The sequence below is a fragment of the Iningainema tapete BLCC-T55 genome, from assembly GCF_014698965.1.
GTDB lineage: Bacteria > Cyanobacteriota > Cyanobacteriia > Cyanobacteriales > Nostocaceae > Iningainema > Iningainema tapete.
Genome location: NZ_JACXAE010000098.1, coordinates 57,672 through 173,014 on the forward strand (window position 1 = coordinate 57,672; position 115,343 = coordinate 173,014).

The 115,343-nt window shown below is 41.3% G+C and carries 111 protein-coding genes and 1 tRNA gene (2 of these 112 cut by a window edge); 48 read left to right on the forward strand and 64 right to left on the reverse strand.

Going from position 1 to position 115,343, the window contains the following annotated elements:
- The 5 genes from ICL16_RS32210 to ICL16_RS32230 all read right to left on the reverse strand — a co-directional run.
- On the reverse strand, positions 1–59 hold the 5' portion of the coding sequence (locus tag ICL16_RS32210) for a DUF1822 family protein (protein WP_190835663.1). Its footprint begins 1,297 nt before the window's first position; the window shows 59 of its 1,356 coding nt (coding positions 1–59); its start codon is at positions 57–59; its stop codon lies off the left edge, out of view.
- Between the two features lie 15 nt (positions 60–74).
- Positions 75–1,217 (reverse strand): hypothetical protein, encoded by a 1,143-nt coding sequence (locus ICL16_RS32215; protein ID WP_190835664.1) that lies wholly within the window; start codon positions 1,215–1,217, stop codon positions 75–77.
- A gap of 138 nt (positions 1,218–1,355) precedes the next feature.
- On the reverse strand, positions 1,356–2,399 hold the full coding sequence (locus tag ICL16_RS32220; RefSeq protein WP_190835665.1) for an IS630 family transposase: 1,044 nt from the start codon (positions 2,397–2,399) through the stop codon (positions 1,356–1,358).
- A 70-nt stretch (positions 2,400–2,469) separates the two neighbouring features.
- Positions 2,470–2,682 carry a hypothetical protein gene (locus ICL16_RS32225; RefSeq protein WP_238361051.1) on the reverse strand — a complete coding sequence of 71 codons (213 nt, stop codon included), beginning with the start codon at positions 2,680–2,682 and terminating at the stop codon, positions 2,470–2,472.
- Positions 2,683–2,929: 247 nt separating this feature from the next.
- Positions 2,930–4,585 (reverse strand): NB-ARC domain-containing protein, encoded by a 1,656-nt coding sequence (locus ICL16_RS32230; protein WP_190835667.1) that lies wholly within the window; start codon positions 4,583–4,585, stop codon positions 2,930–2,932.
- Between the two features lie 90 nt (positions 4,586–4,675).
- Here ICL16_RS32230 and ICL16_RS32235 point away from each other — a divergent pair, with 90 nt between their 5' ends.
- Positions 4,676–5,197, forward strand: coding sequence for a COP23 domain-containing protein (locus ICL16_RS32235; RefSeq protein ID WP_190835668.1), 522 nt, complete (start codon positions 4,676–4,678; stop codon positions 5,195–5,197).
- Between the two features lie 57 nt (positions 5,198–5,254).
- Here ICL16_RS32235 and ICL16_RS32240 read toward each other — a convergent pair whose 3' ends face one another.
- From ICL16_RS32240 to ICL16_RS32250, 3 genes are read right to left on the reverse strand one after another with little or no spacing between them, the layout of a single operon-like run.
- Complete coding sequence (locus tag ICL16_RS32240; RefSeq protein ID WP_190835669.1) at positions 5,255–8,146, reverse strand: CHAT domain-containing protein; 2,892 nt, start codon at positions 8,144–8,146, stop codon at positions 5,255–5,257.
- Positions 8,098–9,858, reverse strand: coding sequence for a ShlB/FhaC/HecB family hemolysin secretion/activation protein (locus tag ICL16_RS32245; RefSeq protein WP_190835670.1), 1,761 nt, complete (start codon positions 9,856–9,858; stop codon positions 8,098–8,100). The genes ICL16_RS32240 and ICL16_RS32245 overlap by 49 nt, the downstream gene beginning before the upstream one ends.
- Positions 9,848–12,790, reverse strand: coding sequence for a two-partner secretion domain-containing protein (locus ICL16_RS32250; protein WP_337907170.1), 2,943 nt, complete (start codon positions 12,788–12,790; stop codon positions 9,848–9,850). The genes ICL16_RS32245 and ICL16_RS32250 overlap by 11 nt, the downstream gene beginning before the upstream one ends.
- 301 nt (positions 12,791–13,091) lie before the next feature.
- On the opposite strand from ICL16_RS32250, the gene ICL16_RS32255 reads away from it, so the two are divergent.
- On the forward strand, positions 13,092–15,302 hold the full coding sequence (locus tag ICL16_RS32255; RefSeq protein ID WP_190835672.1) for a serine/threonine-protein kinase: 2,211 nt from the start codon (positions 13,092–13,094) through the stop codon (positions 15,300–15,302).
- A gap of 4 nt (positions 15,303–15,306) precedes the next feature.
- Complete coding sequence (locus ICL16_RS32260; protein ID WP_190835673.1) at positions 15,307–15,909, forward strand: Uma2 family endonuclease; 603 nt, start codon at positions 15,307–15,309, stop codon at positions 15,907–15,909.
- 178 nt (positions 15,910–16,087) lie between these two features.
- Here the strand turns inward: ICL16_RS32260 and ICL16_RS32265 are convergent, their stop codons facing one another.
- The gene (locus ICL16_RS32265) at positions 16,088–16,228 is read right to left on the reverse strand and encodes a hypothetical protein (RefSeq protein WP_190835674.1); all 141 of its coding nucleotides are present in this window, start codon (positions 16,226–16,228) and stop codon (positions 16,088–16,090) included.
- A 466-nt stretch (positions 16,229–16,694) separates the two neighbouring features.
- Between ICL16_RS32265 and ICL16_RS32270 the strand changes: the two genes are divergently transcribed.
- The gene (locus ICL16_RS32270) at positions 16,695–17,093 is read left to right on the forward strand and encodes a hypothetical protein (protein WP_190835675.1); all 399 of its coding nucleotides are present in this window, start codon (positions 16,695–16,697) and stop codon (positions 17,091–17,093) included.
- 27 nt (positions 17,094–17,120) lie between these two features.
- Here ICL16_RS32270 and ICL16_RS32275 read toward each other — a convergent pair whose 3' ends face one another.
- From ICL16_RS32275 to ICL16_RS32310, 9 genes are all read right to left on the reverse strand, one after another.
- On the reverse strand, positions 17,121–18,578 hold the full coding sequence (locus ICL16_RS32275) for a slr1306 family protein (RefSeq protein WP_190835912.1): 1,458 nt from the start codon (positions 18,576–18,578) through the stop codon (positions 17,121–17,123).
- Positions 18,579–18,616: 38 nt separating this feature from the next.
- Positions 18,617–18,988, reverse strand: a complete 372-nt coding sequence (locus tag ICL16_RS32280) for a group I intron-associated PD-(D/E)XK endonuclease (RefSeq protein ID WP_337907171.1) — start codon at positions 18,986–18,988, stop codon at positions 18,617–18,619.
- Positions 18,976–19,098: a group I intron-associated PD-(D/E)XK endonuclease gene (locus ICL16_RS46990; RefSeq protein WP_273039882.1), complete on the reverse strand. Its 123-nt coding sequence runs from the start codon at positions 19,096–19,098 to the stop codon at positions 18,976–18,978. Before ICL16_RS46990 ends, ICL16_RS32280 begins: the two co-directional genes overlap by 13 nt.
- A 407-nt stretch (positions 19,099–19,505) precedes the next feature.
- Positions 19,506–20,459, reverse strand: a complete 954-nt coding sequence (locus ICL16_RS32285) for an asparaginase (RefSeq protein ID WP_190835676.1) — start codon at positions 20,457–20,459, stop codon at positions 19,506–19,508.
- An 89-nt stretch (positions 20,460–20,548) separates the two neighbouring features.
- Entirely contained in the window at positions 20,549–21,049 is a 501-nt protein-coding gene (locus ICL16_RS32290) for a CGLD27 family protein (RefSeq protein WP_190835677.1), read from the reverse strand.
- Positions 21,046–21,501: a ribosome silencing factor gene (gene rsfS / locus ICL16_RS32295; RefSeq protein ID WP_190835678.1), complete on the reverse strand. Its 456-nt coding sequence runs from the start codon at positions 21,499–21,501 to the stop codon at positions 21,046–21,048. Before rsfS ends, ICL16_RS32290 begins: the two co-directional genes overlap by 4 nt.
- Before the next feature lie 105 nt (positions 21,502–21,606).
- Positions 21,607–22,203 carry a bis(5'-nucleosyl)-tetraphosphatase (symmetrical) YqeK gene (yqeK, locus tag ICL16_RS32300; protein ID WP_190835679.1) on the reverse strand — a complete coding sequence of 199 codons (597 nt, stop codon included), beginning with the start codon at positions 22,201–22,203 and terminating at the stop codon, positions 21,607–21,609.
- A 191-nt stretch (positions 22,204–22,394) separates the two neighbouring features.
- The gene (locus ICL16_RS32305; protein WP_190835680.1) at positions 22,395–23,675 is read right to left on the reverse strand and encodes a glycosyltransferase family 4 protein; all 1,281 of its coding nucleotides are present in this window, start codon (positions 23,673–23,675) and stop codon (positions 22,395–22,397) included.
- Between the two features lie 336 nt (positions 23,676–24,011).
- Positions 24,012–25,034, reverse strand: a complete 1,023-nt coding sequence (locus tag ICL16_RS32310) for an exopolysaccharide biosynthesis polyprenyl glycosylphosphotransferase (protein ID WP_190835681.1) — start codon at positions 25,032–25,034, stop codon at positions 24,012–24,014.
- Between the two features lie 217 nt (positions 25,035–25,251).
- Here ICL16_RS32310 and ICL16_RS32315 point away from each other — a divergent pair, with 217 nt between their 5' ends.
- Positions 25,252–26,037, forward strand: coding sequence for a 7-carboxy-7-deazaguanine synthase QueE (locus tag ICL16_RS32315; protein WP_190835682.1), 786 nt, complete (start codon positions 25,252–25,254; stop codon positions 26,035–26,037).
- A 171-nt stretch (positions 26,038–26,208) separates the two neighbouring features.
- The gene (locus ICL16_RS32320) at positions 26,209–27,729 is read left to right on the forward strand and encodes an esterase-like activity of phytase family protein (protein WP_190835683.1); all 1,521 of its coding nucleotides are present in this window, start codon (positions 26,209–26,211) and stop codon (positions 27,727–27,729) included.
- 154 nt (positions 27,730–27,883) lie between these two features.
- On the opposite strand, the gene ICL16_RS32325 is transcribed toward ICL16_RS32320, so the two are convergent.
- The gene (locus ICL16_RS32325) at positions 27,884–28,528 is read right to left on the reverse strand and encodes a DUF3318 domain-containing protein (RefSeq protein ID WP_190835684.1); all 645 of its coding nucleotides are present in this window, start codon (positions 28,526–28,528) and stop codon (positions 27,884–27,886) included.
- A gap of 77 nt (positions 28,529–28,605) precedes the next feature.
- Positions 28,606–29,163 (reverse strand): type III secretion system chaperone family protein, encoded by a 558-nt coding sequence (locus ICL16_RS32330; protein ID WP_190835685.1) that lies wholly within the window; start codon positions 29,161–29,163, stop codon positions 28,606–28,608.
- A gap of 133 nt (positions 29,164–29,296) precedes the next feature.
- On the opposite strand from ICL16_RS32330, the gene ICL16_RS32335 reads away from it, so the two are divergent.
- A complete protein-coding gene (locus tag ICL16_RS32335; protein ID WP_190835686.1) occupies positions 29,297–30,310 on the forward strand; it encodes an alpha/beta hydrolase in 1,014 nt (337 codons plus the stop codon).
- Positions 30,311–30,397: 87 nt separating this feature from the next.
- Here the strand turns inward: ICL16_RS32335 and ICL16_RS32340 are convergent, their stop codons facing one another.
- Together ICL16_RS32340 and ICL16_RS46265 are read right to left on the reverse strand one after the other, a co-directional pair.
- Positions 30,398–31,135 (reverse strand): hypothetical protein, encoded by a 738-nt coding sequence (locus tag ICL16_RS32340; protein WP_190835687.1) that lies wholly within the window; start codon positions 31,133–31,135, stop codon positions 30,398–30,400.
- Between the two features lie 733 nt (positions 31,136–31,868).
- Positions 31,869–32,048, reverse strand: coding sequence for a hypothetical protein (locus tag ICL16_RS46265; protein ID WP_238361052.1), 180 nt, complete (start codon positions 32,046–32,048; stop codon positions 31,869–31,871).
- Between the two features lie 325 nt (positions 32,049–32,373).
- Here ICL16_RS46265 and ICL16_RS46995 point away from each other — a divergent pair, with 325 nt between their 5' ends.
- Positions 32,374–32,508 (forward strand): hypothetical protein, encoded by a 135-nt coding sequence (locus tag ICL16_RS46995; protein WP_273039888.1) that lies wholly within the window; start codon positions 32,374–32,376, stop codon positions 32,506–32,508.
- On the opposite strand, the gene ICL16_RS32350 is transcribed toward ICL16_RS46995, so the two are convergent.
- Both ICL16_RS32350 and ICL16_RS47000 read right to left on the reverse strand, forming a co-directional pair.
- Entirely contained in the window at positions 32,505–32,798 is a 294-nt protein-coding gene (locus ICL16_RS32350) for a tautomerase family protein (protein WP_337907172.1), read from the reverse strand. The two genes, ICL16_RS46995 and ICL16_RS32350, sit on opposite strands and share 4 nt — an antisense overlap.
- Positions 32,799–33,400: 602 nt before the next feature.
- Complete coding sequence (locus ICL16_RS47000) at positions 33,401–33,532, reverse strand: hypothetical protein (protein WP_273039890.1); 132 nt, start codon at positions 33,530–33,532, stop codon at positions 33,401–33,403.
- A 388-nt stretch (positions 33,533–33,920) separates the two neighbouring features.
- Here ICL16_RS47000 and ICL16_RS32360 point away from each other — a divergent pair, with 388 nt between their 5' ends.
- The 6 genes from ICL16_RS32360 to ICL16_RS32385 all read left to right on the forward strand — a co-directional run bounded on the left by ICL16_RS32360 (position 33,921) and on the right by ICL16_RS32385 (position 40,789).
- On the forward strand, positions 33,921–35,063 hold the full coding sequence (locus ICL16_RS32360; protein ID WP_190835689.1) for a DNA cytosine methyltransferase: 1,143 nt from the start codon (positions 33,921–33,923) through the stop codon (positions 35,061–35,063).
- Between the two features lie 131 nt (positions 35,064–35,194).
- Positions 35,195–35,872, forward strand: a complete 678-nt coding sequence (deoC, locus tag ICL16_RS32365; protein WP_190835690.1) for a deoxyribose-phosphate aldolase — start codon at positions 35,195–35,197, stop codon at positions 35,870–35,872.
- A gap of 73 nt (positions 35,873–35,945) precedes the next feature.
- On the forward strand, positions 35,946–36,806 hold the full coding sequence (gene recO, locus ICL16_RS32370; RefSeq protein ID WP_190835691.1) for a DNA repair protein RecO: 861 nt from the start codon (positions 35,946–35,948) through the stop codon (positions 36,804–36,806).
- Positions 36,790–38,385, forward strand: coding sequence for an MFS transporter (locus ICL16_RS32375; protein ID WP_420485317.1), 1,596 nt, complete (start codon positions 36,790–36,792; stop codon positions 38,383–38,385). Before recO ends, ICL16_RS32375 begins: the two co-directional genes overlap by 17 nt.
- A 78-nt stretch (positions 38,386–38,463) precedes the next feature.
- On the forward strand, positions 38,464–39,612 hold the full coding sequence (locus ICL16_RS32380; protein WP_190835692.1) for a glycosyltransferase family 4 protein: 1,149 nt from the start codon (positions 38,464–38,466) through the stop codon (positions 39,610–39,612).
- Positions 39,613–39,661: 49 nt separating this feature from the next.
- Entirely contained in the window at positions 39,662–40,789 is a 1,128-nt protein-coding gene (locus ICL16_RS32385; protein ID WP_190835693.1) for a tetratricopeptide repeat protein, read from the forward strand.
- Positions 40,790–40,919: 130 nt separating this feature from the next.
- Here ICL16_RS32385 and ICL16_RS32390 read toward each other — a convergent pair whose 3' ends face one another.
- The 4 genes from ICL16_RS32390 to ICL16_RS32405 form a co-directional block, all read right to left on the reverse strand.
- Complete coding sequence (locus ICL16_RS32390) at positions 40,920–41,678, reverse strand: peptidase (protein WP_190835694.1); 759 nt, start codon at positions 41,676–41,678, stop codon at positions 40,920–40,922.
- 40 nt (positions 41,679–41,718) lie between these two features.
- Positions 41,719–41,952 (reverse strand): preprotein translocase subunit SecG, encoded by a 234-nt coding sequence (gene secG, locus ICL16_RS32395; RefSeq protein WP_190835695.1) that lies wholly within the window; start codon positions 41,950–41,952, stop codon positions 41,719–41,721.
- A gap of 99 nt (positions 41,953–42,051) precedes the next feature.
- Positions 42,052–43,647 carry a 2,3-bisphosphoglycerate-independent phosphoglycerate mutase gene (gene gpmI, locus ICL16_RS32400; protein ID WP_190835696.1) on the reverse strand — a complete coding sequence of 532 codons (1,596 nt, stop codon included), beginning with the start codon at positions 43,645–43,647 and terminating at the stop codon, positions 42,052–42,054.
- 282 nt (positions 43,648–43,929) lie between these two features.
- On the reverse strand, positions 43,930–45,624 hold the full coding sequence (locus ICL16_RS32405; protein WP_190835697.1) for an ABC-F family ATP-binding cassette domain-containing protein: 1,695 nt from the start codon (positions 45,622–45,624) through the stop codon (positions 43,930–43,932).
- A 128-nt stretch (positions 45,625–45,752) separates the two neighbouring features.
- Here ICL16_RS32405 and ICL16_RS32410 point away from each other — a divergent pair, with 128 nt between their 5' ends.
- Entirely contained in the window at positions 45,753–47,672 is a 1,920-nt protein-coding gene (locus tag ICL16_RS32410; protein ID WP_190835698.1) for a PAS domain-containing sensor histidine kinase, read from the forward strand.
- Positions 47,673–47,770: 98 nt separating this feature from the next.
- Entirely contained in the window at positions 47,771–48,706 is a 936-nt protein-coding gene (locus ICL16_RS32415) for a diguanylate cyclase domain-containing protein (protein WP_190835699.1), read from the forward strand.
- Between the two features lie 19 nt (positions 48,707–48,725).
- Here the strand turns inward: ICL16_RS32415 and ICL16_RS32420 are convergent, their stop codons facing one another.
- Both ICL16_RS32420 and ICL16_RS32425 read right to left on the reverse strand, forming a co-directional pair.
- Positions 48,726–49,232: a hypothetical protein gene (locus tag ICL16_RS32420; RefSeq protein WP_190835700.1), complete on the reverse strand. Its 507-nt coding sequence runs from the start codon at positions 49,230–49,232 to the stop codon at positions 48,726–48,728.
- Positions 49,233–49,411: 179 nt separating this feature from the next.
- Complete coding sequence (locus ICL16_RS32425; RefSeq protein ID WP_238361053.1) at positions 49,412–50,182, reverse strand: DUF4058 family protein; 771 nt, start codon at positions 50,180–50,182, stop codon at positions 49,412–49,414.
- Between ICL16_RS32425 and ICL16_RS32430 the strand changes: the two genes are divergently transcribed.
- Together ICL16_RS32430 and ICL16_RS32435 are read left to right on the forward strand one after the other, a co-directional pair.
- Positions 50,181–50,336, forward strand: coding sequence for a hypothetical protein (locus ICL16_RS32430; protein WP_190835932.1), 156 nt, complete (start codon positions 50,181–50,183; stop codon positions 50,334–50,336). The genes ICL16_RS32425 and ICL16_RS32430 overlap by 2 nt on opposite strands.
- Before the next feature lie 191 nt (positions 50,337–50,527).
- Complete coding sequence (locus ICL16_RS32435; protein WP_190835702.1) at positions 50,528–50,905, forward strand: hypothetical protein; 378 nt, start codon at positions 50,528–50,530, stop codon at positions 50,903–50,905.
- A gap of 245 nt (positions 50,906–51,150) precedes the next feature.
- On the opposite strand, the gene ICL16_RS32440 is transcribed toward ICL16_RS32435, so the two are convergent.
- From ICL16_RS32440 to ICL16_RS32450, 3 genes are all read right to left on the reverse strand, one after another.
- Complete coding sequence (locus ICL16_RS32440; RefSeq protein WP_190835703.1) at positions 51,151–52,074, reverse strand: RNaseH domain-containing protein; 924 nt, start codon at positions 52,072–52,074, stop codon at positions 51,151–51,153.
- 213 nt (positions 52,075–52,287) lie between these two features.
- Complete coding sequence (locus tag ICL16_RS32445; RefSeq protein WP_190835704.1) at positions 52,288–52,671, reverse strand: aspartyl protease; 384 nt, start codon at positions 52,669–52,671, stop codon at positions 52,288–52,290.
- Positions 52,668–52,982 carry a hypothetical protein gene (locus tag ICL16_RS32450; RefSeq protein WP_190835705.1) on the reverse strand — a complete coding sequence of 105 codons (315 nt, stop codon included), beginning with the start codon at positions 52,980–52,982 and terminating at the stop codon, positions 52,668–52,670. Before ICL16_RS32450 ends, ICL16_RS32445 begins: the two co-directional genes overlap by 4 nt.
- A gap of 128 nt (positions 52,983–53,110) precedes the next feature.
- Between ICL16_RS32450 and ICL16_RS32455 the strand changes: the two genes are divergently transcribed.
- Both ICL16_RS32455 and ICL16_RS32460 read left to right on the forward strand, forming a co-directional pair.
- The gene (locus ICL16_RS32455; protein ID WP_190835706.1) at positions 53,111–55,321 is read left to right on the forward strand and encodes an SPFH domain-containing protein; all 2,211 of its coding nucleotides are present in this window, start codon (positions 53,111–53,113) and stop codon (positions 55,319–55,321) included.
- A gap of 91 nt (positions 55,322–55,412) precedes the next feature.
- On the forward strand, positions 55,413–57,218 hold the full coding sequence (locus tag ICL16_RS32460; RefSeq protein WP_238361054.1) for a serine/threonine-protein kinase: 1,806 nt from the start codon (positions 55,413–55,415) through the stop codon (positions 57,216–57,218).
- A gap of 82 nt (positions 57,219–57,300) precedes the next feature.
- On the opposite strand, the gene ICL16_RS32465 is transcribed toward ICL16_RS32460, so the two are convergent.
- Together ICL16_RS32465 and ICL16_RS32470 are read right to left on the reverse strand one after the other, a co-directional pair.
- A complete protein-coding gene (locus tag ICL16_RS32465; protein ID WP_190835708.1) occupies positions 57,301–58,998 on the reverse strand; it encodes a GH3 auxin-responsive promoter family protein in 1,698 nt (565 codons plus the stop codon).
- Positions 58,999–59,055: 57 nt separating this feature from the next.
- On the reverse strand, positions 59,056–60,132 hold the full coding sequence (locus tag ICL16_RS32470) for an SGNH/GDSL hydrolase family protein (protein WP_190835709.1): 1,077 nt from the start codon (positions 60,130–60,132) through the stop codon (positions 59,056–59,058).
- Between the two features lie 166 nt (positions 60,133–60,298).
- Here ICL16_RS32470 and ICL16_RS32475 point away from each other — a divergent pair, with 166 nt between their 5' ends.
- The 4 genes from ICL16_RS32475 (at position 60,299) to ICL16_RS32490 (ending at position 61,876) form a co-directional block, all read left to right on the forward strand.
- The gene (locus ICL16_RS32475; RefSeq protein ID WP_190835710.1) at positions 60,299–60,781 is read left to right on the forward strand and encodes a sterol desaturase family protein; all 483 of its coding nucleotides are present in this window, start codon (positions 60,299–60,301) and stop codon (positions 60,779–60,781) included.
- Between the two features lie 70 nt (positions 60,782–60,851).
- On the forward strand, positions 60,852–61,067 hold the full coding sequence (locus tag ICL16_RS32480) for a hypothetical protein (RefSeq protein WP_190835711.1): 216 nt from the start codon (positions 60,852–60,854) through the stop codon (positions 61,065–61,067).
- Positions 61,068–61,069: 2 nt separating this feature from the next.
- Entirely contained in the window at positions 61,070–61,474 is a 405-nt protein-coding gene (locus ICL16_RS32485) for a PIN domain-containing protein (RefSeq protein ID WP_190835914.1), read from the forward strand.
- Between the two features lie 96 nt (positions 61,475–61,570).
- Positions 61,571–61,876, forward strand: a complete 306-nt coding sequence (locus ICL16_RS32490) for a DUF2281 domain-containing protein (protein WP_190835712.1) — start codon at positions 61,571–61,573, stop codon at positions 61,874–61,876.
- Positions 61,877–62,322: 446 nt separating this feature from the next.
- On the opposite strand, the gene ICL16_RS32495 is transcribed toward ICL16_RS32490, so the two are convergent.
- Positions 62,323–62,493 (reverse strand): hypothetical protein, encoded by a 171-nt coding sequence (locus ICL16_RS32495; protein ID WP_190835933.1) that lies wholly within the window; start codon positions 62,491–62,493, stop codon positions 62,323–62,325.
- Positions 62,486–62,617 carry a hypothetical protein gene (locus ICL16_RS47005; RefSeq protein ID WP_273039893.1) on the reverse strand — a complete coding sequence of 44 codons (132 nt, stop codon included), beginning with the start codon at positions 62,615–62,617 and terminating at the stop codon, positions 62,486–62,488. Before ICL16_RS47005 ends, ICL16_RS32495 begins: the two co-directional genes overlap by 8 nt.
- Before the next feature lie 298 nt (positions 62,618–62,915).
- Between ICL16_RS47005 and ICL16_RS32505 the strand changes: the two genes are divergently transcribed.
- The 4 genes from ICL16_RS32505 (at position 62,916) to ICL16_RS32520 (ending at position 67,655) form a co-directional block, all read left to right on the forward strand.
- Positions 62,916–63,263: an Mpo1-like protein gene (locus ICL16_RS32505; RefSeq protein ID WP_202895826.1), complete on the forward strand. Its 348-nt coding sequence runs from the start codon at positions 62,916–62,918 to the stop codon at positions 63,261–63,263.
- Positions 63,264–63,283: 20 nt separating this feature from the next.
- Positions 63,284–64,687, forward strand: a complete 1,404-nt coding sequence (locus ICL16_RS32510) for an amidohydrolase family protein (protein ID WP_190835713.1) — start codon at positions 63,284–63,286, stop codon at positions 64,685–64,687.
- 25 nt (positions 64,688–64,712) lie between these two features.
- Entirely contained in the window at positions 64,713–66,293 is a 1,581-nt protein-coding gene (locus tag ICL16_RS32515) for a B12-binding domain-containing radical SAM protein (protein ID WP_190835916.1), read from the forward strand.
- 204 nt (positions 66,294–66,497) lie between these two features.
- Positions 66,498–67,655, forward strand: a complete 1,158-nt coding sequence (locus ICL16_RS32520) for a hypothetical protein (RefSeq protein ID WP_190835714.1) — start codon at positions 66,498–66,500, stop codon at positions 67,653–67,655.
- Positions 67,656–67,675: 20 nt separating this feature from the next.
- Here ICL16_RS32520 and ICL16_RS32525 read toward each other — a convergent pair whose 3' ends face one another.
- Positions 67,676–67,930, reverse strand: a complete 255-nt coding sequence (locus ICL16_RS32525) for a ParE family toxin-like protein (protein WP_190835715.1) — start codon at positions 67,928–67,930, stop codon at positions 67,676–67,678.
- Positions 67,930–68,130, reverse strand: a complete 201-nt coding sequence (locus ICL16_RS32530) for a hypothetical protein (RefSeq protein WP_190835716.1) — start codon at positions 68,128–68,130, stop codon at positions 67,930–67,932. The genes ICL16_RS32525 and ICL16_RS32530 overlap by 1 nt, the downstream gene beginning before the upstream one ends.
- Positions 68,131–68,187: 57 nt before the next feature.
- Here ICL16_RS32530 and ICL16_RS32535 point away from each other — a divergent pair, with 57 nt between their 5' ends.
- Positions 68,188–69,150 (forward strand): NAD-dependent epimerase/dehydratase family protein, encoded by a 963-nt coding sequence (locus ICL16_RS32535; protein WP_190835717.1) that lies wholly within the window; start codon positions 68,188–68,190, stop codon positions 69,148–69,150.
- A gap of 44 nt (positions 69,151–69,194) precedes the next feature.
- Here the strand turns inward: ICL16_RS32535 and ICL16_RS32540 are convergent, their stop codons facing one another.
- The 3 genes from ICL16_RS32540 to ICL16_RS32550 form a co-directional block, all read right to left on the reverse strand.
- Positions 69,195–69,950, reverse strand: coding sequence for an ABC transporter ATP-binding protein (locus ICL16_RS32540; RefSeq protein ID WP_190835718.1), 756 nt, complete (start codon positions 69,948–69,950; stop codon positions 69,195–69,197).
- A 255-nt stretch (positions 69,951–70,205) separates the two neighbouring features.
- The gene (locus tag ICL16_RS32545; RefSeq protein ID WP_190835719.1) at positions 70,206–71,438 is read right to left on the reverse strand and encodes an FtsX-like permease family protein; all 1,233 of its coding nucleotides are present in this window, start codon (positions 71,436–71,438) and stop codon (positions 70,206–70,208) included.
- Between the two features lie 232 nt (positions 71,439–71,670).
- Positions 71,671–72,528 carry an SDR family oxidoreductase gene (locus ICL16_RS32550; protein WP_190835720.1) on the reverse strand — a complete coding sequence of 286 codons (858 nt, stop codon included), beginning with the start codon at positions 72,526–72,528 and terminating at the stop codon, positions 71,671–71,673.
- A 511-nt stretch (positions 72,529–73,039) separates the two neighbouring features.
- On the opposite strand from ICL16_RS32550, the gene ICL16_RS32555 reads away from it, so the two are divergent.
- The 3 genes from ICL16_RS32555 (at position 73,040) to ICL16_RS32565 (ending at position 76,742) form a co-directional block, all read left to right on the forward strand.
- Complete coding sequence (locus tag ICL16_RS32555) at positions 73,040–74,641, forward strand: peptide ligase PGM1-related protein (protein WP_190835721.1); 1,602 nt, start codon at positions 73,040–73,042, stop codon at positions 74,639–74,641.
- A gap of 40 nt (positions 74,642–74,681) precedes the next feature.
- Positions 74,682–76,436: a protein kinase domain-containing protein gene (locus ICL16_RS32560; RefSeq protein ID WP_190835722.1), complete on the forward strand. Its 1,755-nt coding sequence runs from the start codon at positions 74,682–74,684 to the stop codon at positions 76,434–76,436.
- Positions 76,437–76,502: 66 nt separating this feature from the next.
- Positions 76,503–76,742 (forward strand): type II toxin-antitoxin system Phd/YefM family antitoxin, encoded by a 240-nt coding sequence (locus tag ICL16_RS32565; RefSeq protein ID WP_190835723.1) that lies wholly within the window; start codon positions 76,503–76,505, stop codon positions 76,740–76,742.
- A 109-nt stretch (positions 76,743–76,851) separates the two neighbouring features.
- Here the strand turns inward: ICL16_RS32565 and ICL16_RS32575 are convergent, their stop codons facing one another.
- From ICL16_RS32575 to ICL16_RS32585, 3 genes are all read right to left on the reverse strand, one after another.
- Positions 76,852–77,397, reverse strand: a complete 546-nt coding sequence (locus ICL16_RS32575) for a YdcF family protein (RefSeq protein WP_190835917.1) — start codon at positions 77,395–77,397, stop codon at positions 76,852–76,854.
- Between the two features lie 262 nt (positions 77,398–77,659).
- Positions 77,660–77,733: transfer RNA gene (locus tag ICL16_RS32580), tRNA-Arg, on the reverse strand.
- A gap of 32 nt (positions 77,734–77,765) precedes the next feature.
- Entirely contained in the window at positions 77,766–78,854 is a 1,089-nt protein-coding gene (locus ICL16_RS32585) for a tocopherol cyclase family protein (protein ID WP_190835724.1), read from the reverse strand.
- A gap of 29 nt (positions 78,855–78,883) precedes the next feature.
- On the opposite strand from ICL16_RS32585, the gene ICL16_RS32590 reads away from it, so the two are divergent.
- A complete protein-coding gene (locus ICL16_RS32590) occupies positions 78,884–79,492 on the forward strand; it encodes a J domain-containing protein (protein ID WP_190835725.1) in 609 nt (202 codons plus the stop codon).
- A 149-nt stretch (positions 79,493–79,641) separates the two neighbouring features.
- The gene (locus tag ICL16_RS32595; RefSeq protein ID WP_190835726.1) at positions 79,642–81,783 is read left to right on the forward strand and encodes a WD40 repeat domain-containing protein; all 2,142 of its coding nucleotides are present in this window, start codon (positions 79,642–79,644) and stop codon (positions 81,781–81,783) included.
- A 448-nt stretch (positions 81,784–82,231) separates the two neighbouring features.
- Here ICL16_RS32595 and ICL16_RS32600 read toward each other — a convergent pair whose 3' ends face one another.
- From ICL16_RS32600 to ICL16_RS32610, 3 genes are all read right to left on the reverse strand, one after another.
- The gene (locus ICL16_RS32600; protein ID WP_190835727.1) at positions 82,232–83,065 is read right to left on the reverse strand and encodes a metallophosphoesterase; all 834 of its coding nucleotides are present in this window, start codon (positions 83,063–83,065) and stop codon (positions 82,232–82,234) included.
- Between the two features lie 215 nt (positions 83,066–83,280).
- A complete protein-coding gene (locus tag ICL16_RS32605; protein ID WP_190835728.1) occupies positions 83,281–83,874 on the reverse strand; it encodes a sigma-70 family RNA polymerase sigma factor in 594 nt (197 codons plus the stop codon).
- A gap of 318 nt (positions 83,875–84,192) precedes the next feature.
- On the reverse strand, positions 84,193–84,765 hold the full coding sequence (locus ICL16_RS32610) for a hypothetical protein (protein ID WP_190835729.1): 573 nt from the start codon (positions 84,763–84,765) through the stop codon (positions 84,193–84,195).
- A gap of 315 nt (positions 84,766–85,080) precedes the next feature.
- Between ICL16_RS32610 and ICL16_RS32615 the strand changes: the two genes are divergently transcribed.
- Together ICL16_RS32615 and ICL16_RS32620 are read left to right on the forward strand one after the other, a co-directional pair.
- Positions 85,081–85,347 (forward strand): hypothetical protein, encoded by a 267-nt coding sequence (locus ICL16_RS32615; RefSeq protein WP_190835730.1) that lies wholly within the window; start codon positions 85,081–85,083, stop codon positions 85,345–85,347.
- Positions 85,348–85,584: 237 nt separating this feature from the next.
- On the forward strand, positions 85,585–86,040 hold the full coding sequence (locus tag ICL16_RS32620) for an orange carotenoid protein N-terminal domain-containing protein (RefSeq protein ID WP_190835731.1): 456 nt from the start codon (positions 85,585–85,587) through the stop codon (positions 86,038–86,040).
- Between the two features lie 83 nt (positions 86,041–86,123).
- On the opposite strand, the gene ICL16_RS32625 is transcribed toward ICL16_RS32620, so the two are convergent.
- The 4 genes from ICL16_RS32625 to ICL16_RS32640 all read right to left on the reverse strand — a co-directional run bounded on the left by ICL16_RS32625 (position 86,124) and on the right by ICL16_RS32640 (position 89,285).
- Positions 86,124–87,245, reverse strand: a complete 1,122-nt coding sequence (locus ICL16_RS32625) for a geranylgeranyl reductase family protein (protein ID WP_190835732.1) — start codon at positions 87,243–87,245, stop codon at positions 86,124–86,126.
- A 144-nt stretch (positions 87,246–87,389) separates the two neighbouring features.
- A complete protein-coding gene (gene frr / locus ICL16_RS32630; RefSeq protein WP_190835733.1) occupies positions 87,390–87,944 on the reverse strand; it encodes a ribosome recycling factor in 555 nt (184 codons plus the stop codon).
- Positions 87,931–88,659 (reverse strand): UMP kinase, encoded by a 729-nt coding sequence (gene pyrH / locus ICL16_RS32635; RefSeq protein ID WP_190835734.1) that lies wholly within the window; start codon positions 88,657–88,659, stop codon positions 87,931–87,933. Before pyrH ends, frr begins: the two co-directional genes overlap by 14 nt.
- A 71-nt stretch (positions 88,660–88,730) precedes the next feature.
- Positions 88,731–89,285 carry a thioredoxin family protein gene (locus ICL16_RS32640; protein ID WP_190835735.1) on the reverse strand — a complete coding sequence of 185 codons (555 nt, stop codon included), beginning with the start codon at positions 89,283–89,285 and terminating at the stop codon, positions 88,731–88,733.
- Between the two features lie 329 nt (positions 89,286–89,614).
- Here ICL16_RS32640 and ICL16_RS32645 point away from each other — a divergent pair, with 329 nt between their 5' ends.
- Positions 89,615–90,514: an alpha/beta fold hydrolase gene (locus tag ICL16_RS32645; protein WP_190835736.1), complete on the forward strand. Its 900-nt coding sequence runs from the start codon at positions 89,615–89,617 to the stop codon at positions 90,512–90,514.
- Here the strand turns inward: ICL16_RS32645 and ICL16_RS32650 are convergent.
- Both ICL16_RS32650 and ICL16_RS32655 read right to left on the reverse strand, forming a co-directional pair.
- A complete protein-coding gene (locus ICL16_RS32650) occupies positions 90,504–91,925 on the reverse strand; it encodes an LCP family glycopolymer transferase (protein ID WP_190835737.1) in 1,422 nt (473 codons plus the stop codon). The genes ICL16_RS32645 and ICL16_RS32650 overlap by 11 nt on opposite strands.
- A gap of 279 nt (positions 91,926–92,204) precedes the next feature.
- The gene (locus ICL16_RS32655; RefSeq protein ID WP_238361056.1) at positions 92,205–92,600 is read right to left on the reverse strand and encodes a hypothetical protein; all 396 of its coding nucleotides are present in this window, start codon (positions 92,598–92,600) and stop codon (positions 92,205–92,207) included.
- A gap of 104 nt (positions 92,601–92,704) precedes the next feature.
- On the opposite strand from ICL16_RS32655, the gene ICL16_RS32660 reads away from it, so the two are divergent.
- Positions 92,705–93,934, forward strand: coding sequence for an AI-2E family transporter (locus ICL16_RS32660; protein WP_190835738.1), 1,230 nt, complete (start codon positions 92,705–92,707; stop codon positions 93,932–93,934).
- Here the strand turns inward: ICL16_RS32660 and ICL16_RS32665 are convergent.
- Entirely contained in the window at positions 93,903–95,222 is a 1,320-nt protein-coding gene (locus ICL16_RS32665; RefSeq protein WP_190835739.1) for a serpin family protein, read from the reverse strand. The genes ICL16_RS32660 and ICL16_RS32665 overlap by 32 nt on opposite strands.
- 93 nt (positions 95,223–95,315) lie before the next feature.
- Positions 95,316–96,905: a S8 family serine peptidase gene (locus tag ICL16_RS32670; RefSeq protein WP_190835740.1), complete on the reverse strand. Its 1,590-nt coding sequence runs from the start codon at positions 96,903–96,905 to the stop codon at positions 95,316–95,318.
- Positions 96,906–97,058: 153 nt separating this feature from the next.
- Here ICL16_RS32670 and rpe point away from each other — a divergent pair, with 153 nt between their 5' ends.
- Positions 97,059–97,766: a ribulose-phosphate 3-epimerase gene (rpe, locus tag ICL16_RS32675; protein ID WP_190835741.1), complete on the forward strand. Its 708-nt coding sequence runs from the start codon at positions 97,059–97,061 to the stop codon at positions 97,764–97,766.
- Here the strand turns inward: rpe and ICL16_RS32680 are convergent.
- The 3 genes from ICL16_RS32680 to ICL16_RS32690 form a co-directional block, all read right to left on the reverse strand.
- A complete protein-coding gene (locus tag ICL16_RS32680; RefSeq protein WP_190835742.1) occupies positions 97,763–98,296 on the reverse strand; it encodes a hypothetical protein in 534 nt (177 codons plus the stop codon). The two genes, rpe and ICL16_RS32680, sit on opposite strands and share 4 nt — an antisense overlap.
- A 284-nt stretch (positions 98,297–98,580) precedes the next feature.
- Positions 98,581–98,763, reverse strand: coding sequence for a CsbD family protein (locus ICL16_RS32685; protein WP_190835743.1), 183 nt, complete (start codon positions 98,761–98,763; stop codon positions 98,581–98,583).
- 191 nt (positions 98,764–98,954) lie between these two features.
- Positions 98,955–99,296 carry a hypothetical protein gene (locus ICL16_RS32690; RefSeq protein ID WP_202895829.1) on the reverse strand — a complete coding sequence of 114 codons (342 nt, stop codon included), beginning with the start codon at positions 99,294–99,296 and terminating at the stop codon, positions 98,955–98,957.
- Positions 99,297–99,668: 372 nt separating this feature from the next.
- Here ICL16_RS32690 and ICL16_RS32695 point away from each other — a divergent pair, with 372 nt between their 5' ends.
- On the forward strand, positions 99,669–101,192 hold the full coding sequence (locus tag ICL16_RS32695; RefSeq protein ID WP_190835744.1) for a site-2 protease family protein: 1,524 nt from the start codon (positions 99,669–99,671) through the stop codon (positions 101,190–101,192).
- A 62-nt stretch (positions 101,193–101,254) separates the two neighbouring features.
- Here the strand turns inward: ICL16_RS32695 and ICL16_RS32700 are convergent, their stop codons facing one another.
- Positions 101,255–102,499 (reverse strand): glycoside hydrolase family 10-like protein, encoded by a 1,245-nt coding sequence (locus ICL16_RS32700; protein WP_190835920.1) that lies wholly within the window; start codon positions 102,497–102,499, stop codon positions 101,255–101,257.
- Positions 102,500–102,818: 319 nt separating this feature from the next.
- On the opposite strand from ICL16_RS32700, the gene ICL16_RS32705 reads away from it, so the two are divergent.
- From ICL16_RS32705 to ICL16_RS32725, 5 genes are all read left to right on the forward strand, one after another.
- Positions 102,819–104,015 carry a hypothetical protein gene (locus tag ICL16_RS32705; protein ID WP_337907173.1) on the forward strand — a complete coding sequence of 399 codons (1,197 nt, stop codon included), beginning with the start codon at positions 102,819–102,821 and terminating at the stop codon, positions 104,013–104,015.
- A gap of 158 nt (positions 104,016–104,173) precedes the next feature.
- Positions 104,174–104,380 carry a selenium-binding family protein gene (locus ICL16_RS32710; RefSeq protein WP_238361057.1) on the forward strand — a complete coding sequence of 69 codons (207 nt, stop codon included), beginning with the start codon at positions 104,174–104,176 and terminating at the stop codon, positions 104,378–104,380.
- Positions 104,381–104,447: 67 nt separating this feature from the next.
- Positions 104,448–104,651, forward strand: coding sequence for a helix-turn-helix domain-containing protein (locus ICL16_RS32715; RefSeq protein ID WP_190835745.1), 204 nt, complete (start codon positions 104,448–104,450; stop codon positions 104,649–104,651).
- 60 nt (positions 104,652–104,711) lie between these two features.
- Positions 104,712–106,382 (forward strand): Alw26I/Eco31I/Esp3I family type II restriction adenine-specific DNA-methyltransferase, encoded by a 1,671-nt coding sequence (locus ICL16_RS32720; protein WP_190835746.1) that lies wholly within the window; start codon positions 104,712–104,714, stop codon positions 106,380–106,382.
- A 44-nt stretch (positions 106,383–106,426) separates the two neighbouring features.
- Positions 106,427–107,560, forward strand: a complete 1,134-nt coding sequence (locus ICL16_RS32725) for a DNA cytosine methyltransferase (RefSeq protein WP_202895830.1) — start codon at positions 106,427–106,429, stop codon at positions 107,558–107,560.
- A 28-nt stretch (positions 107,561–107,588) separates the two neighbouring features.
- Here the strand turns inward: ICL16_RS32725 and ICL16_RS32730 are convergent, their stop codons facing one another.
- Positions 107,589–109,226 (reverse strand): Alw26I/Eco31I/Esp3I family type II restriction endonuclease, encoded by a 1,638-nt coding sequence (locus tag ICL16_RS32730; protein ID WP_190835748.1) that lies wholly within the window; start codon positions 109,224–109,226, stop codon positions 107,589–107,591.
- A 274-nt stretch (positions 109,227–109,500) separates the two neighbouring features.
- On the opposite strand from ICL16_RS32730, the gene ICL16_RS32735 reads away from it, so the two are divergent.
- Positions 109,501–110,235, forward strand: a complete 735-nt coding sequence (locus ICL16_RS32735) for a glutathione peroxidase (RefSeq protein WP_190835749.1) — start codon at positions 109,501–109,503, stop codon at positions 110,233–110,235.
- A 60-nt stretch (positions 110,236–110,295) separates the two neighbouring features.
- On the opposite strand, the gene ICL16_RS32740 is transcribed toward ICL16_RS32735, so the two are convergent.
- From ICL16_RS32740 to ICL16_RS32750, 3 genes are read right to left on the reverse strand one after another with little or no spacing between them, the layout of a single operon-like run.
- Complete coding sequence (locus ICL16_RS32740; RefSeq protein WP_190835750.1) at positions 110,296–111,921, reverse strand: PhnE/PtxC family ABC transporter permease; 1,626 nt, start codon at positions 111,919–111,921, stop codon at positions 110,296–110,298.
- 32 nt (positions 111,922–111,953) lie between these two features.
- Positions 111,954–112,694 carry a phosphonate ABC transporter ATP-binding protein gene (locus tag ICL16_RS32745; protein WP_190835751.1) on the reverse strand — a complete coding sequence of 247 codons (741 nt, stop codon included), beginning with the start codon at positions 112,692–112,694 and terminating at the stop codon, positions 111,954–111,956.
- Positions 112,695–112,747: 53 nt separating this feature from the next.
- Entirely contained in the window at positions 112,748–113,656 is a 909-nt protein-coding gene (locus tag ICL16_RS32750) for a putative selenate ABC transporter substrate-binding protein (RefSeq protein ID WP_190835752.1), read from the reverse strand.
- 464 nt (positions 113,657–114,120) lie between these two features.
- On the opposite strand from ICL16_RS32750, the gene ICL16_RS32755 reads away from it, so the two are divergent.
- Positions 114,121–114,486 (forward strand): hypothetical protein, encoded by a 366-nt coding sequence (locus tag ICL16_RS32755; RefSeq protein WP_190835753.1) that lies wholly within the window; start codon positions 114,121–114,123, stop codon positions 114,484–114,486.
- A gap of 39 nt (positions 114,487–114,525) precedes the next feature.
- A protein-coding gene (locus ICL16_RS32760) for an alpha/beta fold hydrolase (protein ID WP_190835754.1) crosses the window boundary here: on the forward strand, positions 114,526–115,343 show its 5' portion. 34 nt of this gene lie beyond the right edge of the window; 818 of the gene's 852 nt are visible here — the first part of the coding sequence; it begins with the start codon at positions 114,526–114,528; its stop codon lies off the right edge, out of view.

Sequence of the window (115,343 nt, forward strand, 5' to 3'; positions counted from 1 at the left end):
AATTCTAACCAAGTATGCTCGGAATAAATCTGGCTTAATGTTTGGATATTTAACTTCATTGCTTTGTCTCTTGTTTACTGTAGATAAAGTTGCAGAATGGTTTCTAATCTGTTTTCTGTGAGGAGATGAATTTTATGCTCTGCCACACCTTGAGGTTGAAACTGAATTTGAATTTCCACCTGAATTTGCTCAGTTATACTGCTGTATAACCATTGCCGAATCGCCTGTAGCAAATCCTTTACTTCCTGCTCGGATGCGTGAATTTTATCGCCAATTTCTGAAGGTTTCAATTTCACAATGTAAAATAATTTTAATACCTCCCGGCTTTGCCTTCCTAAAAACTGAATTGTTCTGGCAAAAAAACCATCAATTTTTTCAGAATAGTATTGGCATAACACAGCTTCAATCTCATTCAATCCTTCGGAACTTGGTTCAAGGTTTGCCCAAGTGAAAATCTCTGTCAAGATGTAATTATTTAATTGCTGAAGACGGCGACAGATTTGGTATTGCTCTTGATTTCTCAATTCTTTACCAACTTGAGCTTGTTTCAGTTCTAAACCATACCTAAGAAAAAGCATTTGCTTTTCTTGAGTTTCTTTCAATTCCTCTAGTAGATGAGAGAGAAAATTCCTTAATTCATCTACTATTTGATTCATTTCCTCATCTACTTTTATTTGAGCGGGGATGTTGTCTATTAGAGAGACATCTCCATTTAATTGTGCATAGTACGTATCGAGAGAATCAAGAGGTGGGTTTAATAATTGTCGAATCGCTTTGCCAATATTTTCTAACCATATTTTACTCTCGTCTGCACTAAGTTTTGGCTTTTGTTCAAGTGACAGTATTTGCAGGCTATAAAGTTTGGCAATTTCCTGAAAATGTTCTGGTTTAAGTTTATCTACTCCCAACTTAATTGAATTTCTGACTTCTTGAAAACACTGCCAAATCAGCAGATATTGCGTCAATTCTGCTAAACTGTAACCTGAGTGTTGCAATGCTTCTTTCACTCGTTTTCGGCTAGAGCGTGCAGCTAAACCCAAGTTGGTTTGACCAAGTGTTTCTAATCCTGTCTCGTCTTGTAATTTGTTAATTAAAATATACTTGAATTTAGTATCAGAGTACCTCTTTAAGGTAGGATACCAATATTCAATTCGAGAACGCTGACTGTCAAACTTTTTAAAAAAATTTACCGGATGAATCGCTACCTCGGCTCCCATTTGGACTAAATCTCGAAAACTACCAGGGCTGAAATGAGCCAGCTGTAAAGCTACTTTTTCACAACGTCTTGCTAAAAAAGCAATCCAATGGTAAAGGAGTAGTTTATGTGGATGCTGCTGTAACTCGTCAAATATACTTTAGACGGTCATAATCTGAGCTTTGTTAAAAGTTTGGAATCGTAGAGTGAGCAAGGAGTCGAGTTCCTGATTATGCTTGAGATGAGCTTCGTTCAAGCAATCAGATATCGCCGTGGAAAATTGAGAAAAGTCTTGATAATATTTGGCATACAAACACTTCTTTCTGACAAACTTCCACAGCCTCTCAATCAAATTCAAATTAGGAGAATAAGGGGGTAAATAAAGTAACTCTATCTTTAATGAATCAGCTAAATTCTGTACCACTTTACATTTTTGGTAACGAGCATTATCTAAGACTAAAGTAATGGGAATAGTCAATCCTAAATCTGCCAATTTATGTAACAGTTCACAAATCTGTGTGGCAGTAATATAGGTGTCGTTAGTCACCGTAATAACTTCATGGGTGATAGCGTTTAAAGCTGCTAAAACATTGAAGCGTTTTCTTCCAGAAGGAGATTTAATCAAGATTCTTTCAAAGCACCAAATTAAACTGAGAAAAGCTCCCATTACAAAGTGGGCGGCATCCACAAAGAAAACGGCTCTTTCCCCTGCTTTTGCCTCTGTCAGTCTCGGTTCTAGCTTTTGGAGCTTATATTCTTGTTGCTCATCAGGGTCAGCTTTTGAGGGAATAAAACCCACTTTTAAACAACGCATTCCCATTGACTTTAAAAACTTCCTGACTTGGGTTGGACTGCGTTTAATTCCTGTTAATGATTCAATTTTTGAAATAGCTTCATTAATGCTAGCTGGCGGATTTTGTTGAAAATAAGCTTTGAGGGTTTGTCTATGAGATTCCATCTCACTTTTAGGTTGATAGAAATTAATTTCCTTTAACTTTTCTATCCCTCCTTCTTGATAATCTCTCAAATAACTGCGCAAAGTATTAGGAGAGATTCCTGTTAATTTACAGATTGAGGAGTGAGGCAATTTTTGGCTTTTAAGCCAAATAGCTTCCATTTTCAACTGAACTCGTGGATGAGGATGATGAAAGCGCTCATAGTGTAAAGCTTGTTTTTCCTCTTCAGTAAATTCAATGTGTATCATGTCTCACCCAAAGCTTTTCTTTTCTGTGCTACTCCTTTCTAGAGTATTGCTTCTGCCTCAAAAACGCAAGTTATAACCGCGCAAAGTATAAATAGCGAGCTATTCTGGCTTCCAGTATTTCTTCATGACATTCTCCAACATCTTCAATGTTTTGACGTAACTTGTTGACGCGATCGCGTAAGCGTGGTTCAATTCGCCAAATAATGCGATGTTCTTCTATGCTGTCGGGTAATGTATAAAAGCATTCCAATGGCATGACTGTACGGAATACAAGATTGAACACGAGAGAAAAGCGACAAAGGTTTGACTCTCTGTAATTTCGTCTACTGCTTTATTATTCCGATGGAGTCAAAAATTTATGCAATTAAAAACGCTGCCTTGAGACAAACGCCTCGGCTCGCCCCCTGCATCCAATAAATATCTCCGAAAAACAATGTAGAGACGTTCCATGGAACGTCTCTACAAGGATTGCCGACAACTGCCCTCCTTTTTAAGGGGGGTTGGGGGGATCATCTTTTGAAGAAATGGTATTATATATCATTTTTTTTCAATTCTTCTAGCAGATTGTACAAATTTTCCACAGCATATCCAACTTCTAACTTTGATTTACTTTCCAGGTAGGATTTTATTTGGTTTAGGCTATCGATCATAGTGTTTTGATTTCTCAAAGCTTCATAGGTATATAATCTAGCTTTAATCAAAGAGATAATAGAAGTTAGTTTACCTTCACTAATATCTGACTGAGATTCTTTCAGTGCATGGTTTCTGAGCAAATTTAATTTATTTAAAATCTTTTCTGGTTCGCTTGCTTGAAGACTTGCTTCATAAATTTCTTGGGAAACTTGCTTGACAATTTCATCCCTAATATATTCCATAACCACTGGCTGTAAAGTGAAAAGTGATGTGGAATTCTCTTTATGTGTCTCAATTAGCGATCGCTCTTTCAAAGATTCCAGAGCTACTATTAAGTCAGATGGTAATACAGACTTGGATGCGCAAAGACTTTCTTGCAGTTGTTCCAGCGTTGCTGGTTTTTGCTGAATAGCTAACCAGTACAAAATTTTCTTTCCCAGCTCTGATAACCGATTGACTTGATCTTCTATTAAAATACGGATATCCCTAAGCACGTAGGTTAGGCTCTGAGCTAAAAATTTAGCAACATCGTTATCAAATAACTCTTGAATTGTCTTAGAAACAATCTTTAAAGCTAATGGATTGCATCGATAGACATTAATGAGCGTTCCCCATTGAGCCTCTCCAGATAATTTTTTATCTTTCAATATTTGCCGTGCTACTTTCTGGGAGCCTTGCATTTCTAAAGTGCGAACAACTACTGTTTCTGCTTGCAGCACAGGAATTTCTCTTGGCGTCTCACGACTGGTTAGGAGCAAGCAGCTTTGATGGGATTGTTTGCCCAATCTGTTCAAAAGTTGTCCGTAATCTTTGTAGTCTTTTTTATAATGCCCAGCAAAATCACCAGGACTGAGAATTGTATGCCAATTATCTAATATCACCAGACATCGTGATTTTTGTAAATACTCAATCAAAATAGAAATTTTATCAGTAATATTAACATCTTGTGATAAAATGTTCTGACCGCGAGACAGGAAGTTAATCAATTCCGTCAACAGCTTTGTCAAAGGTGGAGCATTGCGTAGACTTCGCCAGATGATAAATTCAAATTCATTCTCAATCTGTTGAGCTAACTTCACTGAGAGCGAGGTTTTCCCGATTCCTCCCATGCCCAGCAGTGCTACAATCCGGCAGTGGTCTTGCAAAATCCATTCCTTGAGAGTATTGTGATCCTCAAGTGTCTCAAATAGAACAGAAGGATCTGGAGCATCTCCCCAATCTTGGTGGGGCTGGTTGGGAGTGTCGTCAACAGTTGTAGTTGTTGCCAATACAGGTGCGATAATTGCTCGAAAGCGATCGCTCACTAATTCCGGTTTGTACTTACCTACTAATACAATTAGCTCCTCTCGCCTATTCAATTTTAGTCCGGCGATTTCGCTCCTAATCCCAAAGCGATCGCAAAGATTTTGCACATGCTTGCGCACTGTGGCTGGTGTGGCGGAAATTGCCTGTGCTATTTCATCATCTGTGTTTCCCTCTAATAAGAGCTTGAGTACTTTTCTTGGTTTGGGACTAAGTTCTTGAAACCTTAACGTGAATTCATCTTTATCCATAATTTTTTATTATACACAGCATGTACTACAAAGTACACGAAATACACTATACTTTTCATAAGTTAGTTTTACCAGTGAAGGTAAAGGTATATGAAATTCAAAACATCATTGTTGCCTATTTCGGCTGCAGGCGCGATAGTACTAACTGCCGCTCCAACTTTCAGTCAATCAAACAACAGTATTGGCTTCCGCTGTGACACGATAGAGGGTACACCAACCACTGTCGTTTACAATTCTAAAAATCAGGTAAAACCCCTGATTCACTGGAAACAAGAGTATATTGATTCACAGAATATTCGCGCTGCTTGCGAGGGAGCAGCTAAGAAATTGCAGAGTCGCTACGATAATAACAAGCTGACTTTATTGGCGATTGACGCCAATAATTCAAATAAACCAATTACCGTTTGCTTAATTAATAAACAAGGTGAGAGCTGCGATGTGAAGAGTAGCGAGGAGTTGTTACGGCTCAAAACCACAGGTAAAAACCAAGATTTTCAAGCTTTGTCTGAAATCGTTAACCCCAATTTGGGTGAGGTAAAGGCAAATGAGATGAGAACTATCGGTCGAACTTATGCCAGAATTGAATCTAAAAAATGGTTTGTGTTCTTCTAATTATGATACGTAGTTGCGCTGTCTTCGCGCAAGGGCGCAACTACGTACCAATGCTGACTAGAGCCAATTACCCACTAAAACAAAAGGTGCCCAGTAAAAAGGATGATTGTACTCCAGATCCTTTAGGAGAAATAGCTGGGCACTGCGAAGTGCTTCAGCTCTAGTCACTTCTTTGTTACGGTTAGTTAAATTTTGGTAGAATTCCTTCATCAGCTTTGCTGTAGCAGTATCTGATACAGGCCATAAAGTAGCAACGGTACTACTTGCACCAAAGCGCAGCACTACCCCAGCGATACCTAAAGCAGCTCTGTCGTCTCCCAAAGCTGTCTGACAGGCACTTAAAACAAGTAATTCAATGCTTTTGTTCCTAATTCTATCTTTAGGATTGAGCAAACTCTGGAAATCATCTATACCAATGCTACTATCCCCAGTAAGAATAAATGTTTGCTCCCGGTTAGAACTGAAAACGCCGTGGGTCGCTAAGTGTACTACTGTAGGGGAAGATTTCATTATGTTCGTGAAAGTATTTTTGGTAAAGGTTTGATTGAGAATTTTTTTAGTAGGCACTCCTAAATTCTCAATACTCGTCAATTCTGTCTCTACATTTTTGAGTTCCCCAAAATTCCGCCCCCGCTCAGAGCGTTGTTCACTAACACCAGCAGCTAAAATTTTGATATTTGCACTTTTTAGTTGTTTTGGCTCTATTAGTTGTTGACCTAGATTCAGGACTATATTATACTTTTCAATCAGATAATTTTTGCCATCATGAAGAGCAGCGATCGGGATTGTCTGGAAAGGGCGATCCAATACAAATACTAAAGTTTTTATCTGTTGGTCTAACTCTAAAGGTCTGATTAGCCAATCATATACTTTTTGGGAGAGTTGCAAAAATTTTTGTTTATTATCATCTAGTTGTGCTTTCCATAATTCATATTCTTGAGTTGTTGAATTAATCAGGAAAGCAGAGGCAGGTTCTACTGCAGTATTATTGTATATAATGTTAGCTAAATTTAAGAGAGTATTCTTTACCTCTTTCTTCTTTATAGAAGTTGCATAATGACGGGATGGTTGCCCAGGACGAGAAAGAATGACTTCTAAGCGATTATCCAAAATAATTGGATAAATAACTGCTGCATCCCGATCAATATTGTCAATTTGCACTGGTTTCGCCACTGGTGGCGAACAAGGTTCTTGAAAGAAGTTGTCTAGCTCTGCCAATTGCAGAGACTCCATGACAAGACGAGCTATATCTAAGGGATTTTTTAGTTCGCCCTGAGCCAGATTGTCTGCTCCTATATTATTATTTAGCAATACCAGTTTTTCTAAATCAACTGAACTGCTCTCAGGTAGCAATAGTAAATCGATAAACTCTCGATATACAGGTTCTACATTTTGACGAAAAGAAAACTGGTTATCAGTATTAGTAACTAAATCTGCACGTAGTGACTGAAGTATATTCCATGCTTCAGCGTAAGATGCCAGTGCTGCCTTAATATTTCCTTGTTCTTTAAGAATGCGTCCTAACAAGCGTCTATGGTGATATAAAACTTGACGGTTATCAACATTTATATCCTCAGATAAATGTAGAGCTTGCTGAATCAAATTTTTTGCCTGCTTAAGGTGAAGTAAGTCTTGTTTTGTCGGTTTCTCTGGCTGCGATACTTGTAGTTCATAAGCAAGAGCAAGATTACTTAAAGCTTCTGCTTCAGCTTGCTTATCTCCCAAACTACGAGCCTGTTGTATGGACTGAGATAAAAGTTTAGCAATTTCTGGCTGTGAAAAGTAGTCTTTGTTAGTAGTACTCTTGAGGCGAATCAAACTATGAGCAAAATTAATTTTTGCGTAGACTGCTTCACGACCCTGAGGTAACTTACCCAAATGAAACTTGATTTTGGGTAATAAATCTTTTACCATATTATTGAGTCTATTTTGTATATTCTTCTGTTGCTTTTGGATATTATTTAAGTCATCTTGTATATCATTGAGTCGCTGTTGTCGTATATTGTTTAATCGCTCTTTTAACTCAGTATCGTTCAGCTTTGCGCTAGTGAAAGAATCTTTGTGTTTATTAAGAGAATCTTTTTGTCTGTTCAGCAAATCTTTTTGTTTATTACTCTGTTCATCCCACCATTCTTGCATTTCTACTACTATACTGAGTTGATTCAGTTCTGCCTGCATCTGTGTTATAGTTGGAGCATCTTGGTTTGTTGCATTATTATAAAAATACAAGGCTTGTTTATAAATTGCTAAAGCATCTTGCCGAGAATTATCGGTAATAAAGTTAAAAATTTCCTCAGAATTCCACTGCTCTCTAGTTTTATTACCTTTGACACGCTCTATATTACCTAAGCTAAGCAACACTGCACTCTTTTCTTGGGGATATTGTTTAGCGGCTTGTAAACTTATCTCTAAAACTCTTTGAGACATATCTAGCTTGCCAAATCGTTGTAATATTTGACCAAGAAGGCGCAAGCCAATTATTTTATTCAGAGAATCTGGGATTGCTTTTATATTATTGATATTTTGGTTATTATTAATTAATTGTTCACAATTTAAATCAAAAATTGTAAAAGCTTGCATAACTGTGCCACAGGCTTCAGGGTAAAGCCCTAGAGATTGCAAAGCTTTGGCTTTATTAATTAAATTTCTGTTTTTTCCCTCCTCATTTTGATGATAAGCGTCTGCTGCTTTTTGCCAGACTTCGACAGCTTCGGCAAATCGTCCTGTGTCATAGTATTCTTTTCCTTGCTGTTCTAATTCTAAGGCGTGAGATGTTTGAGTAACCTGTGGGCGTGTTGCAATGACATTTTCTCCTAACACAGGAGTAATCAAGGTAAAAATCAGTGTTATTAATGCGAACCAGATTGCTGTAATTTGGCGATGCTTCTTGCCATTATATTTCAAAACGGGGTGTACTGCAGAGAAAAGTACAAACCTTTTTCTTGCCATGTTCTCTCCCTTGATTCAATATTAACTAGAGGAATTCCATAGTCTATGCGAGCTTTGAATCTTTCACCCATTTGCCACTGTAAACCCAAACCAATAGAAGCTAGAGTGTTAGGATCTGGAGCATTTCTACCGGAGCTATTCCAAGTAGTACCAATATCAACGAATGGAATTAACTGTAAAACATTTTGACCATTATCTGTACTGTAAATAGGTAATTGCAAATCGGCTGAAACAAAAACGCCATTATCGCTAAACAAAACATCCTGACGGTAACCGCGCACGCTGAAAATACCACCTAATGTAAACTGCTCAAAAGGTACAAGCGCTCTACTAGCCAGTTGTACATCAGAACGTAGTAAAAGTTTAGGAGCAACTCGTTGATTGCTGGTTTGAGAATCTAGCAAACGCAACCAAAACAACTGTCCTCGCCATGTAAAAAAGCGGCTATCGGGAGGTTTGTCATTAATTGTCGCATCAAATGCACCCACACCCAAACTAAACTGAGAACGAGCAAATAAGACTTGTTGAGCACTACTCTTCGTCCACTCTTGAAAGAAACGTAGTGCGGAAATACGGGTGTTTCCTCGTGAATCGGCTCCTAAGAAAATGGGAAAGTCTACTCCCGAAACAGAACTATTGCTTTCTCGTCGAGATAGTGTTAAACCGATCGCCAATTCTTGAAAGAATTTCTGGTTAGCGTTGCGCACAAGAGGTTGGCGCAAAGTAATTTCATAGTTGCGGGAATTTGACTTGATATCCAAATCATTGAATGGTGGCTCAATGATGTTGCTCTGTGTGTTGCTATAGCTAAAACTGATCGTGCCATTGCGGGGATTAATCGGTATGGTGTAGCTAGCATCTATGGCGTTGCTGCCATCGGTATTGTCATAAACTATATTTAAGTTATCTCCTAACTCAGTTAAATTCGCTTCTTCGATCTCTAATCCCCTTCTGAAACTGCCAACGCTGGGGTTTCTGCTATTATCGGTAATGATTCGAGTACTAAAGGAATCTGCTTCCTCAATTTTGACTGTTAGTAAGTTTGTACCCGGAGTTGTCCCTGCAGATAGTTCTGCTGATACTCTTTTAATCAAAGGATCTAGTTGTAGCAGTTGCAAAGCTTCTTGTAAACGTCTGACGTTCAAGGGTTTGGCAGTGGCTAAGTTTAAGCGCTTACGCACATAACTATCCTGAAGGCGTCTTGAACTTGTTGGCTGTTTTGCAATCCGAATCTCTTGCAAGCTACCCTCGACGATTTGGATTTTGACAACACCGGATGTGAGAGTTTGTTCTGGGATGTAAGCACCAGAAGTAACGTATCCCTCTTTGATGTAAAGAGCCGTGATTTTAGAAGCAGCTTGGAGTAGTTGTGCAAAAGTAATAGGTGTGTTGGTAAATTCTTGAATTTCTTGGCGCAACCGCTCTACACTGAATATTGCTTCAGTGTTGCCGACAAAATCGAAATTTTCCACAGTAATAGTTCCAGTACCGGGATTTTGTTCTGGTGAGATAGGTGCTGAGGGAGAAATTTGCAGAAGTTCGTCGGGAGGAAGTAGTGGCGTTTGCGGAGTTTGAGGTTGTAAAGGAGTGGGAGTAACTGGATCGGGAAATTGAATCGGGGGAATATTTTGCGCGATCGCTTGGAATGATACGCCGCTATAAGCAAATAACCCAATCAGCACCAACCACTTGCAAACAGAATTAACGCACATGGCAGTTAGCTGTGGGTAGCTGGGCTTGAACTATATAATTGGAGACACCAGCGGTGAGAACCACTTCGCCTTTGCTATTCACTCCCCACCCTGTGGCTTTTCGCGGTAACTGTAGTGAGGCTTGATGTTGCTGTCTAACAGCTTGCGGCGTTGTCGTCACCCTCACAGCCTCACTGCTAAGTGGTTCCGTAGCGGTTGGTAGCAATCCACGGCGCCCGGTACTGGTAAACTGGCTGCGGTTTTGTCCTTGCTCCGACGCACAAGCTTGCGCCACCTGGTTTTCGAGAGCAAGAAACGCTGGTACCTCGACTAATCCTTGGTTCGATTCTACATCTGGAGTATTGATTGACACAATACCACTGAATTGAGGTCCAAGTGCAGAAGTAGCAGTGATATTACTAGGAAGAGCAAATAGTCCTTGGGTAGTAATTTGCACATTACCCCCAAATCTGCCCGCATCTGCTCTGATACTACTATTATTTAGGATGGCGATCGCATCTGCGGCAATTGTGATGTTGCCACCATTGCCATTTCCGGCAGTAGTGGATATTTGAGAGTTACCGCGCAACTGCAAAGAGTCTTGGACTTGTAGTGTAATGTTAGCACCGTTACCGAATTCCGTTACCCCGGTAATTGAGCCGTCTTTAAGCTTAATTGAGCCAACTCGTGCCTGAAGGTTGCCTGCAGTTCCTGAACCAAAGGCACTTACTGACACTTGTGCTCCGTCTTGGATACTCAACGAGCCAGTAGTAATTTCCAAGTTGCCGCCCTGTCCTGTGGCTGCTGTTTCTGAAATATATGGTCTTACTTCTCCGGACAAAGCAAACAAGCCACTAGGAAATTTTATTGTGTCCTTCTGACCTTGGCTGTTCACCAATTGTACTGTTCCGATACCGCTCAGGTCTATCCCATTTGAAGCTTTGATGGTTAAGTTACCTCCCTTCCCTGCAGGAATACCATTCTCACCCGGACCACGAGTGGATACGGAAATCCTTGCACCATCCTTAACTACCAACCAAGCTGTATTAACAGTCAAGTTACCACCGTTTTGAATTCCTTCCGTAGCCGCAAACAAACCACTGCGACTGAAGTTTGAAGTGTTAGGAATAGCCCTAGCTCCAGTCAGTTCTATCAACTCGGAAGCGTTGACGGTGAGTGTTCCTGAAAGTCCCTTTCCATAGGCTGTCACCAAAACGTCTGCTCCATTGCTTACGCTTAACTGTCTAGTATTAATCTCAATGTCGCCAGAGTTCCCTGTTCCATAAGAAGTAGCAGCAAAAGTACTAAATCCATAAGCAGTCCGAACTAAATTAACAAATCCACTAGAAGGCAAAGGCACAGATGAAGTCTGAAAGGTCGGAAAGGTCGGACTAATAGCTGATACTCCAGTTACATTTATAGTATCAGCTGAGACGGTAATATTTCCAGCCTTACCTGTACCAACAGTGGCAGCAGAAACTTGTGCCCCATCGCGGATCGTTAACTGCCCAGTTTGAATCATGATATTTCCTGCGTTACCTGTGGCTATACCAGGATCTGGAATGTTTGGTCTTTCCTCTCCAGACAAAGCAAACAAACCACTGATAAACCGACCATCAGGACTAGTACCGCTCAGTTCTATTTCTCCAGCATTGACAACCAGATTACCGCCTTGACCGCCTGGTTTACCATCCTGACCGCTACCGCGTGTAGACACAGACACCCTCGCTCCATCCAGTACCTGCAACTTAGGGGTAATAATGGTGAGATCACGGCCAGGTTCAGTTCCCTCAGTACCAGCAAACAAACCGCTACGATTGAAGTTTTTACCATCTGGACTAGTACGAGCACCAATCAGTTCTACTGATTCAGCGGCTTTGACAGTGAGGTTTCCGCCCTTTCCTGAGTTTGAGCCAAAGGCTGTCACCGACACATCACCCCCATCTCTGGCAATTAATTGATTTGTTGTGATATTTATGCTTCCAGAATCTCCAGATCCTCTTGATGTAGCTGCAATGGTACTGAAATCTTGACCATTAGCTGATGCGCCACTGACTTCCAATGTATCCGCTTGCACATTAATGCTACCTGCATTCCCTCGACTGGTAGTTTCTACAGAAATTTTAGAGCCATTGGTAACAGTCAAATCTTTTGCTCGCACAACAATTTCGCCACCGTTTTGATTTCCTGAAGTTGTGGCGGTAATTTTTGAGCTATCATTCAAAGTCACACGTCCGCCTTGCACTTGAATATTACCGCTACCAACATCACCACCACTTACCGTAGACTGGGACAGTAGTTGAATGTTGCCTCCAACAATACCACCATATCCCAAAGTCCAGCCGTTAGCTGTTGGGTTCAAGCTAACCAGACTATTACCGCCAACACTACCCAGTTCAATTCGTCCCTGTGCTGCTGTTAACTGACTACCTTCTAGGGTAATATCGCCACCCACTAGGGCTATGGTTTTCCCTAGTGTTCCTTGAAGGTTGGAGCGATTGACAATGTTTGCCGCTTGAGGTGGAAATTGCAAACCAAGGGGAACAGTGATACTTAATAAGGATGTCTGAGGATTAATAGCGCTGAACTCACCGCCATCGGTAAATTTGATGCTACTTGCTGTACTCGCAACAAATGAACCACCAATGTTTAACTGAGCATTGGGACCAAAAATAATTCCGTTGGGGTTGAGTAGAAATACGTTGGCATTTCCGTTAGCTTGGAGCAAACCATTAATGTTAGAAACAGACTTGCCCGTGATTCTAGTGAAAATGTTTTGAATATTTAGGGAGTTGTTAAATAAAGCTGTTTCACCAGTAGGGAGGGAAAATTCCTGAAAACTGTGAAATAAATTACTTCCTGCTGTAGTTCCCCCATTGATCGCATTGATATTTCCTTGGGGTGTGACAACTGAATTGACTGGAAGGGTATTATCTGGAACTATTTGTGCCACTGTCGGACTCGCTGTCATCACTAAGCACAGGGAAAAACTGCGAGCAAACCAGGATAGAATATCTCGTATCATTGGATACAGAATTGCTGATAGATGGCGAGGACAAATATGATATTAATATGAAATACTACTCCCATTACCTTGTGTTTAATTTAAATACACATTGTGTAACACTAGAATCAATATATTATTTACATTGTGGATAGTCAAGCAAATTTTTTAACTTGAGGGAGAATGTAGAGTAGTTCCACAATACCTCAACCAGCAATCAACTACTAAGTAAATATAATCACTAAGCTATATGGATCACCAACCCGGAGATATCATACATGGACGCTATAGAATCATCAGCATCATAGGTAAGGGAGGATTCGGCGAAACCTATCAGGCTGAAGACACACAATCACCAGGACTTATTTGTCTAATTAAATACCTCAAGCCTCAGAATAACAGTGCATTGGTCTGGGAGATTGCAGAAAAATGCTTTCGTAAAGAGGCAGATACAATGCGTTACTTAGGTAATTATAACCAGCAAATCCCACAACTTTATAATTACTTCGAGGAAAATCAAAAATTCTATTTGGTTCAAGAATACATTGAAGGTCAAAATCTGGAGGAAGAACTAAGAACTCAGCTTTTCAGTGAGACACAAGTTATTGAAGTTTTGCAAGATATTTTAAAAGTATTAGATTTTATCCATCAGCACAAGGTCATCCATCGCGATATTAAACCTGCTAATTTAATCAGGAGGACGTGCGATAATAAAATTTTTCTGATTGACTTTGGTGCAGTTAAAGAAGTTAGTACCATTACAGTTAATGCTCAGGGGCAGACAATCTCAACAATAGCTATTGGTACACCGTTCTTCATGCCCCATGAACAAGCGATCGGAAAACCAAAGTTTGCCAGTGACATATATGCTTTGGGCATAACAGGAATTGTACTTTTAACAGGAAACATTCCCCTGAACAATCAAATCGCTTGGAGCGACGTGCCGGCTAGCCCACAGTTAAAGACAATTTTAGAAAAGATGGTACGCTCCGAGTGGAAAGAGCGCTACGACACAGCAGCTGATGTTCTTTTTGACTTAGAACCCCTCACTTTGGTGGGTCAAACACTGAACCAACACTACAATATCAAAAGCTATTTAGGTGGAGGAGGGTTCGGTCATACATATTTGGCAGAAGATAGCTCACGTCCATATCGACCTTACTGCATCATTAAACAACTTAAGCTTAAAGTCAATAGGCAACAAATTTGGCAGGAGGCACAAGCAAAATTTGCTGATTCAGTAAACGTTGTCGAAGGATTGGCTCATCCCCAGCTTCCACGACTTTTGCATCACTTCCAGAATAATCAAGCATTCTATTTAGTTTATGATTTTATCGAGGGCGAAGTTCTCAGCAAACAGATTATAGTAGGCGATCGCTTAAGCGAACCGGAAGTGATTGCTTTGTTGAAAAATGTTTTAGAAGTATTATCATATATCCATCAGCAAAATGTCATTCACGGTGATATTAAGCCTTCTAATTTAATTCAACGGCAGCCAGATAACAAAATTATTCTCATTGATTTTGCTCAATTCAAGCAAATTGTAACTTTAGATATTAATAGTCAAAAAATAGTTGTCAAACCAGGGGGAACAGATGGATATATGCCCCCGGAACAACTTCAGAATAAACTTAAACCTTGCAGCGATATCTATGCTTTGGGTATGACAGCTATCCAAGCTTTAACAGGAGTATCCCCAGAGCAATTACCAACAGATTCCCAGGGGGAGATTATCTGGCGGAATCAAGCCCAAGTTAGTCGGAAGTTAGCAAGAATCTTAAATAAGATGGTGCGCTTTCAATTAGGACAGCGCTACCAATCCGCACAAGAGGTTTTAGATGCTCTAAATGATCTAAATGGTTGGTGGTGGCGGCAATTTGTCAAGCTTTTGCCAGTCTTGATCATTCTGGGTGTAGTTAGCATAGGTCTTATCTATTTTGTCTATACAACAATCCAAAAAAAAGAGCGGGTAGAAAAGCTTTACGCTCAAGGCTTGGCACTAAATGACAAAAGAGAATTTGGAGAAGCAATCAAGATCTTTCAGGAAGCGTTAGACATTGAGCCCAATATAGTAGAAGTTTTGGTGGCTCAAGGCTATGCCTATGGTCAACTCAAAGAAGATTATTCTAAGCAGCAGTTCTATGTTTGCAGAAAAGCAAATGAAATCGCTCCTAATTCATCAGGAGCTTTGGTTTGTTTAGGCAATGTTAAAGTAAAGGAGAAGAACTACAAAGGATCAATTGAGGACTTTGATAAAGTTATTAGTTTGGCTTGTAATAACAGTAATGCGGAGGCTGTTAAAGATTGTATTGCTGCCTGGACTAATAAAGGTTTATCGTTGTTAAAATTGCAGAAACCAGAGGATGCGCTCAAAGCCTTCGAGCAAGCCCTTGCAATCAAAAAAGATTACAAACCAGCAATAGAGGGCAAACAAAAAGCACAAAAACTATTGGGGAACTAAACAGATGACACAAGCAGCAAGAAGATTAACTTTTGAAGAATACTTAGCCCTAGAAGACAAGAGTGATTTGCCAGAAGAACGGTGTGAATTTGTTGATGGGGAGTTAGTATTGCCACCAGAGTCTGAAGTTAGTGATTTTATTGCCCGTTATTTGTTGTTTGTGCTAGCTAGTAGTGGCGTTGTCTCACTCAGGCTAATTACCATCCATACCTGCGAACTCCAAGTCCCTATGCTCAAGCCCAAGACTCCCCAAAACCAATACCCCGACTTAGTGATTCTGCGAGAAGAACACTTGGCATTAACAAAGGCGCGACTCACCATTACAATGGACATGCTACCACCAACGCTGGTAGTTGAAGTTGTTAGTCCAGGGGAAACAGCCCGCGAGCGCGACTACAAAGACAAGCGAGAACAATATGAAGCTAGAGGCATCCCAGAATACTGGTTAATTGATCCTCAACAGCAATCAGTTATGGTGCTAGGACTTATAGGCGGAAAATACTCCGAAATTGGCACGTTTTGCGGAAGTGAGCGCATCTACTCCCCCACATTTGGTGATTTACAGCTAACAGCCCAACAGATTTTTACAGCAGGTAGTTTGGGATAATAGAAGGAGCGATCGCATAACGAAGGCGCTGCGAAAAGTCACCTAAGAAATTTATTTCTTGGCTTAAACCTACTCTTTGCCATTAGCTGACTTGTCACTAGTAACTTTTTTAGTCCGTTTTAACGGACTTGAGCTATGAGCCTTGAACTGAAGTTCAAGGCGTATTCAGGTAGAGGTACTAAAAGGCATCTTTTTGGCGAGCAGAATCAGTAGATAACTTCCAAGAGCGTCCTTGACAGTGAACTTCATCCCCAATGATGCGAACGCCTGCACTCTGTCGCATTAATAGCATAGCTTCAGCACGTTCTTCATCTGTCATGTAGTCATCACCTTTACGTTCACTGGGACAAAGTTTGGGGTTTGAATACGCCAGTATCCTGTTTCTTCATCATAGATATTAAGAACGTAGATAAGAAAACGCCCTATTGTTGAAGAAAATTGGAGAGCAATATTGCTGGAGCGATCGCCTATTCTTAACTCTTTTTTTATAATCTGCACTCTTACGCAAGAAATCAGGTTTCACAACTAATGCAAACTTTTATTAATTTGGGATCAAGTCCTAGTGATTGTGTGTCATAAATTGTATATGCCAATATAAAGCTATTGTCAATACGTCTTTGGCATGAATTTTAAGAACTAGTGAAGAACCAACTAAATAATGCCAGAACTATCTCAAGCTTTTAGTTTTCTCATATTAGCTGAAAGACTGATTCTTGCATAAGTAAAATTTGGTTTCACTTATTAAATTCAGTGTTTAAGCAATCCTAGATTGTGAAGGTAAATTTATGAATATTACTCTCTCCTTAGAATTTGAAGTAGTAGCAGCTAATATTGCGACTCAAGTGTTTCCAAACATTAAATATCAATTGTCAGCCCAAAAAATTGCTAATCATGAGCTAGTGATCACTTTCAAAAGTCAAAAACATTTCTCGGAAAATTTTCGAGTTAGATTTTCCCCAGATAATAAAAAGCTGGTTTTGTCTTGCCATTACAGAGACACAATGTATCACTTAAATTACGTTATCGGAAATAATTATCATTGGGTAGATGGACTGGGAGATCGAGTTTTTTCTCCTCAGAACATAGGAGAAAAATTTGAGTCTCTTGTGAAGAAGCTATACCCTGTTTTAGAGGAATTTTGGCTACCTTCTTCCTGCAAAGATAGCCTGCTCAACGGACAATAGTTGATTGATATTGTCCACAGTGCAAAATTATCCCACAGCCTTGTGGACGCCAACAAGTTCACTCTCGTGTGTTGGTAATAATCGGTTCATACCTTGCTTAACAAAAGTTGGCAGTAAACCAATTTGTTCGTGCTGAAACACGTTTTGCAAGGTTTGCTTCAACTTGTCGAGATTTAATCCAGTTCCAGTTAAGGCTACTTCCTGCTGTTGGAAGTACTCAACTAAACTTAAACCTGCTATCCGGGTAAGGTAGGCTGCACTGATTCCCTGCACAACACCTCCAGCAACAAAGGTGACAGCGTTAGTTTTAAGAACTGTGCTAATTGCTTTTGTCGAAAGTTCTACCAAACCAAGTTTTAGCATTAAGCTTCCCATTGTACCAGCTACAGTTTGCGCTTGTTCTAAAGAAAATTTTTGCTGGTAAATATTACCCAAGTCCATTACCATCTGGGCATTAATCGCTGCTGTTGCCACAATATCGAGGGCTGGTACTGGGTTAGCAAATGCGGCAGCGGCAGCTATCCACTGGTATTGTTCTATCATTGGGGTGGCGCGATGGCGTCTTACTCCATTCAACAAATCTTTCGCGCTACTTTTCAGCAATTGGGCAGCTCTTGCTGTAGTCGCCCACACCAGTTGTTGTCTTTGGTTTACCAAAATATCACCCAATTGAGAAGTCAACTGTTGAATATCTGGTGCTGATGTTTCCTGCCATTCTTGTATGGAGCCATCTTCTTGATGCTTACGCACTTTAATGGGAAGAGGAGATGCCGCTGTTGCTACTACATTAGGCATCCGCTGTTGCAATTGATTTAGTATAATCGCACGTTCATCTGGTAAATACTGATCTTGTTTATTAAATACCAGCATTAATTGCTGATTTACGGCTTTTAGTTGTTGCAGCGTCTGAAATTCTGTGTCTGTTAAATCACCATTTGTTAGAAACAGCACAAAATCAGCAGCAGTAGCAATAAACATTGCATCTGCATCTGATTTTTCACCCCCTTCCACAAACAAAGGTGGTGTCTCTTGTAGAGACGTTGCAGGCAAAGTCTCTACATTTTTTTGTAGTACTTGGATTAATGTGGATTTACCCACCGACTTACCGCCAGTAACAGCTAGCTTGATGTGTTGTCTGTCTAATTCAGTTGTCAGATGGGCTACTTTTTCTCGCAGTAAAGACGCAGCGTGCAATGTCTCTATATGGTTTTGTGCTTCTTGTGATAACTGGTTTACCACAGCTTCTGCCTTGGCGATGGCACTTTGTACCGTTGCTCGATTTACTGGTGTACCATCCAACTGTTCTGAAGAGTTTTTCGTTGAATTTTGCTTAAGTAACCACAAACCGCCACCAACTGCCAAAAGACTCAATAAGCTAAATTCACCTACCTGCATGATTGAGTGATGCCAACTTTGTAATATCCACAAAGAAAAGGATAATCCCAATCCTCCCACTAAAATCGGTCGCTGCAACTTCACTATGATTCTCCGCGCTTTTTGGATAGCTTTTTCTCCAGCATAGATCAAAAATTAGCTTCTCCCAATTGGATAGGAGAATCTACAAAAATTTCTTTACCTGAAGCAGCTTGTAATATTAACTTCCAAGCATCACGATACTGTGCGGAACGAGGTTTGCGCTGTCGCTTCTGGGCTTCAACTAAGTGTATCTCACTACCATAAGCAATAAACACATCTACGGGTAATATATAAAATAGGTCAAGTTTTTCTAAGTACACCAAGGCAAAATCAAAGTCTGATTGCTTGTATACATCTCTAAGCATCAGTCGTCGATTTGTCTTGGTACGGCGATTATCTACAACATAATTGCCTGAAGGTTCATCAAACCAAGCGTACTTGACTTGGATTTTAATTAGAGTTCCTTCTACATCAAACACCAAATCGTAAGGAAGCCGTCACCAACAGGTTTTAGAACTCCCCAACCACGTTTTAAGGCATGAAAAACAGCAGCTTGTTCTGCTATGTCTCCTTTTAACTTTGTATCCATAAAAAATAAAGCCCTGTATTACAGGGCTTTATTTTACTTTTAATTTGGTGGCGGGAAGTGGATTTGAACCACTGACCTTCGGGTTATGCTTACCATCTACAGCTTTCACTGCCTGGATTAACCAGTTTGTGGTCTGGACTGTCCCTTTACCCTCAGCTTTACTGTTAGGGTACCTGCCTCCCAGTCTCTACACCTTCTCCATTTCTGGAACTTGGTTCGGGATTACCGCGCTAATGGCTTCCCCGACTTTGACAGGTAATCGCACATAAGTTTCCTTATGTACCGCCCACTGCAAGACTAACTTTTAAGCGTCTAGTTAATCTTGCGGGTTGAGCCCGACGAGCTACCAGGCTGCTCTATCCCGCGTCGTCTTCTTAACTATAACACCTGATTTAGAAATTTGGCAACTATAAAAAAGATAATTCTCCTAAAACTTCTAAACGCTTGTATTTACCCAGGTTCATAAACTTTTCTGACAGAGCTTGGGCAACATTGGGACTAATCCAACCTAATTGCTGAAGTAAGTGAATGGCGACGGCATGTTTTGCTCGTTTTGTTCCATCCATAACTTTAATTGCCAATCCTAGTCCCTCGCCTAGTCTGGCAATGCACTGTACTCCCTCAGCACCTGATTTACTCACTAATTCCCTTGGTGTAAGACGCATTAGTTCGGTGTCAAATTCTCCTTCACCTGCTACCATTACCGGGTAATTAGTCATGGCACGCACAATGCGTTCCATATCCAAATTGCTCCGCGAAGCTAATTGGGCATATAAAGATGCCATTTGTCCCAGTTGCATCAAATATGTAGGTGCGCCACAGTCATCGTGAGCGCTGATAAATTCCTCTGCTGGCATTTTGAGCACTTCTGATACTTTGCTTAAAATTAACTGCTGTACAGGGTGTTTGCGCTGTAAATAGTTATTTAAGGGCCAATGGCATTGCTGGCAAACCGCGAGCATTCCTGCGTGTTTACCTGAGCAATTGTATTCTAGACTACTACGTTTTCCTTCAGGAATGGGACATTGAAGCGCAGATGGATCAACATCAGCTCGCCAAAGGATGTTGAATGCTTGTCGTACCTGCTCTATAGTTCCTTTATGAGAACTTGTGATAATCGCTAAGTCTTTATCATTAAGGTCGTAGCGTTCTAGTGTACCAGTGGTGGTAACAGCGAGTGCTTGAAATGGTTTGAGGGCAGAACGAATAAAAGTGGCTGTTTCCGAGTTCCCGGCAACAGATAGAACCCGCCCACGTTCGTCGCAAACAACCGCTTGGACTGTATGCCTTGATTCAATAATGCCTTCCCGCAGCAATCTAACTTCCAATGCGGTGGCTTGAGTTCGTTTTCCCATTGTCATGGGTTGGTATATCTCTATCTTTGTTTATTGTGATTAGTCATTTGCCCTGTAGAGACGTTCCGACGGAACATCTCTACAACCACAAATATTTATACTAAATGCCAAACTATAGTACCAGTTACGAACAACACCGCCAAGCCGGCAAAGGTAATTTGCAATCTTTGGATAATTGGCTTAATCGAGTAATTGACAATTAAGCGATCGCGCATTAATATTTCTTCTGGCTTTGTCCAAGTTTGACCGTCATACCACCCCGACTCTTCATAGAAGATGATCGGAGAGCTTAGGCGATCTTGGACATATGACCAACCTAAATACAATCGTACTAGTACCAGTATTACTCCTACACTTGCTCCTGCTGCACCACAAAGGATAAATTGTGCTGTGTGCTTATGTAGAGGAAAACTTGCTGCTGCTACAGGTCCTGCAAACAGCCACGAGAAACTCCAAATTCCGACTATTTTTATGATATAATCGCGCCAATTCAAAGTACAATCTTGAAATAGCCAGGAAGACTTTAAGTCTTCATACTCATTCAGTGGTTGCTGTTCAGTTGGTACTGGACATTTTGATACAGAGGACTCGATCATGTTGGCTTACCTCCACCTTGATCGGATGTGGTCAAATCAATTCGTGTCCCATGACCCCAAAAAGCTTCTAGATTGTAAAACTCTCGCTCTTTAGGCATCATGATGTGAACTATCACTTCACCATAATCTATTAATACCCAACTTCCTTCAGCTTTTCCTTCTGTCCTTAAAGGACTCCGCCCACATTCAGTTTTGACTTGTTCTTCGACTGCTTCGGCGATCGCCCTTACCTGCACTCTGGAATAGCCACTCATCATCACAAAGTAATCAGCTAGATATGATATATCTGCTACCTTTAGCAGTATAATATCACCTGCTTTCCGGTCTGATCCTGCTTCGGCGATTGTGAGCGCTATTTTGCCGCTGGCATCTAGTGCGTCCACCGATGTGGTATTAGATGCATTTGTCAGTGCTACTGATTGTGATGGGATTGCTTGGAAATAATCAGACATTAAACCTCAAATGAAAAGTTATTTCTTGTTACGATTCTTAACAATTACTTACAAACGACAACTGTATGAACCAGTTTTTTTGAATACTAACAAAAAAACTGGTAACTATGTGACTAGTTGTTCTAAAGAGTGCTTTGATTTCCCGCGAGTGATAAACCAATTGCGAGTAGCGATGACTCGTGGATGAATCAAACTTGGGGTATCGATTAAAAATTTGATGGTGTAATCGCAATTCTTCCACACAGCTTGATATATATTCTGTTGGCACAGGAGCCTTAATGCTTGTAATTCTGGGGTATCACCCCGTCCTGGTTCTAAGCTGTCTGCCAAGAATACAATACTTGACAGCAGACTCATACCAGGTCTACCTAAAGTGTGATTAGCGATCGCCTGTAATACTTCTTCATCTTTGACCCCAAATACATCTCTGGCAACGATGGCGCTCACTTCTGCATGTAAAAGATGAGGAGTCGCTTCCATTACAGCATCTACTTCCAACCCTTCAAGTTGTGCCATTGCCAAAAGTTTTTGGGGCTTAAAATATTTTGCCAGATCATGCATTAGCCCAGCCATCGCGGCTTTTTGTTGATCTTCATGATAAAGTTGAGCCAGTTCCACCGCCATTTGCTCCACCCTAAGAATGTGATTAACCCTAGAAGTTGGAACATTTTCTGCTAACCAAGCTAGGACTTGTTCTCGCATAATGGCTATGTACCTAATGTAGGTTATTGGGGGATAGTTATTTCTTACCTCTAGAATAACGAATTTTCTCTAGCTTCGTACAGTAAAAGCCGGGTTTTGATTTTCATCAACCCGGCTGTTTTCATGCATCTCGTAGGCGCTAACAACTGTTCGCCCTAACAGAATGCTGCTACTGTAAAAGCCCTAACCGTTTATGGTGTACGAACCTCCATCAAAGATGGAAATGTTTCCACTGCTTGTGACTCCGTAGCCGTGATGGAGTAAAACAAAGACTCATACTGAGTTAATGCTTGCTCAAAAGCATATTGCTCCACAGCATATTGGCGACTATTCTCACCTAGCGTTTTCACTTTTTCTGGGTGCGTGTACAAATCCAGAATTGCTTGAGCTAGAGCATGAGGTTCTTCTGGAGGAACAACTTCACCGCCGCCACTTTGTTTAATTGCTCTTGCTGCTGTACCATTATCAGGCACAGATCCAACTAAGGCTTTCCCGCTAGCAAGTAGCACTTGAATTTTCGATGGCATATTGAAGGAAACAACATTTTTCTTTTGTACTACCAAACCAACGTCAGCAGCAGATAACATCTCTGGTAAATGTTCGCGGGGTTGGAAAGGTAGTAATAAAACATTACTTGCACCACATTTTTCACATTCTGTTTGTAAGCGTTGCAAACCTTTTGTTTCGCCAACAATTACAAATGCGATTTCGGGAATATGCTGTAATAAAGAAGCAGTTTTAATCACAGTTTCTAAACCTTGGGTAAGGGCAATATTCCCAGAATATAAAACAACAAATTTTCCATTTAAATTGTGTGTGGTACGAAAAGCGTTATTTTCTTTTGGTAAAGGGCGAATGAAATTGATATCAACCCAGTTGGGAATTTTGACGATTTTTCGCTCATCTACGCCTTTAGAGCATAAGTTATCCACAAACCCATCGGCGATCGCCGTAATTTTAGTAGCGCTGTGGTAAGCAAATTTTTCTAAAGCAGTAAACACATGGATCAGCAATTTGTTTTTTAGTAGTCCTACCTGAATTGCTGCATCCGGTAATATATCTTGAAGATTTAAAACTACAGGGCAATTATGTAGCAATCCCAAAAGGGCAGTTGGGAGACAAACAGGTAAAGAAGGCGAGGTAGAGAGAATAACATCCGGACGCCATCCAGCTAAAGCAGGGAGAAAACTAGTAAAAACAAAGCTGGCATCTAATAATACCCGATCTAGAAGATTGGGTTGTGGGCGAGTCCAAATATAACTACGTTGGATTTGAACACCATTTTTGTATTCTGTGAAAAACAGCTTTTTCTGATAGCTGTCATAAATTCGACGTTCAGGATAATTGGGCATAGCAGTTACTACACGTACTTGATGCCCACGTTTGACCAGTCCCTCTGCTAATTCAGTCATTAGGGGGGCAATTCCTATTGGTTCTGGATGGTAGTTGTAGGAGTAAATTAAGATCCGCATAACAAATTAGTCAGAAGAACCTGGTGTTTAGTTTTGAAAGTATTTTTTACTTTCGCGCTGACGCAGCGCCTCTGTATTAAATTTTGTCTCTTAAATCTTTGATTGTCAGTGTTTGCTCCTTAAAGATTGAGTAAAAGTTGACCAAGTATTTAAGAGAGTAGAATGAGATTTTTATTACTACAACAGTTAATATATAAATTCCGGAGCGCGTGGATATACGTAAGCAAAAACCACAAAATTTTATCAAAGCAAAAAAAAGACAAGATAGAATTTCATCTACCTTGTCTTAAGTACATTTTCCTACTATGCTTGCTTGTAACAAATTCAGGTAATCGCTTAGACAGCACCACTATTTTTGTTGAATAAAATAGCTACTGTTCTGAAAATTAACTTAATATCATACAGTAAGCTCCAGTTTTTTTGATATTGTAAATCCAGACGAATTACGTCCTCAAATTTACGCACACTGGATCTGCCATTCACTTGCCATTCTCCGGTCATACCTGGTTTTACATCCAAGCGTTGCCACTCTGGCACTTCATAGCGTTCAACTTCATCGGGTGTAGGAGGTCTAGTACCAACTAAACTCATCTCTCCTTTAAGCACATTCCAAAACTGAGGTAATTCATCGAGACTAGTTCGCCGTAAAAAGCGTCCTACTTGCGTCACTCTGGGATCATGATCAATTTTGAAAAATGCTCCTTGAGCTTGGTTTTGTTTTTCTAGTTCGGCTTTCCTAGCTTCCGCATCTTTGTACATAGAGCGGAATTTCCAGATCCGAAAGCGCTTACCCATCCAACCACAGCGAGTTTGAGCAAAGAAAATTGGACCGGGATCATCAAGTTTAATAGCAACGGTAATGGGAATAAATAACACTGCTGTAATTATTAAACCTACCACTGCCCCAATAATGTCGATGAACCGTTTCATCCACGATCGCACGCTCGGATGGGTAGTTGGTAGCTGCTCAATGTGTTGGCGTGAGGGTAGGGACGTAGAATCACTTTTCTCTATGGTGAAAACTTCATCTAATCCCGTAAGATTTAGTACCGCCATCACTTGGGGAGTAACATCACGTAATATAAACTCTATCTGTTTTTCCTGGAAGGTTTTTACATTACTGACTAAGGCACCTAAGCCGCTACTATCCATAAAAATAGTTTGCTGAAAGTCAATAATGATTTTCTTCGGAACTGGTATGAGCTTAATTAACTCTTGGCAGGTTTGCTTAAAGGCTACAGCCTCAAGTACGCTTAACCGCGCTGATACCTGCACAATAGCCGTGTCGTTTGCGAACGTAACGGGGAAATCTGACTCTATCGGTGGGCTAGTCATGTAGCTCTGTACTCTTGTTGCCATATAAATGTCATCTGCCAGATTTTTTTTCTCTAGCGAATAACCTAACTTAACGATTGACTAATATAAAGATGGAATATTCATCTTTACTTGTCTTGTATTTAGAAATCGTTCATGACGATTCACAACAAAACAAGAAGTCAAAAATTCGGAAGCTGTTGTGCTAACAGCAGCACGAAAAGCCAGCAGAGCGCGAGTTTTGTAGCATTGCTATCATCAGATGACAAGTAAAACTGCTTTAACATCCAATGCACGCCTGATAGAAGTCTTTTCTGCTATTCAAGGAGAAGGACTAAATGTGGGAACACGTCAAATATTCATTCGCTTTGCCCTTTGTGATTTACGTTGTCGTTTTTGTGACAGCGCTCACACTTGGGTTGCCCCCGCTAATTGTCAAGTAGAAAAAACCCCAGGACTGCGCGATTTTGAAATTCACTCCAATCCTGTCCCATTACCAATATTAATGGAATGGGTTGAGAGACAAAATCTCCCCGGTCTACACGATAGTATAAGCCTAACTGGGGGTGAACCACTTCTTCATAGCACTTTCTTGGCACAATTTTTACCTGAGATACGTCCAGCTACAGACCTACCTGTATATTTAGAAACAGGTGGGCATCGTCCAGAACAACTGGCTATGATTCTGCCCTACCTGGATAGTGTAGGTATGGACTTGAAATTACCCACCACTAGTGGAGAAAGTCGTTGGCAAGAACACGCACAATTTCTCCAACTCTGTTACAAATCTGTATGTGAAGTTTTCGTAAAGATAATTATTTCTCAAAATACAGATCCCACAGAGTTGGAACGTGCGGCTTTATTAGTAGCACAAGTTAGTCCATCCATTCCAATATTTCTTCAACCTGCCACTCCTTTAGAATCAACTAATACACCTGTACTTGCTCCTGCTCCCCATCAAGTTTTAACCTGGCAGGCTTTGATGAAGCGATTTGTGAAGCAAGTCCGTGTAGTGCCTCAAACTCATAAAATGCTGAATCAACTGTAAAAGATGTAGAGACGCGATATATCGCGTCTTTAGATCGCTTCATAAAGATATTGTCAAGTAAAATTAAATTTCTATGAAATGTTGGTGTAAAAAATCATAAATTACTGAGGTTTAACTTGTTCTTAATATAGAAGTCGGATGCTGAAAAAGGTGAATATTTGGGTATAAAACATGGTTTTTTGTAGGCATTGGCTTTCTGTATTGAGTTGTTCACTTGTAATATCTGTCGTTAGCGCCATAACAAGTACAACGTCTGCTTACGGTATTTCTCTTGTTAATAGCCTAACAATTGGGGGTGAAAGTACAGATTTATATCCATTCAATGGCAATAGTGCCAATGTCAATCGGTTGGGATTTTTTTCGGATTTATACTACGATCGCTCAAACAACGTTTACTATGGATTGAGCGATCGCGGTCCTGGTGGTGGCGTTATATCCTACGATACGCGAGTACAAAAGTTTTCGGTTGATGTTGATCCCAATACAGGAGCGATCGCCAACTTCAAAGTTTTAGAGACAATTTTATTCACTAAAGATGGTCAACCTTTTAACGGTTTAAATCCCCGACTACTCAATGGAAATGCAGGAGTTTTAGGACAAAGTTTTGATCCAGAAGGGTTTGCCGTTGCACCAAATGGCAATTTCTACGTCTCAGATGAATATGGACCTTCTGTATATGAATTTAGTCCAACTGGGTCTTTTTTAAGAGCATTTGCCACTCCAGAAAATCTCATTCCCAAAACGGGAAACAGCCCCAACTTTGTTGATGGTAGCCCAACAATTACTACTGGTCGTCAAGACAACAGAGGATTTGAAGGTTTGACAACTAGCCCAGATGGTAGTAAGTTATACGCTGTGCTACAAGATCCTTTAGTTGAAGAAGGTTCACCAGATGGGCGACGCAGCCGCAATGTTAGGTTAGTGGAGTTTGATACTGTAACAGGTCAGAATACTGCTCAATACATTTATCAGTTAGAAAGTTTAACAGAAATTAACAATCGCATTCCGGGAACAGATGATGATTTTGGGCAAAACTCTCAAGGTCGAAATATTGGTCTTAGTGCAATTACATTTCTTAACGATCAGGAATTCTTAGTACTTGAACGTGATAATCGCGGGTTTGGAGTAGACGCGCTTAATGGACTAGTGGATGACGCAACAGCAACTCCACCACCAGTAAGTAGCAAGCGGTTATTTAAAATTAACCTAACTGGAGCAACAGATGTAAGTGGAATTAGTTTGGCAACCACTAACGATTTACCAGCAGGTGTTAACCCAGTGAGTAAATCCCTATTTCTAGATATTGCCCAGGCATTAAGTCCAGAAAATCCTGGCGATTGGACTAAGATTGGTGAAAAAATGGAAGGTGTGGCGATCGCACAGCAACTCAATGATGGTTCCTACGCGCTGCTAATTGGTACTGACAATGATTACAGTGTTACTCAACTTAGTAATTCGCCAACTCAGTTTGATGTTTGTAGTAATGCTGATGGTAGTAGCGTTAGTCGCTTACCAATAGATAGTGGTTGTCCAGCAGGTCAAAGGTTAGTTCCTGGCTTCCTCTACTCTTTTAAAGTGAGTGCTGCTGAACTGGGCTTAGTACCATCACAAAAAGTACCAGAACCAACCACAACTGCTGGATTAATTTTACTGGGTTTAGCGCTCTTGCGTCACTCTGGGGAAAGAAAATAAATGTAGGTTGGGTTGAACGTAGTTAAACCCAACAAAACCAAGGTTTTTGGCAGTTGGGTTTCGTTCCTCAACCCAACCTACGCCTGACTGACTCCTGTAAAGACGCTCCGCCGGAGCGTCTCTACGAGTACAGACGCGATTAATCGCGTCTCTCCTAGTATTCCCGCTCTTCAATAGTCCTTGTTTTTGCTTTTGCCTTATTGGCACTGCGTTTAAGGGAAGAGAGCCGTGCTTCATACTTGGAGCGTTGGCGCTTACTAGGGGTAGTGTCAATTAAGGTTTTCAAAGCACTACCCAAACTTTTGTAAGCGTTGGGGAGAGTATAACCAAAACGAGTTGCTAAGGCGATCGCTTTCTCGTCAGCTTCAACTAGTTCTTTAACTTGCTTTGCGCCATTATTTTTTTGATATAAACGCCAACCGGAAACTCCGCACAGCGCCAAAGCCAGCACCAACAACAATCCATCCTGTACCCACAATTCACCAACAGCACCACCTAAACCAATTGCCAAGGCTGCCATTTCCCAGCCATCTTTAGGAATAGTGTCATTTTGAATGCGAGCGACTTCGTGCCAGAACAGCAAATTACGCTGATCCATTGCGAGTGAATCCCATTTCACCAAGTCAATTTGAACTTCTACCTGATCTTTACCAATTTCTTCGCAACGGATCAGGGGTGGATTGACGTCAGTTGTGCCTTCAACCGTAACCCAGCTCTGCAATTCTGGCGGTAGTAAACCTTTAAGACGCCGGAGTTCACTCATTTCAGCTTTAGCAGAGGAGGTAGCATAGGATGTCATAATATCCAGCCCTAGAAAACTTCAGTATATTGAGGGTATCACTTTGGAGTATAGCGATTTCACCAACGAATCGCGACTCACTCGCTAGGGAAACTTCCCCGTTTCTTCCGCGCTTCCATCGCCTTCTCCAGAAGTTCAAGCAATCCAGGCGACTGTTCTTGAATACTAAGTAAAAGTCTTTCGCCAAGCTCTAAGTTTCCTGGATCTTGCCCTGTTTCCATTACGTGTTGCAGACGAGGTATAGCCACATTGTCTACCAGCTGAATCAAACCACTCAAACAACGGTTAAACTGTTTTTCAGTGAGAATAGAATCTTCTAGAGGGAACTCAATGATAGCGCGAATTTCACCATCTGATGGGTCATACTCCCATTGCAACATCTTCGTTTCCCAGGAAATGGCAAGCATAGTCTGCAAGATTGCCGCTTTATGAGGATGTTCTTGCACTCCCGCTAGAACTTGAGGCGCAAATAGACGGAAAAATTTTCCCTCCTCATCCAACTGGACAACAATCAGAAAGTCTTCTAGGTTTTCACTTTCCACACCTGTAATAATACGGTCTTCTTCTTCGTCTAAGCGGTAGTCCCAACCAAGGTTATCTAAGTACCTGGCAATATGATGCAGATTAGCTGCCATAAAATCCTCATAAGGAAGGGTCGAGCGGGTGTTTCCAGACCTAGTTTAACTTGTCACAGGCATATGTATAGAGTAGAATTTTTACTTTCTGACCAGAGTAATTCTGTTCTTTTCGCAACTAATTAGTATAGATATGTCTAATTATTCCACAACTACAGCGGCTATTATTCAACAAGCTAAAACTCTTGAGGAAAATTTACCCATTAGAAATGATGCTTGCCGCTCCTTATTCTTTCTTCACCCACATCCTACGGCAAAAGTTTGCCTTTTCTTCCACGGATTTACTGCCGGACCATATCAATTTGCACCATTAGGAAAAACCTTATTTGCCGCTGGGTACAATGTTTTGATTCCTTTACAACCTGGTCATGGTGTAGCCGGAAATTGGCATCGAGATAATCCACCTCCTCTACCTACTGAAAAAGAAGTTTATCAAAAATTCGCACTTTCTTGGTTAGAAGTTGCACAAACTTTAGGACAACAAGTGGTAATTGGTGGTTTATCGACTGGAGGAGTTTTGGCAGCTTATTTGGCACTTGAATACCCTCAACATATTGATCAAGCCTTACTATTTGCTCCTTATGTGAGTGGTAATAATAAGATAGTAAATTTACTTGTGGAAGTTCTACCCATTTATTTTGAATGGTTAAATAAAGATAATCCTGGGAACTTTGGTTACGAAGGTTTCCGTATTCCTGCATTACGAATCTTTTTAGAAATGGCTCAAGAAATTAAGCAGCGTGTGGAAGATACTTTAGAAGTACCAATGTTGATAATTTCAAGTCAAAGTGATGCCGCAATTGATGAAGATGAAATACAAGCGCTTTTTGCCTCTGTAATTAAACACCAGTCTAAATCCTGGTATTACAGCTTTGATAAGTTTTTTAATATTCCCCATACTATGATGACAAAAGCTGAAGGAAATCAATTTCAAGATTTACTTAATACTATAGCTAGAGCTTATGTAGAAAGTGATATAACTTGGAATGAATTAATAGAGTTAGGTTATCATATCCTACAGGGAAAAACCTTTGATGCCGCTGTTAAGCACCTAAATCTAACTAAAATTTCTCCCAATGTATCGGTTTTACTAGCAGTGATGGATAAAAAAATGATTATTGACACATACAAAGGAACTAGTTCCTAAGCTTAACTTAGGAACTAGAATAACCACTAACCTACAATTTAAATTGCAGGCTCATAGAACTGAACACCCTGATGAAAAACTTTCAAACTATCCCACTGTCAGCAGTTCTGGAGTTGTTTTCCACTCTGCTGAGTTACCACCTAAAGGCTGAAGAACTTGGTTTACCAGTTGGGATAAATATTCATATCGCTGTTGCGCCGCCATGTCATCGGAGAGGACGCAACGAACTAAAGATTCAATTTCTGGGGCATGTTTTTGTAGATCGTGTAGTTGGTACTTAGGTTGAACTGTCCAACGTCTTTGCAGCTTGTAATGTACCTCCAGAACAGACGCTAATGTGCTAAACATAGCAAAATTAGCAGCTTTTTCGTCTACCTTGAGCAAATTCTGCGCATCTTTTAATTGCGCAATACAATGAGCGCGAAGTTTCAATAACTGCTGTGTAGGAATTGCCGGTGTTGGTTGCTTCCAGATGTATTGAGCTTGCTGGACTAAATAAGCGATCACACCCTCTGGATCAGATAAGATCTGACCATTAGCAAATTGGTCAAGAATTTCTGGTGCGTCTGTATTCTGGAACTGCTTTTGAATTTGATGTGCGGGGTTAATCCAAAGTTGAACATCAACTCCGGCGATCGCAAAAGCTCGGTGTTGTCTCCATGATGAGCGAATCACGGCGTAAATATCAATATCGCTTTGCGCCTTGGTTGAATCACTCACTACCGAACGACCTAAGAGAATGCCTAGAAGTTGATTGCCAAATTCAACTTTAATCTCCTCAACTACTTTTTCTACTACCGGATGATACCACTGATTTTGTTCCATGAATCCAATTACCTCCAGCAATTAGTCTCTAATACAAGTCAAAAATCAAACAACAACCCAACAAAAGCAAAAAAACATTAAGGCTCAAAGCATTGCATTATGAGCCTCTAGTAATGGTTTTTTCATTAGTGTGCAAAGCTTATGTGCTTATACACACCAATTGCCAACTAATTGCACAACAATTTAAAATGCAGCTACTAACCGCAATTAAACATGTTTCCTTTTTCTCGGACTTGCGCAAAGAAAAAAGTTTTTTAAAAAAGAGCTAACAAAACGTAGCACCATAAGAAAACCATGAGATAATGCCTTTACCTGATGATCCCTGTGCTGTTGTTAGATTAGCTGTTGAATATTCTTTGTCAATCTGGACAAATTAATTCAACCAATTTGATTGTCTTGCCCACCGTAACATTCTAATTGTTAAAATTCCCAGACATAAGAATTATTTAGGAAAAGTTTAGAAATTTATGTAGAAAATGCTATTTGTGTAAACTTAAGTAAAATAGGTTAAAGTAATATATTTTACTACTTGTGTTTTTAGCTAGAATAGGGTAATGTCATCCGCTTAACGCCTTGAACTGAAGTTCAAGGCTCATAGCTCAAGTCCGTTAAAACGGACTGGAGAGTTACCTAGTAAGCTGTCTTATGACTAAAGCTCTTAGCCCCAGAATTTATTTCTTGATTGACCAAAATTATGCTGCAAAATCAGAGATTAGATAGTATTTGAATTGATTTAAATAGTCGTGAATAATCCACGTTCAACAGCTACCTTTAGCGCTCTTGCCTTGCTTACCAAACCACTTCGGTAGACTTGCATTAGTTCATCTAATTGTCTAACTTCTACATCATTCAGTTGCCCCTCTCTGTTCAGCGCCAAGAGTTCACTGAAAACTTCTTGCTGCTCAGGTTCCATTTGCAGATCACACAGAGCCAAAACCTGCTCGTCTGGTAATGACTCAACAGGTAGTTCGGTAATAGTGCGGTCAATCCACTCTATGAGTACATCTTCAAGTCGCTGATGTGTGAAAGCCGCAATCTCCTTTACTTTTTGAGCCAGCGTCTGGTGGAAGTTCCAATGTAATAATTTCAGTCATTAGCTACCAGATCTGTTTTTATCTTTCATTGTATGCATAATTTTTCACCCAAAGAGGCATTGACAATAGCATTGTCTTGGCAAGATTTCATTACACATAAGCGCCAAAACTTGACACAAAATCAACAATCATTTTGCATTCCTGATGGAGGTTCAGGAATTACGGCAAATCAAGAATCGTTTGGCAGCGATCGCCTTACCCGTGATAAGTGAAACCGATAGCTCCGCAATGGCAGCTTGCTTCCTAGATGTGCTGTTCGGAGGAATTAATCCCATCTAATGCTGGAATTGAGTCGCTGACCCGCCGGAGTGGGGTAGAGGCGTAGGGTCGGCGGCAAGACACATGTTAGGTTTTGTCTCAGAAACATTTGATCTTTGCTGTTTGTTCCATTCGTCTGTAAGCAGACCTGAAAAGCCCCAGTCTTCATCCTCAATTTCTTGGATGACGATATGGGTGTGTTCTGGTTTCTTGCCAAGCACACGCACTAGGGAGTCTGTTATGTCTCGGACAAGTTGAGCCTTTTGTTCTCGCGTGGCTCCTTTTGTGATTTGGATGTTTACGTATGGCACGACTCACTCCTTGATGACATATGGCTTTTCATTTGAGTCAATATTTGAAAGTACCGAGCAATAGACTATCATTACCGCCAATGATTTCAACAAAACTTTGAACATTGTCAATCTGTGAACCGCTATCCATAAGTGCCTGATTTTTACCCAACTGCTAGCAGCGACTTAGACGTCAACGCCTATTTCCAGTTTTCCCCCAGACTAAGCAGGATCTAACACTAGCTTCAAACGAAACTGACTCTCACTGGCAACGTCTCTACTGCTCCTTCACCAAGGACTCACAGTTACTAACAGCGATCGCAATCCCACAGCTAATACACCTTTAAGAGTGCGCTCTTTGCAGTATAAAGCACCACATCAAAATAAACTGTATGGATTAATTTTTAAAAGCTGTCTAAGTCGGTTTCAGAGTTTGCAGCAACAAATTCCGGAAAATCAGCAGCTTGCTTATCAATAAGTTCTATAGCAATCCTATTTGAGTTCCAAACGCTAGCTATCAGAACCCCGGTTTCGTAAAAGTTACCGGGGTTCTTGGAGGAGCGTGAATCATTTAGGACTGCTATAGCTTGGCTTGATTACAGCGTTCCGCTATTTCTGGATGCTTATTGGCGTACCACTAAGCGTGATGTAACTAGACTTGGATCGCTTACATCAAAGCCAAGCTCAATCAGTTCTTGGGTTTCTTTCAAAGCATGATTAAAGATTGCATCAAGGTCTACAAACGGTTCAGACATAGTTAAATTCCTTATTAGGTTGCTCTAAATATGAACTTTGGAAGTGCAAGGTGTCTCCAGCGACAAAGAAATTTGTCCAACAACCTGTTGGACAATTTGTTGTCTCGCCCAATTTGGTAGTAAATTAGTACTAGCCCTTTGTTGACAGCAACAGCCGCCCTTACTTGAGCGTTAGAAATTCTTGTTTTAAGTTCACGCCGCAACTACCATAACCGACAAAATCAGAGGCATACGGCAGCAATAAGCGGAGAGATAATGTAATATAGTATACAGTATATTTGGCATGGAAAAATAATTGTAGGTTAGGCTGCTACCATGAAGAAATCAACATTAAAAGGCGTTTGTTGGGTTATAAATGTAATTTATTTAGTTTGTATTCCTAAGGTGAATGAGTAGCGAGCGCCCGAATATCTTCTCTTTTTTTGCAGGTTCAGGATTTCTGGATTTAGGGTTTGAAACTAGCGGTTTTAACATTGTTTATGTCAATGAAATTTTCTCTCCTTTCATGGAGGCTTACCGCTATTCACGAGTTAATCTGAATCTGCAATTGCCAGAATACGGTTATCATTATGGTGAAGAAGCAGATGTAACAAAACTTGTAGAGACGTTTCATGAAACGTCTCTATTAGAATTAATCAAAGATTGCCGTAAGTCTAGTAATATTATCGGATTTATTGGCGGTCCTCCCTGTCCTGACTTTTCTACTGGTGGTAAAAACAGAGGACACTTGGGAGAAAATGGAAAACTTTCGGGTGCTTATATAGAATTAATTTGCCGTAATCAACCAGATTTCTTTTTATTTGAGAACGTTAAAGGATTGTGGAAGACAAAAAAACACCGTTTATTTTTTGAAGCGCTGAAGTGTAAATTACAAGACGCAGGCTATGTATTAACGGAACGTTTAATTAATGCTATTGAATATGGAGTACCTCAAGATAGAGAGAGAATTATTCTCATTGGTTTTAGAAATCAGTTAATTAAAGATCTGGAAATCAATATTGAGAATCAAGGTTACTTTCCTTGGCAAAAATATATTTTATATCCTCAAGAACAAGTCTTTTCTTACCCTTGGAGTACTAGTGAACCATTTAAAGAAGATTCAACATTACCTTGTCCTGATGGTATTCCTCAAGAACTAACAGTTGAATACTGGTTTAGAAAAAATAATGTACTGAATCATCCCAATGCCAAACATTACTTTCAACCAAGGGCAGGGATAAAAAGATTTGCAGTTGTTGACGAAGGAGATGATGCCAAAAAATCATACAAACGCCTACACAGATGGCGTTACTCTCCGACAGCTTGCTATGGAAATAATGAAGTACATTTACATCCTTATAAAGTCAGAAGAATTTCAGTAGCTGAAGCTTTAGCAATACAATCTTTGCCAGCTAATTTTGTGCTTCCGGAAAATATGTCACTCACAAATATGTTTAAAACTATTGGCAATGGTGTGCCATACTTAGCTGCCAAGGCACTGGCTCAAACTATATTGGACTTTCTGCCTTTTCAGATCCCCGACTTCTTTTAGATCCCCGACTTCTTAAAGAAGTCGGGGATCTGGTGAATTTTAGGTTAAAATATAAGAATTGTGAATTAATTTATCAAACCTGTCTTAATTTTTTATAAAGTTTAATAATAAATCCTTATCAAAATGTAGTGATGGCAGCAGACTATCCAGATATTGATATTGCGCCATTTATAGATCATGCCCTATTAGTACCAACAGCTACGGCAGATCAAGTAGAGCAATGGTGTGAAGAAGCAGACAGATTTCATTTTGCCGCAGTTTGCGTGTACCCGGTTCACGTCAAGCAGGCAGCAGAACTTCTTCAGCGCAAGCAGCCCAAAGTTTGTACTGTAATTGGGTTTCCCAGTGGAGCGACGACTTCAACAGTCAAGCTTTATGAAGCACAACAAGCAGTAGAAAATGGTGCAACAGAATTGGACGTGGTAATCAACTTAGGTTGGTTAAAAGCTGGTAAAACTGAGCAAGTGCATCGGGAAATTGCGGAAATTTGTGAGGAGACTGGGCAAACGGTAAAGGTAATTTTAGAAACAACTTTGCTAACTGATGAGGAGAAAAGACTGGCAGCGGAATTATGTATGGATGCTGGGGCAGCGTTTATTAAAACTAGTACAGGTTGGAATGGCGGTGCAACAGTAGCCGATGTACGACTTTTGAAAGAAGTAGTACGGGAAAGAATCGGAATTAAAGCTTCAGGAGGAATTCGCACTGTCGAGCAAGCTCTAGACTTAATCTTAGCAGGAGCTACTAAATTGGGTACTTCCCGTGGGATCGATTTGCTGAAAGAACGCGATACGCTGGATCAAGCGTAAGTAGTCGTTTGTCGTTTGTCGTTTGTCGTTTGTCCTTTGTTACAGATGACCAATGACTAATAACTAATAAATAATGAGCAGAACATATAAAGCAACTGGTATTAATCTTAAAACCCAAGCAATCGGCGAATCAGATAGACTAGTAACAATATTAACACGTGAATTTGGTTTGTTACGTGCTGTTGCTCCGGGAGCACGCAAGCACAACTCTAGTCTTGGTGGTAGAAGTGGGATGTTTGTAGTGAATGAGTTACTGATTGCCAAAGGGCGAACGCTCGATAAAATTACACAAGCACAAACCGTAAAATCCTATCCTGGTCTTGCCAAGGATTTAGGAAAACTAGCAGCTAGTCAGTATTTAGCAGAAATAGTGCTTTGTCAAGCTTTAAGCGAACAACCGCAAGAAGAGCTATATGAACTACTCAACGAACATCTCAGTCGCCTGGAATTACTACCTAATGCAAATGCATATAGTGTTTTAGCGCATCTATCTCACGGAGTATTTCATCTTTTAGCGTTAGCTGGACTAACTCCCCAAGTAGAAAATTGTTGTCTAACTGGTAATTCAATCAAACCAGACTTTACAGACCCAGACTGGCAGATCGGGTTTAGTATACCCACTGGTGGTATGGTTTGTTTAGCCGCTCCTGTACAAACCTCTCCTGCTACTGTAAAAGAAAAACCAGCTAGCTACCAAACCGTTGTTCATCGACAAGAAATACCAGTAATTGATCGCCGTTTAAATGCAAAAGAACTGACAATACTACAGCAACTGTCGCAACCAGAAATCATGCCAGATGTCCAAAGCGATTATAGCTGGTTATCGGTAGAACAAATTTTACGTCAGTATGCTCAGTACCATTTTGGTCGCCCTATTCGTTCCGCTACCTTGATTGATTCTTATTTTGCCGCAAACCATGATGCAACCGTCTGATTTGGATACTAAAATCCAGCCTTTGTCACCCAGTAAAGCTTACCAAAATCACAGGGTACTTACATCTGGGATTAACAATCATCTCAATGCAGTTCCTAACTCATCTAGTCCATCCTTTGCCCATGAAAAGCCTGCTGGTGACTCCATTCACAAAAAAAGTTGGACACCAGAAATAGTCAAAAACATTGACAATAATGGTGTGAATTTAGATCGCCCATTAAATAATGGCACTCATGCAGCAAATTCAGGTGGAGGTACACAAGATCAAGATTCAGGTAATGGGAATGCAGGAGTAGTTGAAGAACAGGGATTTTTACCAGTATTGCGAAATTTCAACTTCCTAGCTCTTTGGGGTGGACAAATCTTCTGTCAATTGGCAGATAAAGTTTATCTTGTATTAATGATAGCCCTAATTAACACTCAGTTTCAAAGCAGTGAACAGAGTATTAGTGGTTGGGTTTCAGTTTTAATGATTGCTTTTACCATTCCCGCAGTACTATTTGGTTCGGTTGCTGGTGTGTTTGTGGATCGTTGGTCGAAAAAGGCGGTACTGGTAGCAACGAATCTTTGGCGGGGTATACTGGTTTTGGCAATTCCCGTGCTGCTATGGTTGACTCATGATTGGCAACCAGTGGGAGTGTTGCCCATGGGTTTTGGCATTATTTTAGTTGTGACTTTTTTAGTCTCTACACTAACACAGTTTTTTGCTCCAGCAGAACAGGCGGCGATTCCACTCATAGTCAAGGAACAGCATCTACTCTCGGCAAACTCTCTTTACACTACAACAATGATGGCATCGGTAATTATTGGGTTTGCTGTAGGAGAACCGTTACTAGCGATCGCCGATCAACTGTGGCAAAATCTAGGTGGTAGTGGTTCGTTAGGTAAAGAACTTATAGTTGGTGGTAGTTATGCTGTAGCAGGCATAATTTTATTACTTTTGGCTACTAACGAAAAACCTCACATGCCAGAGCAAGAATCCCCCCACCCGATTGCTGACTTGCGTGATGGTTTGCGCTACCTCCAAGAAAATATTCGTCTGCGCAATGCTTTACTCCAACTAATCATCTTGTTCTCGGTATTTGCTGCTTTAACTGTTCTAGCTGTAAGGATGGCGGAAATAATTCCCAACTTGAAAGCCTCCCAATTCGGCTTTTTACTAGCAGCTGGTGGTGTGGGGATTGCCATTGGGGCGACTATTCTAGGGCAGTTTTGTCAACGTTTATCCTATACCCAGTTAAGTTTGTATGGGAATATAGGAGTGCTTGTATCCTTAATTGGGTTGTCGGTATTCACCAAACAGCTATGGATAGTTCTGCTTTTAGTCATGCTTGTCGGTGTATTCGGGGCGTTGGTAGGTATACCAATGCAAACGGCAATCCAAACGGAAACACCACCTGCAATGCGTGGTAAAGTTTTTGGTTTGCAAAACAATGTGATTAATATTGCCCTCACTTTACCTTTGGCATTAACAGGTGTAGCAGAAAACTTTCTCGGATTGCAGACTGTGTTTTTGGGACTAGCGGCGATCGTTTTTTTTGGTGGTGTATTAACTTGGTATAATTCTGCGCATCAGTAAGCACTTTAGCACAAAAAACATAAAATCAGGGATAAAAAGCTGATAAAATGAATCCGCTTTTCTGATAGTTCACTAAGAATGCGTATAGCTTGGATTGGCAAAAAATCACCCTTTTGTGGTAATGTAACTTACAGTCGGGAAATTACAAATGCCTTGTTAGACCGGGGACATCAAGTTAGCTTCCTCCACTTCGCGCATGAAGAAGCTGATACACAAAACTGGCCAAATTGTCCAGAAGTTCCTTTACCCTTCATTTACAAGTCCCAGGTTTACACAATTCCGACTTTTAAAGCAACCAAAGTCTTAACACAATCTTTACGGAGAATTAAGCCAGATGTGGTACACGCTTCTCTGACTTTATCTCCGCTTGACTTTGTTCTCCCAGAAATTTGTGAGCAGCTAAATTTACCATTAGTTGCTACTTTTCACACCCCCTTTGCTGGTAAAGGTGCAAAACTAGTATCGGGAACACAGCTTTTAGCTTATCAACTCTACGCTCCTTTTCTCGGTAATTATGACCGTGTAATTGTGTTTTCTCAATTACAACGAGAATTATTAGCACGTTTGGGAGTAAGAGAAGAAAATATTGCTGTCATTCCCAACGGAGTTGATACGGTTAAATATTCTCCAGGGAATTCTAACATTAAGGCAAAATACCGTGCAGAACGTTTGTTTCTTTATCAAGGTAGAATAGCTCCTGAAAAAAACGTCGAAGCTCTTTTGCGTGCTTGGAAGCAAGCAGAAATGGTTTCTGACAGTAAGTTGCTGATTGTTGGTGATGGTCCACTTAAGCCTTCTTTAGAACCATTTTATGGTTCAGAATACAACATTTATTGGTTGGGTTTTGTGGCTGACGAAAATCGACGCATCGAAATCTTACGTGGTGCAGATGTGTTTATTTTACCATCTCTTGTGGAGGGTTTGTCTTTATCATTATTGGAAGCAATGGCTTGTGGGTTGGCTTGTTTAGCTACAGATGTGGGTGCAGATGGAGAAGTATTAGAAAAGGGAGCAGGTGTAATTGTTAACACTAAAACAGTGCGATCGCAATTAAAAACTCTTTTACCACTATTCCAAGATCACCCAGAACTAACAACTCTACTAGGACAAAAAGCCAGAAATCGGGTACTAGAACGTTATACCCTCAGCAATAATGTGACTCAGTTGGAAAAGCTTTATACTCAAGTCGTAGAACAGGGACGTATGCAGCTAAGTAGGGGTGCATGACATAAAAGTATATCATATTAAGTACGCGACCATCTTTAATTTAATATTCATGGAACACCCAGAGGTAGCCGCCAAAAATTTTTTTGACCAAGGCGTTCGATTTTTAGAGGCACAAGAGTTTGCCGAGGCGATCGCCCCTTTGGATGCAGCGCTCAAACTTGATCCAACCTATACTGATGCTTGGTGCTGTCGTGCGTTAGTTTTAGGACATCTCAAGCGCTACGCCGAGTCGATGGAGAGTTTTGATCGCGCTCTTGCCCTCTCTCCTAGCGATCATCGTGCTTTACATAACCGCTGTTTGGTATTAGCTGAATGGGGCAAGCACAAAGAAGCCTTGGAGAGCTACAATCTACTATTAAGTTTGTATCCGTATGATTACGCAGCATGGGACTCAAAAGGTACTACTCTTACCTTACTAGGGCGACATACGGAAGCTCTCAATGCTTACGAGCGCTCCATCGAATTTAATCCCAGCTACTACAAAGCCTTCACAAACCGGGGTAGTGCCTTAGTTAATTTGAAACGCTTTAAAGCCGCTATTCGCAGCTACGATCAAGCAATTAGTATCCAACCAGACGATCCGGCTGTGTGGTACAACCGTGGCTGTGCTTATATGAGTTGGGAAAAACCAGTTGAAGCGATCGCCAGTTTTGACAAAGCCATTGAATTAGACTCTAACTATCAGGCTGCTTGGGTTAACAAGGGAAACATGCAAGGTCAAATTAATCAGGAGGAAGAAGCACTTCGTAGCTACGATCAAGCAATTAAGATTAATGCTCAAGATACTCATGCTTGGAACAATCGTGGTATCACTTTGCGACGAATGGGCAGAACTAAAGAAGCGATCGCATCCTACGACAAAGCCGTAGAAGTAGATCCCAACAACTACGAAGCTTGGGATAACCGAGGCTACGCCCTCGCCAAACTCGGCAAATATCGCGAAGCTCATGCCAGCATTGATCGTTCCCTACAAATCAAACCCGATCACGCCAACGGTATATATAATAAAGGATACTGCTATGCTTGTCAAGGCAAGACAGCCCCAGCGGTAGATTACATTGCCCAAGCCATCAAAATCAATCCCGCCAAATATTTGCCTGCTGCTAAAACCGATACAGACTTAGACAGCTTACGCAAAAACAAGCGCTTCCAAGCGATCTTACAAGGAAAATTCTAGATTCTTCTGGAAGGAAAATTCTATATTCTGGTGGGATGGGCATCCTGCCCGTCCTAGATATTTTGTCAGCAGAAAAAACAGCATCAAATGTAGAGACGTTACATGTAACGTCTCTACAGAATAGGTGGGTTTAGTATAAATACCAACCTAAACTAGTTGGTTGTTCGTAAATCCGCTTGAGAGTATTTACATCTCTAGAAGAAATAGGCGGTGGATTGCGAACTTGGGAAAAATATAAAGCATCAGTTTGTAGAGGACTATGTCCCCAAATTCCTAAAGCATGACCTAATTCGTGACGGGCTGCTGCGGTAAGATAGTCACCTGTTTGGGTAGGACTGAGCAAAATCTTGAAGCGATGAGATAAAAGATTGTTTTTACTTGTATAAAACTCGTATGTAGTTTGTGCAGAACGCGCCCGGAGAATTTTGCCGTCGGGGGAAGTCTGAAGTGGAGGAGCTTTTCTAATAATTAGAATATCTGCAGCTTCTGGTTTTTCCACTACCTGTAAAGGCAAATATGTATTCCACTCCTTCACTACTTGAGATACACCATCAAACCACGTTTTTGGCTGTATTTCTATATAAATCTTAACAGGAAATTGCGACCAAACTAAATAGCCAACTTGAGTTGCTGCGACTTGAGCAAAGTAGTCTCCACTGTTGCTGCGATCGCGCCATTGCATCAGTGTTGGTGGTAGAGGATGGGGGAGAGAGGGAGTGGGGGAGTTTGGGAGTGGGGGAGAATTTGTTAAATCTTTACTATATAATGTTGTTTTTGTCAAGCTTTTAGGAAAACTAGCCAATACTAGGTTAGACTGCAAATTGGGCCAAATTATCAGCAGTCCTGTGACAATAGCTAATCCTAAAGCTGTAATTAACCGTCGCAACACAACACCTGTCTTTACTCCCTCTCTCCCCTACTCCCCTACTCTACTTCGGTAGCCAACCTGCGCTTAAAACAACTGTCAAACCAAGAAAAATAACTGTAAGCGCCCAAGTTACTCTGTTCAAGGTTTCTTCAGCGCTCTTGGTACTGCTAAATAGCTGTGCTTGTCCGCCAATTGCCCCAATTCCATCACCTTTAGGGCTATGCAGTAAAACTAAGATAATTAAACCAACAGCTGAAAATACCCAAATGCCTTGTATAACGCTAGTAATTGTCATGGTAGTTTTTCATAAAACTAAATGATCTCACAAGATACCCGACAACTTTTACGAAGTCGGGTATCTTAAATCAATCATAATTCATGATTTACTCTTTCACTAACCCACGGGTACGGGAGTGCGAGTTACCTGCACTTGATACTCAGCAGGTTGCAGGAGCGATCGCCCTGTCATTTCTTGTGGCTGAGGTAAGTGTAAAATATCTAGAATTGTTGGTGCAATATCTGATAACTTACCATCGCTGCGTAATGTAACATTTGTACCATGTCCTGGTATTTTGAGTTTTTCTCCTTCCACCAATATCAAGGGTACTAAGTTAGTAGTGTGAGCCGTCCAGGGATTGCCGTCTTCATCTAGCATATATTCAGCGTTACCATGATCGGCGGTAATAATTGTTGTACCTCCGACTTTAATAATGCTAGTGAGTAGGCGACTCAAACAACTATCAACTGTTTCTACAGCTTTAATTGTCGCTTCGATGTTACCAGTATGTCCTACCATGTCTGGGTTGGCATAGTTGATCACAACCAGAGAGTAGATTTGCTTTTCAATCGCTTTGATCGCTACCTCTGTTAATGGTTGTGCTGACATCGCGGGGGCGTGATCGTAAGTCGCCACCATTGGACTATTTACCAATTCCCTGTCTTCTCCTGGGAAAGGTTCCTCTAAACCTCCATTAAAGAAGTAAGTCACATGGGCATATTTTTCTGTTTCTGAGGTGCGTAACTGCTTTAAACCGTGGTTAGCAATTACTTCACCCAGAATATTACTTAAATTTTGCGGTTCAAAAGCAACACCTACTGGTAATTCTGGATCGTACTGAGTGAAGGTGACAAAAGACAGTGGTGTAATTTGTGTGCGTTCAAAACCTGAGAATTCGGGACTAACGAAAGCTTGAGTTAATTGTCTAGCGCGATCTGGGCGGAAGTTATAGAATATCACGCCATCGCCAGGTTGCACTGCACCGGAAGCAATTCGTACTGGGACTACGAATTCATCTGTTATACCTTCTGCATACGATGCTTGTAAGACGGATAACGCCTTTCGACCATCTCCAGGACTATCATTTGTCATTACATCATAAGCGCGTTTGACCCGATCCCAACGGCGATCGCGATCCATTGCGTAGTAACGTCCGCTAATGGTGACGATCTTTCCCAATCCTATCAGGTCTACGTGGTCTTGAATCGCGCTGATCGCTTTTACGCCTTCTGTTGGAGTAGTGTCACGCCCATCAGTAATAGCGTGTATACAAACTTCAGAAATACCCTGAACCTTTGCTAAGTCAAGTAATCCTAACAGATGGCTAATATGGGAATGTACCCCACCAGAGGAACAAAGCCCAATTAGATGTAGCTTGCCATTGCGACTGCGCACTTCTTGGCAAATATTGACAAGTGCTGAGTTACTAAGGATTGATCCATCTTCTACCGCATCTGTAATGCGTACCAATTCCTGTGGTACAACTCGCCCAGCGCCTATGTTCAAATGACCAACTTCCGAGTTACCCATTTGTCCCTCAGGCAAACCTACGGCTTTCCCTGATGTACGGATAAGGGTATGCGGATAAGCTGCCCATAAACTATCCATCACTGGCGTTTTAGCAGCGGCAATAGCGTTTCCTCGTGTCTCCTCGCAGTAGCCCCATCCGTCTAAAATGACTAGCACCACGGGAGCAACAGGTGCTTTGGTCATACCAAATTGCCCTTTACTTTTTGTAATACTCGAATAATACCATTGCTAATCCCAACCGCAAGTGAATTTCTGCTTAATAACTTTTTTTATCATCATTTCTCATCTTTTTTAGACATTTCTTAATCTTTAGTAATTTTTTTCTGATTGGGGCATGGGGCATAGGGCATGGGGCATGGTAAGAAATAATTGATTTTCATATTCCCCAGGACGCTAAGAGCGTGCTTCCTAATTCAGCGCTTCCCATTGCCCATTGCCCATTGCCCATTGCCCTATTCCCTCTTTTCATTTCCTTTTCCCAGTAGCTTTAGCGGCTTTAGCGGCTTTCTTAGCTGCTTTTTGTGCTGCCTCTGCTTCTAACCTTGCCTGTTCCTTTTCTTCGGCAATTTTCTCTAGGTAGTAATGATAATCTCCTAGATAAGTACGGAATTCTCCGTCGCGGATTTCCACGATTTTATTTGCCACTTGAGAGATAAAATAACGGTCGTGCGAAACTACAATTGCCGTACCATCATAGTTTTGCAGTGCTTCTTCTAACATTTCTTTAGCGGGAATATCTAAGTGGTTTGTTGGCTCATCGAGAATTAGTAAATTTGCTGGACGTAACAGCATTTTGGCTAACGCCAAACGGGCTTTTTCACCTCCACTCAAAGCCGCCACTGGTTTAAATACCGTATCACCAGTAAAGAGAAAGCGTCCTAACAAAGTACGAACTTCTTCGTTTTTCCAGTCAGGAACTTCATCATGGATTGTTTCCATGACAGTTTTTTTCAAATCTAAAGCTTCTGCTTGGTTTTGCTCAAAGTAACCAGGAATGACATTATGTTCGCCTAATTTAACTATGCCTTCAGTGGGTTTTTCCATCCCCATAATTATGCGTAACAAAGTTGATTTCCCTGCGCCATTGGGACCAAGAAAAGCAATGCGATCGCCTCTCTCAATTAACAGATTTGCTCCCAAAAACAGAATCTTATCATCATATACGTGAGTTAAACTTTTGATTTCCACTACTTCACGTCCACTCCGGGGAGCGTCGGGAAATCTGAAGTGCAGAGTTCTTACGGCTGATGTGGGTACTTCGATGCGCTCAACTTTTTCTAGTTGTTTTTCCCTACTTTTTGCCTGAGTGCTGCGGGTAGCAGAAGCGCGGAATCTATCTACAAAAGCTTGCTGTTTTTCTATTTCTTTTTGCTGGCGTTCATATGCACTCAATTGTGCAGTTTGGTTTTCGGCTTTTTGCTGTAGATATCCTGAGTAGTTACCTAGATAAGTTGCGCTTACACCGCGTTCGGTTTCGACAATTTGTGTGCAAAGTCGGTCCAAGAACTCGCGGTCATGGGAGACTATCACCATTGGGGTAGTCAGCCCTTTGAGATAATTTTCCAACCACTCGATAGTTTCTAAGTCCAAGTGGTTGGTAGGTTCGTCTAATAGCAATAAGTCAGGTTTTTGTAGTAAAATTTTACCTAAACTCATCCGCATTTGCCAACCACCACTGAAGGAACTGACTAAGCGATCGCCATCTCCTGCTTCAAATCCGATTTCAGGTAAGATTTTGTCTATCTGCGCCTCTAAGCCATAACCATTCAAAGCTTCAAAGGAACGTTGAAGACGATCCATTTTATTGATCAGCTTATCTAACTCCTCTGGTGTAGCAGTTTCCATTTCCCGGTGTACTTGTGCCAATGCTTCATTTACTTTATTTGCTTCGCCAAAAGCACGCCACAATTCTTCTTTCACAGTACGGGTGGGGTCTACTTCAAACTCTTGATTCAGGTATGCTATGTGTAAGCTAGCAGGACGAATAATTTCACCTGCTGTCGGCTCAATCTCCCCAGTGATAATCTTTAGTTGAGTGGATTTTCCGGCACCGTTAACACCAACTAAACCAATGCGATCGCCTGGTTTTACTTCCCAGTTGATATCCTTGAGGACTTCGCCTGTTGGGTAAATTTTACTGATATGTTCTAGTCGCAGCATCAAGTATCTCCAAGATGGGGAATGGATAGGGAAGGCACAGGTCGTACACTACAATCTTAACAAAATTTAACTACAAATTTGGTGTAGTAAATTCCCAAGAAGTTTAGAAAAATCCACCCATCGAAAAAATGTTTTCTACGGACAAAGACAAACTACAAGCTTTATTTAACGAAGCCTTAGATGCCATGCTAATTGCTGATGATACAGGCACTTATGTAGATGCTAATCCAGCTGCTTGTGAATTGCTGGGGTTATCTAGGCAAGAGATTTTGACACGCAGCATTGCTAACTTTACAGAACCCTCAGTTGATTTTTCTCAAGTATGGCAGCAATTTCTCGAACAGGGAAGAGTCAGGGGCGAATTTCGTATCTTCCGTCCGGATGGTACAGTAAGAGAAACAGAATACAAAGCCGTAGCAAATTTTGTTCCCCATCTTCACCTGTCAATTTTACGCGACATTACCGAACGCAAACGAACGATAGCCGAACGCAATCAGATCGAGGCACAGTTGCGTTCAAAGCAGCGATTTATTGAGCAGATAGCTGAGTCGATGCCAGCAATATTGTATATCTACGACTTGTATGAACAACGGAATATTTATGCAAATCGGCAACTGAGTAAAGTTTTGGGTTTGTCTCCTGAAACCGCTCAAGCAATGGGAACAGCATTGCTACCAAGCCTAATTCATCCAGATGATTGGTTCAAAGTAGCTCAAAGTCGTCAGCAACTTGCACTAGCAAAAGATGGGGAGGTTGTAGAAATCGAGTATCGAATGCGTCATGCTAGTGGAGAGTGGGTTTGGCTCTATGGGCGAGATGTGGTGTTGACTAGAAATGCTGATGGCTCTCCTCGACAAATACTTGGTACGGCAACAGATATCACACGCTCTAAGCAAACTGAGCAGAAATTGCGACAGACTCAGGCTAAGTATATCGCTTTAAATGAAGTACTTGAGCAACGGGTAGCCCAAAGAACTGAAGAATTGAGCAAGGAAATTAGCGATCGCCACCATCTTGAAGAAGAGTTACGCGCTTCTCAGCAGAAGTATAAAACTCTATTTGATATCCTACCTATTGGCATTTCCATCACCGATCCCTCAGGCAAGCTGCTTGAAGTCAACTCGGCTGCTGAGCAAATTTTGGGCATTTCTTTTGTTGAACATAATCAGCGGCGATGTGACAGTCCCCATTGGCAGATTGTTCGCCCAGACGGTAGCCCAATGCCCCGTTCAGAACATGCCTGTATACAGGCACTTACTAAACAGCGGATAGTTCAAGATGTGGAGATGGGCGTCCTTAAGCCTAATGGTGCAGTTTCCTGGCTCTACGTAACGGCTTCCCCAATCCCGCTTGAGCGATACGGCGTGGCTATTGCCTATACTGACATCACTGATCGCAAACAGGCACAAGACAGACTCAGAGCTTCACTACAAGAAAAAGAAGTTTTGTTAGCAGAAATTCACCACCGAGTCAAAAACAATTTATATGTCATTTGCAGTCTGCTTGAGCTGCAAATAGATCGGCTGAGCGATCCACTTGCTAAAGCAGCGTTGGAAAATAGCTGCAATCGCGTCGGTTCAATGGCACTGGTACATGAAAACCTCTACCAGACTAATAACTTTTCTGGGGTCGATTTTGCCTCTTACGTTCAACAATTGGCAGGTGATTTGCTGGAATCCTACGAGTTTGATACTAGTAATGTGATGCTTAATTTTGATAGTAATCCGGTTTTCCTCAATATTGACCAAGCGATTCCCTGTGGATTACTGCTGAATGAATTAATTACTAATGCTCTCAAACACGGTGTAAAAGACAGTAGTTCGGGGCAGATATACATTCAGTTGACTTGTCTTGCTGATGGCTGGATCGAGCTTTGCGTTGGCAATGATGGCACTCGCCTACCGGACGACTTTGACTTGGAGCGAAACGCCTCAATGGGGCTAAGGCTAGTCATGATGTTTGTTGAACAACTTACAGGCAGGCTTGAGCTAGAGAGGGGCGATGTAACATGGTTTAAAGTTAAATTTCCTCATATTAACATTAAGTAACACAACATATGAAAATTTAGCAAAATATCTTAAATTTTCTTATGAATAGCTAGTAGAATGTGAAGGCATAAGGTGGCAGTTATCAATATTAGCCATTTATGGCGGACATTTTAATAGTTGAGGATGAACGGGTGGCTGCATGGAATATTCAAGCTGCCTTAGAAAGGTTTGGGTATCAAGTTGTAGGCAATGTTGCGTCGGGTGAAAAGGCAGTTGGTCTTGCGGAAATACTCAAACCGGATCTAGTATTGATGGACATTCGGTTACCGGGTGAGATTGATGGTATTGAAGCTGCCAAAAGAATCCGCAATCAGTTCTATATTCCGGTTGTCTACCTAACTGCTTACGCTGATGACCAGACTTTAGAACGGGCGATCGCCACCGATCCCTACGGCTATCTAATCAAACCATTTAAACGCATTGAACTCCACACCATAATTACCACAGCTTTGCGTCGCTGTCAACTAGAAAAACAGCAGACGGAACTCTATCAAAAACTACAACAGGCAAACCAGCAACTAGAGTACCTTGCCAGGATTGATGGACTTACCCAACTTGGCAACCGTCGCCGTTTCGATGAATATATCGAGCAACAGTGGAAACAATTAGCACGGGAGCAAAAACCCCTATCGTTAATTTTATGCGATCTTGATTATTTCAAAGGCTATAACGATACTTACGGACACTTAGCTGGAGATGAGTGTTTAGTACAGATTGCGGCGGCAATCAACAGTGCCGTTAAACGCTCAGCAGATTTAGTAGCGCGTTACGGCGGTGAAGAATTTGCCGTAATTTTGCCTAACACTGATGAAACAGGGGCGGTGCAAGTGGCGACTGCTATTCAAAATCAGGTACGCCAGCTGCAGCTAGAACACAGTAGCTCTAATGTGGGATATGTGACTGTTAGTATGGGTATTGCCACTACTATTCCCAGTCACAACAGTTTGCCCCAAGCCTTAATTGCATCAGCCGATGGGGCGCTTTATCGAGCAAAGCAGCAGGGGCGTGATAGTTTTTGTCACACCCACGTTTAGTGGGCGCGGGGAGAAAGTTTTAAGAATCGGTGGATACCTTTTTAGTTTCTTCACCATCTCGGATCTCAAGCAGATCTTTAGTTGATATGCCAATTATTCTGGATAGTGGCGCTAACAACTGATCTTCAACTGGTCCTCCTGCATAAATATTGTGCAGTTCAATGGGAGATACTTTAAAAGTATCACAGAATTTAGTAAAATCTTGTTGGCTAAGGTCGAGTTCAAGCTGTCGATCCCGTAGCAAAGCAGCGATCGCTCTAGTTCCATACTTAGGACGTTCACTCATTTTGATGTATTTATTCATCAAATCTTTAACTTGAGTGGGTTCAACCGTCGTTTGTTTGATTAAGTCAGTACAAGCTGTTTTGAGTGCTTTTTTTAAAACTTCATCTTCGTTTAAAAATTTGATCACATCCTTCGCAAATTCTTTTTTAAAAAATCCGACAATTTCACCTTGATAGTAAATTGGTAGATAAGGAACACTAGATTCCAATTGCCAATTCAACGGCGTAGTACATACTGACATGGCTGCACCTCACAAAATTTGATAATCTACAATGTTATAGCTCAAATTTCCTAGTGCAGTGTAATTTTTATAGCTGTTAAGTATACTTAGAAATAAAGCGTATTCTCTTGTGGCGCTCGCATCAGTAGTAACGCTGGTAGTAATGCGATCATCTGGTAAGAAATTAGAAGCCCACGCTATTATGAATGTCGAATCGGAGCTAACAACGCCTCAACCCACTGTCTATCTGCTTCCGACAGTGCAGGAGGTGGGACAGGTAAGTGATAATCGATCCGTGTTGCATAGCGGGCACGCTCATACACGCCATTAAAGATTTCCTGTAAAGATACCGAAGGCTCTGGATCGTTGAGCTTCAAAGGAACTGGGAAACTGGGTAGCTCTTGTTGCAGCATAACACTATAGAGATCGGCTGCTGGGCGTTGATGAGAGCGACTAACCAAGATTCGATATGCGGTTTTTGATCGCATTCCCAAAATAGCCATCGGTTTATTCCCTCGCAACAAATCCAGTTCTACTAGATGGGTAGCACTGCTCAGAATTGCTCGTCGCTTCTTCTCATAAGCTATTCTACCTTCCCCAGATCGCTTGTTCTTGGGAGATAATAATTCAATTACGGTAATCACCTCATCCGTGACTATCTCTCGCACTTCCAGATACCGCTCTTTAACTGCCACAGACATGGGTACGCTAACTCGCTCAGGACGAGACTGAGTAGCTACCGAGCTATCTTCCACAAGTAGTTGTGGTGTCACATCAGATTGACCGGAGAACACAATAGCGTCTGGAATGCCAATGAGTAAGCCATCCTCACCGTCATCGTGATAAGTCCGAGTTTCAACTTCCACATAGTACTGTGGACTCAGTTGCGGTTCAATCGCATCGGCAATTGCCACCATGAGTCGGCTATGAAAGGAAGACCAAAAGGCAGGCTGCTCTAAATACGGGTCCATGCCTGGAAATGGTGAGAGCATTCGTCAAGCTTCCATTACACAAGCGTTTTCTTCATATCACAATTGTACTCATATATTTTGGCAAGCGATCGCCTTGCTCCAAAATAATTTAGTATTACCTGAATTCAAGGCAGGACACTGTCGCGAAATTTAATGCACTCACATCTATAATTAATGCAGCGCGTTTGGAGTTCAAAACAATGGTGCAAGAAAGACAAAAAATTAACTTGCCTAGTAGCGCTGAATTAGCTTGTTCGGATGATATTCCTGTGGATAACGAAGACCAAAATTTTCTACCTAATTTTTTATTATTTTTGCTACAGTTAAACAGTAAGCGTCGGCACTATGGTTGCAACAGTTACCTTACAAATCCCAGACCGAATTTATCAACGGTTGCTCAATACAGCTCATGCCACAAAGCGTCCGCTAGAAGAAGTCATCCTTCATGGGCTAACGGTTGGTAGTCCTCCTGAATGGGACGATGTTCCAGAAGAGTTCCAAGCTGATGTGGCTTCTTTGGATCGGTTAGATGACGATACACTGTGGGGGATTGCTCGTAGTCATAAAACAGCAGAAGAAATGCTACGCTACGACGAGTTGCTTGATCGGAATCAAAATGGAAAGTTGACAGAAAAGGAGAAATTAGAGTTAACTGCTTTGAGAAAGGAATCTGAGCGGTTTATGCTGTGTAAAGCTCAGGCTGTTGCATTACTTCATTGGTGAGGATATCGCGTTCCACACTCTTGAAAAGCTTGTGTCCATTTATATTCCAGTAAACTTACGAACTCAAATTCAGGAGGCGGATCGCCGCCGTTGCTGTTATTGCTTGACCACTCAAGAAAACAGCTCTCCGAACTTAAATGGGACGAGTCATTTAAGAAAACTCAACAACAACTCAAAGTAGCAGCCCAACGTGCTAAGCAATCTTATTAGGGAGGGACTTGCTCAACCAATGGACTGCATCTTTTCTACGAGTCTGGCTCCCCTTCAGTGTCCTCATCTTCAATTGCAAACTCGCTAATGTAGTCCCGCACAACGCGCTCAAAAAATAGAGGAGCGGGTAAAGCAGTCCAATCGCTGTAGTGACCAAAACTGTAGCGCAGTGATTCCACTAGCAAAGCGAGGCGATCTGGATTATCCCCTGGTTGTCGCAGGGTAACAACAATTTCAAGGGGGTTTGGAGTCGGCCAGTGACCAAAAAACGGTTTTCTTGTCGTAATCTGATGAACTGCTAACCCAGCGTTGTTATAAAGTTTATCTTTGGAACCATCAGCTTTTTCAGCAGGGGTATTTATTTGCGTCTGAGCATAACAACTTTGTCCTTCTTCGATATACAGACGACCCAACTTACACGTTGCTTTATAGAGTTCGGGTGGCATACTGTCGTGTTGGCACACAATTTCTGTACCAGAAAGAACCCGATCGTATTGGCGAAGAATTCCTTGCGCCAACAGGACAATAGCATCTTCAGCCAAATCCAATAAGGAGCGATGTCCCGTAGGTAGCGTTAAAGGAGTTGTTTGAATTGCTCTTGACCATGTTAGATCTTGACCATTAGCTTCTGCGATCATTTGCTCTTCTATAGCAAGATCGGTAAATGTTGGCAAAACTTGAGCGATCGCAGCAAGTGTCCAGCCTTTCTTCAACAGGAGAGTGGTTGCTAACCCCTCTAAAATCTGTCTAAATCCAAATTCTTGTCCTTTGGGTTGCGATAGGAGTTGCTTCGCTCTCCACGACCGAACGGTTCGCAGGGCTGGTGATTCCACAGACAGCCCAAGCTGCTCTATTTGGCGTTTTAGCTCTTTGGTAAGCGCCTCCGCAGTTCCCTGCCACTGACGCACGTCCTCAAAATACATCGGTTTCTGTTTTTTGACATCTAATGATGTGTACATTAAATGATGTCAAATAAAATGTCAAACGGTTTTTTAAGTTAAGATGTAAGCCGAAAGCAAGCAACAGCTTTGTTGCAACGCAACCTACTAGCGTCGTTTATGTTTAGAGCATAAAACCCTACAATGCTTTATTACTCAAGCAATTGAGGCAAGTTATGACTGATAATTTCAACAAGTCAAACTCTGAACTCGAGTGGGCTGCGCTGATATTTGTTAATCAACTTGCACCGCTTCTAACGTCAAAATCCCTCTTGGTTTATTCACAACCAGCTGCATAAGATCTAACCACCGGGCGCCCATCAAAGTCTCAGGCAGTTCTTCTCCTACATGAACGGGAATTATAAATTCTTTGCTATCAACAATTACTTTCCCTTCATATAAGTCAAAATACTCCATACCTCTGGCAGTCTGCATCTCTATTTGAGGTATAATTATTGACCACTCCAAAGCTTCCAAGTCTTGAGAATTAATTGCTACCCACCCTGTTGTAAATCCTGTGTCAAACAGTGCTTCTACCGAAAACTGTTCTCTATTTGCTGCAATAAATTGAACTTCAAAAAACAACTCACCATTATCACCAAATCCGCCAGAAATCATATCTTACCGCAGGCTCCAGTTTCGTTAAGGCGAAAGATAGTGAGCTTGGCATCTGGATTGGTATACTTATTGCGAACTTGTTGTAGCAAACCTTCTAATTTCTGGTCTAGCAAGTAGTTTTCGCTGTCAGCATCAATGGAGATAAACCAGTTGTAATGTTTTTCGATCAATTGGGGACTCAAGCGCTCAAAAATAGTACGACACCGCGCACCCAGTTGATGACGTTGTACTTTGCGACGCTGCAATTCTTCGGGTGTTAGCCTAGACTGCGGTAATATCCGACTTCGACGTGGTTGGGATAGCTGAGTCATACTGAATCAAAGCTGTTCGAGTTAGTATTTCAATGATAGTTTATAAAAAAATTTGGCGCTCTTTCCGAAATCCTGGGAACACTACGTGTAGTTAACTCACATGAATTCTTGCCCAAAGGGGCAAACCTATGAAAAGCTCTCAAGATTCTCTTGGTGCGCGTAAACAAAATAAAATACTTCGCTTCGCAGCATCTTTCGTCACAACCTTAGCACTGGCTGGTAGTATTCATTCTGCTGGTGCAACACCTATCAAAACAGATACTGTAAAACAAATCACCTCTGTATCAGTGCAGGGAAAAGAAACACAACCGACAATTGCCCAACTAAAACCAAGCACACTTCAAAGTCAAATCATACCATTACCGTGGGGAATCGTTCCTATCTTTGTAGTAGGCGGTTTAGTCATATTTGTCCCCTTAGTATTTGGCGGATTAGTGGTAATTGGCGAACGTGAAGTTGGCGTTGTCGTGAAAAAATTTGCGATTTCCGGACGCGGATTGCCTGCAGGAAGATTAATCGCCCTCAACGGTGAAGCTGGTTTGCAAGCTGACACTCTTACTCCAGGGTGGCACTGGGGCTATTGGCCTTGGCAATACTCAGTGCGTAAAGAACAGGTAGTCGTTGTCCCCCAAGGTGAAATCGCTCTGCTTGTAGCGGCAGATGGCGCATCCAACCCCCCAGAGCGGATTCTAGGCAAAATTGTAGATTGTGATAATTTCCAAGATGCCCGTAAATTCCTTACCGCTGGTGGAGAAAAAGGTCGGCAAATGGGTTTCCTCACAGCAGGTACTTACCGTATCAACACTGCCTTATTTAAAGTAATTATGGCAGGAAACGCCAGCGCTCACGGCATGAGTCCTGAACAATTGCGGGTGTATACTGTTGACTCTGACAAAGTTGGTATCGTCACCACTCTAGATGGTTTGCCAATCCCCGCAGGTGAAATTGCAGGTCCCATGATTAGCGGACACGACAACTTCCAAAATGGGCAAAGATTCATTGATGGTGGTGAGCGACGGGGTTTGCAAGAGCAGATTCTCCTTTCTGGTTCTTGGAACCTGAACCCTTGGTTGGTTCAAGTTGAGCAAGTGCGCATGACCGAAATTCCCATTGGCTATGTGGGCGTGGTGATTTCTTTCGTTGGTAAGGCGCATGAAGATGTCAGCGGCGCAGCCTTTACTCATGGTAATTTGGTGAACACGGGGCATAAGGGCGTGTGGGTTGAACCGTTGTATCCAGGCAAACACCCAGTTAATACCCGTGTGATGAAGATTGAACTGGTACCAACGACTAACATAGTTTTAAATTGGTCAGGTCGTACCGAACGTCACAGTTATGATGCTAAGTTAGAGTCCTTGACTGTACGTTCTCGAGACGGGTTTGCCTTTGATTTGGAAGTGGCGCAGATTATTCATGTGGGTGCTTTGGATGCGCCGAAGGTGATTTCTCGTGTTGGTTCGATGCAGAATTTAGTAGACCATGTGTTAGAACCTACCATCGGCAACTATTTCCGCAACTCTGCTCAAGACTATACTGTACTGGATTTCCTCTGTGCCCGTAGTGAGCGACAAGCTGAAGCTTCTGGGTATATTAAGACGGCGATTCGAGCTTATGATGTGCAGGCGATTGATACTCTCATCGGTGATATTCAACCGCCCGCAACACTAATGCAAACTCAGACAGACCGTAAAATTGCGGAGGAGCAACGTAAAACTTATGAAGTTCAGCAACTAGCGCAAACCCAACGCCAACAACTTGTCCGAGAGACGGCTTTGGCTGAGATTCAGCAAGAAATGGTGAAGTCAGAACAAGGTGTGATGATTGCTGAGTTGAAAGCGAAGGCTGATATTCAACAAGAAACTGTGAAGTCAGAGCAGGGTGTGAAGATTTCTGAACTGAAGGCGAGTGCTAAAGTTAAAGAAATGACAGGTGAAGCTGAATCTATCCGTTTGAGAGCGATCGCAGAAGCTGAATCCATGCGCTTAAATAAGCGTGCGGAAGCCGAAGCTATCAGCGCTACAGGTAATGCGAAAGCCGAAGCCTATCGTGCTGGTGTGGAAGCTTTGGGATCGCAAGGTTATACAGCTATGCAACTGATGCAAATTATCGGCGATCGCAATGTCCGTCTCATCCCAGATGTCCTAGTTGGCGGAAACAACGGTAGTACCAACGGTTTGGTGGATGGGCTACTTTCGATGATTCTGTGGAATCAAACTGCAAAGCCAGGTGATATTATACTACCTTTGCAGCAAAAACCTACTACTACACCACAATCAACCCCGTCTAATGGTAATCAACCTGTAGTTGTTGATTTTCCATTGGATAATAATGTTGGTTAGTAGGAATAATAGCCTCAAGCAAAGGCGCAAAGGCGCAAAGAAAAATTTTGCGTCTTTGCTTGAGATCATAAATTACTTTATAAGTTGCAAATTGCTGTTACAAGAACGTTATCGTTTACTTAAGCAAGTTGGAAAAGGGGGATTTGGCAAAACCTTCCTCGCTGTTGATGAAGGTAAGTTTCCCCCTGTTCCTTGTGTCGTTCAACAATTCTCGCTGGAAAATCAATCTCTTAAAGCATTTAAGTACAAGGCAAGAAGCCTGGAAGAGTTGAGTCAACATCCGCAAATTCCCACACTCTTAGCACATTTTGAAGAAAATAACCACTTTTACCTCGTGCAGGAGTATATTGAAGGTGTTAATTTGGCTACTCAGGTCGAGGAAGTAGGAGCAAGTGGTGAAACTCAAATTTGGCAACTTTTAGAGAGTTTGTTGCCTGTGCTCAAGTTTATCCACGATCGCAACATTATCCACCGCGATATTAAACCGGAAAATATTATTCTTCGCACTACTGCCCCCCTTGGTTCGGGGGGTTGGAGGGATCTAGTCTTAGTGGATTTTGGTTTGGCTAAACTTGTTACGGCAGTCGATCCACTGATCGGCGAACCTGGTGTTGGTAGTCCTGAATATGCTGCACCAGAGCAAATTAAGGGAAAACCTGTATTTGCTAGTGATTTATATAGCCTTGGTGTGACTTGCATTTACTTACTGACTCAGATTCCTCCCTTTGATTTATTTGATATCGCTAATGATTGTTGGGTTTGGCGAGAATACTTGACTGGTAAGGTAGGTGAAAGGTTAGGTAAAATTATTGACAAGCTTGTGCAAAAGGATGTAGGCGATCGCTTTCTATCTGCTGATGAAGTGATGCAAGCTATGGGTATTGAATCTAATACTTTAGGAAGAATGAGTGAGGCAGAGCCTCAGGAAGGCATTACCAGTCAGAGACTGGGGGCGAGGAATCAACAGTGGCAGTGCTTGGATACTTTGACGGAAAATTACAGTGGAGCAAGTGGTGTTAATTCAATTGCTATTAGTCCTGATGGTAATATTTTAGCTAGTGGTAATGATGACAAAACGATTAAGTTATGGGATTTGAAGACTAAAGAATTGCTATACACCCTGAGCGGACATATGCAAGCTGTGAGAGCGCTCACCTTTAGTCCTGATGGGATTCTGGCATCAGCGAGTGATGATAAAACAATTAAATTGTGGAATTTAAGTACCTTTCAAGAAATCCACACTTTGGTTGGACACAATAGCGCAGTTAAATCAGTCGCTTTTAGTCCAAACCCCCCTGGGGGGTTGTTAGCTAGTGGTAGTTGGGATAAGACTGTCAAACTTTGGAATTTAGACAAAGGCATTTCCTTCACGTTAAGTGGACATCAATTACAGGTAAGTGCAGTAGCGTTTAGTCCCCAAGGTAAGCTTTTAGCTAGCGCCAGTCTTGATCGAACTATTCGCTTATGGGAAATACCTTCATCCTCTGAACAAGAATTGAAAAACCGCCCATATCGTACCCTTTCAAGTCATGCATGGGCGGTTTTAACAGTTGCTTTTAGTCCTGATGGTAGAATCCTAGCGACAGGAAGTGAAGACAACACTATTAAATTGTGGGATGTATACACCAGTCAGGTAATTGGCACACTTTTAGGCCATTCCTGGGCGGTAGTAGCAGTGGCTTTCAGTAGCGATGGAGAAACGCTAATTAGTGGAAGTTGGGACAAAACTGTCAAACTTTGGAGCGTCAGTACAAAAAAAGAAATTGCTACTCTCTCTGGTCATGTTGACTCAGTGTCTGCCGTTGCTGTTAGCCCTGTTACACAACTAATTGCTAGTGGCAGCAGGGATAAGACTATCAAACTCTGGGAGCTTTTGACAGAGCTTGGCAAAAGTTAAAAGGCACTCATAAAGAAAAAGAAAAAACGGTAAATAGCGAACATATCGATACAAGGCAAAAGTTAAAAGTTAAAAAAAGAACTCAGTTGTCAGAATAATTAATTACATCGTTTAACCTTATCTCCTTTTCCACCGACAATCCCGCCAGAAAATTCCGATCTTCACTCACGTGGGGAAACTTCAACTGAGAATCGGGAATACCTCTTTGCAATTGACGTTGACGAATAATCGCAAAGCTACCATTCGACAAAATCCGCAATCGTGGAGGTGGAATTGTATCGCGACGACTAATTTCGTAGTGGGTGTTAACTTCCTGGAGCTTGCGATCAAAACTGGTTAAGAAGGCTTGGGGATTTTCAAGGGTATAACCAGAAGCTAGCTCAATATTCGCCAAATAACGAGCGGGGAAATCATTATCTGACAAAGTAATACAGAAATCTTCTAAAGGTATGTTAAATTCCTGCTGTAAAGCTTGCATCACCTGAGTTGCATGAAATTCTGTTGTTTTCTCCGTTGTCGAAGAAACGAACCCTCCTCTACGGTAGCGAAATACGAGCAAAGGTGCGGTTTCGTAAAAACCCACTACTTCAACTACATCACCAATATCGTAACGGTAAAAGCCTCCATAGTTAGTAATCAAGATACGATAACGTTCTCCTGCTTTAACTTGAGTTGCTAGTAAAGTTTTGGGATGCTCAGCCTCCCATTGCTCTTCTGGGATAAACTCAAAAAAACTACTTTCGATCGCCAACACGCTAGCATCATCATTAACATCAGGGTAAACGCTAAACATGCCTTCTGCCGATGAATAAGCTGCACCAAATATGGGAGTATCACCAAAGTAAGCAGGAAATCGCTCAAAATAGAAATCCGAAGTTCCACCTCTTGCAGTGGCAATAAAGGAAAGATTTTGCCAGACAAGTTTAGGGGTAAGCCGTCCCTCTGACTTCAAGATTTCTTGCAATTGAGCGGCACGTTTGGGATTGGCTGAGTGTTGCTGCTCTAGTTGAGTGCGAATTTCTGGCTCTAATTCTAAAGTCGAGGCAATTGTTCCTTTCTCTAAATCCTCAATCAAATCTTCTCCATACTTCTCTAAATAGTTAGCAGTGCGCAGGATGAGCATGGGAAAATTGGCAATTATACCTCGCGTTGCTTCATCACTAAGAGCAAATAGCAAACAAACATAGTGACGAGCTAGACTATCGGCTGGTTGTAGAGTTTCGTAAGGATGGGCAAACAGTTGTTTGTAAAGAAACTTGTCCATGCGCAAAACACCAGCACTAGATGGACCATAATCTATTCCACCACTTGTGCGTCCCCAAGTTTGTACTGAGTTGGTTAATAGCAGTTTGCCGAATTGTCGTTTTTGCCTCTTGAGTGCCTCAATTAAAAAACCAATGCTGGTAAGAGTAGCTCGACGGAAAGCATTTTGCGATCGCCTTGTTGTGGGGATCATCTTTTTCTTGCCTGTCGAACCACTTGTTAAAGTTAAATAAACTACAGGATCGGGTGTAAGGATATTTTGCTCCCCATTAGCAATGCGCTCAGTATATGGTTCATAGCTGCTGTAAGGTAGAATGGGAACCTGCTGTTGAAATTGCTCAATAGTTTTAATATCACTTAATCCATATTTACTACCTAATTCAGTATTTTTATGAGCTTGTAACAAAGTGAGTAAGAACTTTTCCTGCACAGCATCAGTGTGACGAATTTTCTTGACAAAATTCGCCCTAGCACGTTCGGCAATAAAACTCAACAGTGGCAACAAAAAATTAGTCATGAAAGCTAGTAGAGTGCGTCAACGCAGTGTAACGCACCGTAGAATTTTGGCGGGTTACTACATTTTACTTTTTACTTGTCGGTTCCGTAGCATCCATAAGAGCATTACCATCCCTAAGGATACTGTAGATGCGGGTTCTGGTACAGACTGAGGCTTAGACGCTAGCCTCTCAAAAACTAATTCTCCCAAAAATCTATGAGTTACAGTTGTGGGATGGATGTCGTCCCAGAATAAATACTCATTTGGGTTAGAACAGATAGTGAAGTTAACTGTATTTAAGCAAGGTTCAGTTACATTAGTGAAACCAAATCTTGTGGGATTGGCGATCGCTTCCGCAAATATAGAATTAACATCAAAAGGTATTAAGTTGATCCCTGGGAGTGTTTGACTTAAATTGTTGAGGGTAGTGGTTAAGCTAGCGTTAAACTCCTGACTTACCTGAGTACGGGCGTTAGCATCACCGATGCGGCGAGCGCGGGGAGTTTGTCCTAAATCTGGTACGTTAACTACCAAAATATTGCGAGCGCCAACATCGAATAACGAAGTTACTCCCTGAGATATATTTTCAGCAAATATGGTACTATTTAAATTACCAGAACTATAATCATTAGAACCTGCAGCCCACACAACGTAAAGAGCTTGTGGATCAGCAGGTTGATTGGCAAGCGTTAAGTCATTCGTAAACGCTTGCACCTCCCTCAGTACTCCAGGTAAACGAGGATCGCTAGCGTTGTTCAAGCCTGATGTCGCACCACCAAAGGCAAAGTTAACGCCCTGAGTGGTAGTAGCACCATTAAAGAAGAAGTTGACTCCAAGATCACCAGTGGGAGTGAGAGTGATAGGAGAACCTACAGCTAAATTAGTGGACGGAGTAAGGGTTGAACCCAAAGAATTTGCCAGATAGTCTACCCAAACTGGACCATTAGAATAACGTCCATTAAAGTAAGGAGGGCTGGGAGGATCTACTGGTATAGTGGGATTTAACCGATTGGCAACAGTGGTGACAGTAAATACGTTACCAGTATCTGAGAGGCTGTCACCAAAAACATAAATTTTATCGAAAGTTGCAGCCTTTGCCTCAAAGGGAAATATCAAAGCTAAGAGGGATGCTGTTGCTAAGATTATTTTTTTCATGCTTTTATTTTTAGTCAAGTAATATTGACTAGCTAATAATGCACAAATTATACATTTTTCAATTCCCACTGATTTTAAAGATATAGTCAAGAGCAACAGCAAGTCAGAGAATGTCACAATATTCAAATAGATGTTTCTGTGCAACAAGTATGAGGAAGGAGAATAAATGATCGCGATCGCCTGTTTTGTCTTAGCATTTGTCTTAGCGAGTTTAGTTGAATACTGGCTACATCGCTTAATGCACGTCTCACAGCGAATTGGCGAACGTCATCGCGATCACCATCGCCGTAATGAAGGGCAGGGAGTACTCTGGGAGTTTCGCGATTATGTCAGAGGTAGTTTTGTAGTCATGGCTCTCATGTTCTTCTACTCTTGGGAAGCGGGAATCGGCTGGTTTCTCGGCGCACTAGTTTACGCTGCATTTTCCGCCTATGCTCATCAACTACAACACGAAAACCCAACCAAATGCTTCTGGATGAAGATGCCAGTTCACTACGTACATCATAAGTATGGCATGTGGCATCACAACTTTGGTCTAGCCGTAGACTGGTGGGATCATGTTTTTGGCACCTACAAGCCAGTGGAATGGTTAACACCTGAAGAACAAAGTCAACTAGAACGAGGTTACTTCCAACTCCGGTGGTGGTAATATAATGTATTTTTGTCTTTACATCAGAAGAGTAACCTGTTATGACCAAAATTTAGTCAGGAGGTATGTAATGCTACAAACCATTGAAGGAATCTATAAAAATGGCAAAATTGAACTTGCCGAAACACCACAGGGCATTACTGAAAGCCGCGTCTTTGTAACTTTCTTAGAAACAAAACCCACCACTTGGTCATCCATAATTATGCAACATCAAGGTGTAGCAGAAAGTATTATTTTTGAATCCTATCGAGACGAACTGCTACCACCTAAAGAAATAGAGTTTTAATGATGGGTTATTTGCTCGACACCTGCGTAGTAAGTGATTTTGTCAAGGGAGAAGAAAACACCCTAAAGCGATTAAAGTCTAGCTCTCCCTTTGATGTTTTTATTTCATCCTTAACAGTTATGGAGGTGAAATATGGATTAGCAATCAATCCACAACGTGCCGTCAAAATCCAACCGTTGATTGAAACATTCCTAAGCTCAATTACAATTTTACCTTTTGGCGCAGAAGAAGCCGAACAAGCCGCCCAAATCAGAAGTATTCTGAAAACAGCAGGTACTCCTATCGGTGCTTATGATGTACTCATTGCAGCAACAGCAGTAATCCATAATCATATTATTGTAACATCTAACGTTCGAGAATTTCAAAGAGTAACCAGTTTACAAATCGAGAATTGGCGTTCTTCTTAAATTGCAATGGCGAATTACTAATAAGGAGGTTATTTCCAAACTCCTGTGGCGGTAATATAATATGTTTTTATCTTTGGAACACAAGAGTAACCTGCTATGACGATTAAAGAACTACTTCTTGAAGAAATTGAATCAGCTTCAGAAAATCTTCTGGCTGAAACCTTAGACTTTTTACGCTTCCTTAAAACCAAGCCAACCCAAACACAGCCAGAAACCCAACAAAACAATGCAAATAACCGAATTGCGACAGAACCCCAAACTTCAGTTCACTCCACAGGTAACTCACTGCTAGAACATTTGAAAACTATTGGTACTTGGGAAGGGGATGACTTTGAAGAATGCCTTGAGATGGTATATGCCACTCGTGGTAAAGCGAATTTCAATCAGCATAGTAACTGCTGAGAATTACGGTCAACTTAAAACCGCTTTAATTAGACAATTTGATCCCAAAGAGAAAAGTAATCCTGCAATACATCCTCTTTTAAGATTCTTTTTTTTAATCGCATCAATTTGCAAAGTGACAAATCCGATTAGCGGAACAATTGTATGTAAAGCTGTTGTATACCAGACAATTGATTCTCGAAAGATAGAATAAATTATAAGTTGCAAACAATAAATTATTGTTGATAATAAAAATATAAAATTTAACTTTGATTTGACTAAAAAAAGTAAACAGTGTATTTTTCGTTGCTATAATTTTGTCATTATAGCTATGAATACACAAATAGGAATAACTAGCATAATACCGATCATATGTGTGGATACAGCTATGATTAGGCTAAAAGCCAAACCAATATATCCAAACATTTTTTCTGGTTTATTTATCACATAAGACGCAAATAAAAATGTCAGCGCTGTTGCAAAACTAAGACGTTAACACTCGAACCTGTATCCAGTAAACCCGATACACTTAAAGAATGATTCTGATAGGTAAGGGTCAAAGGAAGATAAGGAAATGTACTTAATGCACCTAACTCCGGGTTAATCTCAGTGAACCCAAATCTGACTTTATCAACCATTTTTTGCTGCTTTTGCCTCTGCCAGAGCCTTTGCTAAAACAGCAGCAGCTTCAAAAGAATCATGCAAACCTTTGCTTGCTGTACCTTGAGAATCTAATGGAACCAAACCAGATTCGTTCAACATTTCGCTTACCAGGAAATGCAGTAGTAAGAGTTTGTCGGGGTGAGATAATTCTTTCTTATGTCCCTCCCAAAGCTGTACGGTTCAACTTGGCGTTAATAGTTAGCGCCTTGAGCTAGTACAATCGTTCCAATGTCCATTGGGATCGTACCCAGCCATATAAATAACGACAAGACTGAGACACCTCTACCTACCGATCCCGCTTGGTTGCTCGCCGCGAGGCTTACACAATAAAAATTTTTGTTTCCAAAACTTTTTTTACTAAAATCTAAGTGATATTGTTCCTGAGACGCTTTTAGTTATGATAGAGCGGTGTGACGGAGGAAACCCAAACTTGAATTACTTCCAACAGGCAAAAGCTCACTTTGAAGCGAGTCATCAGCATCCCATCAACCAGTTTCTGCACCACCTCACCAACGTAATGACAATCACAGCGGTGGTTTCGCTATTCTACGACGCTCGTGTGACACTTGTGTGCTTGGTATTAACCCAAGTTTTTGCCTTAGGTGGTCATGCATTCTTCGAGAATAATGAACCCGCTTTTGTCAAGTATCCCGGCATTACTATATTAGTCTCGATGTTGTGGTCTTTCGAGAACTTTTTTGGTCTACGCCAAGTCTGGACATACTTCAAGCAGAAAACCGCTTAACGCTAGTATTAGGAGATTTCATGTATCAAGGTTTACTGGTAATTGATGCTGACGCCCATAAACTGGAAAATCCCCTGGTAATGCGGGATTATTTAGAACCAGAGTATCGCGATCGCATCGGTCTAGTGATAGATAATTTAGGAGATCAACGGGCGCGAATCGTAGACTACAATCCAGCAACGGGTAAAAAAGACTTCGTGCGGATGTTCCCACAACCCCAAGGACTAGGTAAAGGCGGCTTTCGCAACCTACATCCAGAAACGACTTTGGGAGCAATGTTCAATAAAGTGCGCCTTGAACACATGGACTCCGAAGGCATTGATGTCCAAGTAATCTACGGCACATTAAACTTGGTATTCTCTAGCCTGATAGACAAAGACTTGGCGATCGCACTTTGCCGCGCCTATAACAGCTATATTGCCTCTGACTGCCAGGGATACAACAATCGCCTCAAACCGATCGGAGTTTTACCTCTACAAGACGTAGACGCAGCAGTTGCTGAGATGCACCGTTGTATCAACGAACTCGGCATGATCGGTGTAGCTGTTGCACCAAATTTGCCCATTCCCCATCCCAAAGCACCTGAAGCTTTTCCAGAAATTCGCACTTGCAAAACCATCAGCCATCCCGACTTTGCCCCATTGTTACAAGCAGCAGTAGACCTAGATATCGCCATTGGCATTCATGGTGGTCCAGGTTCTAATATGGTAGGGGGAATTGCCGATCATACTGAAACATTTGTTCTCTCCCATATCTTCGTGCAGCGTAACCAGCAACAGTTGGCATTGGCACGGATGGTATTTGATGGCGCATTTGAGCGCTTTCCGACATTGCGCGTAGGCTTTTTAGAAGGTGGTTGCGGTTGGGTACCAGATCTTGCCCATGCCTTTCACGAACATTGGGAAAAACGCATCCGTGATTTTGATCCAAAGCAAGCCTACCGTCCCTCTCTGATGGACTTTACCAAGTTGATGATCCAAGAAAGAGGTACTCACAACAATATCAACCTCATTAGTCAGGCTAAAAACCTGTTCGATTTGTTGTGGAATGCTCAACACGATCCAAGCAAGATTGACGATAGCAGCTTATACGAACACTACGATCTACGTCACCGCGATCCTCTAGAATACTTTGAAAGAGGTCAAATTTTTACCTCTTTTGAATCAGATGATCCTGGTCCTGGTTATCTTCACATCGCTATGGGTGAAGTAGGTAAGCGCTTGGCTTGCTTCTCAGGTGATTATGGTCACTGGGATGGCGTACTCCAAAACTGTGTCCAAGATGCAGCTACAGTAGCTGATTACGATCGCGAACATTTAGAACTATTACTAGGTGGGAACGCATTGGCACTTTATGGCGATCGCCTACGTCAATCTCTTCCAAATGTCAAGTCAAACATTGAGTTGACATCAAAAGCTATCTAAATAATCTGAGGATTTAAGGAAGATGATGCGAGTTTTACTTTTAAATCCACTCTTTCCTAAATCCTTTTGGTCTTTTGACAAAGCACTAGAACTGATTGGGCGGAAAGTTTCACTACCGCCCTTGGGGCTAATCACAGTTGCGGCTATACTCCCTCAAAGTTGGGAGTTCCGTTTGGTAGATCGCAACGTTTGCTTTGAAACTGAAGCCGAATGGGATTGGGCAGATTTGGTAATAGTTTCTGGCATGATTGTGCAGAAAACAGACATGCTGCACCTGATCGGTGAGGCAAAGCAACGAGGTAAATTAGTGGCAGCAGGAGGTCCCTACGTCACTTCTGTTCCCCAAGCAGCCCAGGAAGCAGGAGTGGATTTTCTGGTATTGGATGAAGGCGAGATTACCTTGCCAATGCTAGTAGAAGCGCTCAATCGGGGTGAAACTTCAGGAATATTGAGCGCCAAAGGAGAAAAGCCAGACGTTACAGACACACCAGTGCCCAGATACGACTTGCTGGATCTGGACGTTTACAGTGATATGTCTGTACAGTTTTCGCGGGGTTGTCCGTTTCAGTGCGAGTTTTGCGACATTATTGTGCTGTACGGGCGCAAACCCCGGACAAAAACACCCGCCCAGCTACTAGCTGAGTTGCAGGTTCTGTATGACTTGGGTTGGCGACGCTCAGTTTTTATCGTCGATGACAACTTCATCGGCAACAAGCGCAATGTCAAACTCTTGCTACGTGAACTTGCTCCTTGGATGGCAGAACACGGTTATCCCTTCCGCTTCTCTACAGAAGCCTCAGTAGATTTGGCACAAGATCAAGAACTACTAGATCTGATGATTGCAGCCAACTTTACGGCAGTGTTTTTAGGCATCGAAACACCAGACACAGATAGCTTGACCTTGACGCAAAAATTCCAAAATACCCGTAATTCTCTAGTAGAATCAGTCCAGAACATCAATCGGACAGGTCTACGGGTGATGGCAGGGTTCATTATTGGCTTCGATGGAGAAAAAACAGGGGCAGGCGATCGCATCATTGATTTTGTCGAAGCGACTGCCATACCTCAAGCACTGTTCAGTATGCTTCAGGCTCTACCCAACACAGCACTCTGGCATCGACTCCAAAAAGAAGGGCGTCTGCTCAATGAAGAAGCCAACATTCACCAGACAACCTTAACCAACTTTATTCCCACCCGTCCTTTAGAAGAACTAGCTCGCGAGTATGTCAGATGCTTCTGGGAACTTTACGATCCGCAGCGCTATCTAGCCAGAGTCTTTCGGCACTTCATCTTAATGAAACCTACCCCTCATAAAAAGAAATTCCAAATGCCCCAACTTAGGGATATCAGGGGATTAGCGATCGTTATATGGCGACAGGGAATCAAACGCAGTACACGCTTTCAATTCTGGCGTCAGTTGTTCTCAATCATCCGGCACAATCCAAAAGTTTTTGAACACTACCTAATTAATTGCGCCCTGATCGAACACTTCATCGAATACCGCCAAATCGTCAAAGACGAAATTGAAGCACAAATAGCTCAACTCCCACCAAAACAAGTAAACCTAAATCACAATCTTGAAGCAACAAAAGTAGCTCTCCTCTAGTAGTCCGCCAAATTAACTTTGCCTAGTTTGTAGTCAGGACTTTAGTCCTGAAACAGCGAACACGCTCGCTAACTACGAACAGAGCAAACTTTGTTTGGTAAACTACTACTAATTACTCCCTCTTTCCTCTGCGTCCTCTGCGTCCTCTGCGGTTCATAAAACATCAACCTCAATCAAATAGAACTCCCATAGTTCACGGACAACATGATCATTCGCACCGTCACCACCCCAGCAGACAAAGAAATATTTCTAGATGTCCCAGCTAGAGTATACGCCAAAGATCCGCACTGGGTGCCACCCATCCGCAGCAGCATAGCCAAATATTTTGCATCTACAAACCCCTTCTTGGAATACGGGAAACTACAACAGTTTATTGCCGTATCCGAAGAATCTGAGAGAAACCCGGTTTCTCAAAGAAACCGGGTTTCTGGAGCAGTAGGACGCATCGTTGCCGCAGTCAATCAGCGCTTAATCGAACGGGAAGGACAAAATGTCGGGCTGTTTGGCTTTTTTGAATGTGTTCAAGATTTTACTGTAGCTCAAGCCTTGCTAGATGCCGCCTGTAATTGGTTGCGAGAACAAGGCATGACTGTAGCGCGGGGACCAATTGATCTATCCACCCACAATAAGTGTCTATTCTTAGTGGATGGATTTGACTCGCCACCAATGATAATGATGCCCTACAACCCGCCCTACTACCCAGAGTTTATGGAGCGGGATAATTGGCATAAAGCCAAAGATGCTTACGCCTATAATTTCCCTTTAGATCAACCTTTACCAGCAGAATTTGAGAAAGCTTATCGAATTGCTTGTAAATCTGGCGTCAACTTCCGCCCAATCAAGACAAAAGATCCAGAATTCGAGCAAGATGCTAAAAGCATTTATCACCTTTTTAATCGTGCCTTTGCTAATAACTGGAGTTCTACACCACGAAGTGAAGCAGAATTTCTCGAAGAAGCCAAGGATTTGCAGAGCTTGATCGATCCAGATGTTTTCCCCATTGCTGAATACAACGGCGAAATGATTGGCTTTTGGATGGGTTTACCCGATTATAATATTCCGTTAAAACACGTTGGGGGCAAACTCAACTGGCTAGGAATTCTCAAGTTTCTTTGGTATCGCCGTCAAATTGACCAAGGAAGAGTAGTTGTAATTTGTTCGTTACCGGAATATCGTCGGAAAATGGTACCTCTGGCTTTGATTTATTTGGGAATGCTCGGTGGTAAGCAAAAGGGCAAACCTTACAAACGGGCAGAACTCGGACATGTCTACGAGGATAATTTCCCCTCCCGCAAACTAATTGAAGCAGCAGGCGGCAAGATTTATAAAACTTACCGAATTTATGAAAAAGCCCTTAATTAACTGATTTTTTTAATTCATGGCTACTTGCCGATCAGTTTGTTGTACTCTGCATGTGTACCAATCCAAAACCACGAAATACCTTGTTCGACTTCTACACCCAATGCTCTGTAGTCTCGCCCTGCCCGAACTGACCAATATTTACCTACTTTCTTAAAATGTAGGGATGGATGAGAAGGATCGATTTTGAGTAGTTCGTAGCACTGGTCGGCTGTTTGCTGTACATTTTCCGGTAGAGTGTTGTAGTATTCCCAAAATCGGCGAGTTGTGTAATGCATCAAATTTCCTGACAGTGCCCCGTCTCATAATCAGAAATTGCTTCCTGAGCCAAGGCTTCTAGCTTGCCATCAGCAATGTCTTTCTCCAATTGCTCATCCCAGCGCTGATAATCTAAATCTGCCAACCATTCTACTAGCTGTTGTAACTCATCAGATGGAAGTTGAAGAATGGCAGACTCAATTTGCTCAAGCGTTAACATAAAAGGCACATTATCTTAAATTTGAAAATATTATAACTTGACTTACGAGGAAACCATATGAAAGCCTTAGTTACTGGAGCAAACGGATTTACAGGCGCTCACTTGGTGCGCTCCTTGAATCAGCAAGGTTACACGGTCGTTGGTATGGTACGTAAATCTAGCAATTTAGCACGTATATCTGACGACAATATTCAATTAGTTTACGGTGATATTACTGACCATGATGCACTAAGAGCAGCGATGAATGGTGTAGACACAGTTTTTCATACTGCCGCTTATGTAGAGTTAGGAGTCGTTAATAAGGCAGAAATGCAGCGCGTGAATGTAGAGGGTACACGAGCCGTGCTGAAAGTAGCTCAAGAACTGGGTGTATCTAAGTTAGTATATTGTAGCACAATAGGTGTGTTTGGCAACACTAAAGGCGAAGTCGTAAATGAAACTTTCCAAAGAACACAGCAAGACTTTTCCTCAGCTTATGACAGTACCAAATACCAGGCTCAACAATTAGTAGATCAATTTGCCGCACAAGGGTTTCCTGTCGTCAGCATTATGCCTTCCGGAATTTTTGGTGCTGACGATCCCCATTTTGGTCCAGTAATTCAGCAGTTTCTCAAAGGAGGGCTAAAGGTTTGGGCAGGTGGCGATCGCATCACTGGTATTGTGCATGTAGACGACTTAGCCACAGCCATGATTCTTGCCGCCCAAAAAGGTAAACCGGGCGAATATTATATCATATCCGCAGGAGATTTAACTACTAGAGAAATGTTTGAGATCATCTCACAAGCAACAGGCATACCAGTTCCTCGCGAAGTTCCCAAACCTCTAGTTAGATTTGCAGGTAATTTACTCGATCCGATTGGACGCTTGTTTAAATGGCAGCCCCCTATAAGTAGAGAGCGCGTACATTATATATACGATCGCTGTGTGCGAGTGGATGCAAGCAAAGCCCGTAATGAACTCGGTTGGCATCCCCGCTCAGTATTAGATATCTTACATGAAATAGTGGCTAAACAAAATTAGTGGGAGAGACGCGCTGTTTGAAGCGTCTCTACTCTCTACATTGTCTATTTTGCTTTTAACACTCCATCTTCCATATAAGCAACTCGGTCAGCAACATCTATTAACCTAGAGTCATGGGTGACAATTAACACAGTTGCTCCTTGTTCTTTCGCCAACTTGCGTAATAAATCAGTTACGCTATGCCCACTATAGGAATCCAAAGCCGAGGTAGGCTCATCTGCCATAATTAATGGCGGATTGCCAGCTAAAGCACGGGCAACTGCTACTCTCTGTTTTTGTCCCCCTGACAAATCACTTGGCTTGTGATTCGCTTTATCTCCTAACCCAACTTGTTCGAGCAGTGCTTGCGCTTGACTTTTTGCTGCACGCCCACGAATACCTTTGATATTTAGCACTACTTCAACATTTTCTGCTGCTGTTAAAGCCCCAAACAAGTTAAACCCCTGAAAAATAAACCCAATATTTTGCTGTCTAAACTGTGCCAGCTTAGAACGAGACATAGTTGTAATCTCTTGTCCCAGTAGGTAGACATTTCCCGTTGTAGGTTTAAGCAGCCCTGCTAAAATCGATAGCAGAGTTGTTTTACCCGAGCCTGACGGTCCCATTAACAATTGAACATCGCCAAAGGGGATTTCCCAGTCAATCCCTTTAAGAACTCGATCTGAATGTCGCCCTGATTGAAATGCCATCTCTACTCCTTCAACCTGGACGGCTTTCATGGCAACATTTGTTGTTCTTGAGGAATCAACCGTGTTTCTGATTTTTAGTGACACACTAGAAAGAATTTCAACGGGAGTCATTTGTTAAGTTTGTTAGGAAGTATAGGTTAACAGTCAGAAATCGTGGTGAGGGTATGTTATGATGTAAAGTTTTTATATGTACTAATTATAACGATTTTATTCGACTATTTATGTGAATTAATACAGCTAGCGGTATAACCGGTTTAGTCTGTACCTTCACTAATAGTCATATTTAGTAGTTTTGCAGAACAGACAGGCTAAATTCTGCTAAAAATTACTACATGTAATCTGCTCATCTTTCCGCAAACGTTTAAATTAAGCCTTAAAAACAATTGCCGGATCGACGCGAGTTACCTTTTGAATAGCAAAGATAGCTGAACTGATACACATGACAACTGTGATTCCGAAAACCGTCAGAGCAGTTACTGGTGTAATTAAAATCAAGATTCCCTGAGTTGATAATGTCCAAGCTGCAACTCCCATGCACAAAAGTGTACCGGGAATATAGCCCAGAACCGCCATCCACAGGGCTTGTTCGACAATCACACCATACATAACCCAGTCAGACGCACCCATTGCCTTGAGTGTTCCAAACTCTTTAAGATGATCTGACACAGAAGAGTAAAGGATCTGTCCTACTACTATCGCCCCAACAATTACACCCACCGTTGCACCAATACTGAGCAAAAACCCAATCCCAGTTCTGTCTTGCCAGAAATTTTGCGTTCTCCTCGCCATTTCACGACTCGTGTAAGCACGAGTATTTGGTAATACCGTGTTTAATCTTCGCTTCAGTGCTTGTAGATCTTGACCTGGTTGAGCGCGAATTAATATATAAGTGATTGGATCTGAAGACGCTAACGGTTTTGGCGTAGTATTCGGCTGAGTTGGTTGCACATAATTATTAGTACACTGAAGATCCTGAGATCCCTGTTGCAATCGACAAGACAATGTAGAAGTCTTACCAGAACTTAGGTAAGAGTTGGCACTCTCTAAGGAGGTAAACATGTAAGGATTAGACGCAATAGAGCGGTTTCCTTGCGTTAACCCAACCAAGCGCACGGGTAAAGTATTAACTTCAGCTTTATCACCTATGTTTCGTACATTGAGAGAAGGAGCGTTAGTTTTGTCTACAATTACAGTGTACGGTTCTTTGAGTGCATCCACACTTCCTTTAATGATATTTTTTGGCGTAAACAATTGCCCAAGTGGGTCAAATCCAATTACTCTGATCGGAGCAATTTCACGCGATCGCCACATACCTCCATTTGCGATCAGCGGTTCTGCTAGTTCCACACCTGGTACATTTTTCGCCAAATTGACATGCGCTAAAGGAATGGGCAGCGTCAAATCAAGGTAAACCATAGTATCTGATGCTACCCAAATATCAGCCGTAGAATTGTCAATCAACTTAGCTGAGGAACGGGTAAACCCATTAAATATACCAGTCTGAATTGTTACCAGGCTAACAGCAAACATAATTCCAGCCTGCGCCACCAAGAAGCGAGGAATGTCCTCAAGCAGGTTTTTCCGGGCAATGGAAACCATAGGAATTTTTAAAATTCAAGTTTTTGTGTACTGATTGTTTCTTTTAGCCTAACGTATATTCATTAAGTATATATAACCATCACTCTTACTATAATGTAAGTAGGTTATGTGCCAGTTAATTACGTGGAACAAGATCAATAAACCACACATAAACACAAATGCAAACAGACGCCTGCGATTTTAATCGCAGGCTCAAAGCTAAAGTCTTCTAAAGAAGAGTAGACAACTTTAACTAACCATTAACAACTTTCCCGCCATTGGGGTGTAAAACTTGACCGGAGAAGTATGAACTGTCATCCGATGCTAAAAATACATAGCTAGGTGCAACTTCTTCTGGTTGTCCGGCTCTTTTCATTGGTACTTGTTTTCCAAAAGTTTCTACTTTCTCCTCTGGGAAAGTAGAAGGAATCAAAGGTGTCCAAATCGGACCTGGGGCAACGCCATTTACACGAATGCCTTTTTCCACTAAGCTTTTTGATAAGGCACGAGTGAAAGCTACGATCGCCCCTTTGGTGGAAGAGTAATCCAGTAGTTGTGGATTGCCTTCATAAGCTGTGACAGAAGTAGTGTTGATGATCGCACTACCTTCTTTCAGGTGCTTCAGGGCAGCTTTGGTCATAAAAAACATTGAGAAAATATTAGTGCGGAAAGTCCGCTCTAGTTGCTCTTTAGTAATATCCTCAATGCTTTCTTGGGGATGTTGTTCGGCAGCGTTGTTCACAAGAATATCCAGTTTACCCAACTCTGCTACTGTTTGTTGTACAGCTTGTTGACAAAAAGTTTCATCACCAATATCACCGGCGATGGTTACGGCACGTCGTCCAAGTTGTTCTACTAATTGTTTCGTTTCTTTAGCGTCGTCGTGTTCGTTTAGGTAAAGTATCGCTACATCTGCTCCTTCTTTGGCAAATGCGATCGCCACTGCACGACCAATACCGCTATCTCCACCTGTGATTAATGCTACCTTATCTTTTAACTTATCGCTGCCTTTATACTGAGGATCATCAGCTTTAGGCTTCGGCGTCATTTTTGATTCAGAACCTGGTGGTTCTTGTTGTTGTGGTGGTTGTAATGATTGTTCTTCTGGCATATAATATCTCCTAAATTATTGATAGACGATCTGCTGACACATGATGTAGAGACGCTCCGCCGGAGGGAGCGTCTCTACGTCAAAACTAAACCTTGGATCGATCATTCAATCCAAGGCTCAATTTTCGTATTTGCTCCCAATTGCCGCCAATCTACGCTTCTATCCCCCTGATATCCGCGTACATGTACAAATTGCTTATGCAAATGTACAGGGCTGCTATCTCCCCACACTTAAAACACACTTTAAATCTGACAATTGTACACAACTACACAACTCTACCGTGATGAAGGGTGTTTGCCCGGTCATCTGCTCTAAAATTAGCTATTATCTTGTTTGAATTTATCGCTCTCGGGATGTAAACGAAGAATCTGGTGATCAATCTTTAGACATAAATAAATTTATACTTCATTAGATATAAGTCAAAGAAGTGTTGCATATTGTCGGCATTTGATTTTTGATTGGTGTATACCAAAGTAGGAGAGGGTTTGGGAGCAAACCAAAAATTATTGTTATGCAAATGCTTAATATTTCTGAATTAGCGCAAACTGACTTTCGCGATCTTCAATTGACATTGTGCGATCGCTGGAAAACTAATGAGTCTTTTGATCACAGTGATGCGGATATTTTGGTGATTCCCTCGCTGAGTATCGATCAGCGTGAACTTAGTAAAATTGAAGGCTGCGAACATTATGAAGAACGACTATTATTTTCCTTAATTCGTTTACGCAATCCCCGTACTAGATTAATTTATGTCACATCAATGCCCTTGCATCCGAGTGTAATTGATTATTATTTACAACTATTGCCAGGAATTCCCTTCTCTCACGCTCGCAATCGCTTGCTACTACTTTCTACTTATGATTCTTCGCTCAAACCTCTGTCACAAAAGATTTTAGAGCGCCCTCGCTTGCTAGAGCGAATTCGCCACGCTTTGAGGCTAGAAAAATCTTTTATGACATGCTATAATTCTACAGAATTAGAAGCAGAACTATCTTTAAAATTAGGTGTGCCTTTGTACGCTGCCGCACCAGAGTTACAGATTTGGGGTAGCAAGAGTGGTAGTAGGCAAATATTTGCGGAAAGCGGAGTTCCTCATCCAGATGGTAGCACTAGAGTTTGGAATGCAGCAGATTTGGCACAAGCCGCAGCCGAGTTATGGCAGAGGGAACCGACATTAAAACGAATGGTGGTGAAACTTAATGAAGGTATTTCTGGAGAAGGAAATGCGCTGTTGGATTTAAGACCGATAGCTAATTTAGCACCACCAGAAAGTTCTCATACTGAAAGGGTAGCGGCAATCAACGATCGCTTTTCCACCATGAGCTTTCAAGCAAAACAAGAGCATTGGGATAATTTTGCTGGTAGAATTACTGAGTTGGGAGCGATTGTCGAAGCCTTTGTGGAAGGAGAAATCAAACGTTCTCCCAGCGTGCAAGGACGCATCACACCCAATGGAGACGTGGAGATCCTTTCTACCCACGATCAAATTTTAGGTGGCCCTGACGGTCAGATTTATCTCGGTTGTAGATTTCCTGCTGATGAAGCTTACCGACTGCAATTGCAGCAATTAGGGTTAAAAGTGGGCAGAAAACTGGCAGAGAAAGGCGCCTTAGAAAGATTTGGTGTTGATTTTATCACCGTTGACAAAGGTGATGGGCAGTGGGATATTCAAGCAATTGAAATCAACCTGCGTAAAGGCGGTACTACTCATCCCTTTATGGCGCTGAAGTTATTAACCAACGGTCGCTATGAGCTTTCGACAGGTTTGTTTTACAGTCAGCAAGGGCGTCCCAAATACTATATTGCCACTGACAACTTGCAAAAAGACCGCTATCGGGGACTCCTACCCAACGACTTGATGGACATCATCGCTCATCATCGGCTACACTTTGACACCGGAACCGAAACAGGCACGATCTTTCATTTAATGGGTTGCCTTTCCCAGTTTGGTAAGTTGGGGTTAACCAGCATTGGTGATTCTCCTCAACAAGCAGAAGAAGTGTACAACAAAGTCGTCAAAGTTCTGGATGAAGAAACCAAGAGCAAAAAATACGAAGAATCCTGCCCATCAGAATACACTTTCCCTATAGGTTGGGATGGGCATTGTTTTTAAGGAATAGTACAATCAATACAGCCTGCGTATTTGAACGGTTGTGTCTCAAGTCAAGCCTCGTGCAATTCACTGTATAAATCCAGACTGTAAGCGCCCGTATCCTCAGTTAGAGGGAAACAAGTTTTGTAGTAGCTGTGGCGCACCGCTACTGCTTTTAGAACGCTATGTACCGCTGCAACTTTTGGGAGAAGGAGGGTTTGCCAAAATTTATACTGTTTGGGATCAAAAGACGCAAACAGAAAAAGTACTGAAAGTTTTGGTGGAAGGTTCTGCTAAAGCGCAGGAGTTGTTTGCCCAAGAAGCAGTGGTTTTAAGAAATTTGCACCATCCTGGTGTTCCTAAAATTGATGCAGATGGGTATTTTCATATAGAGACTTTGCCTGCAACGTCTTTACCAGGAGGTAATCCACAGCTACGCAAGCTTTCTTGTCTAGTGATGGAAAAAATTTATGGTCAAACTTTGGAGTTCGTATTTGAGCAGTATCCTCAAGGTTGTCCACAAGAGTTGGTGTTAAAGTGGTGTGTCCAAGCTGTGGAGATTTTGCAAGAGTTACACAAACGTAAGATTCTTCATCGCGATATTAAACCTTCTAATCTTATGTTAAGAACCCCCCAACCCCCCTTGGCAAGGGGGGCTAGTCAACCCCATATTGTTAAGGGGGGGACACAGGGGGATCAACTGGTATTAATAGATTTTGGTGGAGCGAAACAATTTAGTACACAATCTAGTTCAACTAGGTTATACTCTTCAGGGTACAGTCCTCCAGAACAAATTACTGGGGGTAATGTGGGACCATCCACCGATTTTTATGCTCTCGGTCGGACTATGATTGAGATGTTAACGGGTAAATCTATTTTAGATTTGGAAGATCCGTTAACAGGAAATCTGGTTTGGCGCAAAACAGTCAATGTTCAGCCGGAACTAGCTGCTTTGTTGGATGAGATGGTGCAGGAAGATATGCGATCGCGTCCCGCCAATGCAGCGATAATTAAAAAGCGTTTGGCAAAGATTTCTCGTCCATCAACTCTACAAGATTGGTTGGAATTAGCAAAAAAGTTTTTATTCAAATTAGAAGTTACCTTCTCTCAAGGACTGGCTAATTTTACGGCGGCGATCGGCAAAAGTATTCTTTTTGTATTCAAAGCAATTTTTCAGGTTACACTGGCTTGTCTAGATACAATTTGGACTATGGTTTTGACCAGTATTGGTGCTTGTGTGGGTACGATTACTGGGTTTATAGTCGCTACTCAAACTAATCTAGATGAGCAAGTTGCGGAATTTTTATCTAATCAGCTACATTCGCTTCCCAATGCTCAAATTACATCTGGTTCAGAAATTCTTTTATTTGCAGGAGCAGGTTTGGGCACTGCATGGGGACTAGTAGCGGCAGGAGGTTTTGGTCAAAGACGGCGGTTTTTGGTAGCATCTTTGATGGGTACTTTCGGGTACGGATTTGGGTGGTTAGTTTTGCAGTTAACTACTCCACAAAATTCAGGCGATCGCTTAATGGGGTTAATTTTAGCCGCTGTTTCCCTTCTCACTTTGGGTTTAGGTTTGAAAAGCCATCACATAGTTCATGCGGTGATTGCTGCATTTGGCACTGCACTTATTTTTGCAGCTTTGGTTACTTTCGGTTTTCTCACTAATATATTTGACTGGTTAAATCCTACTAACTGGACTCAACTGTTACGGACTGTAGTATTTTTTAGTTCCGTGGGTGTCTTTGCTAGCTTCTGGTTAGGAGTAAGTTATTACCTAATTGTCCCCAGCTTGCGATTTTTAGGTTGGCGCTAATCACAACTACCTGAACAATAAACTTAGAAATAAGTAGACTAGTCTAAGACTAGATTATTAATGTTTATGGAATCCATTGGCTCATACGAAGCGAAAACGCACCTTCCTGCGCTCCTTGAACGTGTCGAAAAAGGAGAAGAATTTGTCATTACAAGACACGGAGTTCCTGTTGCGCGACTTGTTCCGGTAGAACAAAATCGACAGCGTGACGTTAAGGAAGTGATTGAAGAGTTAAAGAAGTTCCGAAAAGGGCATACCTTAGAAGGACTCTCGGTAAGAGAAATGATTAATAAGGGCAGAAAATGAACTTTGTGCTTGACTCTAGAACTTGCGCTTCGTGAAGGACTACCTTTAGCAACACTCGATCAACAACTGAAACAAGCCGCTTTGAATATTGGTGTCACCACACTTTAATTCACCGCTTGTCTTGAGAATCATCTGCACCTGCATAACCTGTTGCTACCCAAATTAAGGCTCTAGCTCCATCGCGGATAGATTTTTGAATTGGTTCGGTAGAGCGTCTAGATGGAACTGATACTGGTTTCAAATCAATCCCTCGGCTACCTAAAACAATCTCGCCCACAACTCTAGCACGACGCATATGGTAGTCGGAAGTAACTAAATACACACTCTTGATGCCGCGAGATTTTAACTCGTCTACTATAGTAGTGAAGTTCTCTACTGTATTATTTGCCTCGTAATCTAAGTGTAAACGCTTAGCATTAACTCCGGCTTTGGCAAACACTTTTTTAGTTGGCTGGGGTGGGCTACCTCCTGAAATCCAGATCGGTATATTTGGATGTTTACGGGCAAATTCTGCTGTAAACTTCTCTCGCTCTAATTTTTTTGTTGAACCACCCAAAAGTAAAATTGCTTCGGGTTGCACGAATTGATTTTTCACTTCTTTATAACCCCACATGAGCATTAGTGGTAGGGCTAGGATTGTAAACCGAGAAGACATTCCTTTAAACACTGGCTTCGTCAAAGTTTTATCTCTTACTGCTGCTGGGACAATAATTTATCTAAAAATAATAAATGTTTGGGTGAACACAATTCACCGAATTTCCGATTTTAGATTAACTATTCAATCCAAAATCTAAAATCCAAAATTGTCACACCTGTACGTTATAGCAGGTGCGATGGACTCAACGCACGATTGTATCCGCACAATTATTGCTGACACAAATATTTGTCGATTATTTTATGAAATTGTTTCTTAACGACGGGACTGGCCAGATTCGAACCGGCGACCTAGCGCTTAGGAGGCGCTCGCTCTATCCAGCTGAGCTACAGCCCCAAAATTGAATATCACTTATCATGATACCATATTTAGCGAGACTGCCACGAATTATTCCAAGAACCGCCGCCTACTTCTAATCCACAAAGGAAACTATGTGCGTTCAGGATAATTTTGCTTTGCGAACCACTTAATTCTCGCAATTCTATATTTAACTCTCCCTTCATAGTGTCACGACAGCAAAATATTAAACCATTTTCTGTAGGCGCACGTAGAGGTGTACCTGGTAAATTAGTGCGCCCGGTAAGCTCAACTTCGTACTGTCCATTTCTTGCTTGCATCTCCCATTTTCCCCAAGGATCGATATTCCAGTTTACTTGGGAGTTCCAGGGAACAAACTCATAAAATTTGCCTTGATAGTGCAAGCCAATCATGGCTACAGATTCCATCCACCACAGTACTCCGCGTCTTCCACCGCCTGCGGTTAGGGCAACTGGTTCTCCGATAAAGCTGTTACAATTCACCCAAAACCATTTTTGCGGAAAAGCTCCTCCCCAATTTTTCTCACCGTAAGCTGGGGCGTTGGTGAATTCGTAGCGTTTGCCATTCCAATCAATCCAACCTGTAGCTAAGCCATGCGCCATCAAAATTTGCCATCCCGGTTCAAAAATTGGTAAAAATGATAACCATCCAGCAGTTGATTGTTGAGAACTTCCTGTATTGCCCCAACCGTAGATTGGTTGAATTTCATAATGCCAACGACAATAAAAACCAGTTGCCGGATCTTGAATTGCACCTTGATTGATGGTAGCTGTGGCTTGATAACCTTCAAGCACATGACGCTCAAATTCTTCTGGTAGGAGGTAGTTAGGTTGAACTAGTAGATCTGTTTTACCCCAATGACCTAACGCTAACACATCACTCTCAGCCCAAAATTTGCTGACATCGGGAAAAGTACGCCACAAATACTCATCATTTGGTCCCAAGATTTGTGCTGCACCGCCGCTATGAGGTTTACCACCGATGGGATCTTCAATTGAGTACATGAACGCGAAAGTTTGACCTTCTTCGTGAGGTAAGGTGACGCGGTAATACCAACCTTCAAAAAAGCGGCGACTACTACCGTCCCAATGGTAGCCGCTATGAGGTGTTTGAATTGAATTTTTGGGAATAGTTAACATAGATTTACTAGGCAGTCTATTTTCTCAGTATGCGCGATCGCGTGAACATTAATGAGGCTTACTCCATTTTGGGATTACCACCGGGTGCATCACCAACCCAGGTGAAGCAAGCTTACCGTAAGCTGGTTCTGATGTGGCATCCAGATCGTTTTTCTCATCCCCAGCAAAAACAGGAAGCTGAAGAGAAAATTAAACTAATAAATGTTGCTTACAGCCAGCTTAAATTTTATCAACCCAGTTCGTCAAATCAGGTTAAAAAAACAAAACCAACAACAGTTTATACTAATCGCTCTAATGCTGAAACCTTCTATAATTGGGGAGCAGAAAACGCAAAACTAGGAAGATACGAGTCAGCTTTGGCAGATTTTACACATGCGATTCGTATCAATCCTAACTATATTGAAGCATACAAATACCGTGGGTTGATCTGCTCGCAATTGGGATACGAATATCGAGCCACTTCAGATTTAAATAAAGCTACACAATTGGAGAGGAATCGGAGAAATAAACAAGCCTCAAAGTCTTCATCCTCTTGGTATTCAACCCCAAAAACCAGGAAATCGAGTCAAAAGTCCATTTGGAAAAAATTTCTGCAATGGATAAAACGGTTACTGAATTTTAATTGGCGTTTAGGATAAAGTCTTCCCCTGGAGTGAAAATTTTACTGAGATAAATGAGAGTGGACAATGGGGATTTTGTAGAACAGATTAGAAAAATGTCTTGGAAGAAGATGAGGATATGTCTAAATATTACTATTTGTCCTCAACCACCAAGCACATCATAACCTATGACCAAACTCCACTGGCTAGAAGTGAGCGAATACGCTGCCCTGTCTGTATCTGTAATTGGCATCATCAGTGCATCAGCAACCCAACAAGTAGTTTTAGCTTTGGCACCGTTAGCTTTAACTATCGGTTTGAGTGCAGCTAATCGAGAAAGGTTAAAGTATCTACAGCAACAGCGAAACGCGAAGACGCTTACTCAACTAGATTTGCTCCTCGATCCACTTAGGCAGCGACTGGAAAATTTTGATAATTTTACACAAAAGATGAGTGCATCAACAAAGGAGCAATTTGAGGAATTAAACAAAAACCAAGACGAGCGCATTGAGGTAATTTCGCAGCGTCTCATCCAACTTGATGCTCTTACCCACTCTTTGAAAGAAACTCTTGAACAAAAGTTACAAGAATTACAGCAGAATCAAAAAGGGGATGATATAGAAAGCTTGAGACAGCGCCTAAGCCAGCTTGATACTCTTGCGCAAACTCTAAGTACAAGTACTCAAGACCAGCTTGAACCGTTCAAGGAGCGTTTAGCTCAAATTGATTTGCTTACCCAAAATTGGCATAGAACGACTCAACAGCAAATACAAGAATTACAACAATACCAGCAAGGACAAAATCTGGATGCTTTGAGACAGCGGCTCACTCAAGTTGATAACTTTGCCCAAACTTTAAGTATCAATGTGCAAAAACAGCTAGATCCTCTTAAGGAGCGTCTCAATCAAGTAGATGTTTTGACACAAAATTTGAGTAAAAAGACTGAACAACAGATACAGGAATTACAGCAAAGTCAGCATAAGTATGATATTGATGCCACCAAACAGCGCTTAACTCAACTTGATGCGATCGCCCAGTCTCTAAGTATAGCCACCGGACAGCATAGAGAAGAATGGAATAGGGCGCAAACTCAACTCCAGGATCAACTACAAACAATCACCATCACGCTCAAGCAGATGGAACAACAATATCAAGGTGCGGTACAAAGAATCAAAAGACTAGAAGATCTAAAACAACAACCCCAACTAACTACCATATCAGCACCTCCAACACAACAGCAAAAAACCACTCCACCACCAGCACCAGTAGTATCTAATCTGGAGATAAAACAAATACAACCACCGCCACCCACATTACCGGAAGCGCCAACGACACAACAGCAAAAAACCACTCCACCACCAGCACCAGTAGTACCAGTTCCAGAAGTAAAACAAATACAATCACCGCCACCCACATCACAACCCATCAAGCAGAACTTAAGTGTCAAAACTTTATCGGGACACTCAGATAAGGTTGTATCAGTTGCCTTTAGTCCTGATGGACAAATGTTAGCGAGTGGGAGTAAAGATAACACCGTCAAAATTTGGGATTTAGCAAGTTCGGAATCTCGTACCCACAAGGGACATGGAGAATCGAACGGAATGTCTGGGGTAAATTCGGTGGCGTTTAGCCCTGATGGGAAAAAGATTGCCAGTGGTGGTGATGACAAAACAATCAAGTTATGGGACGTAGTAACAGGAAAGGAAATCTGTACATTTACGGGGCATGAAGGAAAAGTTTATTGTATTGCGTTTAGCCCTGATGGAAAACAGATTGCTAGTGGTAGTAAAGATCGAACGATCAAACTTTGGTCAACAGAAACGTATAAAGGGATATACACTATCCAAGGGCATTCTGATGACGTTTTATGTCTTGCATTTAGCCCGGATGGCAAGCTTTTAGCTAGTGGCGGTGGGCTGAATGATAAAACTATTAAAATCTGGCATCTAGCTGAAAATAAATTTCTGACGTTGAGAGGAAATTATGATGACGGAGCAATCAATGCTCTTGCTTTTAGTCCAGATGGTAAAAATATTGTTAGTGGTAGTGCAGATATGAAAATCAAGATTTGGCAACCGTCAGGGGGTAAAGAACTCCGCACTCTGACGGGACATTCCGATCAAGTTTGTTCTGTGGCTTTTAGCCGAGATGGCATTTTTGCTAGTAGCAGTCAAGACAAGACAATTAGACTTTGGCAGGTAGATACAGGTAAGGTACTACGTACCATTACAGAAAATGTTGAGCCTGTTTACTGCGTAGCTTTTAGCCCAGATGGTAAGACTTTGGCATGTGGTGGGAACACAAGTATTACGATCATGCCTAAGTCTTAGCGATTACATATATAACGAAAGTTTATCAGTTTTTTACAAAATTTAAATGAGAATAAATTTTAGTAAAGTTAAAGTGTAGTCCTTCAGAAGGTAATGCTAATTTATAAATAGGCACGAACAGGTTAGTTCTCCAAAAAAAATTCAGCTTAGAGCCTGTGCCTCCCGCTCTAACTTAGTCGCAATTAGTTCTTTGGTGATTACATCCAGTCACAGTGTTTTCGTCCTAACTTTTTGATCGTTGTGGAGGTTTTTGAGCGGATAGCCAGTGATACTTGCCTAGTTGAGAATGAAGGATGTACAGCTACAAGTAAGAAAAATTGCGAATCTTGTTCACCTTAGATAGAAATATTTTTCTCGCTCATTTTTTACTCTGCTCAATCGATTGCGTTACATATAAAACGCGCTTAAGGAGACGCCCCGCTGGAGCGTCTCTACTTGTGTTTGGCGATTACTGATGTTCTAAGGTAATTACAGTAATTTCTGGTGGGCAAAATAAACGTCCTGGTGGATAAGTTCCTAAACCGCGATTAATATATAGTTGGTTTTGTCCCACCTGATGAAAGCCTTGCGCCCATTCCCAATGTTTTACTACTTTGGTAAAATTTCCACGTAAAAATGGCATCCAGATGCGCCATTGTTTGGGAAGTTTACGTAATAATTGTTTATAATACACTACCATTGGACCAATTCCGGGAATGATGATTTGACCACCGTGGGTATGACCGGAAAGTTGTAAGTCTACGCGCCATTTTTGTAGTAAATCGGCAGTATCTGGATTGTGAGATAATACGATGCGAGGTGTGGCAGGGTCGAGCTGGTTCATCACGACTTTGGGATTGAACTCTTTTGACCAGTAATCGGCTAATCCGACGATGGGCAGTTCTTTTCCCAAAGGATAGGCAATTTCATTCCAAAGAGTATTGACACCAATGCTATTGAATGCTGCAATTATTTCGGTTTTGGAACGGTGGTAGTAAATATCGTGGTTGCCTAATACAGCATAAATACCGTAGCGACTTTGCAAATGTTTTAGGCGCAGCACTAGCTGGTGAATTGGGGAAGGATCATCAGTGACATAATCACCCGTTAAGACCACTAAATCAGGTTCGGCTTCATTGCTGTGGGCGATCGCACTCGACAACATGTCTTCCGACAGCCGCAAACCGTCGTAATGCAAGTCTGACAATTGCACCAGTTTCGTTCCTTGTAATGAAGCTGGCAAAGAAGCAATCTTAACTGTCAATTTTTCGATGGTCAAAGCTCCAGATAATAACCAGTGCATAACCCTGACTTAACTCCTGCTTACACGCGCCTCCAGCTTACCGAAAAAACTGCATAATATTTGTAACAACTACAATAACAAGCGTGAAAAATTTAATTATAAGGGAAAAAGTAGCAAGGTGGTAAACACAATCCCTGGTTGCAGCCTCGCCACTTCTACCCTTATAGGCGAAGCATTACTACTTTAGCAAGCCCTTGCTGAACTTATAATATAAATTAAAGTCCTAAGATTTCCTGATATTGTTTTGTTAAAGCCTTTAAAGCTCGTTTGCCTCTTTGACGTAAGGTATCTGGTAAAACTACTTCGCCTTGACTCGCTAATCGCAACGCTATCTCTTGCCAAGATAACTTTTCAAAATACCTCATGTAAAGTAACTCTTGGGTTCTTATATCTAGTTTTTTCATGGCTTTATAGAGAGTATAATACTCTTCTTCCATAACTAAATCTTTCACGTTGTTACTTTGACCAGAAGCAAATGAATCTAGTATTTTTGTGTCAACAAAGGTCACTCTTGCTTTACCATCTTTTCTTTGTCGTGAAAATTCCCTAACTACATTAAATCCCGTACTTCGTAACCAAGCTTCTATATTGTAAATTATCTTACCAGACTTTTTTGCTTCTACATAACGTACTAGGGACTCTGACATGATATCTTCAGGTTCACACCACCCCAAAATATTGAATTTATACAAATAAATGCGAAATGAATTTATTAATTGATTATACAAATCAGCACCTCCCAGATCCCGGAAATTAGCACAAGCAGTCATTCTTTTCTGGTTATTGTGTAATGGCTTCGTTTGACCCATTATCTGACTCCCACCCTCAAAGGGTCTATTGAAATCTCCATTAATCCACGGACATCAGCAAACTCTAGCCCTCAAATGCTAATGATTCGGTTGAGAAGTTTTGCTGTCCCTACTACTAAAAAATGTCGGCTTTTTTTTATTTGTGACATTTAAATCCAGATATAAATACTTGCATAATAAATATTTATAGTGTAAAATAAAATACAAAAACCTCCATAGTTATAATTTTACGGAGGTTTTTTTGATTATTTCAAAATTCTTCTTTTGTCAGAAAGTACAAACGAAGAGAATAAAACTTTCACAAATATGTAGAAGAAACTATTTTACTTCTACAACCTCCTTAAATTTTAAAAAACAATCTGAATCAATTTTTAGATTTGGTTCTAATAAACCTAGTTCAGCCGCCACACATACATCAACTCTACTTAGCCAACAACTAAGCTGATCGTGTATTTGTGCTAACTCAAGAATTTTAGCCACTCGGTCTATATCGTCATTACTAAGCTCTGGTAAAGACAAAAGTCTATGATACTCAATCACTAAATTAAAAAATTCTAAATCGGTAGAAATATCGCTTTTATTGACAGCAAAATTAAAATCAATGTCTTTATTTCTACCCAACAAAAATTTTACCATCCTACCTTCTAATTGATGTGATAACCCAAATAAATACTTCTCAAATCTCTTGGTCAATTTAGACCATAATAAACTAGTAGTTATTCTTGTAGTATATTCAACATCTAATGATTGGTCATCCCAATTTGCATAATTTATTCGTTGCAATAGAAATAAGTAACATCTACTACCCAGTCTTTTGAAAGTGTAACTACTCTCATAAACAAGTTCGCTTGACATCTTTACTCCTGCCTGTTTTACAAGTTTAAAAGTCATGGTATGTTGGTGTGAATCAAATGACACACAATGTCCTAGCTTACTGCATAAAAAGTGTTCTCGTACAATGGTTAATGTGAGAATAAAGATAAATGTGACATTTTTTGGTAGAAGCTTAAAAAATTTTTATCTTCATCACAATTACAGTATTTAATTCATTAGTTAGTAAGTAGAGATACAACGTTTGTTTTGCTAATAGAAAGATATTTTTTCGCAATTACAAATGATTCGTGAACAGAGAAACTAGGTTTCGCCAATCCGAATAACTGATATCTTTACAAGTTTCAAGCAACGACGCATAAAGGAATGACATTAATGACTAACACAAAAATTACACCAGCCTTTGCAGTTGTATTTTCCACAGTGTTAGGACTAACTTTAGTTTCAGGAGCTACATCTTTGTGGTTGAGCTGCCAAGATGGCTTATCAATTGAACAAAAACGTCTGTTTGAAAGCTCCTCTACAACTTGGCAGATGGGAACAGGAGCTATTTTTGGACTTTTGGGTGCTAAAGCTGCTGACATTCTGCATGAAGAAGAGAGTGACGACGAGGAATACGGGAAAGATAAAAATAAATCATAACTTGATTTATTACTTTCTGGTGGGAAATTGCGTATACCTGACTACAGTTACAACATAAGACAGCATATTGAACGCACATCAGCTTTTTTACATCGGTCATTAGCTATGTAGTTCATTTCTGTCTATAGCAGGGTTAATCTCCAGTTGTTCGTTTATTAAATGTTATGAAGTAAGTACTTCAAAAGTTACCTCAGTAACAACAGGTAAATACTGTTGAGTAAGCAATCGGAGATTTTTATGACTTTCACTACTGATGACAAGACTAAGCAATCTGTACAACAGTTCCGTCGTTTTGATGTAGATACTCAATTAGCCTTGCTCTGGTTCGGCTACTTAGACATCAAAGATCAACTGACACCAGCAAATCAGACTTCTGCACAGGATACTGCAGGCGCTTTATACGATCAAATTAAGGCAATGCCTCAAGAACAACAGTTACAAGCACAGCGCGATATCGCAGCAAATGCAGATACTAATGTTAGCCGTGCTTATAAAGCTTTAAGTTCTAGCGGTAAGATCGATGTATGGTTAAGATTGGCACAAGGTATCGAAGAAGGTGTTGTAATTCAAGTACCTTCCAGCTATGAATTACCATCTCAAACCAATGATTTTGTCAAATCAATCAAAGGTTTGGATTTTGAACAACGGATTGATTTTACTCGTAGTGCGTTGTTTGAAATGGGCGCTAAGTAATTTCACTTCCAATCAGGTTCGCAGCAGACTTGAACCCCCCAAGCCCCCCTTTTTCAGGGGGGCTTGGGGGGATTGCTATGAGGCTAACCACCAAAACCTGGGACTAAGCGTTTGATGGCACGACTGGCAACGTCACCGTAACGCAACTGCCCACAAAGAATTTTACCCATGATTTGTATAGAAGAGGGGCGTTTTACACCTACCTTGTAGCTCATACCAGGAAGGCGGTAAAACGCCCCTGCTAATTTTTGCGCCCAAGCCATTTCTGTACCCCATTGTTCATTAATGCCTGTTGAGTAATTTTCTAAAGCGTTGATGTCCCCGGCGAGCGCTAAGTCAATTGCCTCTGCCGCTAGCATCCCGCTCAAAATTGAAGGGCGAATACCCTCTGCTGTCAAAGGATCTACTACACAAGCTGCTTCTCCAGCTAGTAATGCATTTTCGGTATGCAGCTTTTGAGTACCATTCCAGAGGCAAAGACCATGTCCATACTGGTGACAACTGTTGAGATTCACACCAAATCCTTTGCCATACTCATGCAAAATACCTTTAAAATCTTGCTTTCCACTACCAATAAATGAACCTATACCGATAGAATAACCATCTGCTTTGGGAAAATTCCACAAGTAGCCATTTTTTACCATGCCAAACTCAAAGTGGACTACGTTACCGTTTTCTACTTTAGTTGGTGCTTCTGCTTCTAAGGCTGCGGCTAAACGGCGTTTGCGTTCTTTAAAGCCTAGCCATGTTGCCATTAATCCTTTAGCACCATCAGCGGCAATGAGATAACGACCTGTAATCACTTCATTTGTGGTTTGAACTTGCCAGTAACTTGTTTTAAATTCAATACCTTTTACTTCTGTATGATCTCGTAGCTGGACACCTTGCTTTTGCGCTTGTTGTATGATAAAGTAATCGAAGATACTTCGACGCACTAACCAAACTGGTTCTGGAGTTTCTAGTTGGGCTTCTACAGCTTCACCCATTTTCCAAGTGCAACGAATTGTATCTGCTTTAATGGAGATTGCCTCAGTAAAATCAAAGTCAAACCATTGAGCGATCGCTGGTGACACTCCACCTCCACAGGGTTTATACCTTGGGAGAAATTCTTTTTCCAGCACTAATACTGAACGCCCCTGCTTGGCTAAATGATATGCTGCTGTACCACCAGCAGGTCCCGCGCCAACAATAATGCAGTCGTACATATTATTTATTCATTTTATGTCACCTTTACTAAGATACAGTTTCTTAGTTTCACATTGGACAAATTTTTTGCCAAAAGATTAATACCTAGAAACTTAATACCTAGAAACCCGGTTTCTTTAAGAAACCGGGTTTCTGATTGCTGGTTAGACAGTAGTAATGTCTTTCTCCTTGTCTGCCAACAATTCGTCGATTCTGGCTATGAACTTTTTCGTTAGTTTTTCTAGTTTATCTTGCTGATCCCGTGCCTCATCCTCAGAAATGCCGTCTTGGCTGCTTTTTTCTAGTTTGCGAATTGTATCAAGGGCATCACGACGGATATTGCGAATGGAAACACGCCCTTCTTCAGCATACTTAGCAGCAAGTTTGACTAATTCTTTACGGCGATCGCTAGTTAGAGGCGGAATGTTCAACCTAATTAGAGCACCGTCGTTACTAGGGGTTAAACCCACATCAGACATAGAAATCGCTTTTTCGATCAGATTCAAGCCACTTTTATCGTAAGGCTGAATCAATATAGTTGTGGAATCTGGTGTGCTAATATTTGCCAGTGACTTTAGTGGTGTTGGTGTACCGTAGTATTCCACCATTATCTTATCTAGCAGACTCGCATTGGCGCGACCAGTGCGAATCGTGTTAAAAGACCTTTGAGTTGAATCAACGGTCTTTTGCATCGTACTCTCAGCTTCAGCTAATTTCACATGAACCTCCCACAAGCGTGCCGATAGTTTCTCCCAAAACTGCTCTTTTGATATTACCGCGCACAGTTAAGTCAAATATGAGAATTGGGATGTTGTTTTCCTTACATAAAGCTATCGCAGTACTATCCATCACCCGCAAATCATTTGCCAAAACGTGTCCGTAAGTAAGACTATTGTATCTTTTTGCATCAGGGTATACATGGGGGTCTGCATCGTATACTCCATCTACCTTAGTGGCTTTAAAAATCACTTCGGCATCAATTTCTGCGGCTCTTAAAGCAGCAGTAGTGTCTGTAGTAAAGAAGGGGTTTCCTGAACCTGCACCAAAAATTACCACCCGTCCTTTTTCTAGATGACGGATGGCACGACGACGGATATAAGGTTCGGCTATTTCTTGCATAGCGATCGCCGTTTGTACCCGCGTCTGTACCCCTATGCGTTCTAAAGAATCTTGTAGCGTCATGGCATTCATTACCGTGGCAATCATGCCAATGTAGTCAGCGGTTGCTCTGTCCATTCCCGCCGACGCCGCTTTGACGCCTCGAAAGATGTTTCCGCCGCCAACGACGATTGCCATTTGAACGCCAGTTGCTACCACTTCTGCTACTTCTGCGGCTATTTCTTTTACCACTTCCGGATCAATTCCATAGCCCATGTTGCCCATAAGGGCTTCACCACTTAGTTTAAGTAAAACCCGTCGGTAATCTGTTCCCATGAAGTTACGCGCTGATCAAAAATTTGCATTTACCTCCAATTTAAGATAACAGTGAATGTGACTATCTGTCTCTAGTTACGCCATATTAAAGAACTACCATGAGGTTCGGTTTCTACCGGATAAATTTCTTGGCAATTTAACACCAGAGCGATCGCCGATTTGAGATAGTGTTTAGACACAGCCTGTGGGTTTTGAGGATGATTGTCGATTTGTCCTTTGTAGCGTACTACACCTGACTTATCGATCACAAAAGCCATTGGTGTTTTACTTGCACCAAAACTGCGGCTCACATCTTGAGTTGAATCCCACAGATACGGGAAGTTCAACTCGTGTGTACTGGCAAACACTTTCATATTTTCAAAACTTTCATCAGGGTTAATGGTACTATCATTACCATTCATACCTATCAGTGTGAAGCCAAATTCACTAAACTCGGCTTGAATATTTTTCAGTCTACTGAGATACAAACCGACATAAGGACAGTGGTTGCACATTGCTATCACCCCTACTGCGCGGAACTTTTCTAAATACCGACCTAAATGGTGTACTTGATTGTCTATTCCGGGCAGTTCAAAATCTGGGGCGTAGCTTCCTACTGGAGTATTAACTGTTTCTAGTATAGTCATCTTTCCTGGTTTAAAGGAACTAGGAAACAAACAATATGGTCAAAAGCTTCGTCATTTTTAACATTAAACCACCCCTCAACCAAAACTTTCATATCCCACCAGTTTATAAACTCTGTTAGGCTGTTGTAAATTGGGAAACTACTGAATCTCTCCCATGTACTAATTTCACTACTATTACATCAAATCAAATTCAAACTTTTACAAACTCATTACACCAGTGTGAAGATAAAGAGCTACTAATTGAAAAGAGTACTGCGACCATCAAAATATTCATGTAAGCAGCTTGCACTCAGTAAGTCTACTCGTTATATTGAATCAATTAATCTCCCATGACCACCTCTACTTCCACTCCAGCATTTACTTCAACCAAAACTTGGATTTGGCAAGGTTTTGACATCTGCTACCAGAGCCATGGAACAACCGGACCAGCGGTTGTCTTAGTCCACGGCTTTGGTGCATCTTTGTGGCATTGGAGACAAAATACTCCTATACTAGCAGAAAACTGTCGTGTTTACGCCATAGATTTGATTGGCTTTGGTGCTTCAGCTAAACCCATCGGTGAAAAGATTGCTTACACATTTGAAACTTGGGGACAGCAAATAGCAGATTTTTGCCGTGAGATCGTGGGTGAACCAGCTTTTTTAGTCGGTAATTCTGTCGGCTGTATTGCGATCATGCAAGCTGCCGTCAGTAACCCACAAATCGCATTAGGAGTTGCACTGCTCAACTGTTCTCTACGACTGCTGCACGATCGCAAACGAATCACCTTACCTTGGTATCGTCGTGTGGGTACGCCCCTCATCCAACGACTACTCTCCATTCCTAAAGTGGGCGAGTTCTTTTTCAACCAAGTTGCTCAACCAAAAACGGTACGAAAAATTCTCCTCCAAGCTTATGCCCATGCCGAAGTAGTCACAGACGAGTTAGTTGATATCCTGATGGCACCAGCCAAAGATCCGGGTGCTGTGGCTGTATTCCTTGCTTTTACAGCTTATTCTACTGGCCCAATACCAGAAGATCTTTTACCTCAACTACCTTGCCCAGCAATTATTATCTGGGGCGCGGCAGATCCTTGGGAACCGATAGAGTTAGGTAGAGAATTAGCCAACTACCCACAAGTGCAAAAATTTATACCTTTAGAAGGTGTGGGTCACTGTCCTCAGGACGAAGCCCCTGAGGTGGTGAATCCAATTTTACTGGACTGGATGAGGGAACAATCTAGGGTTTAATGGGCGGTTCAATCACGTCTTTTTGTTGTAACCAATCCTTACCTACCTGGATACTAACATCAGAGCCGAGATTACCAGTGCTTTCCACGCGCACTTCTCCAAATCCCAAAGCATTGCGAATTGATTCAGCACTATTTCCGTCACCTTGTTGAGCAACAATATGAGTTACATCTAGCGGTTCACCCCAACTTTTAGCAACATATATGTTACGATAACCTGCTTTTTCTAGAGTTCTAATCAAAGGGCGAAGATTGGTGCGATCGCTTGAACCTGTACTATCTTGAATTGCTATGCGTAAAGACGTTGGTTCGGTTGCTTGTGGTTGATTTTCTAATGGTAAATCAAAGTGCTGAGCCATCATAGTTTTGATGCGTTGCTCATCTGGTATCCAGTAGCTTGCTTCAAATTCTCTTTTCTCACTAAACCGTCCTGGCATCATCAGCATTTGCATATTCGAGCGATTTGTGCGCACTCCAAAACCTGCTAGTGCCAATAACTCTTCTATTGTGACGTTAGTATCTATATGTTCTTTGACTACATTAAGAATTTTCGGCAACTGAGTTAAAGTAGTGGGATTAAGTGTTTGCTCCATCAATGCCCGCATTACCATTTGTTGCCGCTGAATTCTCCCAATATCGCCATTTTCGTCATGGCGAAAGCGCAATAATTGCAGCGCTTGCTCTCCATTCAGATGTTGTTTTCCTGCCTTTAAATTAATATACAAATGCTGGGAATCATCTTTATATTTCATATCTTTAGGGACATAAACTGTCACACCTCCTAAAGCATCAATTAGTTTGCCAACTCCCAAAACATTAATTCTTACATAGCGATCAATTGCTACTTCTCCTAAGACATTGCTAACAGTTTTCGCCGTTAAAGCAGGTCCACCAACAACATTTGTATAATTAACTTTTTTCAATCCGTATCCTTCCACTTCAACTCGACTGTCTCTAGGAACGGAAAGCATCATTAATTTTTTCTTTTCTGGATCAAATCTAACTAATAATAAGACATCAGCAAGACCATCAAAGGAGTTTACCTGCGGTAAATATCTAAGCTTTTTGCTTTCAATCGGAGGATTTTTTGTATCTGGCGGGAGTACACTCATTCCCATGATTAGGATATTCACAGGACGAGTTAATTCGGAAAATTTTAACCCACTACCGGAGATGCGATCGCGATCAAATACCGCTTCTTCATCTGGGCTAAGGGAAGCTTGCATTAAAGGCGTACTGCTTAAAGAAACTGCCAACAATGCCCCTGCTGTCGCCGACACCATTGCGATTCCACTCATTCCCACCCAAAACCACAACCAACGTCCAAATTGAGAGTTTTTGGCATTGTTTTTATTTGTGTTGGCGGTATTTGTAGAAATTTCTTCTTGCGCCGAAGTTCTTTGAATCGTCACTGACTTCCTCACACTTACTGAAAAAACCACTCTTGTGTTGTTGCTCCTGTACAAAAGAATCAACTAATAGCTAATTCTTGAGTGAGCAGTAGTAAAAAACGCACTTTAGTTTAACCTCAACACTTATAGCAGTACTTCTACTATTTTTTTGGTTAATCCGGGACGTTTAATTGAAGTATGGCAAGAATCAATCACATTTGACCAGATCTACAGGAACATAATGATTAATTTCCGCCAAATTAAGTGAAATTACTGAATAAGAATGGCTTTTTTTAATGATTAAGACAAGTACTTGCGTAGTACTCCTTCACTCAACTGGCTAAAACCTGGTAAACGTTTAGATTTGCCTGTTACTGTAAGTATAATTAACCAGATACTGACCAAGAAATATCCAGAGGTGAGAAAGCTATTGAGAATAAGTAGACGCAGTGTGAAAAAATTGGATGTAGTCGCCCCGGTCATTAGTAGGAAGTACCCTAAAAGCCAGGTAAGTCCCAAAGTTACAGACAGACGACTAACCACCATTTGTTCCCGACAACCATTGCGACGGTACAAAGTCCACAGCGAAGGAAAAAAGCCAATCACAGGAATCAGGTAGAAAACCAAAGCAGGGGGAGCAGGGGACGCAGGGGGAGCAGGGGAGGGTAATTGGTGATCTGGGGAAAAATTTTTCATGATTTTATGTGAATCATAAACTAGATAGAGGGATGAATGTGGTGTAGTCAGAGATAATAGGCAATAAGCATTTTATTTTAGTTGTATCATCCCGCAATTGGCAGATGCAGACACGTAGGCTCTTAAACTGGTGGCAAGCACTAACACCAATTTCTCGGATTTTGGCGATCGCTTTGTTCGCTCCGCTTTTAGTACTCAATGGTTGGGCTATTTCGGCAATTTTTCATTACTTTCACTCATTAATAGTTATTTTAGTCGGAGCCTCAGTACTAGCATTTCTGCTTAACTATCCTGTAAGCTGGATGCAGCGTCAAGGTGCTAAGCGAGAACAAGCTGCCATATTAGTCTTTTTACTCGCTTTATCGATTTTATTGGCGTTGGGTGTCACCCTCTTTCCATTAGCTTTGACTCAAGCACAACAACTGGTAGCCAGAATCCCAGAGTTAATTGACTCGGGACGTTATCAGTTAATGATGTTAAACGAAAAAGCAGAAAGTTTCGGCTTCCCAATTGGTCTTGATGCTTTGGTAGCGCAAATTAACGATCGCGTCAAGGGGCAATTACAGGCAATAGCTGGACAAGTTCTCAACCTAGCTGTGATTACACTCACCAGTTTGCTAGACTTTTTGTTGACGATGGTGCTGACTTTCTACCTCTTGCAGCATGGAGATGAACTGTGGCAAAGTTTAGTAGATTGGCTACCTGCTAAATTCCGCGATCCTTTTTCTCAAACAGTACGTCTGAGCTTTCAAAATTTCTTTCTCACCCAGCTAATTTTATCTACTTGTATGGCATCAGCCATGATTCCTACTTTTCTATGGCTGAAAGTACCATTTGGTTTGTTGTTTGGCTTAACTATTGGCTTCATGGCTTTAGTCCCCTTTGGTGGAACGGTGGGGATAGCCACGACTACGTTGCTGGTAGCTTTGCAAGATTTTGGGATGGGGGCGAGGATGTTGGCTGCGGCAGTCATCATCCAGCAAATTCTCGAAAACTTAATTGCTCCGCGTATTTTAGGTAGTTTTACTGGGTTAAATCCTGTTTGGGTACTAATATCGGTTTTAACAGGCGCGAGAATTGGCGGACTTTTAGGTGTAATTGTGGCAGTACCATCTGCTGTTGTGATTAAGACAGCTTTAAGCGCGGTGCGTCGTCCACCTGCTACTGAAGCAAGTGAAAGTGTCATCGCTGAAGCGGAAACTCACATAGACGAGCGTGATTCCCCTGAGATAGTTGCACCCAGTTCAGAAGTCTCAATTAATACTGAAAATTATTCTCGTAATGAAAATCAACGAAATCCGGCTAAGAATGTGGCTCCACAATTGAACCCATAAACAAGATGCTTCCTGTTTGATTCTCTCGAATCGCACAGAAGAAAGGACGATTAACAATCATCCGAAATGGCTCTTGAGGCAGTACTGCCGATGTGGGCATGATTCCTACAGAAGTCGTAGCGGCTGCTTCAGTACCTTCTTCATTTACTTCCACAAAAGTTTTATGTTTGACGGAGCTAATCGCTAGATTTTTTCCCATCCCAGAGAAATTAGCGCGATCGCTAAAAGCCTCGCCCATACCTAAAGCTGTGAGCGCATCATTCAAAGTTACATCATAATCACTTTTGAATCGGGGTAAACGAATAAATCCTTCTCGTTTACTAAACTGAGTCATCCATTTGTCCCAGTTTTCTGAGTTCAAATTTTGGTATAAAGTTTTGAGGTTAGAATTATCTTTAGGCAGAAAAATATAAAAGCTTACCTTGCCATCTTTACCATAAGGTAAGCTTACAGCTTGAAATTGTTCGTTCTCATAATATCTGTACTTACCTGTTTGCGACATCATTGGGTGTTGTATTTGCTCACCCGATAAAAGCTGAAAAGGATGCTCTGCTGTCTGCTGTTTATCAAACTCTTGAGTCCAACTACCCTTAAAGTAGATGGCGTTAATGAGATATAGCTCCTGTGCGGGGTCAATTTTTTCAACAATTTTGTTAATTTTTCCGCGAGTATTCTCACTAACCCAGTTATTAATAATACTTGGTGCTACTGCATCTTGAAAGTTTAAATTAGTTACCCTAGCTGTATAATAATCCCGATTTTTTTGGATAAAATCTGGTTGAAATTTGGCATCTTTGTTTGCCCAAAGTGAGTTAGCAATTGTCAGTTGTACTTTGGCATCTGGGTTTTCTAATATTTTTTTCAATGCCGCATTAGAAGTGTTAATTTGTTCCAAACTCAACCCTTGTAACTCCAACGCTTTAGCCATTACTTCTTTTGTGCTGCCGTTAGCACCGTTGTAAGTCATAGCTAGAGCAAAGGCTACACTTGAAGGAGAAACAAAAACGTTCGCTTTTGCGTCTTCTTTCAACACTTGTGAAAAGAGTTTGAAGCCAAACTTTGTGTTAGCACTAACAATGGCATCTGGATTGAGTTTTTCTTTTGATACTGGCAATTCGGCTCGTGGCTGAGATTGAGCGTAGGCACTAGTATTGCTATTTATTTGGGAGCATCCTAATACACCCATCAGTACCACACCTGCAGCTGCTAGTACGTAGCGTCTCCCTAAACTAACACCGTAGCGTCTTTGCAGGAACTTTTCTTGGGCTTTGCTAAGTTTTTGCTTCATATTACCACCATTATCCCAAAGTCTTCCTAAATGACTATGGCATTGCCGCAACAAAGTTATATGGCGGTTACACTTTTAGCAACAACAGATATATTACTTTATGGGTATAGCCCACCAAGCTAAAGCGTAGGGTTGTATAGGTTCATTTACTTGTTGGCGAAAGTGGACGCGAATTTTATAATTACCTGTAGTAGGAACAGGGCAAAAAATGTGTTCTACGTTATCTATATCGCTAATGGAAGAACATGCTTGTCCGGCATCTGTATTGGCTGAATCAGCTTTTACTATATAAAGATCAAGGTTGTTTAAACCGCGATCGCGAAACTCTTCCCCTTCATCATACTGACTATTATTATTTTGATCTTCTAACTCAACCAATCTATCCCAAGTGAGAGTAATAGCAACAAAACTTCCTCCCTGTAAAGGTTTTGCTAAAACATATTCCGCAGAAGTCCCAACATTTACTTGATTGTAATCCCAGCCCATTGCTGGTAAAATTTGAGATGGTCGCCACTGTCCAGCACTGAACTGTTGGTAAGCGCGAAAGGCATTTAAATGACCGGCTCCCATTTGCGCATCTAAAGGAATTTTGGGATCTTGATATGCATCTGAAACTAACCAGTCTTGGTTCTGTTTATCAACAATTGTGCGTGTCATTCCTAAACGCCAGCCATCACCATTGTCTTTAATTTTGTCAGATGAATTGAGCAACACAGCTTTCATTACTTGGTGTCGGCGAGAATCTGTAGTCCAATTAAGTTTTTTTGCTCTGAGTTGGCGATCGCCAAATTCCTGCAGCAGTGCCACAGTAGCTGTCACTTGAGGTGCGGCAAAAGAAGTACCTGTTACTTTATTCGATTTACCATCAGGATTAAGCAAGAATATATTACTCCCAGGCGCAACTAAACTAATAGAACGACGTTGACCAATATTGATCTCTTTTCCGGCGAGCCTACTAGTAACACCAACATTTGCACCCGCCAAATTAGAAACGTCAACTTTATTAAAAATTCCGCCGCGTTTGGATGAAAAAGCCACGTTCATTGCGTTATAATTATCAGTAGGTATGGGAATTCCTCCCTTGCCTTGATTACCAGCAATTAGATACAAAACATCGTGAACTCGACTAGACCAGTCAACGCACAGGGTTAGTAAAGCTCTACCATCAAGCACCGCTTCTGGTCGTGGATCTCGGTTGAGTGGTTCGCCAAAACTAAAATTAATCGCCCGGACATCACCGCCATTTTGTCGTGCAACATGTTGTGCAGACAGACACTCTTCCGGTTGACCGATATTTTTACTTGCCCCCACAGCCGATGAATATAATTTTGCTCCTGGGGCAACACCTGGAAAAGCTTTGTCTCGACTAACCATCACTGAAGCTACATTATAAGCGTGAGAGTCAACACTACTATTTGACTTTGCCGGTCCGTTACGCAAGAAAACAGCTGCAAGATTTACTGAGCGATTCTTGGACACGGCTTTATCCCAGCCGAACATACCTGGACGCCCAATTTCCACCTGACCAATAGCGATCTTACGACCAATTAAATTGTACGGTGGTAGGTGTAACCTGAGTGCATCAATACCATTGACTCCAAAGGGAGTTTCAAAAGCTAGTACTGGCAAACTCACACAAGTGGCACTTAATCCCCAAATAATCCAGGTTAGTTTTTTGCTCATTGGTTAATTGTCAGTTTGTCATTTGTCATTTGTCATTGGGAATTGAATTAACGTTTCCCTATGAACAAATTTCTATTTCTAAAAAGGCGGGATCAAAGATATGAAGGTTTGTTACAATACTTACAGACCAGGACGCTTAACAACCCACTAGCCATGACCCAAACCAACAACCGCAAGCCCATTGTTATTGCTCCATCTATTTTATCAGCAGATTTTAGTCGTCTGGGAGACGAAGTTCGCGCCGTAGACGAGGCGGGAGCAGACTGGATTCACGTCGATGTGATGGACGGTCGCTTTGTACCCAATATTACCATAGGTCCTCTGGTAGTGGAGGCGCTTCGTCCGGTTACGCAAAAACCACTGGATGTCCACCTAATGATTGTGGAACCAGAAAAGTATGTGGAAGACTTTGCGAAGGCTGGTGCAGATCATATCTATGTTCATTGCGAACACAATGCATCGCCTCACTTACACCGTACTTTGGGACAAATCAAAGAACTTGGTAAAAAAGCTGGTGTTGTACTCAATCCATCCACTCCTTTAGATTTGATTGAGTATGTGCTGGAACTTTGCGATCTGGTTCTAATTATGAGCGTAAACCCTGGTTTTGGTGGTCAAAGTTTCATTCCTGAGATGGTACCCAAAATCCGCAAGCTGCGTCAAATGTGTGATGAACGCGGTTTAGATCCTTGGATTGAAGTAGATGGAGGACTAAAAGCTAACAATACTTGGCAAGTTTTGGAAGCAGGCGCAAACGCGATTGTTGCAGGTTCAGCTGTATTTAAAGCTAAAGATTATCGTCAAGCAATCGCCGATATCCGTAACAGCAAACGTCCTACTCCAGAACTAGCAAAAGTTTAGATTGTACAGACGCCCCAGTGGGGCGTCTTTGCGCTGTCTCTACAGTGTAAAGCGAAGCCAATACTAGCAATTGCTACTAGACCTAACGCACCAAAATTTTCTGGAATCGATTGGGAGTTACAATTGGGGCGATCGCAATTTAACTCGTTGTCGCTATCATCAACAACTGATTGATATCGGTATATTGATATATTCTCTGGATGTGAAATATATACCAAGTTTCCTTTATAGGATATAATTTGTGACTCTTCGTTATTAGACTGACTACTCTGTTGGATGTTGACGACAGAATTTCTACTTAAGGAAACCTGATAGTCAATTTCTGGAGACATCAATCTGACACGCTCACGTTGGATAGATTCTACAGCACTGTACATCCCATCCACGGCTAGTGTGTCACTTTCTTCTTCTGGTTCAATAGAATTAGCCTGCTCTTGCCCTGTAATAAACATTGCAGTTCCCACAGCAGAGAATGTTGCTACGACACCAGCTTTCAGTAGCTTTTGTGTCATTATGTCAAATTTGTTCATTCAACTCACTTTAACAATCAGGTAAACGGTGGTGGTAGAAGTTACCCGGTAGTGATATTTACTAGCCTGGAAATAAACAAATCGCTGACTGTAATAATTTTAATGGTAGTTTTTCAAATATCCAGTAATTATTTTTACTATTTCAGCAGTTAAAATCAACTATTTTTACTTAGCTTTACGCAGATTTTACACTTTACACGTAAATGTGTTGAGAATATAAAATACATGAGCAGCCCGGTTTCTTTAAGAAATCGGGCTGCGGAAATTACAAAAAGTAGCACAAATTAGTCGATACTTTTCTTGATGTTATCTTTTACGTCTTCAACACCGTGACGTAGTTCACTTTCAGCTTGCTTTGCTTTACCTTCTGCTTTATCTTCAGGATCGCCAGTTACATTTCCCAATGCTTCTTGAGCTTTTCCTTCAACGTTTTTAGCTGCTGCTTTTGCTCTATCTTCTAAGCTCATTTTGCTCTCCTTTGTTTTTATAAAACTGAGAATTATTTTGTTATCACATATACAACTTAGCTTAAAGTTTTGGTTCTAGCCTTCCACCACAAGATACATTAATGCTCTCTACAAAAAGAGATAACACAATAAAAACCCAGTTCCTTCAAAAGAAATAAACCGGGTTTTTGTCATAACTAATATTTTTTGGTCTAATCTAGAAAACCCATTAAAGAATCAGCATCGTCAATCTCATTTGATGCTACTGGACGATTACCCATGACTGAGTATGTCTCAGAAATTACCAACTCACTAGAAGCAATGGGACGAATACCAGAAAAGTTAATAGTATCAACAATGTGCATTGAGTTTGCCGCAATGGGACGTAATCCCATAATGTTCTGTGTCTCAACAATTTGCAAATCACTGTGAGTAATAGGTCTTTCTCCCGCTACAGAGAGTGTACCATGTACTTCTAGTGGATGCTGCGATTCTATTTGTACTGGTGTATTACCATTTTCGGTAGTACTATCCTGGTTATTTTTAACTGCCATGCTAGGTTTCCCCCCTGAAAATTTCTTTGCTGCTATTAACCTAAATCCTGAGTATTGTTAACTAAACTTAACAATACTTAAGAAATTATTTTTCTCTATATATTCAAAGTTTAACTTTAAATAAGCAATTGTATATAACTATGTTTAAAACTGATCAATAAGTAAAGATAAATTGTAAAGTATAGTTACAAAAAATGGACAAGATTACTATTGTGTGTATTAGGATTTGAGTCATGACATTTTTGGATTCGTGCAGTTAGAAATGTAGCGATCGCCGCAAAATTTGAGCAAACTACAAACATCGTTATAAATTATAAATAGCTGTAACACTTGACTTGTTCAGGCTAGTTTTCATTCTGCAAAGGTTTAAAAATGTTTACTTCATCAGAAACACCCATTATCGCCTCTATTGTGCTGGTTGTTTTCGGCATTTTGAGTTGGGGCTTCTATCGCGCCAGACCTTATGGTAAGTTAGGAATATTAGCTTGGTTACAGTCAGTGGTATTAATGACTCCTTGGCTGCTGTTTTTTGGTTTGTTTGCGGCAGGGATTTACATCAACATAGTTGGTGTACTGTTTTTGTTAGTGGCTTCGGCTGGATTATACATATATATAGGAAGACAATTACGTAACGCTGGGCAAGATGCCATACTTAGGCAGCGGGCAAACAGTCGGATTGCCGACGAAACAGCACAGCGAACTACTTCCATAGAGAATTCTGACGGTTTAGCAGTACCTTCGCCACAACCAAAACCTAACGTAATCACGATTCCTGAAGAAGACTTGAACGCAATTAGAAGTATTTTTGGCATAGATACATTTTTTGCGACAGAAACGATCGCCTATCAAGAAGGAGCTGTATTCAGAGGTAATCTGCGGGGAGAACCAGAAGTGGTTCACAACCGTCTCATAACCAGTTTACAGGAACGTTTAGGTGATAAATATCGTCTATTTCTAGTAGAAAGCACGGATGGAAAACCTGTAGTAATTGTGCTACCTAGCCTTAACGATCCGCGCCCCATGACAACTGCCCAAAAAGTATTTGCAGTTGTATTGCTTGTGGCAACTATTACCACCTGTTTTGAAGCAGCAGGTTTACTACTTAACTTTGATTTGTTTAGTACCCCAGAACGGTTGCCACAAACTTTGCCTATCGGTGTTGGTGTTTTATTAGTGTTAGTCGCTCACGAAATCGGTCATTGGGTACTTGCCCATCGTCACCAAATCCGTCTCAGTTTACCTTTCTTTCTCCCCGCAGTGCAAATTGGCTCTTTTGGTGCAATTACTCGCTTTGAGTCTTTATTACCTAACCGCAAAGTATTATTTGATATCGCTTTAGCAGGACCGGCAGCAGGGGGGATTGTTTCTTTACTTATGCTGGTAACTGGGTTGTTACTCTCCCATTATAATTTAGCATTGGGTTTTAGTCCCAAAGCGTTTCAATTACCAAAGGAGTTTTTCTCCGGCTCTATTTTAGTAGGAACTTTGGCACGGGTTGTTCTCGGTTCTGCTTTACAATCGTCGGTAGTCAGTATACATCCGTTGGTAGTTATTGGTTGGTTGGGTTTGATTATCACTGCTTTGAACTTAATGCCCGCCGGACAACTGGATGGAGGTAGAATTGTTCAAGCTATATATGGACGCAAAACCGCAGGCAGGTTAACACTGGCAACTTTAATTTTGTTGGGGTTAGTGTCTTTGGCTAATCCTTTGGCTATGTATTGGGCGATAGTTATTCTCTTTTTACAACGGGATTTAGAACGCCCCAGCTTGAATGAAATCAGCGAACCAGATGATGCACGCGCTGCTTTAGGTCTTTTGGCTTTATTCTTAATGATTGTTACCCTTCTACCTTTAGCTCCCGGTTTGGCTGGGCGGTTGGGAATTGGAGGGTAGAGACGCCCCGCCGGAGCAAGAGACGTTACATGTAACGTCTCTACATACGTTAACTATTTACCCTATGGTTTCCAACCTGTAATGAGATTGGGGTAAGATGTGCTTGTGGGAAAGAGGTTTTGGAACCCAGCGGCACGTTGTTGTGAGGATTCTTTGGTGAGATTCCAAAGGGTTTCGTAGAAGAAGAAGGATACTCCAGCAAACTTACGATCGCGTACTGCTTGCACTTGTGTTTGAATTTGTTGCATGGGGACAAATTTACCTTTTAACCCAGTCATAATACCGACACTTACGGGAATATGACTTTTTGCTGCTTTCATCTCTGGTGTTTCTAATTCCTTAATAAAGGTATTGATATCGTCACGATACACCTGCAAAATTAGTTCTTCAACTAATCCCAGGCGTTCCCATTTTTCCCAATCTGCTAAAAAGAAGTCACGGGAAAAACTTTGGGGATTAGGAGAAATAGAAACTAAGCAATTTTTTTTCGTTGCTTTGATGGCTTTAAAAACTCGTTGCATGTAGTTGGTGATTTTGTCTGCTCTCCACTGAATCCATTCAGGATCTTGAGGATTTTTCGGTGGAATTTGACCGTTGTGTTCTTTTTTATATAAAGAAACTGTATAAGCGTCGTATCCTAACTCAGCAGGAAAACCGAAATGATCGTCGAATTGAATGCCATCAATATCGTAGTTTCTCACTATTTCCACGATTAAATCTTGTATAACTTTTTGCACATCTGGACGCAAGGGATTCAGCCAAACGCGATCATGAATACCTTCTTTCCAAATTTTTGTACCGTTACTGCGACTTGTCAGCCATTCCGGATGACGCTTGGCTAATAGTGAATCGGCAGGAGCCATGAAGCCAAATTCAAACCAGGGAATGACTGTTAAACCTTTTTGATGTCCCAAACTAACAACTTCTTTGAGCATATCTCGCCCTTGCAACCCTGGTGTAGGATCCACAGAACGCCCAATCACAGCTTGTGCTACCCTGCTGGGGTATAGTGTGTAACCCCAATTCCAAACTGTGGGATACACAGTGTTAAAGTTTAGTTGCTTGAGTTGTTGCAAAGCACTATTAAGACGGTTGCGCTCAAATAAGACGTTGCTATCAATATTAGTTAACCACACTCCTCGTAACTCTGATTGCGGACGAGATGTAGTTTGCGCATAGGAGGGAAATGATAGCGCGATCGCTGCTACCATACTCAGGATAACTACGAGTGCAAAAAACGCCTGATTTTTGTAACTGCGTAAGTTTCTTGAACAATATTCACCACACCAATTGAGAAATTTTTTCATCATTTCTTGAGTAGAAAACTTTACACCTGTATGATCAAACCATGAATTATGACTGGAATAGATGTAAAGAAGTTGCATTTTCCCATTTATACACCCCTACGGAAACGTTTTCAGTGAACATCCCTACTTTCAATTTGTCTTCTGTACATTTTTATTCAGTAAAATTACAGTTAACCAACTAGTTAATCTCATAGAATAAAGGGTTTTAGCCTTATATAAATTTTTTGTAAAACTTAAGGAACAAAGAAGAATTATACCAGCGTCTAGCTTGATATCAGCCTGAAGAAAAAGCTATTCTTTCATTCCATGTAGTTAATATATGGGAGTAAGAATCACTTTGTTATTTCCGATTCGTTTCTTAACTATTGCCATGAAATCTTTACTCAAGTTTTACTTTACCACAAAACAAGCACAAATTTTCACTGCCTTAGTATTAACTGGCATTTTATCTATTAGTAGTGGGTTAACATCAATAGAAAGTGTTACCGCCGCCCCCACAAATCCTGAGATAGCAAATGCAATTCGCAAAGAAAATACCTTACCACGTTCAGTAGCTACTGCTGTAATCCGAGATTTATCAGGTAAAGAGGGAATTCCAAGCAGAAAATTGCAAATTACTAATTATAGTCAACACACATGGCGCAATGGATGTCTAAATTTGCCTTTACCAGATGAATTTTGCACCCAAGCGTTAGTTTCTGGTTGGCGGGTTGTGGTGTCTGATGGTAGTCAAAACTGGATTTATCACACTAATGACAACGGACGTTTTTTACGCTTAGCAAATTCTGATAATTCAAAAAGCGAAGTAACAGAATTACCAGATTCTGTCAAAAATGCTGTTTTAAGAGTTACATCTCGACGGCTAAAGTTACCAGTTGCTCAGTTAAATATTATTCAAGTTCAACAGCGAACTTGGAAAAATAGTTGTCTAGAAGTGACTAGTTCTGTTCCTAATTTCTTTTGTTCTCAAAAGTTAGTGTCTGGTTGGCGAGTAATTGTCGGCGCACCAGAACAAGCGTTAGTTTATCACACCAACAATTCTGGTTCAGTGGTAAAGCTGAATAAACGAGAAAGTGAAATTAGTGAGAACTCGCAACAAAGCCAAATCCAGCCTGTACCCATTTCATCGAGTGAGCTACCACCACCATTACAAAGTAGCGTGATTTTTCGTTCCTTTTCTACTGGCGGCTTTACTGGTAGAACCTACGAAACTGTTTTACTCAATGATGGACGTTTAATGCAATATCGTATTGGCGATACCAAGACTGGTGAACGTCGAGTATGGCGCATTTCCACAGAAAAAGTGCGACAGTTTCAACAATTGTTAGCACAAAAGGGCGATCGATTCAACAATTTAAGTTACCCAGCGCCTAAAGGTGCTGCTGATTACATTACCTATACTCTTACCAGTAGCGAGGGTTCTATTCAGTACAACGATATCTCTCAAAGTAGTCTACCTAAAAATTTACAGCTAATCGTCAAAGCTTGGAATCAGATTAGCAAGAGTTATCAGTAATTAGGGGAGACAGGAGACAGGAGTCAGGAGGAGGCAGTGCGTTGCGGTGAGGCAGCGCTGCATCCGGGTTTCTCACTGTCGGGCGTGACTGCGAACCCGGAGGGAGGTTCCCGGAGTTGAAGCATCTGCCGTTCAGAACACAGGAGTCATAATAATATATGTCACTCTTGAATTCTGACAGCCCCGACTTGTCCAATAACGGCTCATACATGTTGCAAATTGACTGTGTTACTGAAAACGGGGGAATAAAAATAAACGAAAACTTCTACGTTGACTTTGGTCAAGAACTGAATGGTTCAGGTTCATCTCGCGCTCATGAAATGCGCTATCCTGGAGGCGATTGCACCTCTGATATTTGGGTTTAGTTGAAATGCCAGTCACAGGTGAGATTATGAAGATAAGCAATCTTACACCTTGAAATTTACAGACCCAATGACCGACTCTGAACTAATCACTGTTTCGGAGGCTTCTACATTATGCGGCTATACACCTCAGCACATTAGGTTACTGATTCGACAAGGAGTAATCAAAGCCCGACGTGCTGGGGGGATTTGGCTAGTTGAAGCTTCTAGTCTGCAAAATTATGTGGACAATGCTCCTAAACCAGGTCCCAAAAATGATCGAGCAGCTACTTGAATTATATTCCATTTAGAATATAATTACTGCTATAAGCATCACGTTTCTTGAGAGTTAAATGTGAATCATCTTGAAATACTTCAGTCTACTCCTGCGGCTCAAGTAGGAGATGGGCGTCAAAATCTTCTAAATAAGACAACTGGCAAATTTTATACTCCATATTTTATTGGTACACGTCTTGTTGATAGTGTTTTAACCCTGATAATTCGCAAAGATTGGGAAGGAGAGCTATCTGTTATTGATCCTTTTTGCGGTGATGGGCGGCTGATTACTTGGTTGATAGAACATGCTCAAGCGTTTCCTCATCTCATGCATCGGTTGTGGCGAATTGAAGTATGGGATTGTGATACACATGCAGTTGAATTAGCAAAACAGAATATTCAACGTACCGCTAACGAAATTGGATTGCGGTACAGTTTAAAAGCTGTTGTTCAAGATAGCTTTCTCTACTGCTTTTCTCTATTTATAGAGAAACAAACTGATGAAACTTGCTTTGATATAACTATTACTAATCCTCCCTGGGAAGTTGTGAAACCAGACCGTCGGGATACTGAAGTATTAGATCGAGAAACGGAAGTCGCTTATATTAATTCTCTCCGAGACTATTCAAAAACGTTGGCAAAATGCTTTCCCTTATCTATGCCCCGAAAAATGTTTTCTGGATGGGGAGTAAATCTAGCCCGTGTAGGTCTTGAAGTTGCTGTTCGCTTAACCAAAAATCAAGGAGTGACTGGAATCATTTCACCAGCAACAATTCTTGGGGATCAAAACTCTGAGATGTTGAGAAAGTGGTTGCTGACCAATCATTCAATTAAATATATTGACTACTTTCCTGCTGAAACTAAATTATTTAATGGTGTGGATCAAGCTTGTGTTAACATTACCATTCAGACCAACACCACTTCACAAAAAATTTTTCTCTATAAGTTTGATGAAGCTAGGCGCTACACACAATATCATCAAGAGCTTAAATTGCCTGAAACTTTTTTGACTTCAAATGGTTATATCATTCCTATCTACAATAATGAATCTCAATTTGCGCAGCTATCACGCTTGTGCGATTTACCAACACTCTTGAGCTTACAAGGCAACGGTGAAGGAGAATTGTGGACAGGTCGAGAGTTAGATGAAACAGGTCACACAAGTTACCTGTCTTTACAAGGTAATTATCCTTTTATTAAGGGAAAAATGATCCAGCGACTGACCAAGGTTAGTCAACCTACTTTCTTCATCAAAAAAGAAAAGGAACTTGATGTTCCTGCTTCTGTAAACTATCCACGTATTGTCTGGCGAGATGTGAGCCGACAAACTCAAAAACGACGAGTTCAAGCTACCATTATTCCTGCTCAATGGGTTACTGGTAATTCTCTTGGTGTAGCGCATTTTCGGACAAATGATTTATCGAAACTTTACACCCTACTAGGTATCATGTCCTCATTACCCTTTGAGTTTCAGGTTCGCTCTATGCTATCAACTGCTCATGTTTCTGTGGGTGTTTTGCGTAAGACACGTATACCCTTAATCACTCCTCAATTTTCTGCAACCGTGGTTCCGTTGGTTGAACAGATACTTGCTGGAAACTTAGCAGCAGAAGCAAAAATGGAGGTTATTGTTGCTAAAGCATACGGTCTAAATCGCCTAGACCTTGCTTCCATGATGAACTCATTCCCTAAACTTACTACTCAAGAGCGTCAAACTATACTTGACCACCCCCTATGGGAGGAATTTTGATTTACAATCACTATTCAGCAAAACTTAGCAAGCTTGACTTGTCTATGGTTATGCATATCCCTCCTGGAGGTAATTGGAAGAATATTCCAACTTCTATTCCTTCGCAGCGATTAGCTCAAATTAGAGAAAGCTACGCCAAAGGTAAGGGAAGCCGCTCTACTTATTATGGGCGGCTTCGTCCAGATGCACCTGCTTATACAATTAATACCTATTTTGGTCGCCCTGGAAATGGCTGCCACCTTCATTACAATTATGATGGAGGGCAGCATCGTGTGATCAGCCAACGGGAAGCAGCAAGGCTGCAAAGCTTTCCAGATAGCTTTGTCTTTTTAGGTTCACGTACAGCAGTTAGTACTCAAATTGGTAATGCCGTTCCACCACTGTTGGCTTATCAGATTGCAATGCAATTATGCCCCCCAGGAATTTTTGTAGACCTTTTTGCAGGTGCAGGTGGCTTGGCACTAGGATTCAAATGGGCAGGTTGGCAACCAGTAGTAGCAAATGACATTATGCCACAAGGTTTGCAAACCTATGCTAAAAATATTGACTCGAATGTAGTTATTGGAGACATTCGAGATCCAGAAGTTTTTTCCAAGATAGTGTCAGCTGTTAAGAAAACTAGACGGAGCAATTTAAACCTTAAACTTTTTGTGTTAGGTGGTCCTCCTTGCCAGGGATTTTCTACAGCCGGAAATACTCGCTCTATGAGTGATGAACGTAATTCTTTATTCAAGAACTATCAACAAATTATTGAGGCAATTGAACCAGACGGATTTGTGTTTGAAAATGTAATGGGGTTGTTGAACATGGAGCGTGGCTATGTCTTTGAGCAAATAAAATCTGCTTTGGGTTCAATAACTCAGCAATTGTCAATTTGGAAACTTGATGCTGCGGATTATGGGGTTCCTCAGCGACGTAAGCGTATTATTCTAGTGGGCAGTGAACAAGCAAATCGCAGTATTCCGCAACCCCCACCAGTATGCGACAAGACTGGAAGTTGTTTAGTTGGACTTTCACCAGTTGTTAGTGTTTCTGACGCTCTCAATGATTTGCCTCCCTTGGAGCCAGGTCAAGATGGAGAAAGTCTTGACTATATCACACCACCATTAACAAACTACCAGTGTTTAATGAGGGGTGTAATCTCGCCAAAGCAATATCTTGAGAAGCTTCGCCATTAAGCTAAAATTTTTCCCTTTTAACTGTAAGTTACGTATCTAAATTTAACTCACCTCTGACATAGCGATCGCCCGTCCATTGGTTGCTTAATTCAACTGCTACTAATGCCATTACATCAATAAGTTGTTGTTTTGCCGTGACGAAATTAGGAGGATAAATTGTGGGAATACTATCAACAACTCCTCGAAAACCCTCATCTATTGACATTTTCCTGTTACTTGATAACATTGCTGCAATCTGAGTATCAAGGTTCTTAATTGTATCTGAAGATTGCTGTAAAGCTACTAAAACAGCTTCCACCTTACTCTTAATTGAATCTGTGTTTATATAAATAGCGTTACGGTTATCTTTGATAAAGTAGTCTCGTAGTGATTCAAATGCAACTCGACAACGACGAGATTTTTGCTCTGCTACATACTTAGTCTCACGAGAGGTATAATTGATTCTATCGAATTTTGTAATGTGTTGCTCCACACGAAGATTGATAAAATCAATTTTACGTTCAGCACAACCAAGTTCTAGAAATGTAGCTAAGAAGGTAAAGTGTCCTGCATCAGCAATTGTTTTGAAAATACTCATTAAAGTATGACGGTTATCTCGAAGCATTTTGCTCAAACGTAAAGCTGTTTCATTATTCACAACATCTTCTTTTCGTAGATTCCATAGAGCTTTACTATGCCATGAGATTACTGCAACACCTGTAGCTTCAACTTCTCGTAAATGAATTACTTCACGCAAAGTCATACGGTTATTTTTTGCACTGTTGCATGACTTGCATAGGAGTTGAAATTCTGGTCTGTGGGTAAACCCTAATGACAAAGGTCCAATGTGATCCCCAGAACATGGGCCAGGATGACTATTTAAACAAGCTTCATTGCCAAAGTTAGCTTTAATTTGTCCCATTAATCGGTTAGCAGCAATCCAATCACCTTCTGTCCAATACTCAAAGACGCGACGGTCAGTTGTGTACGACTTTAAGTTGACTTTACTACGTCCCTTGTCTACCTTGCTACGACAACATTGGTTAAAAGAATGAAAGCCATCAAAGCGATCAGGTGCATTTGACATAGCACCAGGGCTAAGTAAACTTGGCTCTTTTGGAACATATTCTTTCTCAATCCAATTGAGCCAGCTTTCCAAACTTGGTTCCAGTAATGGTGGTGATATTGCACCTGTTTTGAGAAGAAATGTGAGATTAGAAAAGACAGAATCGCCAAATACCTCAACTAATCGAGTCACCAAGTCTGTAATTTTCTCATAGGATTCGAGCGGAAAATTTTCATCAACGTAACCTAGTTTATTAAGTCTTTGCAATAAAGAGTTAGACGGATAAACATATCGCAACTCCATAACCTTTCCACAACGTTTACACGGTTTCTTCAGAGTAGGATGAATCACTCTTGCTGTCCTGCTGATCCACCTATCTGAATTTGGGTTAACTCCAATTGAGACAGCTTTTATACGCCACCATTCACGCCGTTTATGATGGGTATCCTTGTGTTTTCCAGACTTTCTGTTTGAAGGTGCTTCCCACTGAATCTTACCGCCCTCAGTAAATGCATCTGGCATTCCTGCATAAACCGGGTGGTTAGCAATAAATTCCATATATCGAATAAAATCCGGATGCCAAACCTCTCCTTTGTTGCCGTACTTTGGTTTATTTGTCATAATCAGCCCTCTCAAAAATACCCGGTTAAATTAATCAGGTTTCATATTCTCACTATTGACAGTTATAATTTCCCTTGGAATTTCACCCCACCTGAAACACCGCTCCCACCAAGCCAAGCAACTGATCGCGAAACAGCGCCGGAAAGTTTCTCTGTGCTGTTACCTTGAAAGAACCTACTAAAATTTTTATTTGACAAGCCATATTCGTAATGAGTACGCTTTATGAGGTAACATAGAAAGCGTTTGTAATCTAGTTTATCAAGGAAGCAAACTCATGTTAGCTAATCGAGAAGGACAAAGAGTTCCCAAAGTTACCTTCCGGATACGCAAAGACAATCAGTGGGTGAATGTAACAACAGATGATTTATTTGCAGGTAAGACAGTGGTAGTTTTTTCCCTACCAGGAGCGTTTACTCCCACTTGCTCATCAACTCATCTTCCCGGCTACAACGAGTTGGCAAAAGTTTTTAAAGAAAATGGTGTAGATGACATCATCTGTATATCTGTCAACGATACCTTTGTCATGAATGAATGGGCAAAGGATCAACAAGCAGAGAATATAACTGTAATACCAGATGGGAATGGTGAATTTACTGAAGGCATGGGAATGCTCGTAGATAAATCAGACCTTGGGTTTGGTAAACGGTCTTGGCGTTATTCTATGCTGGTAAAGGATGGCGTAGTAGAAAAGATGTTCATAGAGCCAGACGAACCAGGAGATCCCTTTAAAGTATCTGATGCAGAGACAATGCTCCGATACATAAACCCTAACGCAGTGAAACCTCAACTGGTTTCCCTGTTTACAAAAGTAGGTTGTCCCTTCTGTGCTAAAGCCAAAAACATGCTGAAGGAAAATGGCATTGATTACGAAGAAATTGTCTTAGGTAAAGAAGTGACAACTCGCTCATTACGAGCTGTTACAGGTGCAACAACTGTTCCTCAGGTGTTTATTGATGGTAAATACATTGGTAGTTCCGAAGCCTTAGCAGATTTCTTGGGTGTTAAATAGCAAATAGACATAGCAGTGAAAAACAATGTAGAGACATTCCATGGAACGTCTCTACAAGGATTATCTTAAAGATCTTCTCACCTCACCACTAATCATGTCTACGATAAAGGTAAGTCCCATAAAAACTATTAAAGTAGTCAAAAGACCTTTGTAATCAAAGCTGCTGAGTTGCTCAGTAAGGAGACGCCCCAAACCACCAGCACCAACCAACCCAACAATCACAGTCGCACGAATGCAGACTTCCCAACGATAAAGAATGTAAGCAAAAAAACGGGGAAGAGTAGAGGGTAAAACACCATAGAGGAAAACCTGAGAATTAGTTGCACCTAAAACTTGGAGAGAACGCAAAGGTTTTTCATCCAAATTCTCTATCACCTCCGCCATTAAACGCCCAAGAATACCCAAATTGTGTAAACCAAGAGCGATCGCACCTGGTAAAATACCTGGAAACAAAACAAACAGAAAGATTAACGCCCAAATTGGTTCTGGTACAGCACGAGAGAAAAGCAGCAAAAAACGAGTGAAAGAAGTTTGAATTTTCTCACAAACTCCCCCACTCCTCCTTGCTGCCAAAAAAGAAAGCAAAATACCACCCAACCCCGCCATAGTAGTTGCCAAAATAGACATAGCAAGAGTTTGAGTACAAAGAGTCAACAACTGATCAAGATCGATCCATTGATTCGGGAAAGCATCCTGAATCACTCTAACTAAAAGTTGAGCAGTGCGTATTGACCAAAGTTTGGTAAAATCAGCCTTAACATACCAAAAAGAAAATATTAACAAAATCGCACCAAACAGCAACGAAAAATTCACCAATAAGTTATGGTGTAAGGAACGCGAGTAGGGCTGCTGGAGATTGAGAACATTCAAATCCAAACGACTGGGAACACCCAAACCCTGACGCAACAAAGCACTCCAAAAATCAGTACCACCACTCAACAACAGCAACGCAAACATCAAAGTCCACATTTGCTCATAACGCAAAGACTGGAGACTGAGCAGAATTTGATAACCCAATCCACCAGCACCAATAATACCCAACACAGTAGCAGAACGAATAGAACACTCAAAACGATAAAAACTATAGGAAAGCAAATTCGGGAAAGCTTGAGGAAAAATACTATAAGCAAAAGCACTTAACGGCTCAACACCACTATTAACCAGAGCAAACAATTGCTGTTGAGGAGTATTATCCAAAATTTCCGAAAACACCTTAGCAGTAATAGCACCAAAAGGAATCGCAATAGCCAGCACCGCCACCAAAGGATCAAGCCCAAAAATATTCACAAAAAACAATCCCCAAATCAACTCATGAATCGCTCGAGGAATTGACAAAACACCCCTTACCAGCAACCAAGGCGCAGAATAAAACCTTCCCCCACCAACACTCCACCAAACCTGCGAAGAAAGAACACCACCCACAAACCCAATCACCACACAAAAAAACGTCCCACACAAAGCATAAGCCAGAGTCTTCAACATCGCTTCCATTGTCAACAGCAAAAACTCACCACTAAAATCCGGACAAACAACCGCCACAAAAAAACGCACAAAAAGACTCCAACCACCCACATTAACCAAATCCTGCCCAAACAAACCAGCAACCCACAACGACCAAACAACAGAACAAATAAAAAGTAAAAAGTAAAAAGTAAAAAGTAAATTCTTTAACTTTATCTCCCTCATCTCTTCTCTTGGCGTCCTTGGCGCCTTGGCGGTTAAATCCTATACAACTCCTCCACCATACCAGCAGACACCCGCTCAACAGGAGCATCAAACAAAACTCTTCCCTCTCTTAAACCAACAACACGCTCAAAATGACTGCGAGCATACTCAATCGCGTGTAAACTAACAACCAAAGTCTTCCCCTCACCACTCAACCGAAGTAACAAATCCATCACCTCACGACTACGTTCAGGATCAAGACTAGAAATCGGTTCATCAGCAAGAATCGCAACAGGATCTTGTACCAACACACGAGCAATCGCCACCCGTTGTTGCTGCCCACCAGATAGGCTATCGGTACGTTCATACAACTTTTCTGGAATACCCACTTGCCGCAAAGCCTTTGCCGCTGTTTCCCGCGATAGAGGATAAAGTAGTGAAACAGCAGCTTTAAGAAACGACCATCTGCCTAAATGTCCAGCATTGACATTGTGAATTACTTGTAGGTTGTTTACTAAATGAAATTGCTGGTATATTGTACCAATTTGCCTTTGTACTTGGCGTAAGGATTTGGGGCGCAGATGGGCTAGGTTGCGTCCAAGTACCCATACTTCTCCTTGTGTTGGTTGTAGTGAACCGTTGAGTATGTTAATTAGGGTACTTTTTCCTGCTCCGCTTGAACCTACTAGGGCTACTCGTTCTCCTGGGTGGATTTGTAGGTTGATGTTGGTGAGGGTTTGGATGTTGTGGTATTTTTTGGTGATGTTTTTGAGTTCAAAGATTGGTGGGTTCATGGGTTTAATGTTTGAACCGCCTAGACGCCAAGGACGCCAAGAAAGAGTATTGTTTATTTTATTTTGCCGATTTCTCGACCGATTTTTTCGATTTGGGTGTAGTTTTCGTTTTTGGTGGGGATGAATTTTTGAGCTTGTAGGAGGTCGAGGATTTCTTTTTGTTCTGGTATTTTGGGATCTAGTTTTAGGAAGGCGTTTTGCACTTTTTTGATGAAGTCATTGCCGTAGCGTTGTTGGACTTGGGGGTTGATTACCCAGTGGTAGTCGTAGTAGGTGGGGGTGCGCCAGATTGGTTGTACTTTGTTTAAGTCTACTTCTTTGGCACTGACGCGCTTTAGCCATACTTTTTCGTTTAAGGCTCCGACTTGGTAGGTTCCTGCTTCTACTAGTTTGATGGTTTTGTCGTGATCTCCGCTAAAGCCTACTTGTCCTTTGAAGTCGGTTAGTTTTACGCCTGCAAGTTGGAGAAAGTATTGTGGCATGAGTCGTCCGGATGTGGAAGATTCGCTGCCAAAGGTGAGGGTTCGCCCTTTGAGTTGTTGAAGATCTTTGGCGTTTTTGAGGGGTTTGATTCCGGTTTTTTTGTTGGCGATGAATACGCTATGGAATTTTTCGTCTACGTCTCGTTGGGCGATCGCTTGTGCGCCTGGTACTTGTAATCTTGCTTGAACTCCTGTTAAGCCCCCAAACCATACTAGGTCTAAATCTCCTACTTTAAATGCTGTGACTGCTGCTGTATAATCAGTAACAGGTTTATATTGTACCGGAATGTTGAGTTCTTTCTGCAAATATGTCGCTAGTTTACTGTACTGCCGTTGCAATTTTTCTGGATCTTGGTCGGGAATTGCTCCTGTGATTAAAGGTTTTACTTGTTGTGTCCCTTTGACTGAACCCGTTTCAGTGGATGAACAAGCCACTATCGGTAGCAATAGTAACAACCCTGATGCTATAAATTTTCTCATTATTTTGAATGTACGACTTTCTCTTCCCGGTTAAGATTTTACACTGCCATTACTCATAAATTACTGGAAAGACAGTAATTACGTAAATTTACTTAAAAATAGCTGAGATGATGATGAGTATTTTGGATAAAATTTTGATAACTACCATTGGTTTGTACCACAGTTATATAAAGTTATAATAAACTAAAAAGTGTATCTATCTGCTTGCTGAGTTTCAAAATTATTTCTTTTGACTTTCAGCAAAAGATTATGAGTAATCCGATTGATAGAGATGCTGTAATTCATTCTTTGCTAAATCTATAAGTATGGGTATGGTAGGATATCAGATTTAAAATACACGAATATTATCTCAGTGTAGTTGACCGCATTTGATAATTTGCCAGCGATCGCACCACATGTGGTTCACATTTGACAAAATTATCAAAAAAAATATATCAGTAAATATATGAACAGAGGCTAATTTTATGTCTTATGAACAAAATAAGGTAGAATATAAAAATGATTCTTATCAAGTACAACCAACGGAAGGAGTGCCAGAACGTTCGCCCCTACCAAATCATGTAATCACGACAGATATATTTATTTCTTTAATTCCCCTGGGATTTATATTAATTTGGGCAGGGAGTTTTTTGTTACTGTCTAAAATGAGAACGTTGGCATTAGACAAAATTGCTTCTACTACAAATACTTTACATAAAGTTCCTTGTAAAAATTGTCAATATTTTTCAAACAATCGTTATCTTAAATGTGCAATACAACCTTCTATTGTTCTAACTGAACAAGCGAAGGACTGTTCTGACTACTGTCCGAAAACTAACAAATCTGAATAAATTAAATACTACCTTTCTCATGGGTATTATAATTTTTTCATGAGCAATTATAATACCCCTTCAAGTGTGGCAAACCTCAACCTCGAAATTCAAGGTGAAGGCTTCCCGATTCTCTGCTTACATGGTCATCCTGGTTCTGGTTCTAGTTTGTCCGTGTTCACTAATCACTTGTCAAAGCGCTTTAAAACTTTGGCTCCCGACCTGCGCGGATACGGCAAAAGCCACTTTCGGGGTAATTTTGTCATGCACGACCATTTGACAGACTTGGAGGCGCTTATAGAGCAGTTTCAAATCAAAAAATGTCTAGTATTGGGATGGTCATTAGGTGGGATTTTGGCGATGGAACTGGCGCTAAGATGTCCACAGCGCGTTACTGGTTTAATTTTAGTCGCTACAGCCGCTAGACCAATCGGCAACCATCCACCGATTACTTGGCAGGATAATCTCTACACCGGAATTGCCGCTTTGTTGAACTGGATCAAACCAAGTTGGCGGTGGAATATAGAAACTTTTGGGAAGCGATCGCTGTTTCGTTATCTCATTCAACAACACAACTCCACTGCCTACCGCTACATTGCCTCTTCTGCAGTGCCTGCCTACTTACAAACCTCTGCTGCCGCTACTCGCGCTCTCTACACCGCTATACAAACTGGGTATAATCAACTACCGGAATTACACAAAATTCAATGTCCTAGCTTGGTACTTTGTGGTGCCCAAGACCGACACATTACAGCATATTCTAGCTTAGAAACATCTCAACATCTCAAAAATTGCCAACACCACTGCTATCCTAACACCGCCCATCTTTTCCCGTGGGAAATTCCTGACAACGTATTGAGCGACATTGATCGCTGGCT

Coding starts and splice junctions, on each gene's coding strand:
- ICL16_RS32735 (WP_190835749.1), top strand. CDS start 109,501: ATGTTAGCTAATCGAGAAGGACAAAGAGTTCCCAAAGTTACCTTCCGG.
- ICL16_RS32255 (WP_190835672.1), top strand. CDS start 13,092: ATGGATCACCAACCCGGAGATATCATACATGGACGCTATAGAATCATC.
- secG (WP_190835695.1), bottom strand. CDS start 41,952: ATGACAATTACTAGCGTTATACAAGGCATTTGGGTATTTTCAGCTGTT.
- ICL16_RS32505 (WP_202895826.1), top strand. CDS start 62,916: ATGATAGAGCGGTGTGACGGAGGAAACCCAAACTTGAATTACTTCCAA.
- ICL16_RS32740 (WP_190835750.1), bottom strand. CDS start 111,921: ATGAGGGAGATAAAGTTAAAGAATTTACTTTTTACTTTTTACTTTTTA.
- ICL16_RS32380 (WP_190835692.1), top strand. CDS start 38,464: ATGCGTATAGCTTGGATTGGCAAAAAATCACCCTTTTGTGGTAATGTA.
- ICL16_RS32325 (WP_190835684.1), bottom strand. CDS start 28,528: ATGACATCCTATGCTACCTCCTCTGCTAAAGCTGAAATGAGTGAACTC.
- ICL16_RS32660 (WP_190835738.1), top strand. CDS start 92,705: ATGCAGACACGTAGGCTCTTAAACTGGTGGCAAGCACTAACACCAATT.
- ICL16_RS46995 (WP_273039888.1), top strand. CDS start 32,374: ATGGAGGTTCAGGAATTACGGCAAATCAAGAATCGTTTGGCAGCGATC.
- ICL16_RS32625 (WP_190835732.1), bottom strand. CDS start 87,245: ATGTACGACTGCATTATTGTTGGCGCGGGACCTGCTGGTGGTACAGCA.
- ICL16_RS32260 (WP_190835673.1), top strand. CDS start 15,307: ATGACACAAGCAGCAAGAAGATTAACTTTTGAAGAATACTTAGCCCTA.
- ICL16_RS32315 (WP_190835682.1), top strand. CDS start 25,252: ATGACAAGTAAAACTGCTTTAACATCCAATGCACGCCTGATAGAAGTC.
- ICL16_RS32435 (WP_190835702.1), top strand. CDS start 50,528: ATGGTTGCAACAGTTACCTTACAAATCCCAGACCGAATTTATCAACGG.
- ICL16_RS32700 (WP_190835920.1), bottom strand. CDS start 102,499: ATGAAAAAATTTCTCAATTGGTGTGGTGAATATTGTTCAAGAAACTTA.
- ICL16_RS32555 (WP_190835721.1), top strand. CDS start 73,040: ATGCAAATGCTTAATATTTCTGAATTAGCGCAAACTGACTTTCGCGAT.
- ICL16_RS32600 (WP_190835727.1), bottom strand. CDS start 83,065: ATGCACTGGTTATTATCTGGAGCTTTGACCATCGAAAAATTGACAGTT.
- ICL16_RS32215 (WP_190835664.1), bottom strand. CDS start 1,217: ATGGGAGCCGAGGTAGCGATTCATCCGGTAAATTTTTTTAAAAAGTTT.
- ICL16_RS32545 (WP_190835719.1), bottom strand. CDS start 71,438: ATGGTTTCCATTGCCCGGAAAAACCTGCTTGAGGACATTCCTCGCTTC.
- ICL16_RS32375 (WP_420485317.1), top strand. CDS start 36,790: ATGATGCAACCGTCTGATTTGGATACTAAAATCCAGCCTTTGTCACCC.
- ICL16_RS32715 (WP_190835745.1), top strand. CDS start 104,448: ATGACCGACTCTGAACTAATCACTGTTTCGGAGGCTTCTACATTATGC.
- ICL16_RS32520 (WP_190835714.1), top strand. CDS start 66,498: ATGATCATTCGCACCGTCACCACCCCAGCAGACAAAGAAATATTTCTA.
- ICL16_RS32710 (WP_238361057.1), top strand. CDS start 104,174: ATGTCACTCTTGAATTCTGACAGCCCCGACTTGTCCAATAACGGCTCA.
- ICL16_RS32335 (WP_190835686.1), top strand. CDS start 29,297: ATGTCTAATTATTCCACAACTACAGCGGCTATTATTCAACAAGCTAAA.
- ICL16_RS46265 (WP_238361052.1), bottom strand. CDS start 32,048: ATGGAACCTGAGCAGCAAGAAGTTTTCAGTGAACTCTTGGCGCTGAAC.
- ICL16_RS32285 (WP_190835676.1), bottom strand. CDS start 20,459: ATGACAATGGGAAAACGAACTCAAGCCACCGCATTGGAAGTTAGATTG.
- ICL16_RS32565 (WP_190835723.1), top strand. CDS start 76,503: ATGGAATCCATTGGCTCATACGAAGCGAAAACGCACCTTCCTGCGCTC.
- ICL16_RS32340 (WP_190835687.1), bottom strand. CDS start 31,135: ATGGAACAAAATCAGTGGTATCATCCGGTAGTAGAAAAAGTAGTTGAG.
- ICL16_RS32220 (WP_190835665.1), bottom strand. CDS start 2,399: ATGATACACATTGAATTTACTGAAGAGGAAAAACAAGCTTTACACTAT.
- ICL16_RS32665 (WP_190835739.1), bottom strand. CDS start 95,222: ATGAAGCAAAAACTTAGCAAAGCCCAAGAAAAGTTCCTGCAAAGACGC.
- ICL16_RS32240 (WP_190835669.1), bottom strand. CDS start 8,146: ATGGCAAGAAAAAGGTTTGTACTTTTCTCTGCAGTACACCCCGTTTTG.
- ICL16_RS32420 (WP_190835700.1), bottom strand. CDS start 49,232: ATGTCAGTATGTACTACGCCGTTGAATTGGCAATTGGAATCTAGTGTT.
- ICL16_RS32495 (WP_190835933.1), bottom strand. CDS start 62,493: ATGGTTGATAAAGTCAGATTTGGGTTCACTGAGATTAACCCGGAGTTA.
- ICL16_RS32320 (WP_190835683.1), top strand. CDS start 26,209: ATGGTTTTTTGTAGGCATTGGCTTTCTGTATTGAGTTGTTCACTTGTA.
- ICL16_RS32695 (WP_190835744.1), top strand. CDS start 99,669: ATGTTTACTTCATCAGAAACACCCATTATCGCCTCTATTGTGCTGGTT.
- ICL16_RS32670 (WP_190835740.1), bottom strand. CDS start 96,905: ATGAGCAAAAAACTAACCTGGATTATTTGGGGATTAAGTGCCACTTGT.
- ICL16_RS32430 (WP_190835932.1), top strand. CDS start 50,181: ATGCCTGGAAATGGTGAGAGCATTCGTCAAGCTTCCATTACACAAGCG.
- ICL16_RS32530 (WP_190835716.1), bottom strand. CDS start 68,130: ATGTTAACGCTTGAGCAAATTGAGTCTGCCATTCTTCAACTTCCATCT.
- ICL16_RS47005 (WP_273039893.1), bottom strand. CDS start 62,617: ATGTTGAACGAATCTGGTTTGGTTCCATTAGATTCTCAAGGTACAGCA.
- ICL16_RS32705 (WP_337907173.1), top strand. CDS start 102,819: ATGGGAGTAAGAATCACTTTGTTATTTCCGATTCGTTTCTTAACTATT.
- ICL16_RS32540 (WP_190835718.1), bottom strand. CDS start 69,950: ATGACTCCCGTTGAAATTCTTTCTAGTGTGTCACTAAAAATCAGAAAC.
- ICL16_RS32605 (WP_190835728.1), bottom strand. CDS start 83,874: ATGGGTCAAACGAAGCCATTACACAATAACCAGAAAAGAATGACTGCT.
- ICL16_RS32685 (WP_190835743.1), bottom strand. CDS start 98,763: ATGAGCTTAGAAGATAGAGCAAAAGCAGCAGCTAAAAACGTTGAAGGA.
- ICL16_RS32690 (WP_202895829.1), bottom strand. CDS start 99,296: ATGGCAGTTAAAAATAACCAGGATAGTACTACCGAAAATGGTAATACA.
- ICL16_RS32385 (WP_190835693.1), top strand. CDS start 39,662: ATGGAACACCCAGAGGTAGCCGCCAAAAATTTTTTTGACCAAGGCGTT.
- pyrH (WP_190835734.1), bottom strand. CDS start 88,659: ATGGGAACAGATTACCGACGGGTTTTACTTAAACTAAGTGGTGAAGCC.
- deoC (WP_190835690.1), top strand. CDS start 35,195: ATGGCAGCAGACTATCCAGATATTGATATTGCGCCATTTATAGATCAT.
- ICL16_RS46990 (WP_273039882.1), bottom strand. CDS start 19,098: ATGGATACAAAGTTAAAAGGAGACATAGCAGAACAAGCTGCTGTTTTT.
- ICL16_RS32680 (WP_190835742.1), bottom strand. CDS start 98,296: ATGAACAAATTTGACATAATGACACAAAAGCTACTGAAAGCTGGTGTC.
- ICL16_RS32575 (WP_190835917.1), bottom strand. CDS start 77,397: ATGTCTTCTCGGTTTACAATCCTAGCCCTACCACTAATGCTCATGTGG.
- yqeK (WP_190835679.1), bottom strand. CDS start 22,203: ATGCGAGAACAAGTCCTAGCTTGGTTAGCAGAAAATGTTCCAACTTCT.
- ICL16_RS32525 (WP_190835715.1), bottom strand. CDS start 67,930: ATGCATTACACAACTCGCCGATTTTGGGAATACTACAACACTCTACCG.
- ICL16_RS32485 (WP_190835914.1), top strand. CDS start 61,070: ATGGGTTATTTGCTCGACACCTGCGTAGTAAGTGATTTTGTCAAGGGA.
- ICL16_RS32595 (WP_190835726.1), top strand. CDS start 79,642: ATGACCAAACTCCACTGGCTAGAAGTGAGCGAATACGCTGCCCTGTCT.
- ICL16_RS32510 (WP_190835713.1), top strand. CDS start 63,284: ATGTATCAAGGTTTACTGGTAATTGATGCTGACGCCCATAAACTGGAA.
- ICL16_RS32440 (WP_190835703.1), bottom strand. CDS start 52,074: ATGTACACATCATTAGATGTCAAAAAACAGAAACCGATGTATTTTGAG.
- rpe (WP_190835741.1), top strand. CDS start 97,059: ATGACCCAAACCAACAACCGCAAGCCCATTGTTATTGCTCCATCTATT.
- ICL16_RS32640 (WP_190835735.1), bottom strand. CDS start 89,285: ATGACTATACTAGAAACAGTTAATACTCCAGTAGGAAGCTACGCCCCA.
- ICL16_RS32535 (WP_190835717.1), top strand. CDS start 68,188: ATGAAAGCCTTAGTTACTGGAGCAAACGGATTTACAGGCGCTCACTTG.
- ICL16_RS32750 (WP_190835752.1), bottom strand. CDS start 113,656: ATGAGAAAATTTATAGCATCAGGGTTGTTACTATTGCTACCGATAGTG.
- ICL16_RS32620 (WP_190835731.1), top strand. CDS start 85,585: ATGACTTTCACTACTGATGACAAGACTAAGCAATCTGTACAACAGTTC.
- ICL16_RS32745 (WP_190835751.1), bottom strand. CDS start 112,694: ATGAACCCACCAATCTTTGAACTCAAAAACATCACCAAAAAATACCAC.
- ICL16_RS32270 (WP_190835675.1), top strand. CDS start 16,695: ATGAATATTACTCTCTCCTTAGAATTTGAAGTAGTAGCAGCTAATATT.
- ICL16_RS32445 (WP_190835704.1), bottom strand. CDS start 52,671: ATGATTTCTGGCGGATTTGGTGATAATGGTGAGTTGTTTTTTGAAGTT.
- recO (WP_190835691.1), top strand. CDS start 35,946: ATGAGCAGAACATATAAAGCAACTGGTATTAATCTTAAAACCCAAGCA.
- ICL16_RS32515 (WP_190835916.1), top strand. CDS start 64,713: ATGCGAGTTTTACTTTTAAATCCACTCTTTCCTAAATCCTTTTGGTCT.
- ICL16_RS32585 (WP_190835724.1), bottom strand. CDS start 78,854: ATGTTAACTATTCCCAAAAATTCAATTCAAACACCTCATAGCGGCTAC.
- ICL16_RS32360 (WP_190835689.1), top strand. CDS start 33,921: ATGAGTAGCGAGCGCCCGAATATCTTCTCTTTTTTTGCAGGTTCAGGA.
- ICL16_RS32655 (WP_238361056.1), bottom strand. CDS start 92,600: ATGAAAAATTTTTCCCCAGATCACCAATTACCCTCCCCTGCTCCCCCT.
- ICL16_RS32235 (WP_190835668.1), top strand. CDS start 4,676: ATGAAATTCAAAACATCATTGTTGCCTATTTCGGCTGCAGGCGCGATA.
- ICL16_RS32610 (WP_190835729.1), bottom strand. CDS start 84,765: ATGACTTTTAAACTTGTAAAACAGGCAGGAGTAAAGATGTCAAGCGAA.
- ICL16_RS32470 (WP_190835709.1), bottom strand. CDS start 60,132: ATGAAAAAAATAATCTTAGCAACAGCATCCCTCTTAGCTTTGATATTT.
- ICL16_RS32410 (WP_190835698.1), top strand. CDS start 45,753: ATGTTTTCTACGGACAAAGACAAACTACAAGCTTTATTTAACGAAGCC.
- ICL16_RS32415 (WP_190835699.1), top strand. CDS start 47,771: ATGGCGGACATTTTAATAGTTGAGGATGAACGGGTGGCTGCATGGAAT.
- ICL16_RS32230 (WP_190835667.1), bottom strand. CDS start 4,585: ATGGATAAAGATGAATTCACGTTAAGGTTTCAAGAACTTAGTCCCAAA.
- ICL16_RS32480 (WP_190835711.1), top strand. CDS start 60,852: ATGCTACAAACCATTGAAGGAATCTATAAAAATGGCAAAATTGAACTT.
- ICL16_RS32330 (WP_190835685.1), bottom strand. CDS start 29,163: ATGGCAGCTAATCTGCATCATATTGCCAGGTACTTAGATAACCTTGGT.
- ICL16_RS32450 (WP_190835705.1), bottom strand. CDS start 52,982: ATGACTCAGCTATCCCAACCACGTCGAAGTCGGATATTACCGCAGTCT.
- ICL16_RS32755 (WP_190835753.1), top strand. CDS start 114,121: ATGTCTTATGAACAAAATAAGGTAGAATATAAAAATGATTCTTATCAA.
- ICL16_RS32550 (WP_190835720.1), bottom strand. CDS start 72,528: ATGCCAGAAGAACAATCATTACAACCACCACAACAACAAGAACCACCA.
- ICL16_RS32645 (WP_190835736.1), top strand. CDS start 89,615: ATGACCACCTCTACTTCCACTCCAGCATTTACTTCAACCAAAACTTGG.
- ICL16_RS32475 (WP_190835710.1), top strand. CDS start 60,299: ATGATCGCGATCGCCTGTTTTGTCTTAGCATTTGTCTTAGCGAGTTTA.
- ICL16_RS32455 (WP_190835706.1), top strand. CDS start 53,111: ATGAAAAGCTCTCAAGATTCTCTTGGTGCGCGTAAACAAAATAAAATA.
- ICL16_RS32310 (WP_190835681.1), bottom strand. CDS start 25,034: ATGGCAACAAGAGTACAGAGCTACATGACTAGCCCACCGATAGAGTCA.
- ICL16_RS32265 (WP_190835674.1), bottom strand. CDS start 16,228: ATGACAGATGAAGAACGTGCTGAAGCTATGCTATTAATGCGACAGAGT.
- rsfS (WP_190835678.1), bottom strand. CDS start 21,501: ATGTCTGATTATTTCCAAGCAATCCCATCACAATCAGTAGCACTGACA.
- ICL16_RS32730 (WP_190835748.1), bottom strand. CDS start 109,226: ATGACAAATAAACCAAAGTACGGCAACAAAGGAGAGGTTTGGCATCCG.
- ICL16_RS32465 (WP_190835708.1), bottom strand. CDS start 58,998: ATGACTAATTTTTTGTTGCCACTGTTGAGTTTTATTGCCGAACGTGCT.
- ICL16_RS32490 (WP_190835712.1), top strand. CDS start 61,571: ATGACGATTAAAGAACTACTTCTTGAAGAAATTGAATCAGCTTCAGAA.
- ICL16_RS47000 (WP_273039890.1), bottom strand. CDS start 33,532: ATGTCTGAACCGTTTGTAGACCTTGATGCAATCTTTAATCATGCTTTG.
- gpmI (WP_190835696.1), bottom strand. CDS start 43,647: ATGACCAAAGCACCTGTTGCTCCCGTGGTGCTAGTCATTTTAGACGGA.
- ICL16_RS32425 (WP_238361053.1), bottom strand. CDS start 50,182: ATGGACCCGTATTTAGAGCAGCCTGCCTTTTGGTCTTCCTTTCATAGC.
- ICL16_RS32305 (WP_190835680.1), bottom strand. CDS start 23,675: ATGCGGATCTTAATTTACTCCTACAACTACCATCCAGAACCAATAGGA.
- ICL16_RS32615 (WP_190835730.1), top strand. CDS start 85,081: ATGACTAACACAAAAATTACACCAGCCTTTGCAGTTGTATTTTCCACA.
- ICL16_RS32290 (WP_190835677.1), bottom strand. CDS start 21,049: ATGATCGAGTCCTCTGTATCAAAATGTCCAGTACCAACTGAACAGCAA.
- ICL16_RS32245 (WP_190835670.1), bottom strand. CDS start 9,858: ATGTGCGTTAATTCTGTTTGCAAGTGGTTGGTGCTGATTGGGTTATTT.
- ICL16_RS32405 (WP_190835697.1), bottom strand. CDS start 45,624: ATGCTGCGACTAGAACATATCAGTAAAATTTACCCAACAGGCGAAGTC.
- ICL16_RS32725 (WP_202895830.1), top strand. CDS start 106,427: ATGGTTATGCATATCCCTCCTGGAGGTAATTGGAAGAATATTCCAACT.
- ICL16_RS32590 (WP_190835725.1), top strand. CDS start 78,884: ATGCGCGATCGCGTGAACATTAATGAGGCTTACTCCATTTTGGGATTA.